Consider the following 115,343-nt stretch of genomic DNA (forward strand, 5'->3'; position numbering starts at 1 on the left):
AATCATAAGTGATCGGAGCACTGGTATAATTGGTAATGGTATAGGTTTTTAAGGCGTGCTTCGTGAGAGTTGTCTGCGATGTCAATACGGATTGGGAAAACGGTTGCTTAAGTAGTTGTAATACAGGCTCATAAAAGAAAATGAGGATGATAAAGGCGCAAACAAATGCTCCAATCGATCGCAATAAAAGGGATCTAAGCTCTTTGACATGAATGCTTAATGGAAGCAGCAGCTCCTCGCTAAGACTTGACATTCTCCTTGTCGTCCTTTTCTTCTGTTGTTGAAATTTTTTCCACTTTAACAGGGATTTCATGCGTTGTGGCGGATTCCTCTGATTCTCCGTTGCACGCTTTTTTAAATTCTCTGATCCCTTCGCCTAAGCTTTTGGCTAATTCGGGAAGTTTCTTCCCTCCAAAGAGAAATAAAATTAAGAGTAGTATGACTAACAGTTCCCCACTTCCAAACATGTTCCTTCCTTTTGCCTAGATAAAAACACATTATTTCTTGAGTTGGCACATTAATTGCAACTTTAATAGCGTGATGCAAAAAGCGGTTGTCGCTGTGCCCGGCATCACGGCTCACTCTCCTAGAGAGCAGTGCTTAAACCTTTCACGAAAAGAGGATGCTATGCACAGGAAAATCATTCTTCCGGTGGTGTTATCCTTAGTGGTGGTGTCAGCAGGATGGTCTTACCTCAATGCTGACGATTCCGCTACGATGACTGATGAAGTTAAAACTGAGGTGATTGCTCCGGCAGTGCCCCAGCCAGCTACCGACCCTGAAGTGAATAATGATAGTACACTTCCAGAGCAAGGCGTTATTATTGAAGAAGACGCTATGGAAGCAGTTCCTGCACCAGATGAGGAGCTAGCTTTGGAAGAAGGGGATCAAACTGAAGGAATGGTGCCTTCAGAAGTTATGACTCAAGAATCTGTTACCGTAGATGAAGTAGTCAATGAGCCTGCTAAGGATGCGGTTGTGCCACAGCCTGTAGTGAGCGATGATGTTGTTGTTCCGCATGACGCACAGCCAACTGATGTGAATGGCGGCGTTGTTCCTAAGAGTGATGATTCCACAAAGGATATCATTAAGCATGACACAGAAATAGATGAGGATTTGCAATGTGCACCTGCACCGGTTAATGTAGATGAACCCGCAAAAGCAGACGTACCTGCTGCAGGCGCTTTGCCTGAAGCCGGTGTACAGCAGGATGGAACACTTGCTGAAGCTGATGTGGAATCTACCATGGTGCCGCCAGCCGAAGTAGTAAAACATCCTTCGGATGATAATACCGTATTGCCGGTTTGTACTGAAACAGGTCAGGAAAACTGCATAGCTCCAGAACAAGTGCCCGCTCCAGTACCCACTAAGGATGAAGACCACTTAGCTCAGGCGCAAATGGAAGTAAATGTGGAGGCTCCTGCAACTGCACCTGCAGTAGCAGAACCTGTAGTTCCTCCTAATCCTGTATTAACTCCTCCTTCGACGACGATCGAGCAGACAGGAGTTTCTAAAGAGCCAGGCCAGGCCGGGCTCTATATGGACAGATTGAAAAAGTTCACTGTTCAGTTTCCTGAAACATGGGAAGTAAAACCTGGAATGGCAGGGATGGATGTTGTAGGTATTTCTCCTTTAGAAGGTCCTAATGACACTTTTAGAGAAAATGTGAACGTAGCTTCACAAATCCTGCAGGCTCCTATCAAAATGGAAGATTTTTATACTCAGGGCAAGAAAGCACTTTCTGAGCAGCTGCCTGCCTTTAAAGAGCTTGGTGTAGGGGATTCTAATGTCAATGGCCTACAAGTCCATTGGATTGAGTTCTCTCAAGCAAGTAATAATGTTCAAGCTAACATTAAACAGTATTATATCTTATCTAAAGATGGATCTAGAGCCTATATTATTACAGGCGCTGCTCCTCCAGAGAAGTTTGACAGTTTTAAAGCTACAATGGATAAAATTGTCCAATCTTTCAAAGTAGAGAATTAATTCTGCTGTTGGGCTGCTGATAGCAATATCAGCAGCTCATTTGTTAGATACTTCAATGTATTTTTCTGCTTCTTAGAAAAACTCTCTGCATCCACTTCAGCTAAAGTCTCACACACCTTGCGCAGTTCTTTAATGGCTGCATCTACGGGGTCTGCTTTTCTTTTATCTTCATTAGCCAGAGGAAACTTCAGGCGTATTAAAGCAAGGAGCTCATTCTTTGTTTCTCCTTTGTAGTCTTCGATAATACGCTGCTTTTTATTTAACTCGCCGTCTCTGCTGGCAAGTGTGTAAATCGCTTGCCGGGGCATATTCTCGATACGGAGTCTAAGGGGCTGGGGGAGGGCTTGATAAAACTCGTAGTACATCAGGAAATTATAAGGTGTCTGACGGTTGCCATAAGTTGTGATCAGCCATGCAGTAAATGCGCCATCACGGTATTGGGTAAAGATCTGTTGCGCGCGCTTTATCCTCTCACCGTGCAAGATTGCCGCTTGATTGGTTATTGCTTTAAGCTCCATCGTCAGGGCTGAAAGTTCCTGCAGATCTTTAGCGGCATTTTTGGTGCCCTCTTCCGGTGCAAAACTTTCCAAGAGGTCAGCTAAGCCCTCTCTTTCTTGCTCGCTGAGTTCTGTTACACTGAAGATACTAGCAAAGCTGTTCAGTGTTCCATTACCGGCCTGTTTGGCCATCTCGCTCATTTTAGAGTTGGAGGTATTCTTCTTTAGTCGCTGGGATAGGAGGGCGGTAACGTTGCTCATACAAATCGCTTGATTAGTTCTTGGGTAAGTTTTCGGTAGTCTTCCGCAGCACGTGCTGTGGGAGCGGTTTCAAATACGGGTTTGCCATGCACCGAGGCTTCGCTTACAGATATGTCACGGCGGATTTTAGTATTTAGCAGCTTTTTTGGGAATGTGCTTTCGATAACATCCAAGAAGGCGGAATTACTTTTACCACGGCTATTCCAGTAGGAGAGGACAACGCCTGCAACTTCTAGCGGATGCCTTTCGGATAGGCTCTTCATGAAGAGGGAGAGTCTTTCCAAGCCTTTAACGCTATAAAACTCAGGAGTAGCACAAACTAGGGTATGCTGAGCAGCTATCATTGCTGACTCTGTCAACCAACATAGGGAGGGAGGAGTATCAATGAGGATAAAATCGTAAGGGAGCGGGCGTAATATAGTTTTAAGTTTCTCGTGAGAATAGCGGTCGCTAGCTAATGTTCCTGTAACTTCTACTCTTTCCAGCCATGTATCGGCAGGAATAATATCCAACCCTTTGACGGTGCTTTGACGTATGATGTCTTGAACATCTTTTGTTCCTTGCAACACCGGAGCTAAGCTGTCGTGTTCGTCAGGATCAAGGCCTAAGCCTGTTGTAAGGTTAGCTTGAGCATCAAAGTCGACTAGAAGGACTTTCTTTTTGTGGTACTTTACAAGGCCTGCACCAAAGTGTAGTGCGGTGGAGGTCTTTGCCGTTCCACCTTTAAAGCTGCTTACTGCAATGATTGTAGCCGGTTTTGTCTTCATCTTGCGTCAGGGGTATAAATTTGGTTGGAAGCGTATACGAAATGCTAAAAAAGATAAAGCTGTGTGCAATTTTTTTTGTTATAGTACTTATATTTGTAATGTTTATTATTAAGTGCTGGATTTAATTAATTTAAAATTTTTGTTTTTATTTATGTTGGGTGTTAAGAGTTGAAAATTGAACTAAATATTATAAGATGGGTAGAGATGAATTTATAAGTAAACTCAATGCTCCATTAAAAAAATGAGCGAAGTATCCCAATGTCCGCAACGACTTCTTATTTGTATATGTAAAATATATAGCGATTTATTGAGGACCCCTAACCTTAAAAACGAGCTCATAAAAAACAGTGTGTAAGATGCCCTCGACAAGTCGAGGGCTGTGAAAGTGATACTAGGACAAGATTTGTTCTGTGGCAAATGCCGAAGTTAAGCTGCGGGATGCTTTTTCTTGGTTCATTTTAGCAATCAGCTCATCAACACTAATTTCGCCATGCACCACATTATCGCGCGTACGCAGGTTGACAGTTTTGCTTTCTGTCTCTTTGTCACCGACTGTTAATATGTAGTTTACTTTCTCCATCTGCGCAGTGCGGACTTTTTTACTTACTGATTCGTTGGAATCATCTAAACGGCAGTTGTAGCCGGCATCGACAAATTTACGCATTAACTCTGCGCCGTACTCGGCATGTCTATCAGCAACAGTCAGAACTCTCACTTGTTCCGGACTTATCCATAAAGGGAATTTTCCGGCAAAATGCTCAATTAATATACCGAAGAATCTTTCAATGGAACCTAGCAATGCACGGTGGATCATCACCGGGCGTTTTCTTGTTCCGTCGGAAGCTGTGTATTCCAGCTCAAACTTTTCAGGAAGCGACATGTCCAGCTGGATTGTTCCGCACTGCCAAGTACGCTTTAGGGCATCACGAATGTGGAAGTCGATTTTAGGGCCGTAGAAAGCACCATCGCCCGGATTGATTTTGTAAGGTCTTCCGCTGGCGTCTAAAGCTCCTTGTAGGCCTTTTGTGGCTGTTTCCCATTCTTCATCAGAACCGATCGTATTCTTTTCAGGACGTGTGGAGAGCTCTAAGTGGTATTCCAATCCGAATGCGGAGTAAATAGTATCAGCGAATCGGATAGCCGCTAAGATCTCATTCTGGATATCTTCGGGTTTCATGAATATGTGGGCATCATCTTGGTGGAAGCTGCGTACTCTAAATAAACCTGAAAGAGCTCCTGAGGGTTCAAAGCGGTGGACATTCCCTATTTCGGCCACACGCAGGGGCAGTTCTCTATAGCTATGGATATGCGAGCGGTAGAAGAGCATTCCGCCTGGACAGTTCATAGGCTTAATGGCGAAGTCGCGGTCTTCCACTTGGGAAGTAAACATGTTTTGACGGTAGTTCGCCCAATGTCCGGACGTTTCCCACAGTTCGCGTGTCATCATTGTCGGTGTTTTAATTTCTACATAACCGTTGCGTGTCTGTAATTCTCTAATATAAGAAGAGAGAGTGTTCCAGATAAACATCCCTTTTGGATGGATAAATGGCATGCCGGGAGCTTCTTCTTTTAATGAGAAGAGATCAAGTTGCGGGCCGATGACTTTGTGATCGCGTTTTTTTGCTTCTTCTAAAAATGTTAGGTATTCTTTTAGAAGTTTTTTATCGGGGAAGGAGATAGCATAGATTCGAGTCAGCATCTCATTATTGCTGTCGCCTCTCCAATAAGCGCCGGAAGTTTTCAAAATTTTAAAGGCTTTAATTTTCCCTATATTATATAGATGTGGTCCGCGGCAAAGATCGAAAAATTCTCCTTGGTGGTACCCTGTTAATTCTTTCCCTTCTTCTACCGCATCAATTAGTTCTAATTTATATTTGTTAGAAGCAAAATGTTTTTTTGCTTCAGATTTATCTTTAAAAACTTCTTTTTTTGATACGTAGTTTTCATTAATAATTTTTTGAACTTCTTCTTCAATTTTACTAAAGTCTTCATCTGTTATTTGAAGGTTAGCAAAATCATAATAAAATCCTGCTTCTATAGGAGGGCCGATAGTTGGCTTAGCTTCGGGAAATAAACGGAGGACTGCCTGTGCTAATACGTGGGCTGAAGTATGCCAAAATACTTCTTTTCCTAGGGCGTCATCGAAATGCAAAAATTCTACTACGTCGTTCTCTTTCAATGGTGTAGATAAATCACATTGCTTTCCGTTCAGGCTTGCAGAAACTGCTTGCTGAGGGGCATTTAAGTTAAGTTTCTCCGCGAGTTGTTTAATATTGAACCCGTTATCTACCTCGATCATTTTATCAGCTAGTTTGATATGCATAGCTAGTATCCTTATTGAATGTATTTGGAAGTATTCTACTGAAAATTAGAATAAGCTTAAAGGGGTGTAAGATATTTATTTAATTCAACATCATTTGATAAAAGTTCTTGACGCTAACTAAATAATTAAGTTATGAAGATGTGGTATGAGAGCATTTAGAAATTTTCAAACAATAAATTTTATGGAGTGAAACATGCACTGGCGCTCAATTTTTGCAGGCGCTCTGACGTTAGTTCTTGCTATTCAGAGTTATATTTCTGCTGATAATACCACTTTTGTTGGACCAACACTTCGTGGTGTTGTCGCTTCCCCAATTAGTGGTGAAGCTGCTTATTCTGTTTTAGGTGAAATAGGCACACGTAATTTCCGTGGAAATGGCACTATCGCATTTCAAGTTGGAAACAATAACTACTTTAAAATTTCTACAGATTGGCTGACACAAAAATTGCGTTACCACTCTGTAAAAAATAGCCATATCTGGGTACATCAAGAGGCATATGGTGCTGCGTACGCTTATAACTTCAATTGCGGCATCCTAAGCACAATTGATTTGGAAGGCTACTTTGCTCGTGCTCATAACAAAAACTATAGAGATATAGTAGAATTCACACCTGCTTTTGGTGTAGATCCTTCTTTCACAACTACAATTGAGCGCTCTATTTCCGGCGCTAGCTACTACGGTTTTTCAGGTGGAGTGACTTTAGAGCCATTACATTGCACAACAGTATCTGTAGCTTTGAACTGGGATCATATTGATTACCGTACAAAGAACCGTTCTTTAGACAAGAAACAAGGTTTTGGCGGTACAGTATGCATCCACCAGCAAGTTTTTGATAATGTAGGCCTGGATTTGAAAGGATCTTGGAGACGTCCATTTGATGACTACCAAGCAGCTCTTAACTGGTATGTCTGCGGCTACTGCCCAAGCGATCGCGCATCGATCGGTGTTTTCGGTGGATACACACATACACGTTACGGTGTACCTGATGTAGGTAATGTCGGTATCCAAGTCGGATACTTCTTCGGCGGATGCAACTCATGCTACAATCCATGCGAATACGATCCTTGCTGCGAACCATGCAATACATTTGATCTAGTTGCTTGGGCTTCAAGACCTGCAGTTTACATCCCTGTTGTTTTAGCAACTCAAGATGTTCTAACTTCAGTTGTCACAGATCCAATTCCAGTGATTGAAGGTGAATCCGGCAATAATTGAAGATCTTGACGAAGGTTAATCCCTCTATACCATTTAGCGCACCCCTAACAGGGTGCGCTTGGTTCACCTGTGGGTAAGCAGAAATCTGTTCCTATTTCTGATTCTTTATCTGCGCTTGACCCGGCATTTCATTGCGAGGCGTTTCAAGCTGCTATCAAATACCGTAAAAGCCATTCTCCAAAAAATCCTTCGCTCATTCAGTCACTTATTGTGGAAGAATATGGAGATCTATCCCGTCGTTTAGACCGTGCGGAAATCCAAGAAAGTACTGCTGTCAGAAATGTCTTGAAGACAAGACAGCTAGCTAATCTTATCATTGACGATAATGGGGATATAAAAGTTGGGCTGCTGCCTGAGCTTATAGAAAATTTCAAAGAGCACTTGTATTCGTTAGGGCCAGAGCGTCAACACGATTCCTACCGTCAAGATCATATCTTAGCTGCTTTATGTGCTTTGAGGGATAATAGAGACTTAGTTTTGGCTTTAAGAAAAATATCTAAGCCCTATTCTCATAAAAATGCCGAGCAGATTATTAGAGATACGTTGCAGCTGCCATCCAATGCTGCTGTCACAGATGCATTAACGCGAAGGGCTGCATTAAGTGCTTGGCTATGCTATTTAAGGCAAAATGTAGGCTCTTGCTTCGCTACGGCGCCTGCAATCATTATCCACGATGCACAGCCGCATGCTTTTTTCCAGGACATAGATGAGATATTAAGTACCGGCAGACTTAAGCGTACTTTTGGCGGTATAGAGTATTCTGCGCCTATCAGCGTCAGCTGGGGGGCAGGGGATTTGAAACGTCCTATATATGTGCCTAGAAGTTCTGACTTCGGGACGACACAACTTTGGATTTCTCCAGGACTGCTCGAAGGATTTACTTCTATCGGCATACTTGATGTTGAAGAGTCGGCTAAAGCAAGAACACAGGCTTTAAAAACCATTATTGAGCAGATCTTGTTAAAATGGGAGGGTAGCTCTCCTTACTTTTTTGTTTCGGCAGAAGATATATTCAGTGCGGTGATTAAAAAACATTTGGGCATTACATCTAAAGATTTGGAAGATTATGCCAATAGGCCTCGTGAGATGATTCATGGGGTTATTTTGATGAAAATGCCTAAATCAGCTTTAGGAAGCGGTGGTAAAGGGGAACAATGCGCACGGTATTATGTCTTGATGGAACAGGCCGGATCCAAATTTAAAGAGTTGGCAGACAATGCGTTATTAAAGTCCTGGGAATACACTGTAGCTTCATTTGCAGAAACTAAGGCTACATTTTCGAGCTGGAATTTCTATTCATCTTTGGGTTTAAACCAAGATGATGTCAATGGCATTGGACCATGTATATATAAAGCTGTGCAAAGACAGCTGGATGATATTAATGCACAAGTGAAAGAGTATCAAGAACAGTATGCGGCCATGTATGGCCAAGTGCGGTATATGGAAACACGTGTGCGCACAGCAGGAGATTCGGAAGGGCAGTGGCTGCGTGCGGAACTGCGCAGTTTAACAAATGAATTCAAGACTATTCAAGAAATGCGTGATGCAGCAAATGCTAGGGCGCAAAATATGGCGTCTTTGTATAGTTTGTTGGTCGAGATTTATGACGCTATGTTTCCGAAGTATTTTCAGGAAATATATGATGCCGATATTCATGAAGTGATGACAGGACCTTATGATGATAGTCCGGCGGGCTTTAGGCTGGTCTATAAATTTGGACGTGCCAATACATCCCAATGGGTTCCAATCCTAAATGCCAATGAGTTTATCGAGGCTTTGGTTAGCTTTTTCATCGCTACTGAGGTGGAAATAACATCTTCGCCGCATTTTGAAGGTTTAAAGGATATTCTAGCTCGTATAGTGTCATCTATTGTTGCACATGTGCGTACTAGAGAATTTTTGGAAAGCTCGCTTATACGTATGGCGCGCGTGCACAATACCCGTATCATTCAGAATCCCCTTGATAATTTAGATAAAGTAGAAAAGAAACCCTGGGTATATACCTCGGGTGGTAGCATGGAGGCATTGGTAGGATGTTATTTTGGCCTGTTGCAAAGGCCTACCAACACTAGCCGTTGGGTGGAAAGCCCGATCGAGCTGTTAGTTTATCTTATTGATTCAATCAAGCAGATGCCGCCTAAAGAACAGGCTGCCTTGGCAAAATCTATGCGTCCTGCATTGTTGATGCATTCTCCTACGCATGCCTTTTTGTTCACACCTAAGTGCAAGCGTTTTCAAGAACTCTGTGCATCAGATGCTTTTACATATACTTGGGTAAGGGATACGGTTGCCATTCCGATGCAGCGTTTTGCTTCAAATATTGTGCTGGATGAAGCAAAGATGACGTATTTAATTTCTTTATTAGCCGAAAAGGTCCCAATTACATATAGGTATAGGTTTAAAGAAGTTTTTCAGCGGGTCTACGGAACTATGAGCCCATTGGATTTCCGTGCATATCTTGTGACAACAATGCAGGAAGAGATGGCATTATCCCGCGGGGGCAATACAATAATACAGCCTAGCGAGATAGATGCTTTTCTATATGCGCAAATCCCTCTGATTTCTAGACCGCAGGTTACTGAATGTGTAGATGCTATTTTACATGAAATGACGAATGTAGACTACGACAGGATACCGGAAATTATGGATCTGCTAGATGCTCATCTTTCTGTGGGGTATGAGCATGATATTATTGGAGCAAAAGGACTACAAGGTTTAATAAAAGGATTACTCTGTTTGGCCTATAAAAGGACTTCTCTTCCTTGGGATTGCCATAAGCAAATAGCATGCGCTATGCAAAAATTGGGATTTGCTATGCCGGCGCCTATACTTTTTGCTGATACCAACTGGGTTAAGGATTACTTTGGCTTCACGGCAAATCCCGGTACGGGTAATTTTGAGCTATGGCGATTCGATGTGACAGGCACAGAAGGTGCTCCTATGTCAATGTGGAAGCATTGGGTAGATGGAACCCAACGTGAACCACCTTGGGGTATTTATATTCATCCTCATGAATACCAAAGATAGGGCAGAACATTCATTCAGGAAATAACCCCTGATCTCATCCGGCTCTAGGGTAAATTATGCAATAAAGCTAAACAACATCCACAAAGATGAACTATTTAGGTTTGCCATTTAGATAATCAAAAACTGAATTCTTATTACTATCATTTAATCTCTTTTTAATTGACAAATTCGGATCAATAGTATAAAAAACTATGCCGAACACCCAAAACAGACACGTTTGTTGTTTATCCACTTTTAATTACTGCTATTTATTCAAAAGATAAATTTTAATTTTTACGCATCACATAATATGGAGCTCAAAATGAAATTATTAAGGTACTTGTTACCGTTTGTATTTGCCATGAGTTTGGTTACAATCTCATCATATGCAAATGAAGGGGACCGTTATGAAGAAGAATTGAATGAGCGCGATTTCGACGCCTTAAGACAATTCGTTAACTCAAAACGTACGCTTGATTTGCAAGAAAAGTCCTGCAACTTAACTATCAGCGGTGATGTGCGTACTGAATGGCGTCATATGACCGAGAAATGCAACGGAAGAAGAATTCTTGGCAATCGTTTCATTTTGGACGACAAATGTGCTCCGTTAGGTAACAATGACTTTGATGTCGAATTCAACTTGCGCCTAGATTATATCAGTGATAATGCCTGGGGTGTAGCCCATGTTCTATATGACTGCTCAGCCGGTGTAGATGGCGGCAACTGCAGAAAAAGAAAAAGACAATGCTTAGGTAAAGTCCGTAAAAATGACAAATGCTCCAGCCCGCAAAGAGCTTTATATATTAACGACAATTTCATTCCTGGAAGCGTACTTTGCTGCACAGACAAATTTGATGGCGATCCAGCCGGCTGGCATGGCAGCGGTTCTAAATGCGACTTGAACCTCCGCAAAGCTTATATGGGTATGAATGTTTATGACAATTGCGGTACACGCTTTGATGTAGAGATTGGCCGTCGTAATTTGTACAACGTATTTGATTCCAAAGTACAGTTCTTAAGCCGCTTTGATGGTATTTTGCTAAAATATACAAGCTTTTACGAAGAAATGGCAGAGTTCTACGTTTATTTGGCCGGCTTTGTTGTGGATGAGCGCGTCAACCATTTTGCTTGGATTACTGAGATTGGCGTTGAGAACATTTGCGAAAGCTGCTTTGACGTGAAGTATTCCTTCATCGATTGGCCAAAAAGAGGTAAAAACCGTTGCAACATTAGAAGCCCTGAAGGCTTTAAGTTCCAAAACTCTCAGATCTCTATGGCTTACCACTTTAATCCTGAGCTGATCAATATTAAGTCTAAGCTTTATGGTGCAGCTATTATGAACCATTCAGCTCCTAAGTTGACCGTAAGAAATGTTGACGGCATCGATGCGAATGGACAACCCATTTTCGGTAAAACATTCAATTTCAATAACGAATGTTATGCTTGGTATGTTGGATGTACATTTGGTAAAGTTTGCGAACAAGGCGATTGGGCTTTAGACTGCCAGTACCAATGGGTACAAGCAGTGTCTATTCCTGACCGTGATTGTTCCGGTATTGGCCGCGGCAACTTCTTAGGCCAGAGCTTTACTGCAGATGGACGTGGTAACACTAACTTTAAAGGTTGGAGAGCAGAGCTTCTGTATGCTTTAACTGATAACTTGACATTGGATATGATCTGGGAATCTTCCACAGCGCTGAATAAGCGTATCGGTGGAAACCATGATTTCTCTAAATTTGAGTTAGAAGCTATCTACGCATTCTAAAAAAGAAGCTTATCCTAGTGAGGGAGTGTGGCAGCTTTGCTCCAGCTCCCTACTGCTAGGATAAGCTATCTATAGTAAAATCTTCGACTGCAATTTTGACTTGTTTTTCGGAAACATTATTGGACTTGCTAGGATAATCTTATAGCGGTAAAATGCTCTCCTAAGCCTCTTAGGAATTCCTATGCACTGTTTCTATAGCAATCGCGTCGAGGTCCTTTATGAAAGGCTAGTTCAAAGCTTATTCACAGGGAATTCTTCCCACCCGTTTTCAAAAAGGCTTATTTTAGTGGCCAGTCCTGCAATGCGTTCTTGGTTGCAGCTGCGCATGGCTAAAGACGAAAGGCTAGGTATTTTTGCCGGTGTAGAAATAGGGATGGCAGAGAATACTATAGAAAAAATCAGCAGCCTAGGAAATTCCAGCTCTGTTCCTAGTAGGAATGCTTTTTCACTGGGTATAGAATTAGTGCTGACGGAATTATTAAAGGAAGATGGGCTAGATATTCCCTCCGGCATAAAAAATCAGTCAAAACAATCACATTTTCTAGCATCGCAGCTGACGGACCTTTTTGTACGCTATAGTGTTTATGGCAGCGGGCTATTAAAAAGTTGGAAAAATACTAAGCGTAAAGATTGGCAGCAGGTTCTGTGGGAAAAGGTCCATGCAAAATTTCACTGGATTTCGCGAGTTGAGTTGGTTGAAGGAATGGATAGTATTCCTTATGACAGTGTCCATTTCTTTTCTGTCAGTTTTCTACCCCAAGTATATTTAGACTGTTTGGAGCGTTTATCACATAAGACGCCTGCCTTTGGATATATCCTTTCGCCTTGCAGGGCTTTTTGGTGCGACATTTTAGGCGATAAACAGCAGTCGTTTTATTTGCATGCAGTCCAAGAAAAAGGGGCATCGATAGCTCAGCAGATGGCTTTGGAAGATTTATTGATAGACACTAACCCGCTGTTGGCCAATTTTGGCAGAATGGGGCGTGAAATGGCCGCACAGCTAGAAAAGCTGGACGATCATGCAGAGCAAGGTTATGTCATTCCTTCTTCGGTATTGAGTGTAGAAGCTTATCAAGAATATATCGATGAACAGGTCTTCTTTGAACCTGTAGCCAAACCTATAAGCTTACTGCAAGCATTGCAGACAGATTTGACCTTATTGAGGCCTTATCAAGGAGAGTTTATTGCGGTGGAGGGTGAAGGCAGGTCGCTAGAATTGCATGGCGCTCCCACACGTTGGCGTGAAGTAGAGGTTCTCTATAACATACTTGTGGAAGAGATTGCGCATTCTCAGACGACGGACCAACCTCTTCTTCCTAGCGATATCATAGTGATGGCGCCCGATATCGCAGTCTATTTGCCTTACATCAAAGCTGTATTTGAAGAAAAGGAAGGGCAGCTGCCGGTTCAGGTGATGGATGTGCGCATGCCTTCCACAAATGTATATATACAGGCCTTTTTAGCTTTATTAGAGCTGGCAAAAAGCGGGTGGGAAAATAAGAGGATTTTAGACCTCTTGGACTACTTGCCCATTTTAAGAAAGTGCGGCTGGTCCCAAGAGGATGCTGTGACATTGCGAAAATGGATAAAACAATCGGCAGTGCACTGGGGATTTGATGTTAAGCATCGTGACGAATTTTTGGCCTCTGCCTACTTGCCTCAAAATGCTTTAGATAGGTCTGAGGTAGGCACGTGGTATAGTTCGTTAAAGGGATTATGCAACAGTTTATTGACAAGTTCAGAAGATAATCCCGTTTTTCTAGAGGTTTCTGATGCTCCCTTATTAGGGGAGTGGTGGGAGTTTTTATATGGTTTAAAGAGCGATTTGGAGCCCATATCCAAGCAGGAAGAGTATCCTCTTGCCCAATGGATCGCATATTGCAATAAGCTGGTCGATAAATATCTTTATTCTGAACATGATGAGGAACTAGTTCAAGGACACCTTGTCCTGCAGAAAACGTTAAAAGAGCTTGAATTAGCATTTACGGGAAAGTTGTCTTTTACTTTGATAGAATCCTGCTTAACAAGAGCATTAGATCAGGTTACTACAACATACCGGGAAGGTAATTTACAGGCAGTCCGCTTCTGTTCACTTTTACCTATGCGCGCTGTGCCGGCAAAAATTATTGCCTTAATAGGTATGGAAGCAGGAATGTACCCTAAAAAGGGATATGATCCTATTGGATTGGATTTAATGAAATCGACCGGGCTAGGGGACTACTGTCCTCGGCAATCCGACTTTGACCGCTATCTTTTTCTGGAAGCCCTTTTATCTGCACGCGAAAAGTTGGTGATAACTTTTCCTGCCCAATGGAATCATGGCGGCCATGCAGAAGAAAAAATGCCTTCACACTTGCTAGAAGAGCTTGTAGGATATCTTGATAAAGCATACAGAATAGATGGCAAGCTTCCTTCTGAAAAAATCCTGTATCAACATGCCCTTCCAAGTTATCACTATTCACATTTCCAAACAGATAGCGTCCCTAATTACCTGCCTTCAAGACTATCTTGGGCTAAAGCGGCCTATGGGTGTTTGAAAAATGGAAAGCAGAATTTTTTTGATCAATTTGCCGATTTTATACCCAGTAGGAGTGTTTCAGAGCAACGTGTCGAGCTTAGTACTTTAAAGTCTCTGGCTGCAAATCCACTTAAAGAATATTTAAAAAATGTTTTGAAAGTGGATCTGGAACGATCTTTGAAGTATAAAAACGTTGTGGATGAACCTTTAGATCTTCCCCCGCTAGATCAGGGATCTATGAGCAGCAAGTCCCTTACAGAAGAAATGTCCCGGGTTATACATAGGGCAACGGTAACAGGGAAAATGCCATTTGTGCCCATTAAAGAGGTTTACTCACGCAAGCTGTATGCAAATGATGCGCATTTAAGCCAGCTGGCTTCCACAATTTCAGAAACAGACAAGAAGTGTACCTTTCAACTTTCTGCCCATTATTTGGAGGTAGAGATTGGGGATGAAATGTGTAAATTCCCTCCGCTTGTAATTCCAAAACCACAGGGGGGGCACTGGATTATTGAAGGGGAAATTCCGATGGTATCGCCTCAGGGATTATTTGTTTATGCAGAAGCCAAGCTGGGCAAGCTTATCAAAGCGTGGCCTCATTTCTTGGTACTTAAATGCCTTATTGAAAAATACCAGCTTCAGGTGGACCCTTGTATTCTCCTTGTCCATACAAAAATTAACCAGGCTGTCCGAATGGATGCTTCTGCAATAAATGCTGAAGAGAATTTAGTTCGCTTTCTAGAGTATTTTGAAGCTACGCGCGTCCATCCTTCTCCTTTATTGCCGGACTGGCTTTCCTCTATCCTGGAGGGTGACAGGAATAAGTTGCAAAAAGAATTTGAGAAAGATCCTCAAAGTGGATTCAACTTTATGGATGATACAGTGCGTTGGTTATTTGAAAATGAAACATATCCGGATGCTGAGGGGATTATTCAGAAATGGCAACCCAAAGCAGCCGAATTGTTTGGGGAGCTTCAGGCGTTGGTTTCTAAGAAGGAAAGTAAATGATAGGGTTTCCCAGTTTTAACGTATTGTCATCTTCACAATCTATTGAAGGGCATCTTCTTTTAGAAGCTTCGGCAGGAACAGGCAAAACTTTTGCGATCGAAAATATCGTTGTCAGGAGTATTTTGGAAAAGGGCCTGGCGTTGGATCGTATTCTGGTATTGACCTTTACAAATGCTGCTACAAATGACCTTAAAGCACGTATCCGCAGCTGTATTTTTAAGACTATAGAAGACCTTGCGCACGGTAATACAGGTGAGAACTATTTACATAACGTGGCGGAGCAGGGAGAGCATGCCATCTGGCAAGCAAAACAGAAGCTGCGCCACAATCTGTTTTTTTTCGAGAACAGCCAAATATTTACTTTACATGCCTTCTGCAGCCGTACTTTGACTGATCTATCCCTTTTGGACCCCCAAGAATGGATGCTATCCTATGCTGAGATAAATGAATGTATTGTTAACTATATACGCACCTCTTTGACGCTTCCTCTCATCCATCCTGCAGAGCTGGAGATATTATGGAGCACTACAGAGAGGGTCGTCTCAGAAATTAAATCCCAGCTATTGCGTGGAGCCTCCATTGCTAAACTTCCTCATTATGCTGAAGGGGAGCAAGCCTTTCGAGTTCTTTTAGAAAGTGCACGCCAGAAATATGCTTTTCAATCAGATAAAGTTTTAGAAGACTTCCAAAAAATAACGAAAGCATGTGGTAAGAGGGATATCGACAAACACGTAAAGAGGCTTCGGAATTTTGCCCGCCTTCTGCAAGAGGGAGCATCTGTCACTTCCTTTCAACTCTTAATAGAGGAAGGTTTGATTTGGCTGGAGAATATCAAACCAGAGAAAATCCTTACCAAAAATGTTAACTTCGCTAACCTCAACCTGCACTACCCTACATTAGATGCTTGGATACGTAACGAGCTTGAACCCCTTTTGAGAAATCATACAGATAAGGATTTACTACTGTTAAGGTTGGCGCATGGTGCACAGAAAGTTTTCCGTGCATGGATGCGTTCTGAATACCGGAGCACAAACGACGATTTGCTGCGTTTGATGGTGGAAAAGACGCACGACCCTTCTATTGGGGATCAGATCCGTTCTAAATACGATCTAGTGATTGTAGATGAGTTTCAAGATACCGATCCCTCTCAGTGGACTATCCTAAAAAATCTTTTTCTAGATCCACAACATCATTGGAATGGACAGCTCATTCTTGTAGGGGACCCTAAACAATCCATCTATGCTTTTAGGCAGGCGGATATCTATACTTATCGTGAGGCGGCAAATACGTTAGGCCAAGCGGCTATGGCTTCATTAGATACCAATTTCCGTTCACATCCTAAATTGGTAGAGGGCTTAAACAGACTTTTTTCTGCTGAAAGAGTCCCTAGGCTGATATATTTGCCTTCTACAGATGAAGCAGTCTATTGTAATCCGGTAAAGGCTGGATTAAAGGAAGAAGTGTTTTCTCTTTTACCTGTGGAGGAGGTCGGCATTGAATTCGTTGCTGCTAAGGCAACGGAGGACGTGAACCAATATATTGCAGCAGAAATATTACGTTTAAAGGAAAGCTACGGATTTGACCCCTCTCGTTGCGCTATATTGGTCAAAGACCGCTATAAAGGGGCAGAATTGGGCAAGGTATTAAAACAGTTCGGTTTGCCTTATCGCTTGAATCGCGATCGGTCTTTGATAAAATCTCCGGCATATTCTCCTTTAAAGCAGTTAGTTAAAGCGGTCTTGCATTGTAAGGATATTGGAATCGTAAAGGTAGCTTTAGGGGATAAAATCCTTAATTGGAATTATAAACGTCTTCTGCAGTTGAATGAACCTGCGGTGTTAGCTGCAACATTGCAGATGTTTGCCAAGTGGAATGCTAAGCTTCATAGCCAGGGGATCGCTCATTGCTTGCAAGCTATCCTGGATGAGCCTTGTGCTGAAGATTCCATTACTTATGGTGAGGCAATTTTAAAAAGTGAAGAGGGCACAGAATTCTTCTTAGAGCTATTTCAAATTGTAGAGCTGCTCTTAGAGCACCAGCCCTTAGGTTCAAAAAACCAGGGCGGCTTAATAGACTTGTTTGATGTCCTGGAAGAATTAGATCTTGAAGAGTCGGGTGATTTAGCTATCCAAGGGGATGATGCCCAGGGGATATCCATTGTAACTATCCACTCCAGTAAAGGCTTGGAATTTGATGTTGTCTTTACGCAAGGAATTATCTTTGATTCGCCTGCCCCTTCTTCCATTATTGTTAAACATGAGGAAGAGGAACGGGTCATTCAAGCTGTCCATCCTGAATCCGAAGATTACTTGAAATATTGTGAGGAGATTGATGCAGAAAAGATGCGTCAATTTTATGTCACCGCTACACGCGCTAAATACAAACTGTATTTATTTGCCTTGGAGCAGGAAAAAACTCCTAAGAAGGGAAAGGCTGCAATCGTTGACCTATATCTAAGCCACCTGCAAGGACATGGAGAGAATTATCATTGCCTTTATGAGGGTATAGGATCTCTTTCATTGGGAAAATTCCCTTCTTTGGTCAAATTACTGGATCCTGAGTCCCATTCTATCCGACATAAGGTTTTGGATGAATGCAGCCGTAGCTTGCATATAGACAAAACGGTTATCCAACCCGATGAATATGTATTTATTGAGCCGTTTCAACCTAATTTTGATTTCTCAAACTCATTTATTTCTTCCTATACAGGCTTGGCAAAACATGAAGTGGAATTATTGGAACATATTCCCCCTTCAGACTGGGAAGGGGAAGTGAAGAGTGTACATACTTTACCTGCGGGTGCTGAAACAGGAATTCTCTTCCATACTCTCCTAGAAAAAATAGATTTCACGAGACCTTTTGATAAGCAGGCTTTATTACCCTTTTTCCAATCTAAAACTGCTCCTTGGATAGATGTCGTTTATGAGATGTTGCACCAAATTGTCAGTATTCCTTTGCAAAGCCATTCTAAGCCATTTGCTTTAAGCGAAATTTGTAGTGCGAAACTGTACAAAGAAACAGAATTCCTATTTTCTTCAGCGCAATATGGAATTCTTAAAGGAGTTATCGACCTTTGTTTTGAATATGATAACAAGTACTATTTGCTGGATTGGAAGACAAATTGGTTAGGGCCCCAAGCAGAGTTTTACACTCCATCCCATCTGCAGCAAGCCATGCAAAAAAATGATTACTTTTTGCAAGCGCAAATTTATATGGATGCATTAAGGAAGTATTTTGCTTTGGTTGATAAAAGACCCTTTGAAGATTGCTTCGGAGGTTACTATTATTTATTTTTAAGGGGAATTCCTAGTGGAAACGGTATCTTCTCAGTCCTTAACCCCGCTTGAGGCGCTGGCCTCGCATTGGCCTATCTTGCAACAAAGCCTGTTGCAAGAGATCATAGATCCTATCGATGTGATCCTGACAGGACATATTCTTGAAGGGCGCTATGCTGAACTTGAGGAAGCTTGCGCTATCTGCCACCTCTCTTTGGCCGTACGTTCTGGCCATTTATGCGTGAAATGGGAAGAAGGGAAAATTGAGCCTTCTCCAGAGCTATTTTGGGATACACTCGCGAAAAATATTTTTCCTTACATTGAAAAAGGGCTTAAAAAGCTTATTGAAGAAAATGCTAATTCCTATCTTTCAGTATATGGATCCGCACTCTACTTCCAGAGGTATGTCCAGTTAGAGGAACAGTGTGCAGAACTCTTCAATAGCCATCAAAGATTCCACCCTACCATTCTACTTAACGCAGCATCTTTTGACGCATATCTCTCCCATCATCCGGCACTACTAAAAGAACAAAAAGACGCTATCAGCAAGGTTTTGCATCAAACGATTAGCTTTATCACAGGGGGGCCGGGCACCGGCAAAACCTTTACTGCAAGCTGTTTGATCGAAGCGATCGGAAAGAGCCTGCCTGAGGAATGCAGAGCATCGTTCGAAATTGCTTTGGCTGCTCCCACGGGTAAAGCTGCCTCACATCTGCACCAAAAAATTATTGCCCAATTGCCGGATGTCAATGCGCTGATTTCTTCATCCACAATCCATTCATTATTAAATATCAGCTCTTCAACCAAAGAGTTTAAAAAGAAACTTTCGCATGATCTTGTTGTTGTCGATGAATCCTCTATGATTGACTTAAAGTTGATGACAGCTCTTTTATGTGCGCTTAAGCCCGGTGCGCGACTTGTCTTGCTAGGCGACCATCGTCAATTACCCCCTGTGGAGCCGGGAGCGCCCTTCAACGATTTGATCTCGGCCCGCTTTAAAAGCGCAGATATTGCTTTGCAACCGGGGTATTTAAAAACATGCATGCGTGCAGAGCTCAAGGAGATTGTCCATTTCGCAGAGGAAATTGATAGGGGCGATTTAGAGGCCGTTAAAAGATCCTTAAACACCCCGGGATCTGCCGTACAAGGAAAGCTTTTGCCTGAAGCTAGGGCTTTTAATCAAACGGTGCAGTACTTATCCGGGCTATTTCCTTCTTTGCTCTGTACGACAGAATATCCCGATATGCAGGTTCTCAAGTCATTCCGTTTGCTTACTCCCCTACGAAAAGGGGTATGGGGTGTTGAATCTTTGAACCAGGCATTGCATAAAACATTGCTGGCGCAGCTTCCGGTAGGGGCATCGCCGGCAATACCCATCCTTTTGACGACTAATGATCATCAGCTGCAATTGTACAATGGAGATATGGGATTTTTATGGAAGGGACAGGGGTATTTCGCTGCATCTGATGGATCATGGCGTATTATTCCGACAGCGATTTTACCTAAATACCAATATGGTTATTGTTTATCGGTACATAAAAGCCAGGGCAGCGAGTTTGACCGCATTGCTGTGCTGCTACCTCCCGGAACGGAGGTATTGGGACGTTCCTCATTGTACACTGCAGTCACAAGGGCAAAACAATCAGTGGAATTGTGGTATGATCCGGTAATACTTGAAGCGACAATTCGGCAGGACAAGTTGCGGATTTCGAATTTATCTAGGAGGATAGAATGATGAATTACCCCATTTCAGATCATTTTGACGGAAGAAAATTCAGAAATTTGGATCCTACCGCCCACAGCGATAAAAACCTTTGGGATATTATCAAGTGGCGTTGGTCGGCAAGGCCTAAGCCTTGGCCGCTTTGGATCGATAATATGCATCTGCCAAATATTGCTTCAGATGTATCTCTAAATGAGGTGTCTGTAACGTTTATCAATCATTCTACCTGTTTGGTACAACTGAATGGTATTAACATCTTGACAGATCCTGTTTTTTCAGCACGCGTCAGCCCCTTCTCTTTTATTGGTCCTAGGAGAAGGCGTTTTCCGGGAATTGCATTAGATAGTTTGCCGAGGATTGATGTGGTCACGATCAGTCACAATCATTATGACCATTTAGATGTTGGTTCGTTGGCGGCGCTTAATGCTAGATTTTCACCTTTATTCATCACCCCCTTGAATAATGCATCCCTTTTGAAGGAAGTGGGTATAGATCAATGCATTGAGTTAGATTGGTGGCAGGAAAGGCCTTTAATGAACGGAAAGATAGCCTTAGTCCCTGCGCAGCATTGGTCGGCTAGAGGAATATTTGATCGTTGTAAAGCCCTTTGGGGTGGATTCATCTATCAATTTGGGGGGATAACGATCTATTTCGCTGGAGATACCGGCTATAATACACATTTCAAAACTATTTATGAGAAGTATGGCGCACCAGATATTAGTTTGCTGCCGATTGGCGTCTATGAGCCTCGGTGGTTTATGCAGAAGCAGCATATGAATCCTGAGGATGCCGTTAAGGCGCACTTAGATCTTAAATCCAAATTTTCGATGGGTATTCATCAAGGAACATTCCAACTTTCTGACGAAGGGCAGAAAGATCCCGCAAATAGTCTTCAGGAACATCTAATCCGCTATAAAGTAGATCCGGAGAGGTTCATTTCTCCGGAAAATGGCCAGACCGTCTCAAGTCAGAATCTCTGACTTTTGTGGGGTATCTTCTATTGGTTTATCATTTTTAGGTTCTTGTGGAGAAGGTTCCTTTTTGAAGAATCCCACACAAGGCATACGCAAGCCTATGATATCTTTTTTGTCATCCGATAGGATGAAGGTCACTTGTTGTAAGATAGGTGTGTAGGAAGGAATTCCAGTGATGCTGAAGTCATCCCCTTGCCAATGTTCTAAACTCCCTTTGTCATTATTGTAAGTTGTGATCAAGAGGCTATTTTCATCTTTGGATATCCTTACAGTACCGAATGCGAGGTTTACATATTCCCCGCTATAATTCTGCAAAAGGAAGGTAGGAGCTAGATCTTTATTCCGATCCGCTTTGATTTGAGTGATCTGAGCGTCAAATTCCAATTCCATGGACTTAATTGCATCTTGGCCAATTTTATTCCAATCACGCGGTTCTTTTTTTAAATACTTATCAAGCAAAGAGTTAAGTAAGCATGCAAGAGCGGGATTCTCTGATTGGTTGGATAGGATGCAGATGCCTAGCTTTTCTTCCGGTACGATAGCAAGAAGAGTTTGGGCTCCGTCCGAAAGGCCTGTATGCATATATATTTCTTTATCCCCAACACGGTATAACATCCATCCATAGCCATAGGCAGCTACAGGATTGAAATAAGTATAAATATTCCATTTATAGACATTGGATATGATGGGTTCTATGACAGATTGGGCATTCTGTGTTTCTTTGATCAAGGGCCCTTGTTGAAGGAGGTATTTAAGCCATTTTGTCATATCTTTAGCGTTGCTGATAATACCTCCGGCAGCTGCAATCATGTCTAAGCTTTGATAAGCGATAGGATCCTTCCGGAAGTAAGGGGCTAGATGGGATTTAACTTTGTTGTCACTTTCTAGGAAGGTATTAAAGTTAAAAGTAGTGTTTTCCATTTCCAAAGGTTTGAATATTTTCTCTGCGCAGTATTCCTGCCAAGGTTTTCCACTGACTTTTTCCATCACTTTTGAGGCTAGGACATATGCCATGTTGCTATAGCTAAAGTGTGCACGGAACGAGAAGGCTGGATTCATCTCGGCAGTTCTTTGGATCAGTTCGTCTTCAGTACGATTAGTATGCCACCAAAGCCTCCACGCTTGCATACCGGTACTTGGCAAACCCGTTCTTCCGGACAACAAATCCCTAATAGTCATTAGTTGGGTAGCTGTTTCATCTTTCAATTTAAATTCAGGCCAATAAGTACGTACAGGTTCTTCCCATTCAAGACGTTTTTCATCTACAAGCATACTGGCGGTTAATCCCGTAAATGCCTTTGTCAGCGAGCAGATCTGAAAAAGAGTGTTTTCATCGACGGGAGCGTCTACACCCCTTTCCCTTGTTCCATACCCTTGGGCTTTGACGACATCATCATTTTGAACAATGGAAAGTGCTATCCCCGGGGTGGACCAAGATTCCATTGTTTGGATGACAAATTGATCTATTTCATCTGCGTTTTCTCGAGTCGAATCCGCAGTGAGTTTTGCAAATAGAACAAGAAAAATGATGAGGTAGATTTTATGCATAAATACCTGTATTTACGTTATTTATCTGGATAATGTATTCATAGATTTAATTTTACTTAAAAGTTAAGGCTCCCAGATGGAACATTCAGACTCCTGCTGTCATCATGAAAAACTCACCGGTATCAATGAAATCCCTCCCGAGGGGACGCTTTTTACGTGCCCGATGCATCCCGAAATTGAACAGGATCATCCAGGTTTTTGCCCCATTTGCGGAATGGCGCTCGAACAGAAAATGATTACAGCTCAAGTCGATGATTCGGAATACAAGGATATGTTGAAGCGCTTTATCTTTGCGGGTCTTTTGACTCTGCCGGTCCTAATATTAGTAATGGTACCGGGTCTTTTGCCTGAGGGGATATCCCCTTGGATTCAATTTATCCTAGCTACTCCGGTAGTTCTTTGGTCAGGATGGCCCTTTTTTGTACGGGGGTGGCAATCAGTTAAAAACCGTTCATTGAATATGTTTTCCTTGATTTCCTTAGGTGTCGGAACAGCCTATCTTTATAGCGTTATAGCGGTATTATTTCCTTCCATCTTCCCTAACTCCTTTAAACACAATGGGGAACTCTTCATCTACTTTGAAGCGGCCGCTGTCATAACAGTGCTTGTGCTCTTAGGTCAAGTCCTGGAGCTTAGAGCTAAGACGCATACCAGCCAGGCTATTCGGGCGCTTCTAAACCAATCAGCAAAAACAGCCCATCGTATTAATGGAAGTGTAGAGGAAGAGATATCCATAGATCATGTACATGTGGGCGACCTGTTACGGGTGAAGCCGGGTGAAAAAGTCCCTGTCGATGGCACTATAAATGAAGGATCAAGCCTAGTTGACGAATCGATGATTACCGGAGAGCCTGTCCCTGTTCTGAAGAATCTGAATGATCCAGTGACAGGGGGGACCCTCAACCAAACCGGAAGCTTTATTATGGAGGCCAAGCATGTAGGGAAGGAAACTCTTTTGGCACGTATCGTACAAATGGTTTCTGAAGCACAGCGTACCAAGGCCCCTATTCAAAAACTTGCAGATACCGTCTCCGGATATTTCGTGCCTATTGTATTGATGATTGCATTATTAACATTTATTATCTGGAGTATGTATGGACCCGAGCCGCAGTTTGTCTATGCGTTGCTAAATGCAGTGGCAGTACTAATTATTGCCTGTCCGTGTGCTTTAGGGCTGGCAACGCCCATGTCGATTATGGTAGGAGTTGGAAGAGGTGCTGAGGAAGGTGTGTTAATAAAAAATGCAGAAGCCCTAGAGTTGATGCAGAAGGTAGATACTATCGCTTTGGATAAAACAGGGACTCTCACTTTAGGAAAGCCGCGTGTTGTACAAGTCTATTCGTTGGGAAAAGCGACTGAGCAGGAGCTTTTAAGCTATGCTGCAGCCATAGAAAGCCTTAGCGAACATCCCTTAGGACAAGCGATTGTAGCAGAAGCAAAAGAACGTCATTTAGAAATCCCTTCCGTCCAAGATTTTCAGTCGATTACAGGTGGAGGTGTGACAGGAATAATTCAAGGAAAAAATATTTTTATTGGAAAGCCCTCTCTATTAGCTGATAACCGCCTTCAAGGTTCTAATGCGTTGTTGTCATCCATTGAAGAAGCTCAAAAACAAGCCCAAACCGTAGTATTGATTGCGGTGGATAGAGAAGCGCAAGGATATATTGCCATTACAGACCCTATTAAGCCCTCCACGCCCAAAGCGATACAGGACTTGCATCATCTGAACCTTAAGATTGTGATGCTGACCGGTGACAATGAGTTCACAGCAAAAGCTGTAGCACAGAAACTTTCCATTGATCAGGTATTTGCAGGCGTGAGCCCAAAAGATAAGAATACCATTATTCAAAAAATCAAAAATGAAAAGCATATTGTTGCTATGGCAGGAGATGGCATTAACGATTCACCTGCGTTGGCAGCAGCAGATGTGGGCATTGCTATGGGAACTGGAACCGATGTTGCAATGGAGACAGCGGGAATCACTTTAGTGAAAGGCGATCTAAATGGAATCGTCAAAGCTGTCCAGCTCAGCCGTGCGACCATGAAGAATATTTGGCAGAACTTATTTTTTGCCTTTATCTATAACGCCTTAGGCATACCCATTGCGGCAGGAATTCTCTATCCATTCACTGGGATATTGCTCAATCCCATGATTGCAAGTGCCGCAATGGCGTTTAGTTCGGTCTCTGTTATCCTTAATGCCTTAAGGTTAAAAAAGGTTAAGTTAGGGTCTTTGCCAGAGCAACGATCCTGAATACTTGTCAATGCATGTAAGAAATGTTTTATTTCCGGTTCTGGCTTTAGAAAAGACGAGAATTTGATCGCCTGAAAGCTTACAGGAGAGGATTTTTGCATGGAAAGGTGCATCCCACAGTAAGTTACCTTTGTAAGTATAGCCTGTGATATGATCTTCATCAGTGAAGCTAGTGATCACATATATAGCTGTCGGAGAAAGAATCATTCGCTCTTGATTGAATTCACTATCGCCCAATTGTGCAGCGCAAGTTTTGCCCGCTATGACCATGAACATACAGATAAATAATAAACGCATTGCTTTCATTGAAAAATCTCCAAAATAAGGTTTAAGCTTTCCCACAATATACCAGAAATATTATGTACGGAATAAAAAGTTAGGATTAATTTTTTATAAATATTACAGCTTAGGAGTTAACAATGACAGAAGATGCCAAAGATACTAGTGTGCATGGATGTTCAGTGGGCACTGACCATGACCGTGAAGTTCCCGAAGTAGATTTATTTTCTCCATTAACCCTCCGCGGGATCACCTTCAAAAACCGTATCGTAATGTCACCTATGTGTCAGTATAGCGCGGAAAATGGAATGGCAAATGATTGGCATTTGGTTCACTTAGGAAGCCGTGCAGCGGGAGGAGTTGCCTTGGTTATGGTAGAAGCTACTGCTGTGACATCAGAAGGTAGGATAAGCCCTAAAGATATGGGGTTGTGGAGTGATGCTCATATAGAACCTTTGTCGCAGATTGCAGCTTTTGTAGCAAAGCAAGGAGCTATCCCTGGAATTCAACTTGCACATGCTGGAAGAAAAGGCAGCAGTTTGCCTCCATGGCAAGGGGGCACTCCCTTGAAAAAAGGCGATAATGGAAGTTGGGATCTGTTGGCACCCAGCGCAATACCTTTTGATACAACGAATCCTGTACCTAAAGAAATGAATGAAGCAGATATTCAAAATGTTATCCAAGCATTTAAAGATAGCGTACAGAGAGCTTTAAAGGCTGGATTTAAAGTGATAGAGATCCACTCGGCCCACGGCTATCTCCTGCACGAATTCCTCTCACCTATCAGTAATAAAAGAACAGATCAGTATGGGGGAAGCTTGGAGAACAGAATGCGTCTACCTTTACAGGTGGCAGTAGCAGCACGTGAATTAATCCCGGAAGAATATCCACTTTTTGTACGCATCTCAGCTTCCGATTGGATAGAAGGAGGCTGGGACATTGTGCAATCTGTAGAATTATCAAAAAAGTTAAAAAATGTAGGCGTAGATCTTATTGACGTTTCCTCAGGAGGAATGGTGCCCAACGCTAAAATTCCGGTGGGAAAAGGCTATCAAGTTCCTTTTGCGCAACAAATCAGAGAACAGGCTGAGATTAGAACGGGAGCAGTGGGTTTGATATTAGAACCGCGGCAAGCAGAGGAGATCCTTACTCAAGGCTCTGCAGATTTGATTTTTCTAGGAAGAGAATTGCTGCGGGAGCCGTATTGGGTTATCAAGGCGCAGCACGAGCTAGGCTTTGAGCCTGACTGGCCAACTCCCTATGGTTATGCAGTAAAAAGGCGTTCTAAATAAGGGTTCTTATCAAGCCAAGGATTGGTGGAGACGGCGGCCAGCCACCGTCTCATACTCGATAAGGATTATCTTCCGTTTATCGCGTTAGTACGTTTTTTTGCCATATTCATTGCAGCCACTTTTACGGCATCATTTTTGTCTTTGAAAGGACCTTGGCTTGAGCCTTTGCATCCGCCTTGTCCTGCGCAAGAGTTGGTATCAGATTTACAGGAGTTCAATCCTTTACAGCTATTTTGACCTTTACAAGACTGGTTAGCAAGTTGCAAAGCAAGTCTTTTGCCGTCAGCATCCAGGCTTTGATAAGTACGTCTACCTTCAGGAGATAGCTGGGCAACAAATTCGTTTTCTGTTAATTGACGCTGCTCGGCTACTTTTTCTGGCTTGTCGGCTGTATCGCAAGCAGTTGCTGTAGCAGCAATACCGCTTAAAAGACCTAAAAGGGCTAATTTTTTAAGTGTAGATTTCTTCATATTCATCCTCTTCAATTTTAGTTAGATGGTAATGACAAACTTTTTTTAAGTTTGGTTAGATAATCGGTAACATTTTTTTTAATAAATTAAAATTAATATTTTAATTATAGAGGAGAGAAAAAGACCTACAGCAGTTTTTCGAAGAGTAGCGTTGCCATCAGAGGAACATAACCGATCGCGAATAGGGTGCTTAAAAAAACTGCAGTGGCAGATTTTTCAGGTTGATTCTTGAGAATGGCGGCTAAAGCTACAGTATTTGCAGCAAGGGGCACTATCGATAATAAAAAGAGGGCGTTGTAAATCGTTGGATTGAGGAATTGCGTCCAGTGTGTATCTGCATAGATTACACCTAGGGCCATTAAAGGCCATGCCACAAACTTTGCGAGGAAGGTCATTCCAATAAACTTATAGTCTATTTTCAAATGGTGTAGTCCAGCCAAACTGAGGCCGATAAGCATCATGCCTAATACTGTAAAAGATCCTTTGATGTATCCGGTGAACTCAGCAAAAGCCTCAGGGGGTTTAATTCCCACCAAATTGATGATAAGTCCAAGCAAAAAACTGTATAGAGAAGGAAGTTTAGCAAGCTTTTTCAGGCATTCTGAGGCTGTGTAGGTACCTTTAGCAAGAATATAAAAGCCTACCGTGCTTTCATATAAGGTTACTCCCAGCATAGCTAGGATATATATGCCTTCTCCTTGATCGTTCATTAACAGTAAAACAATGGGCAATCCAAAGTATCCTGTATTACCTGAACCTGCGCTAATTGCCATCAGGTTTTTAGTGGAGTCCGTCCATATTAGTTTGGAGAGCGAGTAGAATAGCAGGCATAGAAATGACGCAATCAGAAACGAGATGAGCGGAACCGAAAGGACACTTGCATCTAAGCGGGTGTTGACGACACCGCTAAAAATGACGAGGGGAGTAATCATGTAGAACAAAAGGTGGGCTACAGTATCCCTGTGGGAATGGAGAAATCTCGCAGCGATATATCCCATCAACATCAGGACATATAGAGGTGCGATTTTCGCAATGAGCGCAGTGAAAATCGACATAAAGATTATAGATCCTTGCAAAAAAAGCCAGCATAAACAAAATAATGGTTCATTTGCAATACTTGTAGTCTTAGATTGTAAAAGAGGTAAAATGAATCCATTTAAACTACTAATTATTTTTTTATTAATTTCGACAGCTTTAACTGCAGAACAGAAGGTAGTTCTTATTTCGGGTGCAAGTAAGGGAATTGGATTAGCAACTGCTAAAGAATTCCACGCTAAAGGTTGGAAAGTTTGGGCAGGCTACCGCACTAGTGTTCCACATGAATTAAGTGCATTAAAAGACATGCGTTTTTGCCGTTTGGATGTCACCGATGAGAAACTTGTTCACTCCGTTGTAGAAGAGATATTGGCCAATGAAGGGAGAATAGATGCATTGATCAATAATGCAGGCTATGGACTGATTGGGGTGGAAGAGAGCGTGACTATTGAGGAAGCCAAGCAGGTTTTTGATGTGAATTATTTTGGCGCTTTAAGACTTACTCAAGCAGTACTACCAACAATGCGTAAGCAGAAGTCAGGAAGCATTGTCAATATTAGCAGCGGTGTTGGAGTGCATGCCTTGCCTGGATTTGGACTTTATTCAGCATCAAAATTTGCTTTAGAAGCTATGACAGAATCTTTAGCGGCAACGGTAGCCCATTGGAATATTAAAGTATCAGTTGTTGAGCCTGGATTTGTCCATAATGATTGGGGCGCGCATAGTGTTATGGGTTCAAGGGATATTAACGAAGATTTCTATGCAAAATTAAATCGTGGGGTGTATGAACTGATTGCTGTTCCCCATGGACAACCCTGTGAAGAAGTGGCAAAGCTGCTATATCAGATAGTAGAGTTACCTAAACCTAACGTGCGATATCAAACAACAAAAGAGATGACCGAGTGGGTATCAGAAAAATTTGTGGATCCTACCGGCATGACTACGCATGAAGAAAATCTTGAGTACATTCAAAGATATTTAGATTGAGGTCAGGATTAAGTCTTACTCTTACCAATATTAATGTTGGTAAGAGAGCTTATTCAGAATATTGCTGCGTAAGCTAGAAATTGGAATGATTTCTCGTCTAGATATTATTTAGTTCTGGATTCGGTTAGAAAAAACACTAATTATAGTAAATATTTAGGAAATTTTCACTAATTTTTCCGCTTTTAAATATATTGTGAATTCGATTTTTCATATTTTGATATTTTTCTCTCAATAAAGCAACTGAAGTTTCATTCGAGTTAACGATAAAACCAATATCATAGATATCGTCGATTATGTCGTAATCAAAAACTTTGAATAATTGCTTTTTATGTATGCCAGAAGAAAAGGCTAAAGCATTTTCATACTCATAACCAAAAATAATTCCTAACAAAATTTGATTTTGCTTTTTTATCCAAAATTCAGGTGTGCAAATTTCTTTTATTAAATGATTTACATTGACTTTTGTAATTTTTTCTACAATTTTTTTATATTTAATCAGTTCTTTCTTTAAAGAGAGATAGTTTATCAATATAACATGGGATGCATTAATGGTTTCAACTTGGAAGAGTTTAAATTTATTTGAAGCCTTCATTCTTCCAAATTGTTGCGTTACTCTTTCAGAAGAGGATAGAAAATGAATGGGATACTTAAATAGGTTATGAACTTGGTATATATAGTGAATTTTAGAGATTTTCGGACTGGAATATATTGACACAGGTTTTTTTGAACATAATGAATAGCCCAATGAAGTATTTTTTATTAAATATTCAAGATAAAGCTCATCTTTTTCGTTTATCGAAAATTGTGGATATAAATTTGTTAAATTAAATAAGAATAAAGCGATAAATAAGATTTTTTTAGAGTTTATCCATGCTAGATTGCATTTAATAGATACGAATATTTTATTATGATATTTTTCTAGCATAGAATACTACTTAGGGAAAAGTGGAATATGGACAATGGGAATTAAAACACATTCCCCAGACGGTGGGCAATCCACAACCAGGGCAGGGGATGGATCTAATTTTAACATGTTCATCTGTTCGTAAATTTTCTACTCTAAAGATTTGATCATGTATGTTGATAAATATACCATTATTAGCAACTGTAATAGTATTTGGCTTTAAATAGATTTTGTCTTCACATATTCTAAAATAGCTATTTTCATAACTATAACATGAAAGATAAGTAACCTAATATAATCAAATATAAGTTGTCAAATATTTTTCTTGACCTAATTTTCTAATCGCGGGACAGATGTTAACGATTTTTTCCTTTACCCTCATACCGCTTAGAGCATGTCTCGACCTGCCATTTAGCAAAGAAAAGGTGTCGATCTTCTGTAACGATTATTAACTAAATGAGATTTCTAATAACTTTGAAAATTTTTTTTGCTATATTTACCATCACTTTTATTTTGATAGGATTGTCGATGCCTGTTTGTGCTAATAACGAAACACAGGCTGTGGAACTTTTGCAGAATTGCTTAAAGGTTCATGGACCTTTTACATTCGAGCTCCTTTCTGGAGGATGCTCTGGTTCGGAGGTAATTAAGGTAAATACCCCTGATAAGGCTTATGTTGTCCGGTTTTGGAATATGCAGTGGGCTGATTATTTTCCGCAAGATTTGGCTTGTCAGTTAATTGCCTCTGGTGCTGGTTACGGCCCCAAAGTGTATTTTTTTGATGAAGTTGAAGGTATCACGATTATGGAATATTATTTTCCAGAAGCTTTACCGGAGATTCAAATCAGACTGCAGGGATTAGTGGATTTGCTCAAAAAAATCCATGCAGGTCCTGCGGTCCCTAAAGGGATAGATAGAGCTATCTATCTTGATTTACTCATTGAAGAGTTAGAAGAAACACCGTTTTTTGATCTAGAGACCCTTAGAACAATAAAAAACACAGTATTTGCTACCACACGTCCTAATGCCAGTTGTGTGGCTTGTCATCGAGACCTACATCATGGCAATCTGATTTATAACCAAGATAGCTATAGCTACCTTGCCATAGATTATACTTGGGGGGCCATGGATGATCCATACGCTGATTTAGCTAATATTGCGATTTTTAACTGTAAGACTGCAGAAGAAGAAATATTACTGCTTCAACTATATTTTGGATGTGCCCCCAGCCCAAAAGAAATTGCTAGGTTAGCGCTGATGAAGTTACCTGCCAAAATATTTTATGGATTAGAATTTTTGGGACTCGCAAAGGCCTGCAAAATAGAGGAATTAACTCCTCAAGTGGCATCTAAAAAGTATATGGATTTTGGATTGCCTAAGGGTTTACCATCAACTCCTACTGATTTTCTTAATCATGCGATTTCTCTGTTAGGTGAGGTCCTTGATTATTCACACAGCGAACATTATATGAGGGATCTTAAAGAGATCAATCGACATTAAAGAATGAATCAGTTCCGGAGATGTAAGGTTTTCTATGACGATTTCTTGCGACGAGAAACTGTCATTAGATGACAGTTTCATGCATAGCAAATCTCAGCTTAGTTGTGGAGCAGGTAAAACAAGCCAAATGTCCAAGTAAGCATCTTGAAATTACTGCTAGCATGGCACGACAGCTTTATGATGCAGAGAAGGCACAGTTAAGTTTTCTGAAAGGGGCATCGATTTTAGATCCTGTCTTTAAAGGGATAGAGATTGAAAAGGAGCGGCGCCGCTATCAAGGGCAAAAAGAAACAGTCAGGCAATGATACATGAAAAGGCTTTTAAAGATGACTTAAGCCTTTCAAAAGTAAGAGACATTCTTTGGGCATTTACGGGAAGGGATTTCTACCGCATGCTTGTGTTGAGTGTAGCTGGTCATCCAATGAATATGAAAAATGGTTAGCTGAGCGTTAATTGAAACTCTCTTATCTAAGTCGCAACTGTCAGAAGATTTTGTTTGAAAAATCAATTTTGACTTAATCTTTCGCATATTTACTCGTTCATGTTGTAAATAGGCCCTTAAAAATGGAGGTTTACTTTTTTTGATATATTGATTTTTTTCATTTTTTTCTGTGTATTTACCACATATGTCGAAAGATTCGGCATATTATCTTAATATGCTGATATATTTAGGAATTTTAGGTTTATGTTCGATCCGGAATATCCAAGTTTTTCTTGAAAGCATATTTGAGCGAGGAATAATTGAAGCGACATTAATCATTCAAGATCGCATTTTGATTGATAAAGTCAACTCACACCAACTCTTGCAATGAAAAGCACAACTTGTTTCTTGTTATGAAAGGTCATATATTGACAAAGCGGCAATTACAAGTATTTCCTTATCTTCTTGCTTGTGGAATTATTAACCGCCGCAGTTGTTGTGTCAGGGCGGAGCTTATGACGCAGGAGTCCAGAGGATATTATCCTTTGGCAGGGGGATTATTAAGGGGGACAGAGTCCCCCTTAATTGCCGATGACCGGACAATTATCGAACCATTTTGTCGAGGGAATGCGCAAGATCTATGAGCTTGAACCCTTTATAAAGATGGAATCTTCTTTTGCTGATGAGCGAAATAAAGGATCACAAATCTATAAAAGGGCTGTTTAGCATGGTTTTACGCTACTTTTGCCCCTTTTCCTTACCCCTTCATATAAATAGAACAATAAAGGCAATGCCCGAGGGGGTTTTAGGGGGAGTGTAGAAGATGTTCATAACTTCCAAAGCAACAAACCTTCTCTCAATTATCATAAACCTTTAATTTTTAATACAATAAATACTCTTGAGGTATAGAAGTGACACTTGAAGTATTGACTTTTTTCTTGTATTATAGTATCATATGATACTATAATAATATACGAAGAGACCTGAAATGCACGATAAGCGCCCCTCGGATCGAGAACTGACCAAGCGATTAGATGAAGCAAAAGAGTTTTTAAAAAACCGATACGGAGTATTTGCTACCCCTTCTAAGGTTGTCGGTGAGTTAAATGATCTCGACATCGGGGACACAAATGATGTTTGGCATTTGATTAGAGAGCTGCTGGAAATTTCTCCAAAGGATTACAAGGGATCAAGACCTCCACAAAAGTCCTATGAGAAAGCAATAGCCGGGCTTGAATTACTAGCCTTTAGCTGGTGGAGTCCTAGATGTGCTAAGCAAATGTATATCAAATTTGTTTTGAAGAATGAGCGATATTATTACGTCTCACTGCATCAAAGCCGTTCGACAGAACAAAAAGGAGAAGATTAAAATGAAGTGCCTAAATTGTGATTGTGAAAAATTTGAATCAAAAAACATCCGCTTTAATCCTGAGATAAAAGGAGAGGAAGTCGAGGTGGTCGTGCCCTCATTTGTTTGCACAAAATGTCAGACTCCATTAATGGATGGGGAGCAAATGAATGTGCTTAGAAGGTGTGCCGCGGATAAATATCGCAAGCAACATAATCTTTTGACATCTGAAGAGGTTATCAAATATCGCGCTTCGCTTGGAATGTCTCAAACAGCTTTTGCTAACTATTTAAAAGTTGGAGAAGCAAGCATAAAACGTTGGGAGACATATTTTGTACAGGATGTTGTTCAGGATGATCATATTCGTTTGAAATGTGATGAAGCCTACGCAGAACTAAATGCTCTTGAAGTTCATTGGAAAAACCAATCCTCTGACATTTATAGTGGCAACAGGCCGTTTTGCTTAGAACTGTTTAAACAAGCTGTGCGCTATTTGATAGGATTCACCAAGAGTCCTTTGTTTTTGAACAAAGCTTTGTTTTATGCAGATTTCAAACATTTCCAACAACATGGCATGAGCATAACTGGGGCTAGATATGTGCATTTAGAATATGGTCCATGTCCAGATCAGTTTCAGAATATCTATCAGCTATTTCTCTCTAAAGGAGTTTTGATTTCTGGGGGGCATCATATTTTAAAAAGTATTGAAAAACCAGATTTAAGCGTTTTTTCAGATTCAGAAAAAGAAATTTTAGAATTTGTTGCACAAATCGCACATAAAGATGGAGGGAAAAAGCTTTTAAAAGTTTCCCATGAGGAACAAGCATTTAAGAAAACAGAACCCTTACAACTTATCAGCTATAAATTATCTAAAGAGCTTAAAATTTAAGAAATTTTTAAAAGGGAAGAAGAAGCATGTTACAAGAGTTGATTTTAGCAATTCAAGCAGGTAAAACATCGATAGATGTAGTTAGGGGCGTTACACATGCCCATGACACAGCACAGGGAATTTAAAAAAACATTCAAAATATTGAAAAGGAGAGCATTAAAAGAGCATTTTCATGAGTTCTTTAAATACGTTCCCCTCAGCATTGGCAAGTTCATTGATCATATCAAAATGGTTAGCTTTAGGGACTTCAATCAAGGAAACATTACACCCTGCCTTTTGTAGCTCTTGAGCATAATTACTTGCCTCAAACCGGTACAGTATCAATGGCTCTTTTTCACCGTACGCAATAATACAGGGAATGGAATGGTTAGGAAGGTGATACAGCGGACTATCACGTGTGGATTCTTCCATTGTCATTTGTAGTGCTTTTTGAGACTCCGCTTGAGGTGCATGAACAAGTGTGCATAAGTCATAAATACCGGAGAGGGCAATTAGTCCCTTGATTATATCTTCTGGAAGGCCAAAATCTTTAGGCCAGTTTGGCATGAGAGCTGAACCTGCAAGATGTGCACCGGCAGACATACCATAAACATAAAGACGATTCGGATTTCCTCCGTATTGAGAAATATTTTTATATGTCCAGGCAATGGCTTGGCGAATATGGTTTATGATGTTATCCATCCGATATTGGGGTGCAAGGCCATAATCAATTGAAATGGATAGAATTCCTTTTGACATCAGAGTTTCTGCAGGAATAGCCCAGGGATTTTTGTTTCCCATGGTCCAACCCCCACCATGAATGCTAATGATTACTGGCATATTTTTAGCATTTTTTGGGGCGTAAATATCCAGTTTTTGAATTATTTCAGAACCATAAGCGACATCCTGAATTGGATTTAATTTAGCTTTCACAGTTTGAGCGCGTTCTCGGTTTTCCTGCAATAAAGCGTCTAAATTTGGGATGGCTATGTAATCGTCATAAGCTTCTGTCAGCTGATTTACGGTCATCCCTTTATAGACAATTGGATCAAGATTTTTTAGCACAGGATTGGCTATATTTTTTTCTGACATATGTATCTTTTTTTCATAAAAGTTTGACTTTTTGAATTGATTATAGTAAACTATAGCCAATATGTCAACATCAAAGAAACGCTCCTATTATTCTGAGTCCAGGAAAGCACAGTCACAAGAGACGAAGAATCGCATTTTGGCTTGTGCAAAAATGCTATTTGAGTCCAAAGGCCTCGAGAACGTAACTATAGATGAGATAGCTAGGGAGGCACAAGTTTCAGCCCCTTCTATCTATTCTATTTTTCAATCGAAACGTGGGATTTTACTTGGCTTAATGGATGAAGCCCTTTCTCCTGAGCAATTTGAAGCTCTTGTTGAACAGGGAAAGAAAGAAACATGTCCTCGAAAACGCCTTGAAATTACAGCTAGCATTGCCAGGCAGCTTTATGATGCAGAGAAGACTCAATTAGGTTTTCTGCGAGGAGCGTCGATTTTAGATCCAGTATTTAAAGGTTTAGAAATTGAAAGGGAGAGACGACGATATCAAAGACAAAAAGATATGGCCGAAGCAATGGCAAATGAAAAGGCTTTTATTGACAGCCTTAGTCTTACTAAGGTTAGGGACATTCTTTGGGCTTTCACTGGGAGAGATCTTTATCGGATGCTGGTTGTTGAGAGAGGTTGGTCCTCAGATGAATACGAAAAATGGTTAGCCGAATTACTCATTAAGACACTTCTGACTAAGCCACCTTCCTAACTTGATAATTTTCTTGAAAACACCTACTACTATTAGTAGTAATCAAGAAATTTTTCAAGTGAAGTTTATGAAGTTAGATGATTTTTTTGCTCTACATAAAGTCTTTAATATTAAGGAGCTTGCGAACGCTCTTTCCATGAGTAAGGGTTCTTCTGTCAAAAATTCCACCCTTTACAATCTACTAGCTTATCATCAAGAGCAAAACCACATTCTCCACATTCGGCGGGGGTTATATTATTCAATACCTAAAGGTTCGGATCCAAATCATTGTTCGGTTGATCCCTTTTTAGTGGCTAGTAAAATGGCAGAAGATGCGGTACTTGCCTATCGAACGGCCCTTGATCTGCATGGAAAACTTCACACAGTCCAAAGTGAATTTGTTTATCTCTCGAAAAAACGAGTAATGGCTCCTTTTGTTTTTCAAGATATTATGTATAAGGCTGTGTCTATGCCCTCAGCATTGAAAGCATCCAACAACGAAACATTCGGAGTGCAATCCATTAATCGGCTCGGACAAGAGATTTTGGTAACAACTCTTGAACGTACATTAGTGGATACTTTAGATCGTCCATATTTATGCGGTTCTTGGGAGGAGATTTGGCTTTCGCTTGAAAGTATCGAATACTTTGATCTGGATCAGGTTTTTGCATATGCTCTTCTTTTAGGAAACGCGACAACAATTGCTAAACTCGGATTTTTCTTAGAGAGCCATCGAGAAGAGTTAATGATTACTGAGGACTATCTTGAAAAGCTTCGCAAACACTGCCCTCTTAAACCTCATTACTTAGAACGAAATCCAAAACAACCTCAAAAAATGATTACTAAGTGGAATTTGATTGTTCCTCTAAGTTTAATTAATCGTGAATGGGAAGAACCTAATGAAAATATCTGAACAAGAATTGATAAGCGAAGCAGAAAAAACAGGGTTTCGCCCGGAAATTATGGAGAAAGTCTGGCATTTAATGGCTATTCAAAAGAGAAGGCTTAAGTATCCGAAAAATCCCCGAAAAACATGCAGGAGGAAAATGGCAACTTCGCTATGAAAGTGCCTTTGGAGGTGGCGGTAACTTAGAAGTAGATTTAAACTTTATGTTTAGAGTGTCATTGTATGGAATACATAAACAATGTTCACATGTAATTGGAAATCGCAAAATAAAAGAAATAACCCTTCTAGACATACATGAATTAGGAGCAGGCAAACTCTCAGCGCTATTTGGTCGGCATGCTTCTCGTGACCTATTCGATGCTCATCAACTTCTAACCAAATGCTCTTTAAATACTGAACAACTTCGGCTTGCGTGTCTTGTATATAGTGCAATGGGGTCAAAAGACTGGCGACAGATATCGATTGAAACGATTCAATTTGAGGAAAGAGAACTCAAAAATCAACTTATACCCGTTCTTAGAAAACAGACATTTCACAAAAATGATTGGTTAGAGTGGACTAATCAATTGTTGATTGAATGTAGACATGCTTTGAATATTCTTTTTCCTTTGAGTGATAATGAACAAGCTTTTCTTGAAGGGATATTTGAGAGAGGCGTGATTGAAGCGGCGCTAATCACACAAGATCAATATTTGATTGAAAAGATCAACTCACACCCACTCTTACAATGGAAAGTACAGCTTGTTTCCAAAAATAATCAAAAATAGAGGGAGGATTTTGTGAGGAATGGTGGCGATAAAAGAGCCGTTCCAGCCTTTTTAACGGGCTTAACTGAAACACATGGATTTGTGTGTTACGTACGATCCTCTCTCTTGAAAGATTATGTGATGGATAAATCAAAGAACCCAGCCGAAATTGGGTCCCATCTCTCTTAGCTGGGACTCTACTCAACAATCCCTAGTACACCCCTTCCTTAATAGAACCAGTCCTTTCTTATTAAAATAAACACTGGAAAGGAAAGAGAAACGTAATTTTTTATTTTTCCAGATAAGGGGATAAAAAATGCCTTCCGTGCAAGAAAATACTGAACTAAAAAATGAGAAAAATTCATCTTCGGAATTTTTGATAGATCTCTTTTGCCGAGGTTCACGCTTTAAAAATCGATTGGAGATGTACCATTCCACAGATAATTGTGCCTAAGCTTGGAGAGGAAGAAGAACAAGTCATAGTAGGCGTTCATGAAGCAATCATTTCGATGGAGCTTTTTGATAAGGTTCAAAATGTCCTGGCAAAAATTCTGGAAAAGAATGCTTCGCGTATAGAAAAGATCAACTATAGAGATGAGCTCCCTTTAAGAAGATTACTTCAATGTCCTAAATGCAACGCTTCCTGGACTGGCAGTGGTTCTACAGAAAATGGAGGTAAATATTTTTATTATCATTGTCAGAATGGCTGCAAAGAACGAATAAAGGCAGAAGAAGCTAACTTAGCCTTTTCTGATTATCTTAAGAGTTTTCAAGTGCATCCTGAAGCCTCCAATCTCTATATGGCAATCATGGAGGACATCTTTAAGACAAAAGAGGGAGATAGGGAGAAAGAAATCAATCATTACCAGAAAAGCGTGCAAGAACTCGAAGCCAAACTTCTTAAAATTGATGAAATGTTTGTGAATGGAGATTTAGAAAAAGATTCTTATCAACGGATGAAAACATCTACTAAAGACGAAATTCAAAGGCTTCAGATTCAACTATCACGACTAAAAAACACAGATAGTAATTTTGTGAAGTATTGCCGTTATGGGCTATCCCTTTTGGGGAATTTACAGTTTCATTACCAACAAACATCGCCATACATCAGAAAAAAACTCCTTGGTTCGATATTCACTGGAAAATTGATTTTCGAGAACGGAAATTATCGAACCACTGGGCTCAATGAAGCAGTTGCCCTTATAGGCAAGTTTCAACAGGAATTTGGGCATAAAAAAGCCGAACGTTTGGACATTTCTGACAAAACGTTCGGTAATGTGCCCAAAGCCGGAGTCGAACCGACGACCTTTGCTTTACGAAAGCACTGCTCTACCAGCTGAGCTATTTAGGCATATGAGGCGGAGTCTAAAGGGTGGGTTATTTAACTACAAATGTTAGGTTGTTTCATCGGGAGGGATATTTTTTATTTGTTGAGCTGCGTCGGCGATGACGGAGACGATTCTTTCGCGGTCGGAGCCTTCTTTTATTTCAGGGATGATATATTCGTTGACCACATCTAGGGCCAGTAGAAATTCTATTGGACTATTGTCAGGAATGGCTATGGGAACTTGTCGGAGGCTGGCTTCGGTGATGAAGAGTGCGGCGCGGATGAAGAGTTCTTCTTTAGAGGATTCAATGCCTAGGGGGACTAGGACGTGGCGATCAGAGTTTTCATATTCATCTTCAGTGACTAGGGTTGTTTCGAAGGCATTGAATTCCGCGCTCGTGATTTGCCAGGAGAGTTTAGCGAATTCCTCAGGGGAGAGAGAATCAGAGGGTTTAACGGGCAGTTCTATGACCATCACATTGACTGGGGGGGCATTTTTTAGAGGGATATAGTTTGTATCATTTCCCTTAGAAGCTTCGTATGTGTAATCAGGAGAGAGATTTCTGATTGCGGTAGCGAGGGGGACATTCTGATCTTTATAGGGGATGATATTGGAATCTATTGCTTCTGCTAAGGCAGGGAAGCATTCTAGTTCTGCATCGATGGGGGCGTCCTTCCAACGTACAAAAGTTAAATAAGGGATACCGCCTTTAGAATGTACATTGAGAGTGGGTGAGTGGCTGAAAGATTGTTTGGAAAGGTAGGGGCTTGGGGCGGCAGTTGTAAGAGTAAGATTTTTTCTGTGAGCGCCTTTGAAAAGGTCATATCGAACTTGTGTTGAGGTGGAGCGTGTGTTTTTTTCTTTTAGGGAGGCCTTTACCCAGTTTGAAGAGACAGGGGTATTTTTAGGGCTCAAATCGACAGTGATGTCTCGGATATGGGTAGTGGGAAGGTTGAAATCTGGTTGGAGCCCCCATTCATCTTCTTTGCCGTGATGTTTAATTACAGCTTCGCGTAGGGGAAATATATTGCCCTCTTCTGCTTCTTTAAGCATGGTTTTAAGTTGTTGGATTTCTTTAAGGTGTTCTGAATTTCCTAGCTTGAAATTCGCTCTAAAAAAACTTGTCTTATCTTGAACATATTTTTGGATGAGATTATTAGCCTCAGGCCCCACACTTTCTGGAGGTGAAAACTTTATCGATTCTAGGTAATTGTTTAGGAGTTGTGAGGAAGAAGCTTGTCGCATTATTGTGTGAATCTCTTTTTTTGGGGGTAAAGAAGCATCTTCATGAGTTTTCATTTTGAGGGGAACATGTCCCTTACTAAGAATTAAGTTAGCTAGGGAGAAAGATTTTTCAATGGTATTATTCGATTCAGATTCAAAAGGAGTCACTTCCTTAATATATTTTTCACCCCAAGAGGCTAAGCCCATTGCAATCCAAGTAGTGGGAAGGATAGCAGCTAATCGGGTTGCGATTTGGATTCCTTCCGATGCACGATCTTTAACTTCTTGAATTCTGGGTTTATCGCTATTTTTGGATTTAAAAAGCCCTCTAGTCGCTCCGATTGCGCCGCCTATAATATAGCCAATCATAAAACCAGGGAAACTGAATATTTGAGCGGCTCCTATGAGGCTAGTTCCTTTGATAACCTTGCTTTGAGGTTTGGACTCGACTTTAGCCCAATAAAAGAAATCTTGTATGCGCTTATAGACGGATTCGTCAGATTTTTGCTCAAGATTTTCCTTTGGAGTAATGAACGATTTTGCAGAGTCGATGGGATGTTTAAACCATTCACTGATGCCCCCGCTTGGTGGAATATTGTCAGGCATATGACCTCCATGTCATAATTCATTACTCTTATTTAATTATATATTAGATTTAAATTATTTAAGTTATGTAAAGTTACTTTTATAATTATGTTAATCTATTTATCTAGGGATTTATGATTCATAAAACTAAAAACGGAATAAGCTGGCTAGAATTTAAGATTTTGCAAGGATATCCTTTGGATCACGCCTATTTTCTTAAACATGGCGGGGTTAGTCCGGTTCCTTATGGATTGAATTTTAGCGAGAAGAATGGAGATGATCTTTTGCATGTAGAAAGACACCTTGTACTTATTAAAGAGATTATCCAGGCAAAAGGTGTGGTCCGCAGTGCATTAGTGCATGGCAATACTGTGGCGGTGGTCCAGGATGCAGGTGTACCCTATGCGTTAGAAGCAGATGGATTAATTACTGCGGTAGGTGATTTGATGTTGATGACGACGTTTGCCGATTGTCAATGTACTCTACTTTACGATCCGAAAAATCATGTGGCAGCGAATGTTCATGCGGGATGGAGAGGGAATGTTTGCAATATTTATAGAGAAGCAGTGACGAAGTTGAAGGATGCCTTTGGAACGAAGCCATCAGATATTATCGCAGGAGTGGGTCCTAGTTTAGGTCCAAATCATGCTCAGTTTTTGAATTATAGAACGGAAATGCCAGCTGCATTCCTAAAATATATGAGGGGAGAATGCCACTTTGATTTGTGGGAAATTGCGCGTGAACAATTAGAGGAAGAGGGTGTATTACCGGGGAATATTGAAATTGCGGGCATATGCACCTATACTGAAAAAGAGGATTTCTTTTCTTATCGTCGAGAGAAAATCACAGGCCGCCATGCCGGTGTGATCAAATTACATCCGAAGTAATCGTCAGTTTTAACAATCAAATGGAATTTCGAAAGAAGTCTATTATTTCTCTGAAAGCAGATGTTTTGCTTTGATTTGGCGCCATCGGAGCGCAACTTGCGCTGCTAGAGGCGCTGTATCCTTGCCGTAGCTTCCGTAACGCAAATAGACGACAACAACTAGTTCAGGTTTCCCAAACTTATCTTCGAAGAGGAATTTCTTTTCTTGGGGATGGAAAAGTATGCCTCCGTACCATAGGTGGTTATAAATACGGCTCTTGTCCGGAACTTCCAGATCGATAGCTTCTACTGATTCGGCGGTACTTGTTTTGCCTAAGAGGTCCTGTCCTAGGGCTTCGTAATCCTTGATTGCTTCAGGAAAACGGCGATAGAGTTTTTTTAATTGCTTTATGGAGGATTGGTGCGATTTTACGACGACTTGATGCATTCCTTCCAGCAGAATAGCCCGTACAGCCTTGGGCATAAAGGCTTCATGTCGTTGAATCGTTGGGAGGGCTTGCAGCTCCCAATCATTTCCAGGAACGGCTGTAATGTCAAAAGGAGAGCGTAGGGGGTGTTTCCCTGCTGACATATAGACGAGTTTGGGTTGGACGACCTTGCCGCCATTGGCTAAAGCTGAGAGCATGACAGCAGCCTGCAGGGGCGTAACGACAAGAGAGTGCTGTCCGATGGCTGTAGCATAGAGGCCGGTGCGATTTGTCGCTAAGTCTGTGGGGATATTGCCGCCAATTTCACCCGGCAGGTCTATTCCTGTAGGGCTGCCGTAGGAGAATAGGCGAGCTGCTTCCGCCAGGTCTTCGGGGGAGCTTAAAATATCGCCGGCGAGGAGAGAAAAGTAAGGGTTACTGGAGTATGCAATTGCCTTGATGATATCGGTTAAGCCAATATTTTTATTCAGGCTTTTAGGCAGGCGTCCCCCTTTATAGAGTTGGGGGATAGGTTTATTGTCCTCATTGAATCCTACAATAACTTGGGAGCCTTGACGCTGCCAACTATCGGTAATGGTAAGGGGATTGAGTGGGCCGTGAGGGTTTTTTAGGTACTGGTGTATTAAACCTGCATAGGCGGTGACAAGTTTAAATATCGATCCTTGTGTGGTTGCTTGTCTATAGGCATGCGAGCGCCCATAGCCAAAACCGTAGAGGGGATAGAAGGACATGGCAAGGTGCTTTTCTTGCTGTATAGAGTTTTCACGTCTTACAGGGCGATATTTTCCTAGTAAAGGCCTTTGCAGATCTTGAAAACCACGCAAAGTGGCTAAGTAAAGGTAAGCGTTGTCAGGGGAAAGTGTATCCAAAGTTTGGATTAACTGCTGACAGAGAGGTTTACATGAGTCTGTAAGTTGGATATCTTTGTTTTCAACAAAGTAATTCAAGTAGAAGTTGACTTCATCTTCTATGTCTACAGCGCCCCAGGCGTTGACGAGAAAAGCAGAGAGGATTTCATGGAAATTCTGGTCCCAAAAAGCCTCGAACTGCTCTTTTTCTTCAGCATCAAGCAAGTCAATATAGGGTTTTGGATACTTTTTCTGTTGTTTTTCCTCTTTTCTTTTATCACCAAGAAATGCTTTCTCGTTTTCTTTTTTCCATTGAGCAAAGGTGTGTTGGCTGAAAAGGACTTTACTGTGTTGTTTTAGAATATCGCGCAGTTGGGAGGCAGCGCAGCAATGGTCGTGGTGATCTGTTAGAGTGATTTCACCGCAGGCTGCCAGGAGCTCGTCATCGAAAGCACTTTCCCAAACAGCCAGTCTTGAAAGATCTAAGATAAGGATTTTGTCTCGGTCTGATTCTAGGCCTTTGAGGTATCTTTCATGGCGGGGATTGCGTTGGAGAACGATAGCGTCGTTGATGGTGACGATTTTTTCCATCGCTTGCCTTAAGGGACCTTGTAATGGGAGAGTGAAATCCAGGAAGTTATTCCAAGTCATCCAGAGTTCTTCTTCAAAAAGACTTTTGGAAAAGATGTCGTAGTTTTCCCGCATTAGGGGGTGTCTTTGTTCCCAGATTCCTGCGAGGTAATCTTCTGTCTCAAACCAGCGTAGAATGTTTTTTCTTGCTTTGCCTGGTGCGACAAAATCATTTGGATTGTAGCGGGGATAGCTGGCTAAGGCGATGATTTCACCGTTGTTTGGGTCCATGGCAATGATGGAGCCGCCTTTAATCCAGGGTTGTTTTTCTGCTATGACAGACTTTTCTATACTGCCTGAGGTGCTGATACGTGCATTGCGCAGGTGGTCGTTGATGATGAGTAGTTCTTCAGCAAATGTTTGCAGCTCTGTGGAAATAGAGAGAAGAAGCCGTTTTCCCGGGAGTGGTTCGCGTGAGCCGGGGAGTTCACGTACGAAGTTGCCCCTTGCATCAGTGGTGAATGCTTTCTGCCCTTGAAAGCCGCGTAAAGTCTGTTCGTATTTTCCTTCAATACCCATTTTGCCGACGAAATCATTGATGGAGTAGGCCTTTTCTTTCAGGTCTAGCAGCTTGGTCAGTGCTTGTTCATGTGTTTCAAAGCCTTCAGGAAGCGCAGGATCTTCTCCTTCATCCCATAGGCGTTGCCATTCTTCTAGAGTGCGTATTTCTGTGAGGACCTTTTCATATTCCTGACGGTTGATTGCGCCCATGTAGCCGACGATATCAGCTGCTACACGTCCTTGGGGATAGTGTCTGCGAGGTTGTCTACGCGCATTGAGGCCTATCCAATCTTTTTCCAGTATTTTTAGGCGGTAGTATTCCTGTTCTGTCAGGTCATCCTTAATCAGAAATGGAACGTGATGGTAAAGGGCGGCTTTGGAATGGATGAGGTCTTCTACACGGTTTGCATCTAAATTAAGTTCTAAGGCTAGGGTTTCGGCAAGTTTACGGATGTAGTCGCGTCTTTTATTTTTTTTTAGGTTGGTGCCATCAGGTTGTTTTTCCCAACGGACGCTAGGGATTTGTGCTAATTGGCTATAAACGACGGTGGCTTGGTAATGGATTTTGTTGATGGCGAGAGGCAGATTGAAACGGTCGCGAATGGTACCTCTTCGGGAGGGCTCAAGGACTATTTTCTTTTGGGGGCGGCTCGCTTCTTCGACCTTCTCCTCATGTTCTATGACGGCAAGATGCCAAGTTCTTAAAACAATGAGGAGAAGAGCGACTCCTATTACGCTCAACACAGTTTGAGCTTTTGTAGGAATAAGGGCTATTGGATCAATACGGAAGGCTTTTTTATATTTCTTTCCTCTGTACATGCTCATTATACATTTACAGGGGATCCAAAGATAACCGCAGCGGGAACATGGATTTTATTGAGCTGTCGCATGAAGAACCGGTGAGGTTTATGTTTTTCCCCTTTTTCGATCGTGACTGGTATAACAGGGAAATGTTTTTCATCTAAGAATGCATTTAAGTTCTCAGACTGGCGTAATTTATCAATCTCTTCTTGCACATTGGGATTAGTTGTGAAAATACAGACTGAGAAGCCTTTATTGAGGGCATTCCTCATGACGGTATGGCACATTTGGTTATGCTCCAGGGGTTCAATCGCAGGAACATAAACAATCCTTAATAGATGGTAAAGGCGTTTCAGCCAAGGAGAGTGGTCTAGTTCATGCTCGATAAAGAAACGCATTCTGCGGCGTTGTCCGCCCAGCATGAGTAGTGTGTCATTCCAGGCAGTATGGGAGCAGACAAAAATGGCGGGGGTATCTGGAAGGTTTTCTGTTCCTTCATAAGAAGTTCTAAAGTGAAGGCGGGCTAAGGCCATAGCAAGGAAACGCGCTACATAATCGAAGAAGACGTAGGTGAGGATCAAGTTAAAGGCCAGGGTAATATTGCCCACGAGGATGAAGCCTTTGTCAGCAGAGAGTCCAAATACTGCCTTATTTAGATAGATCAATATAGAGGCTAGAAGTACGCCAACAAAACTTAGGAAGTTGGTGGCCGCAATGATGCGTCCGCGTTCGTGGCTTGGGCTAGCAACTTGTATATAGGAGTCCATCGGGACTTGGTACATACCCCCGAACATACCGACGATGACGACAAGGGGGAGGATAGCGCCGAGGCTGGTCGAAAAGTAATCGATAAAGTAGCACGTGACGGTAACTCCGAAGCCTGCAAGAGGAGCGAGGCCTAACTCTACGGTATTGCCTGATATTTTAGCTGCTATCATAGCACCGGAGCCTATGCCTAGGGCAGTAAGTAAGAATAGGTATCCCCCCTGGACAGTATTTAACCCCAAAGATTCTTCAGCAAATGGAATGATGTTCAACTGTACGAAAGCGCCGAGGAAAAGGAAAAAGGAGGATCCCATGATGGCCATGAGGAGAGAAGGCTGTTCTTTAGCTATTTTAAGAGAAGAATAGATCTCATGGAGGACCCGGATACCGAATTCCGTTTCGGCCCCCGAAGGTGGGGTATATTCAATGCAAAAGCTAGTAATAAGGCCGATGATGCTGACCATTAAGCAGAAAAGAGAGGCTACGATGTAGTCTCCGTTGGTGATATCCGTAATGAAGGAAGCGAGGAAGGATCCTAAGATGATGGCTACGAAGGTAAAGGATGTCAGAAGTCCATTAGCTTTGGTGATTCTATCAAACGGGACGAGTTCCGGTACGATACCGTACTTTGAGGGGCCGAAAATGGCGCTTTGCGTAGCCAGTAGAAAGAGGATAAAGTAGGTAGCCCATACGCTTTCAAAGATAAAGGCAAAAAGGCCAAAGCCCATTGTAATCACTTCAAGTAATTTAGTGAGAACAATGATATTGCTTTTGCTGAAGCGGTCTGCCAAAACGCCTGACCCTGCGGAAAAGAGTAGGAAAGGCAGAACAAATAGAGCGCTCGTCGTAGATAGGATAATATGGCTATTGCCTTCTCCTAACAAATTAATGAGGAAGAAAACGACGACGAGTTTATATATGTTATCGTTCAGTGCTCCCAAAAATTGAGTGAAGTTTAGGAATGTAAAGGAAGACCATTGCCTAAGAAGGTCAAGTCGCATAAATAATATCCATTATAAAATTTTGATATCCAAAGCTTTAGTATGTAGCCCGCATTATTTAGATGCAAGCGAGTAGCGCATATACGCCACAGGCCAATAAAAGCGCTCCACCGATTTCTCTAAATCGTAATAAGCTTTTATCTGTTAAAAAACCACGCATCTTAGAGGCTGCGTAGGTAAGTATAGTCCACCAGGTGAGAGATCCCAAGAAAACTCCCACCACGGTTAACGTGGTATTTTTAATATTATTAGTTGCCTCAACCAATCCAAATGTTCCAAAAAGAGCCATAAATGCAAGGATGGTCAGAGGATTGGCTAATGTAAGCATAAATGTTGATCCTAATGCACTTATACGTGAATCTTTCTGGTCGATTAAGGCTGCTTTATGTGATTTTGTAAAACAAAGCTCGGCGCCGATATAGCATAGGAAAAATCCACCCAGCATTTGAATCCAGCATTTGTTGTAGAGGATCCAATCTGTAATTACTGATAAACCTAATCCGGCGACTAGCCCGAAGCACATGTCTGCCAAGGCGGCGCCTAATCCGGCTGCAAAAGCGGTACGAAAGCCTTTACTTAGGGCATATTGCATGCAAAGTATTGCTATGGGCCCTACTGGAATTGCTATTGCCGCACCGATGACGGCCCCTTTCCAAAAAAAGCGCAGGCAAGTGACTCCGTCTTCACAAACGGGATGAATGGCTACCAGTTCGGTTAGGTTTATTTCGGCTAAAATCATTCAAATCGCTAAATTAATAAGATTAAAAATAACTAAACAGTAATTAAAATACAACTAAGACAATCTTTGGATACAAGTTTCTCTTATTTGCCAAAGGATATTTGGATTATAGTGGTATTTCTTCGACCAACTCAAGATCAAAGCCCAATGCAGTCGATGTTTAAGCAAAGGAATTTGAGTAGGAAAAGCAGAGTGGATTTCAATGATGTCTTCGGGATCGATTATCATATGTTTATTGGGGAATGTGAAGTCGTAATAGTGATCATTATAGAGGATGCAGCAATGTGCTTCAGGCAAAGCTTCAATATAATGCTGGGCCAACACATCCCGCAGTTGAGGAGTGTTTCGGCTATGGATTCGGTAAAGGATGATCTGCAAAGATATTTCATAATGACCATGTTCATGTGCTAATAAAGCCAACAACGCATGCTTTCCGCTGGAGGTGCCTTGTCCTTCTTTAAGTATTAATGACAGGTCTTGGGGATTTTGTGTGCGGTGATAAGGAAGTTGCCAAATATGGAAAGTGGCCGAAGCATAATCTTCCAATCCCATTTGAATGCATAAGGAACCTAGCTCTCCCCAAGGCCTCAACTTAAAATTGGGCCAGTATTCGAATTCGATAGGCAAGTGCACAGTTTCCTCGGTGTTAAAAATTTGAAAATAGCGTGCTTAAAAAATAATGCCTAATATTTTCAGAGCCCCATTAATAATTTTTTCCTTTTTTTCGAAGCTTAGACCAATAAGCTTTCATCTCATCGGAAAGATAATGCTTAATATTGGAAAGATAGGGGCGTGCGCGCAGGTATTCGGTGTCAATGAAAGCGAACTTTCCGTCTGTGGTGTAAACAATATTGTCAGGACGCAAAGTTATTCCCGGGGAGTGAGTTAGAATAGAATAAAGTTCCTTCAAATGCTCTTTTGTAATTTTTGTTTTCCATGCGAGAAGATTTTCTTCTTCTGAAACTAAGTCAAGCTCTTCTACTAATAAAATGGCGATTTGACGGGAATAGTTATCCGGCACTTCGGGATAAGCAGGTAGGGGATGAAGGTATTTTTGGGGAACGATAAAGTACTGGCATCTTTTGTTTCGGATAACTTTCTGCATGAGTTTGGCACCGACACAGCGTCGAACAAACCATTCCCAGCTCTGCATGCCTTTTTTTTGCCTAGGTTCTGAATCTAACACTGTTTTTACTAGATAACCGGGAAGGAGGGGATGGCGAGCGACTTTAATGAAGCTGCGTGGTTGGCTATAGAGGGTGACAAATCCGGCGTTGGCGAAGGCTTCTTCGTTTAGGGTGACACGTTCTATACCAAATAGATTTTCAACTGTAGATTTCAAGGGATGATTAGAAGGGAGCATGAAGGGAGCGATTTCATCACGTGCTCTCTTAGTAATAAAGGGGTTGTTTTTAAGTTCTTGAGGTTTAGCTTCTAAAATAGAAAAACTCAAGAGAAGGACTAGAAGAAATTTATACATGATTACCTCGTAAAGGGGAGTAATATAGCATTCAATTGACTTAAATTTCTAAGATAAATACAATGAGTTAAAACTCAATGAATGAGCACTCAAATGAAAATAGTCCTTAAAATACAAGATTCTTTTAAAAAAGCCGCAGATGCACAAGTTGCACAAGGCCAGCGCGCATACATGAAAGATCAGTTTCCCTATCTAGGCATAAAAACCACTTTAAGAAGGGAACTTCAAAAGGAAGCATTTGCATTACAGTCTTTTGAAAGTGAAGAAGAACTTTTAGATAATGTTTCAGCTTTGTGGGAACTGGAAGAAAGAGAATATCAGTACGCTGCGATAGAACTTTTAGAGAAAGGGCGTAAATTATTAACTTCAAAAACGTTGCCATTTATTGAAAAGTTTGTCCGTGATAAGTCCTGGTGGGATACTGTGGATTTTTTGGCGGCACATGTGACCGGAAATATTATCATGAAGCATCCGGTATTATTAAATACTATGGATTTATGGGTTGTCGGAGATAGTTTCTGGATTAGGCGTACTGCATTGTTGAGCCAGCTAAAATGGAAAGACAAGACAGATGAGGAAAGGTTATTCAGATATTGTACACTCACAATGCACGAGAAAGAATTTTTTATACGTAAAGCGATTGGTTGGGTGCTTAGGGAATATTCCAAAACTAACCCCGATTCAGTTAGACAATTTATAGAAGCTAATAAAACTAAACTTAGCGGGCTTAGCTATCGTGAAGCCTCAAAATATGTATAAGGAAGTTATGACTATGATAGATGAAAAAGCAATTCTAAGTATTTCTGAGAAAGGAAGATTAGGTCACTGGCCGTATCCAAAGATCTATAGAGCTTATAAGGATTTAGGCCTAGAAGGTTATAGTGTGGAAGTTGAAACGCATACTGTCACCTTTTTTTGCAAAGACCAGATAATAAAAGAAGTGGTGAATATGGGTGGAGAAAAGCTTTTGATAGCGCCCTTCCACGATAAAGCAAAAATAGAAGAGGCCATCGAATATAATCAAACCCAGGGTGGATCTTACCCGCAATTTCTGAAAGATATCGCAGCTGCAGGTGTTATGCTCTATCGTGTGCAGATGAAGGATGATACTATCCATTATTTAGGTATGAACGGAGAAGACTATGTGGAAGGTGTGCCGGTAAATATTTACCCTTTTGAGACATCTAAGGTTAAGCATTGGGTAGATGAAAGCGTAAAAAATGAGGTAAATTATCCGGCAGTTTTTGAAGGGTTGAGACAGGCGGGAATATTATTCTTCACATTAGATGTAGCAGAGCAAAGAGGCTCGTATCATGGTGACGTACATATCTATGAGAGTCAACTAACCGAATCTAAGAATAAAATCTCTATAGCCGGGAGTTTTTCCGAAGAGAAGTTGAAGCAGGTATTGGAAAAAAGAGCTAGAAACTTGATTTCCTTTCCACAATTTCTATCAGGGTTGGGAGAAGCGGGCGTAGCGCATGTAAAAGTGGATCTACTCAGAGGAATACAAACCTTTAATGGTAATAACGGATGTTATAAGAAAATGATTCCAAGAAAATAAAATATAAAATAAGTTTTTGTTTAGTATAATTAGATTTAAGAAAATATATTAAGTTCTAAATAAGTCCGCACGGAGGTGGACGATGATAGACGACGTTTCTCGAAGACTAGTCGAATTTGACCGGACTGTCGCGTATATACCTGGTCTCAGTTCGATAAATAGTGCTGTCAATCTCGTTGAAAAAGCCCTCTATTCCCATTCTAAATCTAAAGATCCCTATGTACGGCGAGTGGCTCAAAAACCCATAAGCCGTACTCTATTAGAATTTATTCCTGTCCTAGGCAATGCTATCGCTTATGTGATGGATCATCGTGAAAATAAAAAAGTTAATGTGGAGATTGCACCTGAAGAAAGAAAAATGATGCTCCCTACCTTAAAATCAGTGATGGAAACTCAGCCTACAGCTGAAAATCAACGCATTTATGCAAAATTATTGCTGCAGGGTAATCCTACCCCTACTGAGAAAACAGAGGCCTTAGCTATTCTTACTGCAGCTGCAACCGAAGGAGATCGCGTTTCTGCATTTGTGCTGGGAGATTATTGGCTGCATGAATTAGAAATGGGAAGCCCTCATCATAAAGCAGACGAATACATCAATGCTCAACTAAATTTCCGCTTGGCCCTAGATGGCAAAGAGAGTGTGGATTTTTTGCCCAAAAATGAGAGAACTGCAGCTTTAGTCAGTCTCTCAGATTTTAAAACTTATGAAAGGGACTATCCCGCAAGCGTAGAGCTCTTAGAAAAAGCTTTGGAGGATGAAAAACTAGACGAGGATATGCGAGGACAGCTCTTGTTAAAATTAGGGAGAAGGCATGAATTTCTTCCCCTAGAGAAGAATAAGAGCATAGAGATTTATAAACTTGGCGCACAGACGGGAAATGTCGATTGTATGATCCATCTTTCAACATCTTATCTTTTTCATGGTTCTCCTGAGGTGCTTAAAAATGCTGAAAGTTGGCTTTTGCGTGCATTTAAGAAGGGTAATGACTTTCAGAAAAATCAGGCCGCTACAAAGCTTGTAGAGCTTTATTTAGAAAACTTTACCAATAAAGGGAATAAGGCCTTGGAATTTAGAGAGTATATTGCTTCAGATTCTAAAGAAATGTGTTCCTTGGGCTATCATTTTCTTTATAAACAGAATTTTTCCAAGGCATATCAATGGTTTTCACGTGCACGAGAGCTAGGGAACACTGAAGCTAAAAAAAACATTGAAAATTTTTCACAGCTAAGACAAATAGACCTTAGAGTTGCAGCGGCTGCGAGTTAAAGTCACCCAACAGCTAGTCTATTGTTAAAGCTACAAAGTTAGGGAATATGTTTTGCGGTAGAAGGTGTCCATTGTAGAACGTAATGACGAGAGAGGAACGGTTGCCATTTGCGTTTTGGGGAGGCTGTTAAGGAAGAGTTTACCATAAGCTTTATTGATAAGCCGCGTATCAAGGCACACGATGCAGCCACGATCTTTTTTATGGCGTATCAGACGGCCAAAACCTTGTTTAAATTTAACGATTGCATTGGGTACAGAGAATTCTAAGAAGGGGTTACCGCCTCTTTTAATGATTGCGTTGGTGCGCGCCTCGATGATGGGCTCTGAGGGCACTTGAAAGGGAAGCTTTACAATGATCACACAGCGCAGGGCTTCTCCGGCAACGTCTACACCTTCCCAAAAAGAATCTGTTCCAAAGAGGACAGAACGGTCCGTGTTTTTAAAGTTGTTTAGGAGTACTTGACGCGGAGCATCCCCTTGCTTGCAAGGTTTATATCTACCTTCGATAAGCTGGGGATATAATTTCTCATAGATTCCCTTGAGCATACTATAGGAAGTAAATAGCACGAAGGCGTTGCCGCGGCTTCCGTGTATAGCCTCCATAATCGCACTGCAAGCTTTTTCGTTAAACCCATCCTCATTAGGAAGCGGTAGATCTGTGGGGACAAGAAGGAGGGACTGTTTTTCATAATCGAAAGGGGAATCAAAGATCTTTTCGGTGATTTTCTTATAGGGGAGCAATTGGGGTGTTAAGCCTAAGCGTGAGCGGAGGAAATGAAATTCGCGGTTAGTGGCAAGGGTAGCGCTGCAGAGAATAGATGTTTCGAACCGGGAAAAGAACTGCTGTGCAAGCAGTGTGGATATATCCAGTTCAGCGTCGACTATGTGGGTATTGCTAAGCGAGCGTGTTTGCTGTAGTTCAATCCAGCGTACTTTCTTTTCTGTGGGGGGTGTTTTAGCGAAATGGACGATGATGGTCAGAGCTTTTTCTAAACGCAAGCGCAGGGCCTGTATCTCAGCCCTTAACCCACGTGTTTGATCTTGGATGCGTGCATCCTCAGCATTGTGGATATCTTCCATTAAACTGTTGATCGATTGAAAGTATCTTTTGGCATCTTCTTCTAATTTTGAGACTTTAGGGAGGATATCCTGAAGCCATAAATCGTGTGTATGGTGATGCGCATGGATACGGTAATTACCTTCTACTTGGTCAGACAGGCCGGCTTCATCTAAAGAAAGACCCGAGTTTAAGGCAAATTGGCGGAAGGAGCTGAAAACTTCAAAAAACTGGTCCATCAACACGCGCCGTTGTCCGATGAGATCGACTTGAATGCGTTGGATGAAAGATGCAGCTTCGGTAGTGATCTTCTTTTGGTAGATCTGTTCTATTTTAGTTTTTAGCAGGGGGAGCTTGCCGGAAGTGCGGAGTTGTTTGTCAGTGGCAAGGAGGCCAAAAAGGCGCATGATTTCTGCTAAAGAGGTGCGCATAGCAAGGTAATCTGTTGCGACATCTTCTAAATTATGGGCTTCATCCAAGATAATACGTGTATAGCTGGGCAGGATGCCGATGTTTTGAGAGGAAGGCATATGCTGGCTTTCTATCCGGCGTGAAATGTCGCTGAAGAGAAGATGGTGATTGACAATGAGAAGCTGGGCTTCCATCGCTTCAGCACGTGCTTTGAAGAAAAAGCACGATTTAAAGTAAGGGCATTTTTCGCGTGTGCAGTTATCGCCTTCAGCATTGACTTTTTCCCAGATGGCAAAGGGGGGAGAGATAGGCAAGCCTGAACGTGAACCGTCGGTGGTATGTTGGCTCCACGCTTCTATGCGGTTGACTTCGTTAGCTTCTTCAGGGGTAAGCAGGGGGATTTCGCCTAAGGTATCTTCGAGTTTTCGGCGGCAAAGGTAATTGCCCATTCCCTTTACAAGAACGGCCTTGAACTCTAGGTTAAGGGCTTTATTTATAAGGGGAATATCTTTGTTGACGAGTTGTTCTTGCAGCGCGATGGTATTGGTGGAAATGACGGTGATTTGTTTGTTATGGAGCGACCATAAAAGGGCGGGAATTAGGTAGGCCATGGATTTGCCTGTCCCTGTCCCTGCTTCGATAAGGGTAATCTTGCTCTGATTATAGCTATGGATGATTTCTTTGAGCATGTTGCGCTGCTGTTCGCGCACTTCAAAGCTGGGGAGATGGCGCTGGATTAGACCCTCCTCACTGATGATGGGGAGGGTCTTATCTTCGCGTAGTTCTTTGTAGGTTGGGTTTTCCGACACGTTTCGAAACTATTCTACTTCGAGCAGATCTAAAAAGGCTTTTAGTTGTTTTGAACGTGTAGGATGGCGCATCTTACGGAGTGCTTTGGCTTCAATTTGACGAATACGCTCGCGTGTGACGTTAAAGACTACACCTACTTCTTCCAGGGTTTTGGGTTTGCCGTCCAAAAGGCCAAAACGGAGAACTAACACTTGCCTTTCCCTATCGGTAAGGGTAGTGAGGACTTCTCCCATCTTATCTTTTAGGATGCTGTACCCTGTAGCTTCAGCGGGTGAGTCAGCTGTGGTGTCTTCCAGGAAGTCACCAAACTGGCTTTCGCCCCCATCTCCTACTTCTGCTTGTAAGGAGATCGGATGCTGTGCAATCTTATAGATTTCACGTACGCGTTCAGGAGTTAACCCTAATTCGTTTGCGAGTTCTTCCGGCGTAGGTTCCCTTCCTGTTTCCATCATGAGTTTTTTGGCTCCGCGAAGAACCTTATTGATGGTTTCGATCATATGAACAGGGATACGGATAGTACGGGCTTGGTCTGCAATTGCGCGGGTCACAGCCTGACGGATCCACCAGGTGGCATAGGTAGAGAATTTGTAGCCGCGTCGGTATTCAAACTTTTCGACGGCTTTCATCAATCCCATGTTTCCTTCTTGGATTAGGTCTAAGAAGGAAAGTCCGCGGTTTGTGTATTTTTTAGCAATGGAGATGACAAGACGGAGGTTGGATTCGACCATCTCGCGTTTGGCTTCCTGGCTCTTGTCCATCCAGCGGTGTAGCATTCTGACGTCTTTTTTGAATTCGTCAAGTGTACGGCCTGCTGCGAATTCTCTCTTACGCAGTTTTCGTCTAACAGCGGCAAGTTTTTGTGCTGCAAAACGGTTTCTCTCTGCACGGGGAGTGAGTTCGTTGATCTCTTTTTCTAGTACTAGAAAACGGTCATAGGCACCGAGAATAACTTCGCCGAAGTCTTCAATGATATTATGACGGCAGTGTAAGCGCCTTAGATAGGCTTGCATACGGATGCGGCACTTTTCTATCTCTTCGCTTAGACGCAGTTTTTCATTTTTGGAAAGATTGGCTGTTTCTAATGTGATCAGTAATTCTTCGAGGGTGCTTTCTTCTTTCTTGAGGAGTTCGCATAATTTTGGCAATAAAGCTAAGAATTCTTGCTTATTGGCGATTTCTTTCTCAGTAATGGACTTATCGAAACGCTCTTTTCCTTGAATAAGGTAGTTGGCAATAGCGATAGCTTCGCAGGAAGAATAACGGAATCGCATGATGATCCGCTCTATTTGGATCTGTGCTTTCTCGATACGCTTGGAAATTTCGACTTCTTCTTCACGGCTTAGAAGGGGCACGGAGCCCATTTCCTTAAGATACATTCTAACAGGGTCGTCAGGAGAACCTTCCATCCGCTTGGGAAGGCCTTCCAGCTCTTTAGCTTCTTTCTTACGCTCTTTTTGGCGTTCGACTTCGGACTGATTGAGAATCTGGATGTCCATTCCGCTAAGGAAAATCAGGACTTGGTCGATCTGCTCCGCTGTGTCGATAGACATAGGGAGGATTTCGTTAATTTCCTCGTAGGTAATAAAACCTTGTTCTTTAGCAACAGAGACAAGTTCATCGACTTTCTGCTGCTGCTGCGAGGTGAACGCGTTTTTTATGTTAGTTTTGCTCATCCTTTTCGCACGACAGAAATTATATTATAAGGTGATAATAGGATGTAAGTATCGTAGTTATTGGCTGTTTTTGTCAACATGCAGTGATTACTTCATTTCCAGGTATTTATTCATTATGTGTAAATTATTATTTTTGTAAATTGAAACTTCGCTCATGCAGATATATGCTTTTGAAAATGACGACCAATATATTAATGCTGCATGGGCAATAACAGGTAGAAATTACATCTGTCCCGAATGCGGTGAAACTTTACGTGTCCGCGGGGGCGCCCGTATTCAACGTCACTTTTATCACTATAAACCACAAAAATTTTGCAATCAATCCGGTAAAAGCGAAACGCATCTGATGATACAACTTCGCTTGCTTAATACTTTACCTGCAGGCGAGGCAAAAATGGAAGTCCGTTTTCCCGAAATAGGACGTATTGCAGATATTGCATGGGAAAAAGAGCGTATTATCTTCGAAGTACAGTGTGCGCCACTCACTCCGGATGAGGCGCTTGCAAGAACACACGATTATAACACACTGGATTGGCAGGTCATTTGGATCCTTCACGACAACCGCTATCTTCAAAACGTCCAATCTTCTCTCGAAGCAGCTCTGGCACATACACCCCATTACTATACTAATATTAACGCTAGGGGGATTGGAATTATTTATGACCAGGTAAATGTTTGGGAAAATGGCCGCCTTGCCTCTTCCTCCTACCCCAAAGAAATCTCACTTCAAAATGAATCCGTATTATCAACTCCATCGCACCATTCACTTCGTCAACGTACCCTCCACTGGAAAATAAAACTTGCGGATGATTACCTGTCCTTATGGCATGAATCTCCGCAGCATTCTTTATGGCTTGAGCTTGACTCTCTACGTAAAACCAGGCTTAAAAACCGACTTTGGAGGAGCCTTACCCAACCCTATCGCTTACTTTTGGGCTCTCTTTTAGAATCCTGTTGTAAACGATCGTAGGATGCAGGTGTAGGAGAAGTGAGTTAAGAGACCGGGAAGAGGACTGCGAGAGTGTGGAGACGGAATAGGCCGGTAGGGATGGCACCAAGGAAAGCTTGAAGTTTGATGCCGCGATTATCTTTCGTGTTTAAATGAATTGTCAAGGAAGTTTCGCCTTGGACGGGGAGTCTGCGGACGGCGTTGCGCCATTCATGGGATTGTTCGCCCAGGAGGGAATAGAAGTCTTGAGCAAATTTGTCTGAGTTCCATCCGGAGAGAAGTTTTATTGTCGGGCTGATAAAGAGCAGCTTATCATCTTTAGGGCTATAGACGAGAACGACGGCACCTCTTTCGCTACGGAGGCTATCGCATAGACGTCTTAGGTCTAGGGTATGGCTGGCGGTGGATGGGTGTCCGAAAGGAGCGTGGGAAGGGGAAAAGTAGCTGGGTCCGGTGATTTTTCGCGCGATATCTAGGCAGCGTTTAAGGATCAGGGAGGCTTCACCGGGAGAGGAGATGAATTCTTCCTCGGGGGTGTCTTGTTCTATGGAGTGTCGATTGGCGAGGACCGGGAGCGAGGGGATTTCTTCAAGCCAGTCTTCGCCTTCATGGGAGTGTGTTGTATGGTCTTGAGGCATGTCTGCAAGCTGGAGCAGAGTTTTAATTTCGTATTTTTGGTCGCGTAGCTGATAGGTGAGATCGCGGACTCGGTTTTCTAGAGAGGCGATATTTTGTTCTAGTTTTGAGATTTCTTGGCGCTGGTTGTTGATGGTATGCTGATATTCTTCTAGGAGGGTTTTTTGCTGCTGTATCTGTTCAACTAGAGAGCTATTTTCCCTGTGGTGCTTTTCCCTTGCACCATCGAGAGTGCTGTGAAGAAGGGAATTTTCTTGCATTAGCCTGTCTAAGGCGGAGGCTTTTTCGTCGATTTCGTGCAGATAGCGCTGTTGTTCTTGGCGGTATTCTTCCAGGCTTTGCTGGAAGCGTAGTATTTTTTCGTCGCTATCTTGAGAAGAAAGGGAGGGGATTTCAGATTTTTCTGCGGTCTCTTGATGTGGTAAGTTCTGTAAAAGAGAGCCTTCGCGTAATCTCCAGAGGGTAAGGATGACGAGAGAGCCTGTGGCAGCAAGGAATAAGCTAAGGGGGAGAAGAGGCCATCCGGCTGCGGGGGTAACAATCCATACAGCGATAAGAGTGAGAAGTAGGAGAGGGATCAGATAGATAAGAAGGGTGGCTAGGTGCAGTCTATCCTGCCTACGGGTTAGTTTAAGGATAAGTTGTTGTAGGGGGCCTTGCGACATCTTTTCCTTAGCCTTCTAAAGGGGTTCCAAATCGATGAATAATGAGCTGACGGTAAGGTTTGGAAAGCGAGGATCCTGAGAGGAGAGCGGCTGTATACGTATGAAGGGATCATCTTTCGCTTTGATGAGGCGCCAGCAGTTTTCTTGGGAAGGGCAATGGTATTTGAAACGCAGGGAATATTCTGAGGTGTTGAGGTCTATGTGTGCGGTGAGAGGGTTGAAGGGGGTAAAGGCGTAGTGGATGGCGTTGTTATCAAGGGGGATAGAGAGGGTGTTTTCCGTTCCAAGGTGGAAGATATCTTTTGCAGGGATGATTTTATCGTTTTGAATGCAGTGGGAAGCAACTTGGGTCGTAATGTTTGCATTGCCTGGCGGGAGGTTCAAGTGGATGTCGGTTCCGACGAGAGAGTCGGTGTCACTGACAATGGAGATCTCGCAGCTGAGACTGTGTGGTGTAAGGCTTGCCTGGAAATACATTTTGAAGTTTTGACCTTCCTGGGCACCTACTGTAGAGTTTTCCCAAGGTTCTTTGCTGTCTAATACGGCTAAGATTTTAGAGTTTTTAATTTCAGCTTTCCATGCCGCTGCCCGTGCGATGCCATTGGGAAAGGGATCATTTTCGTGGGGTTTATGTAGATGTTTGGGGCGGTTGTCGAGATGCGGGCCTATGAGGGAGCCTTGCTTATGATGGACATATTCAATACTTCCTTTGGAAAAGCTATCTAAATTCATGCCCCGAGCAGGATCAAAAACAGCTTTTAGGATGCTGCCATCAGCATGTTGTGCGGTCAGAATTAGCAGTTCCATTGCAGTTACCTTTCAATATTCTGGCTTCTGTAAGTGTATACGCCTAAAGCGCCAAAATAGGTAATTAAACCCAAAATAACAACGCTATAAATACAATCTTTTAAGGGAAAATCTCTTTCTAGTGAATTAATTGTTGGATTTTTTGAGGAATACCAAACATTAAAACGTTCTTTTTCTAATTCACGCAGCCCTTTTTCTGCTGCCCAAGGATTGCGATAGATGAGGGAATGGAGCTGCGCTGTTCCTAGGTATTCCCTAGTATCGATAAAAAAATTATAAGAGCCTTGTAATTGATAGCGTTCATCATTCAAGGCTGAAATTTTCCATGAGATCGTTTTGACGGGAACGCGGGCATTTAGGGTATAATAAGTATATAATTTTTTTGTAGTGCCCCAAGTGACCCAAACGGCAGATAGGGTCAAGAGGCAGACGAGCATCCAAAACCATTTATTTGTCTTCATGCGATAGGTTCCAAAGTCATGGGCGGTAATATCCATTGTTTAGCAGGGACAAAGTAAGGGAACACACGTGGAATAGGGGAATAGAATACTAATTTTTTACGGTTGATGGGGTGATCAAGTTCTAAAGTGTAGGCGTGCAGCAGTAATCTTTTTGTGCTTCCCATATCTCCTCCGTAGCGATCATCCCCGACGATAGGTATTCCTGCATGTTGACAGTGTACCCGTATTTGGTTTTTTTTGCCTGTCTCTAATTTTGCGCGGATGACGGTATAAGGGTTGCGGTAGGCTAGCGTTTCATAGTGAGTGATTGCTTCTTCGCCTTCGTTGGGGTTTTGAATGACGTGAACATGGAAATTTTTATCTTCGAAAACTCTTGTGTGCCATGTTCCGACCGGTTCTTTGGGTTTTCCTTTGACGATAGCGATATATTCACGATGCATCGAGCGTTTTTCCAGCTGTCCTTTCAGGTGAGTGAAGGCTGTTTGTGTACGTGCAAAAACCATCAGGCCTGAAGTACCCTGGTCCAGGCGATGGACGACAAAGACTTTGTTTGGGTGATAGCGTTGCTTGAGGTCACTGTGAACACTAGAGAGGGAGCTTTTATCTGTCTCTACACTTAGCGATCCAGATTTTTTTTCGACGACTACAATATGGGGGTCTTCAAAAATTATTCTGCAGGTGGGAAGAATAGCGTCATCAATCTTTCTACGCGGTGGTAGAAGGGAGATGTCTTGGCCGGAATCTACTTCTTGGGAAGGGATTTTTACGACGGTCTTATCTACTGCAATCCTTCCCTGTTTGATCCAATCCCGTACAGTAGTTTTAGTACAGTCGGGAAATTTTATAATTAGGGCATCTAAAAGGGTAATTTTTTCTTTCATGTGAATCTCTAAAAATACGAAGTATTTGATTATAAATAGTATACGAATCGGTGTCGTTTAATGCCAAAAAATTATAAAAATAGCAGGAAAAAAGGAGTTTAGTATGACAAAGATGAAGGCTGTTCATTTCAATGAATACAATGCGCCCTTAGAACTCTCAGAAATTGCTAAGCCTGAACCTAAACCTTTTGAAGTTCTCATCCGCGTTGCGTATGCAGGCATCAACCCTGTCGATTATAAAATTTATGAAGGTCTTAAAACTCGCTTACCTTCAAAACTTCCCATTATTCCCGGTTGGGATGTGTCGGGCGAAATAGAGGCTGTGGGTTCGGAGGTTGAAAACCTAAAAGTGGGCGATGCTGTCATGGCATTTTGCCGCAAACCTATTATTCAAAACGGAACGTATGCAGAATATGTGACTTTTTTTGCTGAGCACGTGGTGAAGAAACCCTCCAATATCACTTTCGCACAAGCCGCTACTGTCCCTTTGGTAACTTTGACAGCATGGCAGGCTTTATTCGATGCAGGACATTTACATCAGGGTCAAAAAGTTCTTATACAAGCAGGTGCAGGAGGAGTAGGAGGCTATGCCATTCAATTTGCTAAGTACGCAGGCGCACAGGTTGTTACTACAGCACGCAAAGAAAACCACGACTATGTCAAACAGTTAGGCGCAGATTTTGCAATTGACTATACTCAGGGCAGTGTAGCGGAACGTGTTAAGAAATGGGCTCCTAAAGGTGTTGACGTTGCCTTTGAAATGATCGGCGGAAAATCCATGGAAGAAACTTTGCTGTCAGTCAAACCTGGCGGTTATGTTGCGACGATATTAGAGCAGGTAGATCCCGAAGCTGCAGCCAAAGCGGAGGTATATTATGGGTATGTATTTGTGCGTCCTTGCGGTATGCAACTTTCAAAAATCGCTGAACTAATCCAAATTAATCGTATTAAAGTTCCTGAGGTTCAGGAGTTTAGTTTGGCTCAATTTAATGAAGCTTTAGAGAGTCAAAAATCTGGCCGCACAGGCGGCAAAATAGTTCTTAGAGTCCGTGACATTAAGTAAAATTAAAGCGCCATCGTGGGCAGGAAGCAGGCATAATGAAAATGAAGCATCTTTCTGATTATATTCAGAAAGTCTTTCCCATTGAAAAAAATGAGATAGAGGCATTTTGTGCAAAAGCCGTTTTGCGTACATTTCGTAAAAAAGAGGTGTTTATCCAGGAAGGGGAGGTTTGCCGCCATTTGCTTTTTATTCATGAAGGACTTTTCAGATATTATTATGTGCTTGCAGAAGGGGATGATTTAACCAAAGATTTTGCGGTGGATAAGCAGAATCCTTTTTGTACGGCATATACAAGCTTTATCACTAAGGAACCCTCCCAAATTTGGATAGAGGCCTTGGAAGATTCTTCTGTTTGGGTATGGGACGAATCCTATGTTACCCCTTTGTTTGGAAGCAGTCCTTGGGTGTTTTTTGCGAAGAATATGTTGGAAACGATGTATATACGGAAAGAAAAAAAAGAGTTTTCCTTCTTAAGGTTAACTGCAGAAGAACGTTATACGCAATTTTTGCGAGAGTTTCCGCAATTATCCCAAAGAGTGCCGCAATATCAAATTGCTTCCTTTTTAGGTATCGCACCTGAATCGCTTTCAAGGATAAGAAAAAGACGCTAGTTAAGAGATTATTATGCCCTCGATAATTCTAGGGAGGGGAAAGCGGCGAAAAGTCGCCGCACTCCTATGCTAGGATATGTTTATCCTGTCATGGACCTTAGTCTTTATTTTCGATCACAAGCTTAGTTCTCTTTAGATGACTTAGACTTCTAGGTAGATATTCAAATTGTGCTCCTATTAAACGCAATTTCTTGAGTTGTTTCATCCCCCCGATTTTCTTAGAGAGTTTACGTAATTCTGAGTGGCGTACATTTAGCACTTTCAGATTGCTGAGTGTAAATACTTCTTTGGGCAAAACCCATGCTTTCCTATTGGAATAGGTAAGCTTTTCTAATCCTGCGAAGTATTTTATTTCCGGAGGTAGGCGTGAGGTTTTCTCTAAAATGGTATCTAGCTCTTTCGAAATAATTTTACGGATTACATCTTTATTTTTGTCATCTTCCAGATAGTCATGGATCTCTTTTTCAGTTTCGCAGGAGGGAAATCCTAGGCTTTCGCCATATTTCTCATACCAAACAGACCAAGTTTCAAAGATACCATTCATCTGCAAGACCGTTATTTTTGTAACGCTCTCAGGATTTGATTCTAAAAAAAATCGGATTTGGTCAGCGTCATCAAGCTCGGGTAAATTTAAGAAGGGATTATCTTTGCGTACTTGCCGCCAGAAGAGAATCAAATCAAAATTTCTAATTTGGATTTCTGTATTGATATAGGTTTGTGCTTCGTAAATAGAATTTGATGAGAAGAACCTTTGAGTACCGAAAAGGTTCATTTTCATTGACATGAACAAGCTTGTAAACTTGTTGTCATCTGATTCTTCCTTGGATGCAATTTTGACTAAATATCTAAGGAAATAAGCTTCCTTTTGATTAGTAGTATAGTTTTGGAGTTGTTGCCATTGAATATTAAGATCATTTCCAACGGGTGGCAATTGAGATTGTAAAGACATGATTTCCATCCTTGTTTTAAGCCTTTATTAGCTTTGTTAAACACAAGGATGAAGGAAATGTAATGAATGCTTCATTGACCTAGATCAAGAAATGACGGGGAAGAATACAAAGGTGTTACAAATTTTCTGCTGATTTTATGTGTGAGGGATCAAATTGAAATATAGTTTTTTCGTGAGGATGATGGAGGATAGGTTGTCAGCCATTCATTGACAAACCAACGGTGGGTCCATTCTTCAAGTTTCTGCGTTGCAGCATCAGACACATTTTTTGGTTGCTTGCCAAGCCATCCGCAGAGCGCATCAAATGAAATGCCGTCTTTAAATTTACTTAGGACGGAAGCTTCGATAGGATCAATTTGTATCCATCCCACGTTGGAGTAGCAATCGCGCCAGAGAATGTAAGCTGTAGGTTCTTTAGGAAGGTTTGGGAAATCATTTTCTTCCCAGTATTCAGGTTCCTGCGTCATCATCTCTTTACGGAAGTCGAAGAAGGGGTAGTTCATTTTGTAAATGAAGCAATGGGGTTGAAGGTAAAGTGTGCGATCTAGGACATGGCCCAATTCATCGAGGGTGAGGGGGTGATAAATAGGAGCTGTAAAGCTAGAGCAATATCCGCAGTCCATTAGCGCAGCATTTAGGACAAGTTCTTTATCCGTCTCATGGTAGTGAGACTCTATCCAGAGAGGGAGTTTATCTCCAAGTTGATTGAGAGACCAGTGGTCCGGTACATGGGCGGTAAGATATGAAAAGCCGATTGTTGCATTGAAATCGGTATAGCCGAAAAGGCGTACAAGAAGGGGAAATGTTTCGTGCAAGATGCCTAGAAGTCTCCACCAGTATTGCTGATTATAGATTTCTATGCGTTGATGGGGTTCTAAAGTAAGGCTAGGAAGAATGTAGTGTGCAGCTTCCTGCTCGATTGTGCCTCCTGAAGGAGTATGGGGATTGATATTATTGTCCATATCGACAGGACGGGCGATGATGCTTCCGAACCAATATTGGAGTTCTTTAAGTTGTTTTGGGGGAGTGGGTTGTTCTGTCATGCAATGGCTGTATAGGTGATTTCTCTTTGGAATTCTTTGGCTTTAAGCGCTTCTTTCCAGGTGTCTTCGAAGGATAGGAAATTGTCATCCCATTCTAGGAGCGTTGCTACGCCGCGAGTGCGGGGGTAGACGTGTGCGTAAAGTTTCCATACATCATCGCAAACGTAGTTATCGTGGGTATCTACGATATGGGTTCCTAAGTCGTTATGCCCTGCAAGATGGATTTGCAGTACCCTTTCCATAGGAATATTGTTGCAGTATTCGTAAGGGTTGTAGTTATGATTGCGGCTGGACACATAGATATTATTGACGTCGAGCATCATGTAGACATCAGCTTTTTCGACGATAGCGGAGTAGAATTCCCATTCAGGCATAGAGTCGTCATGGAAAGCGACATAGGAAGATAGATTCTCCAGCGCAAAGGGCAGTTCCAGATAATCTTGTACTATGCGGGCACGCTCTGCGACATAATTTATGACTTCTTGTGTGTAGGGAAGGGGGAGAAGGTCGTGAAAATGGGCTCCCGGGAGTCTCCCCCAGCAGAGGTGGTCGGAAATCCAAGGTGTTTTTGTTCTGCGGGCGAGACCTTTTAGTTTTTTGAGGTAGTCAAAATCTAAAGGAGCAGGGTTGCCGATGCCTAAGTTGACGCCGTGTTGTACAACAGGATAATGTTCTAGGATTTTGTCAAGATAGTATAGGGGCTTCCCACCTTCCACCATAAAATTTTCACTGATAATTTCAAACCAATCTATAGGTGGAAGATGGGTAAGGATGTCATCGTAATGAGGAATTCTCAAACCTACGCCAATGCCTAGGTTTGGGATAGGATACTGCTTCATTTCTTTAGGGCACCATTACGTTTTTGGGCCATTTTATCGGCTACAACTTTAACTGCCAAGTTTTTGTCAGAGAAGGAGCATTTGCCTGTGCCTTTGCAGTCGCCTTTGCCTGCGCATTCATGCGTATCTGTTTTACAAGCATTGAGGCCTTTGCAAGCGTTTTGCTTATCGCATCTTTGGCTTGCAACGAGTCTGGCGAGGCGTTTTCCTTCAGGGCTTAGGCTGTTATATTGTTTTACGCCTTCTGGAGTTAGCTCTAAGAGTAGGTCTTCTTCTGAATAAAGGTGGTAGCCATAGTTACCGCCATCCGCATCTTCCATTTTGTTAAGGGTGGTGTCTGTTGCAGGTTTTTTCTGCGCAGTTTCTGCAGCGTTTAATGAGGCGCTAGCCATCAGACCTGTTAGCAAGCCTTTTAAAACTAATTTTTTGAAGTGAGTTTTTTGCATGATAAAAACCTATTTTGAAATTTTCCCAGAGAAAAGCAGCTCCGGGTTTACCGGAACTGCTTAAAAGAATCATGGATTAGCGTTTGCCGCCACCACCACCGCAACCACCGCTGCAACCGGAGCTTCCGCCGCCATGGTAGCTAGTATCAGAGTGGATGATACGGCCTTGTACTGGCTGAGGTTGTGGAGCGCGGTTGTATTGTTGTTGCTGCTGTTGTTGTTGCTGCTGAGCATTGTATTGCTGTTGCTGCGAAGCATTGTTTCCATAGGCATTATTGATAGGTCTTCTATTTTGAGGATTGTTAGGATTGTTTGTCATATCCTCGTAATAGACGCCATCGCTTGCGCGAGGAGAGGGAGCGGAAGAGCTTGGATTAGCGTTGTCGCCGTACCAGTTTTTTGTGCCCATGCGCTGTTGGTAGGCGTTAGCATTGTAGTCATCAGCTAACTCGTCGCTTGGTTTGCCTGGAGCAGGCTTGTTCCATGTGCTAGGAGCTGTGTTTCCTCTGTTTTGGATATTTTGAGGATTGTTATTGCCTTGTCTTGGGGCTTCGCCTCTGTTTTGGTCGTTTGAAGCACCGTAGGCGTTTGGAGCTGAGAAGTTTGAATCATCTCCTTGAGCTGATCCTTTGTCTTCAGTCGCAAAGCGATTGTCGAAAGGATGAGCAGAACGGTAAGGAGATGGCTTAGGATCGGTAGCTAGAGAATTTTCTGCAGTGTAATTATAACCACGTGCATTGCTGCTGTAGTTAGCATTGGCATTAGTGTTTTTTTGTGTAGGCTTGGTATTCTTTGTAGTTTTTTTTGTTTGGCTAGGAGTATAGGTGTTGTCATCATAAGCGCCAGCAGCGTTTACTGAAGTGAGGGCTAAAGTTGCACCAGCAACACCCATTAATACCAATTTTTTGAAATCATATTTCTTCATAAAGAGCTCCTTGTGGAAAAGTATAAAAGTTAACCAGTAATTTTTTTTTAACAGTAGTTGACCTTATAAGCAAGGTTTTTGAAATATTTCCTTTGCAGGAGTGAAAAATGCGCTGTTGGAAATGTGGGAATGAAACAGGCGAGAAAGCAGGAAGAGGTTTAGCTTTTAGGGCTGAGTGTCCTAACTGCAAAATCGATTTGCATTGCTGCCGCCAATGTGTTTATTACAGTCCGGGCAGACCAAATGATTGCGCTGTCCCCGGGACTGAGAAAGTAATGGATAGGGAAAAGATGAATTTCTGCGAAGAGTTTACCGGGATGGAGGCGCCGCCGCAGAAACCGAAGATAAGCAAAGAAGACATAGAAAAAAGATTATTTGGAGACTAGCCAAGGAAATCTATGCTATTGCGTTTGCCGGAGAATTTAAAAGTTCCTTCATTCATCAGTCCCCATGTCATGATTAGGGCTTTAGCGGGAGAGCGTAATTCTTCGGCGAATGTAGTGAGGTCGGAGTGTTCAGAGATAAAATCTTTGAAGTTTTCGACATGTTTCTCATTTTGCGAGGTTTGTTTATCCTCAATAGAATAGTAGTTCTTGGCATTGGTGATTTTATCTTTAGCTACGTTGACGATAGAGTGAGGATTTGTGGATTGGTCAGAGGAAATAGCATCTGCATTAGAGTATCCCGTGATAATCTCTAGAATTTGAGAAGCAATTTTTGGGGCTACTGAAGGTGCTATGACTTTTTTAAGTAGGGTTACTAGATTACTGTGAACTTCTTTGCTAAGGGTAGTTATTTGCTCTTTGGGTAGGGAGGACTCTTCCGAGAGAAGAGGTGAGGTAGAGGCAGCAGTTTCCGAAGTGTTTTTTTTAGGTGTGAAGCGTGTTTCTAATTGTTCCAATAGTTGATCAGCAAAGGATTCCGCTACGTCGGGAGTTTCACCGTCTTCAATAAGAGATTTTTTTATATTTTCTTTGAGTTCTGTATTTTCCTTTAGGGGCGCCCCGCTTTGCAATGCGGCGGATAGAATTTCTGCAAGATCAGCGATTTTTGCACGATCGATTATCTTACCTATATAGTTCTCTTGGTTTGCGGCGAGGATGGCTATAGTGACTTGGCTGGCTTGAGTATAGGCAATGGAACTGGAAACACCAGCGATAAGAATATGTTTTACGAGTTCTTGGGTGAAATCAGCGGGAGAAAGTTCAGGATAACTGCCGTAGATTTTCTCTACTAAAAGGTAAGGGTTTTGTTTCATGGGATTAGGCATTTTTGAAGGTACGTAAGGCTTTATAAAATTATAATCATCAGTATCGAGTTCGAAAAATACATAGGGTTCTTGGTCAGGCGCCTTAGTAGAATCTGTCACCTTAAATGCTTCTAATAGTTGATAAAATCCGGACTCAATATTCAAGCCTGTTTCGACTTCAACAAAAAGTACTTTCAAGATGGAAGTTTGGATTTCATTCACAAGCGATTTGACTGTTGAGTTCTTTCCATTTTCCGGGATTTGAGTGAGGACGGGATCTTCGGAAAATGCTGTTTCGACGACGCTTTTGATTTTTTCTCCACCCTCCGGTGTCAAAAACTTAGATAGATTTAGTATAAGGCTTACAGTAGCCGCAACATCGGCTTCAGGACTTTCAAAGTGGGTATTATCAGTAGTGTTAGCTGTGGATATGAGTTGGATGGCATCTTTTCCGGCGCTTAGCCCTTGCAAGGATAAAAGCTGTACGGTGAGGATATGTGAAAGGTCTGATGCTCGTTGGGCATTCTCCGGGCCTATCAGTGGTTCTAATGATTTAATCAACTCGGAATTAAAAAGGGTTTTTAAGCCATTCTTCTCTTCGTTTTCGACAGTGAATGTTTCTGTTGGGCTAGAGTTTTTTGTAGTGGAGAGTTTCTGTTGATCCAAAGCGAAACTTTGCTGATGTAGGTCTTCAGGGTCTTGGGTCAGCTGCAGTGATTTAAAAGCGAGGGCTCCCAAACCATATTTGGACAGGTATTCCGAATAATTAGCTATTGCGAGCCTTCCGTCGCTGATTTCCTGCATTTGTTTTGCATAATCTTTGTTGATGGAAGCATACGGATTGACGTAGGGAGCAGTTCCTGGTGGACCGGATGTGCCGGGTGAAGAACCGCCGGGCGCAGCCGGACTACCGGGAGGAGTGTTTCCTCCAGGAGTACCGGATGCTGGCGGAATAATTATTTTAGATTTGCTTTCACGATAATTTTTGAGGGCCAGAACAGCCATGGAAGCAAATAGCGAGTTGAGCTGTTTGCTGTTGATGTTATCTAATAATTCTAGTTGTTGAAGCAGCTGTTTAAATTCTTTAGAGACGTCTCCTATAAACTTTTGGTATTCAATATCGGTGAGTTGCGGTGTCTGAGCGGCAATAGGGGAAGTTGGAGATTTAGAAGTGTTTTTTCCGGATTGTAGGGTGTCGTTAGTAAGAGGAGCGGAAGAAGGTGTAGAAGGAGGGGAAGAAGGTGTAGAAGGAACGGAAGATGAGGAAGAGGATGGGGTTGTTGCGGCTTCTGAAGGGACGGCATTGCTACCGGTATTTGTAGCGGAGGGTTTAGTGGGATCAATAGACATATATATAAGCTCCACTGATTATAATTTTAATTATAACAATTAGAAACTAAATGAACAACAAACGTTTATTGTATTTAATTTGAACGCAGAGAAGCTATTCCTAGCGAAAAGATATCTACAATACGTTTTGAGAAGAGATTTTTGAACGCAGAGACGCAAAGAACGCAGAGAAGCTTCGCCCCGCATTAGGCTGTCACTAGCACGATTGTTTCGTACCGACCTCACATCGCCGCGGTCCCCCGTGGGCCCGCGGCGCCGACGTTGACATGCTCGCTTACGCGATCACGTCAAGCATTTACATGACACTGGATTTAGTCAGAATTTTTGCAAGATAAACCCAAATTGCACAGCTAATTCTAGTCATGCTATCTAGCATTAAGTTCACTAACATGTTTCTGCTGTGAAAACCGCGATTCTGTTTTTTTTATGGAGTGTCTAATTATGCTTGACGTGATCGCGTAAGCGAGCATGTCAACGTCGGCGACGCGGGCCCGCGGGGGACCGCGGCGATGCGAGATCGGTACGAAACAATCGTGCTAGTGACAGCCTAATGCAGGGCGAAGCTTCTCTGCGTTCAAAAATCTCTTCTCAAAACGTACTGTAGATAGCTTCTCGCTGGGAGAAGTCTCCTTCCTACGTTCATAAACGGTACTACAGTTGTTTGCTAGGTCTTAGAAAGAGCAGGTAAGATTTGCCGTAAGAGCGGGTATCTTCTAGGGAAAGATGTATCAAAGGTGGAGGAAGTTGTTTTTGGCCGCTCTCCATGATTAGCCATCCTTGGGGAGAGAGGAGTTGGAATTCATCGATAAGTTGAATGCAGTTTAAAGCTAGAGCCATATGTTCGTAAGGAGGATCAATGTAAATAAGGTCGAATTTGGCTTGAGTTTTGGCGTAATAGCTTAATGCGGAAAGGGCATTTGATTGCACAACTTTTGCTGTGTTTTCTACTTTTAACAAGGTGATATTTTCCTTGATGCAGAGTGCAGCTCCTCTATCTTTTTCAACAAAATTTACACTTGCGGCTCCGCGGCTAAGTGCTTCAAACCCCATAGCACCCGAACCTGCACACAGGTCTAAAACATGGGTGCCTTCGATATGGTTTTGAAGGATGTTGAATACAGCTGCTCGGACTAGGGCAGATGTTGGGCGTGTTGTAGTTCCTTTAGGAACGGCCAATCGCCTATTTTTGAATATTCCGGCTATAATTTGCAGCATAGGAGAAAAATATAGCAGAATCCCGCATTATCGGTCTTTAGGAATTGATTCATTTGCTATAAAAGGGGTGATGTAATGGTTATTACCTAAAGCTGTTTTGGAGTATTGTGCAGATAACCTTTGCCATTTCAAAGCTTCATCGGCCAGACCATTTTTTGCTGCGTACTGCTGATGATATTTTGCGCTTATGGCATTGAAAAGAGCAGCATAATGTTCCATCAGAGTTTTCATGCGCTTATTTTTGTTTAGCTCCTCCCAATAACTTCTATTCGTTAAGTCATTGCGATCAAATGCTTTGGCATAGTTTCTTTCAAGAATCAAAGTAGATTGAAGATCGGATTTAGGATCATTTTTAAGTAGGTATGCAGATAGGAGAGCATACTCTAGCGCCGCTTCCATATGCCATGGCTCACTTTCTAACTGTTTTTTTGTTTGCAGCTGGTCTAGCAGATCGAGCATGGGTAAAAATTCATCAGGGGTGGGGTTTTTCTGTGCGGCGAGCTGTCTCCAAGCAGATGAAGCGTAGGCTAAGGCAGCTAAAGTCGCATTGAAATGATCTGTTGAGCCCATAGCGAGAGCTGCATAGGTACAGCCCTCAGCGAAATTTCCATTTTGTGTATTAAGATACGCTAGGATGGCATTCAGTTTTTCTTTTTGAAGAGGATCTTTGACAGCATGTGCGATGTTTTCTAAGCTTTCAATATCGTGAATGGAAGCATAGAGATAGATACTTTTTTCATAATCGCCCACAAGGGCATAGAGGTTAGCGGCAAGGGATGCTTTTACCCCTTCTGCAGGAGGGAGGTTGATAAGGAGAAATTGATGCGTAGGAGGCTCCAGAATTGAGTCATATATCGCATCGGCTAGTCTTTGTGCGGAGACTTTATGAGCCTCGGTCAAAGGATCATCGATAAAAGGGTAAGCCGCAAGGAATTCGTTGGCAGCAACTTCATTGAAGGCGGGGTTCTTTTTGCTGAAGGGGTCATAGACTTGGAAGAGGGCCAGCCTTAGGGATTTTAAGGAGGCTAAGTCTGCATTTGTAGTGATGGCATCTTGTGCATACTTATGGAATGTTTTAAAGTCTTTTTGAGTCAGATATGCATTGAATGCTATCTGAAGTTGGGCTACAGCCCTTTCAGATTTTGAGGCGGACATATCTAAGATAGTGCTTAAGCGGGCGGACTCTTGGTTATACTTGAGTAGTTGAGCAAGCAGCTGTGCTTGTAATTTCAAGGCAGAGTTTTTCTCTTCATCAGAAATTGAGGTGTGGTCGTCTAAGAGGGCTTGTAGGTCGAAAAGAAGCTTCCATTGCTCCGCTTTTTTATTATCCCCTGTCAGATGTTTTAATATTTCTTGTGTGGATTGAACGCGCCCCTTGGCCGCGATGCCTGCCAAGTGTCCGGCTTCCGGATGGATATTGGCTTCTAAAAATAATTTATGCGCTTCTTCTAAGTTGCCTATACGCATGTTTGCGACTGCAAGGAGGAAAGCAATGCGAGGTTGGTAGGGATTGTCTTTTTGGGTATTGGCATATGCTGGAATAAGCAGCGCCAAAGCTTTTTCATTGTCATTGTATTGCAAGGCAGTGTCAGCAACGGCGTATTTAGCCCAAAGGGGTAATGCAGCTAGGGTTTTATCTTTTAAAAGGTAGCTGTAGTGCGCATTTGCGGATTTCCAATCTTTCATTTGCACAGCACATTTCAGGGCCACGGCATGCATTGCGCTAACTTGTGAAGGGGTTGCATTTGTAAAATGTTGAGGCGAATTAAAAAAGTTTTTGGCTGCCAAAGTGGATGCATCGAAATCCCCTTGAGCGCAGTAACTTAATGCGATAATGGGAATGCAGGCTGTGTATTCATCCTGCTCCATAGAGTCTTTATTAGATAGGTAGAAACGTTCGATTGCTTTCCAGCAATGATGTTTATACCAGTGCTGCAGCTTACGTGCAGAAGCATTTTTCTCTTCATAGGGCAAAGATAAAGGGATGTCTGCATCCGCTGCAAGGACTTTGAGCCCTGCGCTAAATAGAATTAATAAGATGAAAAAGCGATGCATAAGAACCTTATTATCTGAAAATTCTTATATATCATGAAAAGGGTTCTTTTTATAAATGCATTTTAAATAAACATTAGGGACTACTCAGGCATTTTCTTTCCAAAAGGCGGGTACTAGGATGGCAAGTAAGGTATAAAATTCTAATCTTCCTAAGATCATTAGGAAAGAAGATAGATATAGGCTGAAGTTTGACATGAAGGCATAGGATTCGGTAGGGCCTGCCATGCGGAAAGCAAATCCGACGTTGTTGACATTGGAGATTGTGGAAGAGATGGCAGTTTCAGGATCTATCCCATCAAGGATAAATAAAAATGAAGCGACAATGCTTAGAGTGACTAAGACGACAAAAAAACCTAGGACGCTGCTTGCAGTTAAGTTGTCTACTTCATTGGAACCTATCCGGAAAATTCTTACGTTTTGAGGACGGAACATAGATTCAACTTTATATTGAAGAATACGGAAAAGCATGTAAAGGCGGATGGTTTTTAGGCCGCCGCAAGTAGAGCCGACCATACCGCCAAAATTCATGATAATTAAGATTAGAGATTGGGCAGAATATGGCCATTTATCAAAATTCGCAGTTGAAAAACCTGTCGTTGAGATTGCGGATATGGTTTGGAAGAAGCCATATCTTAAGGATTCGCCCCATGAGTAAACCTGGTTGGTTGCATCTATGGATAATTCTTGAAGCGTTCCATAAATATACCAAGAACAAAGCCCCCCGCTGACTAGCACAATAAATATGAATAAGTAGAATTCGGGGTTATTCAATTTATAAATCTTTCCCTTTACTATATAGTAGTACAACGCAAAGCTGATGCTTCCTAAAATCATAAAGATCATGACGACGATTTCGGTATTGAGGTTATCAAAACTTGCAATGCTTGCGTTCTTAGTAGACATACCGCCTGTCGCTAATGTGGCAAAGGTAATGGTAATAGCATCGAAATAGGAAAGGTTTTGGTTAGTTATCAAAAGAAAAAAGATCTGCGCAACTGTCAATGTGCAATAGATTTTAAACAATTGTAAGGCGTTTTCTTTAATGCGCGGCGTAAAGCTGTCTTTTATGGGGCCGGGAGCCTCTGTATAGTAGAGTACTTTGCTTCCCACACCTATGACAGGGAAAATAAGTATAAATAGCAAGATGATCCCGATACCCCCCAGCCAGTTAGTAAAACTCCTCCAAAATAGTAAGGCTTGCCCCACAGCTTCTACACCCTCAAAAAGGACTTTTCCATTGGCAGGGTCAATGATAGGTTTAACCGTGCCGTAAAATTCATATTTTACAGGAATCACACCTTCAATCACTTTATGATAGGGGATTTCTTTTCCAGTCTGCTCGTCATATTTTTTTGGAAATAGTACACTAGAGCCGGTGGTTGTATAGCCTGAAACCATTTCAAAGTAGGCTTGAGGGAAACTATCCAAGGTATGATTGAAAAGGAATGGCAATGCTGATAAAGCAGGAACGAGTACCCAGACTAGGACGACGGTTAAAATGCTTTCCTTTAGATATAGCCTACCCTGCACGTTCCTTCCGAAATAATGGCATATTGCTGCAATAGAGAGTGTAATAAGAATCGTAATTAAAAAAGCATAAGTGGAATGCTGCTGTGGGTGTTCTACAGGGGACAAATGGAGTTGGTAATATGCTGCCAGCATAAATGGAATCAGCAAAATAGCTGCCATGCAATACCAAAAGCGAGAAAGGACTTTAGATATATCTTTATACAGCATTATTAAAAGATCTTTTGTAATTCAGGGACATGTTTCGCATGGGTAATTGCAATGACAGTATCTCCGGGTGAGATAATTCTGCTGCCATTTGCCACCATGATTCTTCCTCTATTTTGGATCATTACAATGAGGAAGTCCTGTGGGAGAAGCGGCCCTAGTTCAGATAAGGGGATGCCCGCTACTTCTGAATCTATAGGAACATTGATTTCCATTACTCTAGCTTGATTGTCGTAGAGGGAAATTAAAGATGAAATTGTTCCAGCGAAGAGTTGGGAGAGGATATGATTGGCGGCGCTGATCCGGGGAGACACGGCGTAATTAATCCCTAGGGTTGTCAATAGGGGTGTATATGAAGTGTTATTGATGACGATGAGTGCATTCGGGCAGCCAGCCTCCTGTGCAAGCAAAGCGCAGAGCAGATTGGTGTCGTCATGACGTGTACAAGCAACTAGGAGTTCCGAAGAGCCCACTTTTTCTGACCTTAAGAAATCCAAGTCGGTGGCGTCATGATGAACAATGGTGCAGTTGGGCAATGTGTCAGCTAGCATGGCACAGGTATTAAAATCTTTTTCGATGATTTTTACATCCACAGGTCTGTATTCCAAAAGGCGGGCAAGATTGATCGCAGTCAAGGATCCGCCTACGATGACAATGGATTTAATGACTTGAGAACCGATGCCGAAGAAATGATGGATTTCTGTAATTGTGGGGGTTTCTCCGATCAATGTCACCTCATCACGGGGAAGGATCACGTCATCTCCATGGGGAAAAATTAGGGTGAAATCTGTCTCATCGATTTGATTGTCTTCATTAGGAACAAACCGTCGAATTAAGCTTACAATTGCTCCTGCAGGGAGTGCTAGATCTTTTAGTTTAACATTGCCTTTATTCCAACGTGCCGGAATAGACAATGTGCGCAGTTGTACTGCGCCTTGGGCAAAATTTTCTACTTGTATTGACCCGGGGCTGACCATATATTTTAGAATTTCGTGGGCTACAAGGAGTTCTGGTCCAATGAAATAATCGACGTCGAAGATACGGCCAAAGTCTAATCGCATTCTATTTAGAAAGTGGTTGTCGCGTACACGAGCTATTGTGCGCGGGTATCCTAGATGTTTTGCGATACAGCAAGCGACCATATTGACTTCATCGTCTTCAGTCAAGGCGATTAAAAGCTGAGGGGAAAGTTCTAATAAATCGTCAAGGAGTTGCCAATCTGTTCCCGAGCCATGCCGGGTTGCAACATCGAGATAACGAGTGGCTTCTTGAAGGATTTTTCCATTTTTATCTATTAGGACGATATTGTGCTCCTCTTTGGAGAGTAGTGAAGCAATATATTGTCCCACATCGCCTGCACCGACGATGACTATCGTCATCATAATTTAAAACCGTCAATATAGATTAATACTACAGTCTAAAAAAAATTTGAAATCATAGCAAGGTTTAGAGGGAATTCTCTTAGAGATATAAATAATTTCTAAATGGGACATTAGAGTCGTTCTAACGTCTTTAGTGGCGCTAGATGGGTCTATACTATTAACGTTTATTCCCTTACACTGTTTTCACTGCTGAAAGTTGCAGAGAGATAAAAGCTAATTTTCTTTAGGTTATGATAATAAATTCACATATTATTAATTTGTCATTTATCGTATGTACTGCTACAATTTTGCATTTATTTAGATAGTCATGTTTACTACGGTTGACGAAAAAAAAACCCCTGAAACAACTAACGCTCCTAATTCATCGAGCTGTAGTGTCCGCTGCCCCGAAAAAAACTTATGGTGGGGTAGGTCAGTAGATGTTGTTCAGAAATTCGGCAAAACTTTCGGTTGCCGTATGCCCCTTTTATTGGGCTTTATTCCTACATTTACGTTGTTAGTCTCTTCAACTCAAGTGAAATACCTCGTTACCACCTCATCGTTCGGTTTTCTTTTTACCGTGGTTATTCAACACATCTGGCAGTATTTTGATAGAGCAAATAATAAGCGGATCGATCAAGAAGTAGCGTGGTGTGAACGTTATATTAATAATGCCGATGTGCCCAAAGAACCTGGACCGGAAGATGTAATCGATCTGGATAATCCAAACACAACATTTACTATTTCCTCTTATCTCAAGAATAATCGGCCATTCAAAAGAATTGAAAAGGAAGATTCTGACTCTGATATTGATAGGGATGAATTTATTAACTCGATGATCAATCTTGATCTCGATGAAGATTTTCAAAAGCATTCTCAAAATATCGACAATTTTTTCGGTGATCTTAAAGGGAAGTTGGAGCTTCAGGCATTTTTGGACAAATTTGGCGAATTGATCTGCAAAGTGCAAGATGCTAGGGAAAAGCAGCAGCTTGTTTCTGAGAAATCCTCCCAACAGGTTTTGGAAGATGCTAATTCTTGTTCACAGGCTTTTAAAGGGATGGCCTTAGGGGCGAAAATCTGCAAAGAATTAGGGCGGCTGGGAAAAGAAGGCAATTTAAAATTCAAGGGTGAAGAGCTATTAAAAGCACTTCATGAAAACTATTACAACGCTATATCGTTCTCTAAATTCAATATTGAAATTTTTATCATTGGGGTAGAGTATTTCTGTCTTTACACTCGCAATGAGGAAATACAAGCACTTTCCGATGATATTCTCGAACTCCAAACTCAGCTAAGTATCTTAGAAAGGGACAAGAACCTTCACAAACCTCAGTATGTTGAGGCTTGTAGAAATGCTATTGGAATGGCCATTCAAAGTATCGAAATACGCATTAAACATTTAGGGAATAAGAATAATGCTAAGCAGAGAGAGATTACTTTTGATATTTTTGAGTCAGCATTATCGGGCTCTCAAGATCTTTTTGAATTAATCCGAGAAAGAACGAACTTTTTTTCTAACTTTCCCAAAGTTCTTAACTGGTTGATATTTTTCGATGCTGGAGTGGGGGTATTTATTTCTCTTGTCTCCTTTGTATTTAACCTCACGAAAGTATGTCTTTCAAAAATGAAATTTGAAAATGCGGGCATTGATGAAACCTATTGCAAAAAACTTTTGGAGAATTACCGTCAAAGTCTTCGAGAAAAATATTTACAGGACTTTAAGGTAGAACCGAGTGAAGAGGATCTTATCGACAATTATACTCGTTTTCTCGATTTGAAAATCAAAGTTTTGGGACAATCAAAAATAAACCGCATTATCCATATTATTGAAAAGATAATTAAAATTTCCGACGATCTCACCACACTCACTGTTTCCGCAAAGCTGTTAATTACCCTGGTAGGGATTTCTTTAGGTGCTCCTATGACGGCTGTGCTCACGACAGCGACTACTACTGTAACGTTTTTGTCTTTAGGAAGCGGCATTTATCGGTTTACCCGTAAGCTTTACTCTCAAAGACATAGGATTGCATATGCGATCGAGATGATCCGTTTGCGCAGCCTCCGTGTTCCGCAATTCGAACGATTAGAAAAGTCCTATTCGCAATTAAACGAAACATTAGGTGAACAAGATGCTCGTAAATCGGGTTTATTAGGCATTAATGAGGATTTGAAGGAGTTAATTACTTCGCTTCAGAGTAAAAAAATACTAACACTTCCGGCTGATAGGTACACTGCAGATACCCAATCCGCTGAATTGTCGAGTATTTTATCAAATCCTAAAATGAATATTGATATGATGTTTTCTATGACATCTAATGAAAAGATTCATTATGAAACTCTGCAGAGACAAAAACAAGAGCATCAAGAAGTCATCTATACACTAGGCACTGAAATAGACAGGTTATGTGATGCTTCACATTCGACTCGTTTGTGTTATCTTAATACGATGGATCAGGTAAAGATTGTGCGGGACAACCTTTTTGCAAGCGAGATGGCGGATGATGTGGCCACCTATACTGCCAATGATATAGTTACGCTTAGAAATTTGTTGAATTCGGAATTGGGCTTGTTGAAAAAAGAGGATTTTGCAGCTGGTCAAAGTATGCCTGCCGCTAATTTTGCACTTAACAAAGCAATTTGGGGTGAGCGTCTGCGGGAATTAGGTCATTATACAATGAAGCCTATTACAGGCGAGTTGATTTTAAAATATGCCTTTTCAACCCAATTTCCTGTGACTAAAGCTTCAAAACAGAATTTAAAACGCTTTCATGCACATTCAAATTAAGTAATCATGGGCATGACGTGAAGGGATATTCTCAATAAAATAACCTATACTTGAAGAATCGCTTGTGAAAAAATAGCCTTTAAGGCAGAATTTACGTTGTCTTGCACTGGTAGCTCAATCGGATAGAGTACCCGGCTACGAACCGGGCGGTTAGAGGTTCGAATCCTCTCCGGTGCGATGTTTATCTTTCCTTTAGTTTGTCCCCCTATAGATACCAATGCCTATGTCATAGGCTGTAAAGTTACTAAGCATGCTGCGATCATTGATCCTGGCATGGGCTCTTTTGAATTTACGCGCACTTTTCTGGAGAAACAGGGATATACCTTGAAGATGGTGCTTTGTACCCATTCACATTGGGATCATATTGCAGAAGCAGCGCGATTTCAGGAGGAATGCGGTGTTCCCATTTATGTCCATAAAGAGGATGCGTTTAATCTTATTCATCCCGGACAGGATGGCCTTCCTTTCCCTTTTCCTATTCAAGAATGTACTCCTAATCATCTAATGAATGACGGCGATCAAATCTCATTAGGAGAGTTAACACTTCAGGTTATACACACCCCAGGTCATTCTAGGGGAGGAGTTTGCTTTTATTTTCCTAACGAAAATGTTCTTTTTTCAGGCGATACCTTATTTAAGGGGACTATGGGGAAAGTCTCCTTTCCAACTTCAGATCCTATGAAGATGAAGGGCTCTCTTATAAGACTATCTCAGCTGCCTAAAATTACACGAGTTTATCCTGGGCATGGTCCGGAGACCACAATTGGCCAGGAAACCTGGATTAATAAATTATAGATTGTGCTATTCTCGGCCAAAAATTTCTTTAAGGAGAAATCATGGCCATCTTAGTGGGTAAAAATGCACCTGACTTCCAAGCTAAAGCAGTATTGAAAAATACAATCATTGAGAATTTTACCTTATCTCAATTTAGGGGAAAATATGTTGTCTTATTCTTCTATCCCCTTGACTTCACTTTTGTCTGTCCGACGGAGCTTCATGCCTTTAATGATGCTCTACAAGATATTAAGTCCCGCAATGCGGAGCTGATAGGGTGTTCCGTAGATAGCTGTTATGCACACCAAGCCTGGCTCGATATGCCGCGCTCAAAAGGCGGAATCGAAGGCTTAGAGTACCCACTGATCTCGGATATTAACAAAACGATTACTTCAGATTATGGAGTACTGCATCCGGATGGCATAGCATATAGAGGATTATTTCTCATTGACCGCCAAGGGGTAGTACGTCATCAACTCGTAAACGATTTGCCTTTAGGCAGGTCTGTTTCGGAAGCAGTCCGTATGTTAGATGCATTGCAGGCATTTGAAAACCAAGGAGAGGTTTGTCCTGCTAATTGGCATAAGGGAGAAAAAGGGATGGTGCCTACACACGAAGGTTTAGAGAAGTATATAGCAGCAACTTTGCCTACGTCAAAAAAAGCTGCGTTAGTTTAGAAGCTATTTACATGGCTTTGGCTGTGAGATAGTCGTAAAGATCCGCCTCGTTAAAAATTAAAATGCAGTGATGTTTAATGCAGATGGGGCGGATCGCATTCATTATTGTGGAATCTCCCACGCCGGGTATGCAAACTGCTGAGGTTTGATTTGTAATGCCAGGCTGTTCAAGTAATTTAAGCCCTCTGAAGTAATCTTGATAGCTATATCCTTCTTCTTTGACGCGAAAAAACAATAGTTCAAATTCGTACATTAAAGCTTGAATTCCGTAGAAAAGCCCGCGGCTCAGGGGTGGGGGATTGCCATAAGTTTCCAATAACTGCCCTAAAGAACGACAAAAGTGGCCTTGGTAGAAGTCGCCTCTTTCAGCTTCGCCAAAGAGAATGATACGTGCATGAGGAGTATCCTGTATTGCCATAGTAAAATCTCCTATAAAGAGAGTACGTTCATAATTATATTTTATAATAATAATAATTATATTTCAGGAAAAAGGGTGCTGAAAGAAGCATAATAATAAAATATAGTAGAAATTTATCTTTTTCTCCTAGATACTACGGTTTTTTCTTCAAAACAGTACTAAGATATGAATTTGACTTTATTGTATTTTGGCATTCAACAAGCTAAAAACACTTATAATAGTAATGATTTTTTTAATAAATCTGTATACCCCCGCATAGTACTCATTGCGTTGGGACCTTTGACATCCGTCGGGGAAGTATTTAAGCAGATCGGGGAGTTTTGTATAAAATTACCTATTACCGGAACTTATGTCTTAATTGGATGGCTTCCAAGGAAGCGCACGGACGAAGGCTGGCTTTTTGTGGGGTCGTTATTTGATCCTGTCTGTACTTTCTCCGGTCAGGCAGCCACATTAAAATCAGCAGCTTTTGCATTTGGAAGTATATTTGTTACATTATTGTACGGTTTTTATGATCCTAAAGGATGTATTGATTATTATTTAGCTGACCCTTTGCTTGAGGAGGGAGAAGAAGAAAGTGAATTGCCTCCTCTTGAAGATACAATAACTTCACGTGATGGAAATGAAGAACTAGAATCACAGGCACCAGAAGCTGAAAAAGCTATTTTTCGACGTGTGCAATTCACAATAAATGCTAATATTCCTAGCTCGCCTTCAAGGAAGAACATTGAACAGAGAACTAACAAATATAGCCCTTTAAGAATTTTGAGAAGTAGCCCTTCCAAGAATTGCCTTAGAGGAGTTCGTACGTTGATGGACTATAAACCCCACATAGGCCAAGAGATAATTTTAAATCGTGACAGCCTTTCCCTTTCCCAGAAAAGCGCAGTGGATCAGCTAATGGGAAGAATTAATAAAGCTAATCCGGAAACACGTCTTAAATTGCTGCAAAAAGAATTTAACTATGTAACGTCGGAATCAACGTTGCCTAGAGAGATAATTGCCAAATTGTTTTGGGAAGCTGTCAGCCTATCTGAGAATATGGATACTTATACTGTGGGAGAAGACCCCATAGCAGAAAGTTTTACTCCCCCAGCGTCCCCGATAAGAGGGGGAGCAGAGCAGAGCAACAGCCAATACGTTCCCATAAATCAAAAACAAACTGTAGTGGCCTTAAGCAGGAGTTCATTGAAAATGATGGTGTCTTTTGCTGATAGATTAAGACAGGTGGATGAGGGAGAAAGTTATTGGGATGAGGCTGAAGAAGAGAGCGAGATAGGTTTTGAAGCTGAGGGCGAACCTGAAGTAACTACAGAATTGGCCTTTGAAGAGGAATTTCCACTCGTCAATGTTGCGGAACGACGACTGAGGCTTCAAGAGCTATTAGTTGTGAAAACGGAAAATGATGCGGTTGGGAAGGTTAAGAACAAGCAAAGTGAGTAACTTTGCTTGTTCTTAAGGAAAAGAAACGATTAGCCGCCTACATTCCAACGAATGAAAGCGCTTACTTGTAGTGGCTTGCCTGTTTGTTTGGCACGCTCTTCCACAAGTTGCTGAATTGTTTTACTGTCATCTTTAATGAACTTTTGGCGTAGCAAGCAGATTGCATCATAATAGGCGTTTAGTTTGCCTTCTACGATCTTGTCTACGATATTAGCTGGCTTCCCTTGCATTTGGGAAGCTGCAATTTCACGTTCTTTTTGGATGACGTCGGCCGGGACTTCTTCCGGTTTTAAAAACTCGGGAGCTGCTGCGGCTGTATGCATAGCTATTTCACGTGCTAAATCATCTTCGCCTGCGCTGCCTTGAATGACAACAGCCGTTAGGAGTTTGCCGTTTTGATGCGAGTACACGCCGACGGATGCGTTATTGTCCAAGGAAAACAGGTGCAGACGGCGAATTTGGATATTCTCACCGATAGCTTGGATCAATGTTGCTCTTTGTTGGTCCACTGTCAGGCTATTGTCTTTGGAGTAAGGCAATGCCATCAGTGTTTCCAGGGAGGTAACATGATTTTTCGCTGCGTCTTGTGCTGTATGCTTGACAAATTCTTGGAAACGCTCGTTGCGGACGACGAAGTCGGTCTCAGCATTCGCTTCCAGGATGGCAACAGAGTTGCCTTCACGAGCGGATACGATAGTGCCTTCGTTAGTCGCACGGCCTTCTTTTTTTACAGCGGAGGCCATACCTTTCTTACGGAGCCATTCAATCGCTTCGTCGATGCTGCCATTAGAAGCGACTAGGGCTTCTTTGCAAGAACCCATACCGACTCCGGTACGCTCACGCAATTCTTTAATAAGTGCAGGAGTAACAGCAGCTGACATTAGCTTTCCTCTCTTTTGTAAGATTCTGCATCGGATTCTTCTTCCTCTGAAACGCTGGCTATAGTGGCCAATGCTGCTTCATCGTTACCGTCTTCTTTGTGGCTTACGGCGCGCAATTCATTTTTCTTTTCGATGACAGCTTGTGCCAATGTTTGAAGAATGAGTTTTACGCTGCGTCTAGCATCGTCGTTACAAGGGATAACGTAGTCGATAGGATCCGGATCACAGTTGGTGTCTACTAGAGCCATAACGGGGATGCCGAGTTTTTTAGATTCAGCAACGGCGATATGTTCTTTGCTTGGGTCGACAATGATAACGAGGCCGGGAACTTTACGCATAGAGCGTATGCCGGAGAGGACGCTGTCGAGCTTTGTTTGGTCTTTAGAGAGGAGGATCATTTCTTTTTTAGTCATGCCATCGCCGCCGGTGGAGATCTTTTTCTCGATCTGCTCAAGCTTTTTGACGGATTGACGGATAGTGGAGAGGTTAGTGAGCATGCCGCCGAGCCAACGTTCGCAGACGTAGAACTCATTGCACATTTCAGCTAATTCGCGGACGACGTCTTTAGCTTGTTTTTTTGTTCCGACAAACAAAATGGATTTGTGTTGGGCAACGACGGTTTTGATGACGTCGACTGCTTCACGGAGAAGCTGCATTGTTTTAGCTAGGTCGATGATATATAGACCATTGCGTGCTTCAAAAATGAAACGTTTCATTTTTGGGTTCCAACGGCGTGTTTGGTGGCCGAAGTGTGAACCAGCTTCTAAAAGTTCTTTAATAGTAGGTAGTTTAGCCAAGCCTTGTCCCTTTCTGTTGACGACGGCATTCAGCTTTTATGCTGAATTTCGGTCTTGGTTGTTAATGATATGTTTGTATGAAGACTTACACATGGTGTTGTAAGTGCTAGCGCCTGATCAGAATCGAACTGACACTCGTAGCTTGGAAGGCTACTGTTCTACCATTGAACTACAGGCGCGTATTAAAAATACTCCACCTATTTTGCCGAAGCCCTGGATTTAATTCAAGCGATTAAGTGGTAGCTCCCGCAGGTAAAAGAGGTGGTGCTGTATGCGGTAGATTCAGTTTTTTCCATGCATAGCTAAGCAGATTGTGAGAAGACTGTACGATTTCTATCCCTACAAAAGCCCCTTGGATAGGGTTAAACGCCCATCCTTTGAAAGATGTCATAAAAAAGCTCAGAAGGCTTTCGAAGACTAATCCATCTAAAGTATTTATGAGGGAGGGGAAAAGGAGATTAATATAATATTCTTGTAGAAGGGAAAAGCTGAATAAACGGCGCTGTGAAAAAGAGTATAAGCAAATACGCTGTATAGGGTTTGTAAGAGATAAATTTTGAATAGATTTTAAATCATCTGATCCAAAACGCACCAAGACATAAAAGCCCACACTAATTCCGAGGCTTAAACCCACAGCGGTTGGCAAAGGGTTGAGCAGTAGGGGAACAAGAAGGAAACCTCTATGAATTTGGTTGAAGACGAACCGACTAATTTTGGAAGCATTATTAGATACATAGTTAAGAGGTGAAAAAGAAAGGGCCGATAGGGGTTGTATGTTTTTCTCTCTAAGGGAGGAGGCAGAGTCAGCTTTGATGATGGACTTAATATATTTCTCTAACTGAGTGCATGAAAGTTGGGTGTCAATATTATTTTTAGAGTTCAAACAGATGATCTGATGGGTTCTGAGATTATTTTCTGTTTTGAGGCCTATTTCTCCCAGTTTTATTTTAAACAAGTCTTCGTCCATTTCCTCAAGCTGAAGCCAGCTTTGCAATTCCGGATACTTATTTAAAGGTAGAATTCTAGAGGCCCCTAAATATTCATAGGCAGTCTGCCTATATTTGTTCGAATCGTTTGGAAATTCGTGATGAGTTTCATAGTAAGCGTAGGGGCACTCAAGAATAGCATTCTCTTTCTCTTCAAAATAGGGGGCTTTTAACATTTCAAGAATTTCTAGAAAGTCTTTGTTAATTCTATTAAGTTTTGAAATATTTTGTTTATGTAAAGTGTATTTAGAAATCTCAGCTAGTATTTTTTTGTTATTTTCCGAGAGTTTAGTACTTGCTAAAATTTCATTCTCAAGATGGGAGAGTTCCGAATTTAAAGAAGAGTACCGATTAAGTTGGAGTTGAAGTTGGCTAACTTCGAGGATTGCCTGCTCTATGGCTTTGAAAAGTTTCTGTGATTTTTCAGTATAGAATTGGCTGGATTCTTTGGATAAAGACTTTAGTAATGCAATGTATTCTTTGAGTAGCGTTTGTGTTTTTTGTATGCGGTTTATGCTTTCTTGATCTAGTACAAATGATGTTTCGGCTTCTATGTGAGAAGAGTAGTAAAGATAAACTTGGGCTTTATAAAGGGCCGTCGTGATATTTGAAGCTAGGTGATAAACTTCTCGAATGTTTTGTTCACTTTGCATGCTCATTTGTTCTTCTTCTGACAAAAGCAAAAAAGTATTGAAAGCGATGGACTCTTGGTATTCTTGGCGGATGAACGCGAAGTCCAGGGTTAGCTGGCTCAATTTCTTAGGATTTTGATCAAAGAGGGCTTGTAGTTTCTCGAAATCTTCTTTGGCAGTGACGATCTTAGCATGGAATGTCTCCGTATTATTAAGGGAGGGGTGGGCGCATGTAACTTTTTTAGCCTCTGTGTTCAATGTGCTTAATTCTGAAGTAAGCTTATCAATTTCTTCAATTAGCTCTAAAGAAGGATGTTCGCTAGGAATTTGCTCCTTATTCACTTCGAATAGTTGAGTGATCTTTTCTTTCAATCTATGTACTTTAGAGATCTGGCATCCGGTAGGATTTAAACCTGACGTATACCATATATTGAATTGTGTTAAGGGGAGGTGATGTTCCTCGAGTGTCTTCTGCAGAGAATTCAGTTTATCCCACAGTAGGCAGTAAGAATCCACATATTTTTGCCAGGTGGGTGGGTCCTCGGGGACTGTTTCAGGAGAAATTGAAGTGTCAGTTTGAAAAAGATTATTTGCCTTCTGTAAGAAGCTCAAAACTTCTAGTTCTGGTTCGGAAGATGCATAAGCTATGTGTTCCTTGACTAGCCGAGCAGTGGATATCTGAATATTATTTGATAAGCTTTCTACTACTTGCTCATAAGTAGAAACCAGGGAAGTTAGATTAGTGGGGTTATCCTTGATTTTTTGGGCTTTCTCGTCGTGTAAATCTTTTTGATCAACCCTTAGTCCCGGAGATTTCAAAAGATTCAGATATTTTTGCGGACTTAAAAAAGAACAAAAATTTATTTGATCTCTGGGATCCTTTAAAGAAAAAGGAGTGATTAAAAGGGGACCCTGTTCCCAGAGAAGAGAGTATGTTTTTTCCGGATCAGAGGTGTGTTCTACGATATTACAGATATCTCGTCTGTAAGATAGAATTGTAGACAATTTTATTTTAGCCTTTTCTGATTTCCAAACTTGAATATCCTTGATCAATGTGGATAAGGTTGCAGAATTACAAGGGCATCTGTTTGTTATTTCATTAACGAATTTCAGATAATAGGTGGACTTGATTTGGCTAACATTAGAATCCGCATTTAATGTGCCAATATAAGCAGAGGAGTAATCAACAAAGAATTCATTGATTTGGCCATTTTCTACAATTTCATTAAATAGGGAGGAGAGGTTTTTATCGGCTTCAGGATCTGTTAGAAACCTGTAGATATTCTCATAAAGGCATTTTAATTTGTTTTCAGCTGAAGGAATGGAAAATTGCCAAGTGAAGGCTACTTTGATAAGATAAAAAAGACCCATCCAGTCTATTAGGCTACCCTGCGTTAAGCTACCTGCTGAGATATCGCAAATAATAGAATAAGCTCCTAAAATACCCATCCCGGAGATTGCGGCACCGAAAGCGATCATAGAGACAATGATAGCTGTCTTGAACATAGTGTAAGATTTTTTTTCGAATGCACTTCCCATTAAGAGTTTATCTATTTGTGAAGAGGAGAAAATAACGATCCAATGAAGTGGAGTCCCGCCCATGGTCCCTAATGCTACAGACCCTAAGACAGTTGCACTTAAACCCGCTATGATAAGAGCCCTTCTCGCCAAGGGAGAATTGCATTTCTCCTGGATAGAGTCTAATAGGGCTACGCCTTTAGAGAAAACTGAGTCAATGCACATAGGAGTTTATCTCATTAGAAATGATAAAATATTAATTTATCAGAGAACTATTAATTTTATTTAAAGATAATTTAAAGTTAGTTCGAATTTGTTACTCAGTTTTAAGTGCCAGTATTACTTTTTGGCAGTGTGGACAAATATGGGTCCCACGTTGGGCTACAACAAATTTGATAATGGGGGTGGAGCAGCGGGGACAGGGGAGGCCGGTACGGCGGAAAACTTGAAGCTGGTGCTGATGGGCAGCTTTTCTGTTTACACTATAATAATTAGCTTGACCATTGCCTAGGCGGGTGCCCTGATTTTCAATGCCTTTGGTGAGGACATTTTTGATTGCGCAGTGAAGCAAACGGATAGAATTTTTACTTAGGGTAAATGCAGGTGTTTCAGGGTGGATCTTTGCTTCCCATAGCGCTTCATCGACGTAGATATTTCCCAGGCCGGAGATATGGGCTTGATTGAGAAGGAACGGTTTGATTTTAGAACGAGACTGGAGGAGCTTAGAAAAAACCTCTACAGTGAATTCAGGTGAAAGCGGCTCTATTCCTAAATGCTGCAGCGTTTGGTGGTAATCCGTAGAGAGTGTCCAGCGGCCGAATTTCCGGGGGTCTTTATATTGAAGGGCTTGTCCATCAGCAAAATACAGACGTATTCTTTCATGAGGATGGAATGGCTCATTGGAGGGAATAATAGCGAATTTCCCCGTCATGCGAAGGTGTACTAAAAGAATATGCTGGTCTAAAGTTAGGACAATATATTTCCCGCGCCGGCCGGAAGATCTAAGAGTTTGTTTTTGAATGAGGGTATTGAAGTTTTTTTCATCGATGCCCTGCAGTGTACGTGCCCAAAGGATACGTGCTGAAATAATGGGGCTTCCGATGAGGCTGGACGCATTTAATTCGCGTGCGATTGTTTCGACTTCAGGTAATTCTGGCATATTGTAATCTACAATATAAGAAATTAGCTATTTGCAACAATATCCTTTTATTATTATTATATGTGAATAATGAATTTGATGGAGTTTAGTTCGAATGTTCGGCAATCATATCAATAATCTTTTTTTTAAAACGTGTGTGTTTATTTTAGGGTTTGTCTGTTCCATAAATTTGATGGCCGAAACTAAAATTGCTGTGTTAGGAGATTCTTTAACACAGGGACATGGAGTCGCACCTGAGGACGCTTTTCCCAAAGTATTAGAGTCTATCCTTGTAGAACAGGGGTATGAAGTTAAAGTTATTAGCAACGGAGTGAGCGGAGCTGTGACATCTAGCGGTTTAAAAAGGCTTAAACTATTAATCGAAGAGCAGCCCGATGTTGTACTGATCGAACTGGGTGCAAATGATGGCTTAAGAAGCTTGCCTATAGCCAAAATACGCCGCAATCTAGAAGAGATGATTACATACGCGAAAGATAATGGGGCCCACGTGATATTAGCGGGAATGCGGCTTCCACATAGCTATGGAAAAGTTTACCGTAAAGATTACGAGGCTTTATTTCCTGCCCTTGCCGAAGAGAATAGTATTACATTAATTCCCTTCATATTAGAAGGTGTTGCAGGAAATCGCGACTTGAACTTATCTGATGGTTTCCATCCTAATGAGGACGGCCACCGCATCATGGCAGAAACAATCAGGCCTTATGTGGTGCAGTTGATCGAGTAAATTTAATACATTCCCTAGTGGGGTTCAATATGGACAAAATTGGTTTGATTCCTTCGGCCGGAATGTATGGAGTTTTGGAAGTTTTTATTCAGCAGCTGGCGGAAGGATTGCGCGAGCTGCCGGGGGTAGCTACAGCTGTATTCTCATTGGAAAAGCCCCCCAAGCAATTTTTTGCTGACATTGAAGCATTTAAACCAGACTGTCTAGTCGTTTTCAATAGCTTGTTTGCTGCAGAAAATGGTGCGCTTTTTTGCGATTATCTAAAGATACCCACCCTTTTCTATCTTGTGGATGCTCCTTTTCATTTCAGCGATCCGGCGTCACCGTATGCGGCGACAGCCTGCATCGACCGGGGGCATACCCGCGATCTTGCGGCTAAGGGTTTTACTAAGACATTATTTCTTCCGCATGCAGTGGATAAGGCAGACCATAGGACGCCCCAGAAGATAACAAAATATGGCTGCGTCATGTTATCGACCGGAATAAACTTTCGGGAGCGGTATGCAAAAATGTTGGGGGCGCTTCCCCCAGCACTTATTCAACGTGTTCAGGAGGCATTTGAGAAGTATGAGACAGATGCGCTGCTGACGCTGGATGAAGCGTTAGGCCCTGAAGATCCTTTTCCTGTACCTAGAGCGCTATTGTTGAAAGAGATGGACCTTTATTTGAAGGGAAAGAAAAGGATGGAGTTTCTGCAGGGATTAAAAGGTATCCAGATTGACTTATTTGGGGGTGGAGATGGGTGGTCGGAGATATTAGGGAATACTTGCCCACACGTCCGGATTCATCCAGGACTAGATTATCCCGCTGCTTTAGAGGTGATGGGCGATGCTGCAGTCGTGTTAAGCCATTGTTCTTCCATTAAGGACGGAGCGCATGAGCGCCTATTTGCAGCCATTTCACAGGGGGCGGAAGCGGCTACTTATACTAATCCCTATTTGAAGGAGAATTTCCAGAAGGGGGAAGGACTGATCTTGGGGCAGACAATTGAAGAATTGGGAAAAGAAATAGAGTTTGCATTGAATAATCCCGATAAACGCGTGGAAAGTATTTTGAAAGGCCAGGAAAAAATAGCCCAGGCGCATTTATGGAAGCATAGAGGCGCAATCTTACAACAATCGTTAAAATCCTTTTTCGGTCAATGAAGCATGGAGCGCTTCGGCGGCTTTACGGCCGCTAGCGCAGGCGCCATTCAGCGAAGCATTATCAGTATATTCCCCGCAGATATAGATGTCCGGAGAACGGCCTATGGCATAATTCCCTTGTAGAGGAGGGGGATCTTTCTGATCCGGAAGAGCGTGGGGAATGGTGTATCTTTTTAAGAGTTCCCATTTATCGACAGGTATTTTGAACCATGAACTGAGCTGTTCCTTTGCGGCTTGGATGAGGTTGGGATTATTTTGCCATTCTGTTGAGACGATAGAGGCTGAAGCTAGGATTTTTCCTTTAGGAGAGTAGGAAGGCTGCACAAGGCTTGGAAAAGCTAAATTATTGATGGGTCCATCGGACGTACCATTAAGGTGCAGCAAGGAAGAAGGAGTGTTTGAAAAGGCCGCAGTGTCGATAGCAAAATAGAGAGTGCTTGTACTTTTACTTTTTAATTCCGGAAGGGTGGGAAAGAGCGCTTTTGCTTGTGGTGCATCTAGGGCTACGACGATTTTATCGCATTTGAATTCTTGGTGGTTGTCAAGGTAGATGGTTTTTCCTTCCAGAGCTTTTACAGGCTGATTTAAGCGTATATCAGTTTTCTTAAGTGTTTCTGCAAAAGCTTTAGGGATATAACCCATGCCTTTACGGGGTAATACCGCGGAACCTTCCACAAAAAAATGCAGCAGCCATTGGAATATCCCCGGATTAACGGTCATTTCCGTATCCAGGAAAACGCCTGCAAAGAAGGGTCGCAGGAATTTATTGATAAAAGGTTCAGAGAGTTTTTCTTCTTTCCAAAAATCCATGGTGGTTTTTCCTATCGATCGGAAAAAGGGGCTGCCGGTGCGGAAAGAGGATTTTATGTAGATGGAGCCCATCTTTACATAGTCAGCAAAATAGGCAAAGGGAATGTTACGCAGTTCGAAAATGGAAAATGGGTGCTTTAGAGGGTTGTAGAGTGGGTACCATTGGTTGCCATCATAGACAGTCGCACCGGAAGGGAATGGTTTGACATCCATTTCGTAGATGCGGACGATTTTCTTAACTTCGGCATAAGAAGATAAAAGAACTTGAAATCCTCTATCCAGAAGGTATCCTTCATAAATATCTGTGCGGCATCTTCCGCCGATTTCGGTATCTTTTTCGAAGATAACGGGCGAGTACCCTAGCTTTTCTAAGTAGTGAGCACAGCTTAATCCGGCTAAACCTGCGCCGACAATGCCGATGTTTATTTTTCGTGGTGTCATATATTAGACTTCTTTCGAAATTTCATTTGATTGTTAAAGTTACCATTTTTAGCATCTTTTTCGGCAAATTTTTCGACCATATGGTTACATATGCTCTCAAAATTTGCCAAAAAACCTGCTTAAAAATCGTCAATTTTCTCAACCAAAGCGAATTTCGAAAGAAGTCTATTGATTTGAAGTGCGTAATATTACGCACTTCAAATTAAAGGATTACGATTTTTTAATGGTAATCTTTAAAATTTTAATAGGTGTCAGAGGTTTATCTCTTCCGTCCGTAGGGGAATTTTCTATTTTTTGAATAATGGGCATACCTTCGGAGATTTCACCAAAAATTGTATGTCTATTATTCAACCAAGCGGTAGGAGCGGTAGTGATGAAGAACTGGCTGCCATTGGTCGAAGGACCACGGTTAGCCATTGCCAATAGTCCCGGACGATCAAAACGTGCTTTAGGGGAGTATTCGTCTTCAAAAGTTTTACCCCAGATAGATTGGCCGCCTGTGCCAGTACCTGTGGGATCTCCGCCTTGAATCATGAATCCTTTAATAATCCTATGGAAAATGATGTCATTGTAATAGCCCTTTTCAGCGAGTGCGATAAAATTTTCGCAGGCTTTTGGGGCAATATCACAATACAAGCGGATGGTAAAAGTCCCTTGTGTTGTTTCAATGGTGGCTGTTGCTGTTTTTGGCACGGCCGATGTATTTTCTGTTGTTTTTTCTGTAATCATATTGTCTGCATTTATTGATGTTTGAAAAAAAACTAAGAGAGCCAGGCATAAATAGGCCAAGCAGTGCAATCGTAAAGTCATAGCGGCTTCCTCCATTTTCAAACTATATTATACTTCTAAAATTTTTCAGTCATACAATTTTTCAGAGGACGAAGAAAGAAAAAAAAGACATAAGGACCTTAAACTCTTGATTAAGCCCTAATCTTGCTTAGAGGAAGAAGAGAGAATGAAGATTAATATTCTATGTCTTGTGTTTTTCTTAAGCACTACTTTGGAAGCCCGGCGTGATGCTGACAGTATTTATGACAGGCAGCTTGATAAGATGGAAGAGCGGCGCATTCTTTATTACAATCGGTGGTTCAAACAGCATAAATATCCGAAGTGCGCCCCAATGGAAGAATGTGAATGCCCTTGCATTCCGCAGCCTTGTCCTTGTCCTCATACCTATTATCAGGATGGAATGGATTGTCATCATGAAGGGCTATGAAAAAATTAGTGGCTCCGCTACAAGTTCTAACTAAAGATTAAATTTTATTATTGATTCGTTCTACTAGGGACTGTTCATGCGCAAACTCACCTTAATCCTACTCATTTTAATCGCAGCATTGGCTGTAGGCGTGCTTGTCACATATTGGCCGAGGATCTCCAATAAAATTGAATATTATTTTCCTCCAGGGGATTCGAAAAGTGATGCAGCAAAAGCCCAGGCGTTAATTCAAGAAGGAAATCCGAAAGGGGCAATGCGTATTATCCGCAAATATAAGCGTTTGATGGAGGGGCATACTGCGGAAGGGGATGAATGGCTAGCTTTGTTTATTGAGGCCTCAGAAGTAATACCTGATTCAACCCAGCTAGCAATTATCTATGAACATAGCCCCCATTTGTTTGATAATCGTGAAAAATCCTCCTTGTATGTGGGGGATTTTTTCATCCAGAGTGGTCAGAGGGACAAGTATAGCCAGCTTAGGGCCAAGTGGAAAGGGCACGAGACGCAGCCTGAAATGTGGTTTGTTCTAGATAGCGATAAAATGCTTTTGGATGGAGACAGATTAGAAGCGATAGAATTTTTGAAATCAAAATCTTTTGAAGGTAAGGCCGATGCAGGTCGTTTAGTGCGTTTAGGCTTATTGAATTTAGTGGCTGAGCCGCAGACTGCATGGAAGTATTTTACTGAAGCAATCGTAAAAGACCCTACAAATGCAGACCTTTACGTTTACAGGGCAAAGCTTTTGGAAGCTGCCAATAAGCCTGCGATGGCATTGCAAGAGTATGGCGCAGCCCTCAAGATGGATCCTAAAAGCTTATATTTACGCGACCAAGCGTCAGAGTTCTTTTTGCGTAACCGGCAGTATTCCCAAGCTTTGGAGTTATGGGCGGATAGTTTAGCTGCTCCTTCGTCTGATGTCATTTGGTTTAAAGCATTATTTTGGAACAAAGTCCTTATTCCCATAAATTTTGATTGGAGTAAGCATGTGCCCCCGGAGGGCAGTTTATTGCCTTTAGTCAACTACATGCTGGGACTTAATAAGGGGCAATTTTGGGATGATAGCTCTTTTGAAAAAGTTCCGGATGGGCAGAGATACCTGAGGACGCAGCCTGCAACATTTTGGCTCCGTCTTCTTTCTGCATTGAAAAAGTCAAAAGAGAATGAGGCAATTCAACTGATAGAGTATGACCCCTTTCAAAAAGAGTCGCTTTACCCTGAATTGGAACTGCAAATTGCCCGTGTCATTATGTACCGTAAAAACAATACTTTTAAACTGGGCAGCTTAGAGGCACCCTTAAAAGAATCTGCTGCGGCAAGGCAATCTCCCTTACGTATTTCGGCAGAACTCTTTAACCAGTTAGATACCATTGCAGCACAGCCATTAAAACAAAATGAAAGTCCAAAAATACCCGCCGACTTAGATGCATTACTAAAAAGCAAAGACGCTTTTGCGGCTTTATTCCTTGCCGGGGGGTGGATGGAAGCGGCGTTGGTGTTAAATACATCAGAAATAGTGCCTGAGATTTATCCGGAATGGTATGCCCACAATCTAGCCCAAGCCATTAAAATCAACCGTGGCAATGAAGCAGCGATGGAGTTTTTGACGCGTCAAAAACAGACCCCTGCTATCAAGTTGTTGATCGGCGAGATGATGATTGCAGAAAAGAATGTCGGTTCTGCCCTTGAGCAGCTTCAGTCAGTGTACAAAGACAATAACCAATATGGCTATCGCGCTGCTTGGCTGATGAGTTTAATATACATCGACAAGAAAGAGTACGCCCATGCCAAGCAGGTTATCGATAGCCAGCCACGTTTAAAGAGTGATACCTTAGGTCAGGAAACATTGGCGCGCATTGCTTTGCTAGAGGGAAAGGATGAGGAGGCTTTACAGATATATAACAGGATCTCTGCAACTTCTGCCGAAGCGCGTTCCTATTTAGCTAGGAAGGCATATGAAACGAAGGATTGGAAAACTGCCCGTCAATTGACAGAACAGTTATTAGTAGACTACCCGAACAATCCCACGATCCGTTCCAATATGCAGTCAATTTTGGAAAACGAGAAAACTGCCCATAAAAACACCTTGAAATAGGGTATTATTGGCATAAGGGGCCTGTCATATGCGCAAGTCGGATTATGGGATGATTTTACTCCTGTTGATACTTGCCGTGTTTATCTGGCTGCGCGATCTAGCATGGATGACGTCGGGGGATGATACACTCCCGGTCTTAGTGGCCCTTCCCTTGTTTGTGTGGTTAGGAACGCCTTGGAAATTCATTCCCGATGGAAGATGCGAGTTTTCACCGTTTGAGCTAACTCTTGTCGTTGCCCTCTTTGTCTTGGGAATAGGTATCAATAGCACAGTGTTGCTTGCAATAGGTTGGACAGTATTATTGTGGTTTTGGCTTAGGAAAAGAACAGATCTTGGTTCGCATGATTCTATAAAGAAACTTCTAGTTCTCCCGTTCATTTCATTTCCATGGATTACATTAGATGCAGATAAGATAGGGTGGCTTTTCCGCTTAACAGGGGCTTATGCGACGACGGCCCTTTATCACTTCTTTGGTGCGGAAGTGCAGCAGGAAGGGACGAATATCATAATTAATGGTTTGCCTTTATCTGTTGAGGCTGCCTGCAGTGGTTTGAATACTTTACAGTCGATGTTGATCGCTGGGACGGTAGTGAATTATATTATACTGGGAGATACATCACGCTATTGGTGGAATTTAGGAGTGATCATAACCTTGGCTTGGATTGCAAATACCTTAAGGATCATATTGCTATCAGGTGTGGCATTAATTTTTGGGGCTGAATTCGCACTTGGAGGCTTTCATATTTGGGGAGGGTGGGCCGTACTTATTCTTATGTTTCTTCTATGCTGGTGGATTACGTCGTTGCAAGAAGCGAAGAAAGTTGTCTGAGTTAGGGCCTGCAAGCAATGCATTCGAATATTTTGTCCAATCGGGCCAGTTCGAACTGACGGCGGATTTCCTCGTGGATACAGCATAAGCGCAGTTTACGGTTTTGCTGTTGTAAGTGGGCTTTGAGTCTAAGCAGGAAGGAGAAACCTCTGCTTTCTATAGTAGTGCAATAGGTAAGGTCCACGGTGCAATGGCGGTCTTTAAGTGTGGGTTCAAAGCGGGTAAATATCCTTTCGTAATCTTGATTGTTATCCAATTGTCCGAAGAAGCTGATGTAAATGGATTTGTTGTCCTGATGGATGGTATCGTATAGGGAATTATACTTAGATTGCTGAAGTGTAGTGGCAAGGTCTTTCACCGTCTGATATTGTTGTGCGCTGAGTATATCCCATGCTCTATTAGCCTTTAAAAGCAACCGCATGTCGCCGCTCAAGCTAAGGCCGCTCAATTCCTTATCCTGGCGATGGGCGCGTGTCCAAAGCCCGACAAGGAAGCTTATCCCTTCTAATGTGATATGGCGCACACGTTTGAAATCCACGACAATATGATCATGGGCAAAGGCTTGGTCTATCAGGTCGCTGTGAATTTCATGATAAGCGTTGCTAAGTTTTGAAGGGAGCTCTAAGACGGCAATGCTGCGTGTGGAGGCAAGATATAGGCGGATGCGCAGTTTTTCTAAGATGGGTTCTACATTCCTATAGACCAAGCGATACATGAAACTGCAGTAGCGTTGGTAAAATACCGCAGGTAGGGCCATATAGAGTGCTTTTGGTATACCGAAGAAGTAGCGTTTCCATAGCCTGCCCGGCTCTTGGAAGATGCGGTAGAGCCATTCCAGGCCGCCTTTTTGCATCCATTCAGGGGCGCGGAGAAGACTGCCGCTAAGGAAAGAAAAGCAGCCCCCTATGCCAATGCTTGCAGGGACTTTGAGTTCTGAAGAGACGCGGGCAAACCATAATTCCTGCTTGGGATTGCCTAGATTGACCAGCAGGAGATCGGGTTTAGCGCTGTGGATCTGTTCTAGCAGAAGGGCGTCCCTTTCAGGTTCGACTGCTAAGAGCGGGCCTTCAGTAGCTAATCTTGGAGTGGCTATCCCTACAATCTTAAGATTTTTTATGGTTGCAGTTAATCTTGCAGCAGCAAGCTGGGCATCGGTCTCTGTACCGCCTAAGAGAAATACGGTAAAGTTATTTTGAGCCACCGAATAGAGCAGCGGCAGCAGCAGGTTCGAGCCTGCAACCCGTTCTTTTAAAGAAGAGCCGAGAAGTTTGCTTAACCAATAAAGAGGGGTGCTGTCACATGTGGAAAGGGAGGAGCGCCGTAGAAGACTTAGTAGTTCGCTATTTTTTATGTGGGGCCAATTCCAACAAAGGGAGTTATTTATAAAATCTGTATTTATTGTGGCAATATATCTTGCACGAGGATCTGAGGGGTAGTCCTTAATAATGGAAATGATTTCCTGCACAGCTTCGTTCAAACTAACATTATCGATGCCTATTCCAAGAATAAATTTTTGATCGCGCTGCATGCCTTAAGTCCTTTTCTGAAATAGTTTGACCAGCGGGGATAAGAGCCAGCGGATAGTCACTTTGGCATCAAAGCTAATACTGCTATTGGCCGCATAGAAAATATCAGAGGCGTATCTTTCATCAATGAGGTCGTCAAAGTTATAATCTAGATTATAATCCAAATCAGCAAGAGTAATAAAGCCCACTTTAGACTGACAATATAGTTTTTTCCAGTAGTAGGGAAGATTTTCTATTTCATCCCGAGTTTTTGCAGAGACGCCTATCCAATGAAGTTCTCCACGAATAAGGGGGATAAGCCCGGGAGATTTACGCATGAAAGCAAAGATATAGTGGGCGGGGATATTGAAATAGGGCCAGTTAAAAATTTTTGTTATGCCTTCGACAGATGGCAGAAAAACAAAGGAATGATCCTGGAATCCATAGGTCATCCATAATAGAAAGTAGAATGGAGAGATAAGGATAAAGAGAAGAAGGGCAACCAAACGGCCTAAGTAATGAAGAAAATAATGAAGGAGTGAGGGGGGAGTAATCTCGCTAAGTATAAAGCCTTCACGAATAGTGACAGGTGTGCCGTAATGGATGTTGATGAGGATGTTTTTTTCTACGATGCTGTCCTGAATGGTTAGGCTTTCTCCAACATAGCTTCGACGGCAGATAAGAGCGTTTTCGATAGTGGAATTTTTATCGACAAGCGACCAGCGTTCTATGATGGCGTTGGGGCCAATGGTTGTGTTTTTATTTATTTTGCATTGCTCACCGATGAATAACGGACTGATAAGCTTAGCGGTGGGGTGTATTATCGCACCGTGTGAAATCCAGATATCATCTTCGGGACTATAAGCTGTACTAGGAAGTGAAACAAGGGACTGTGCATGCGAGAGGATGGAGATGTTCGAGTTAAGGACCTCAGGGGCTGAACGTGTGGATAAGCATGCTTCGATAGTTTCTTTTCTAAATTTATCTCCTATATGCAGGTGCAGGTCATAGCGGGGTATTTCATGGCTAATACCCTGCAGCAAGTCTGTGGGAAAAATTCCCCATCCCGACCAGGAGTTGTCCTTTTCAAAAAGCAGAAAGGGGGAGGTCTCTTCGTAGTGTAAAAAGTCATGGGGAAAAACCGGCAGAAAATCTGCTTGTCCGAGCATGTAAATTTTCGACGGTGTATTAAAAAAGATTGGTGTCAATGTTCTATAAGGATGATTTCTTGATTTAACAAGATGATATTTTATATTCACTCCCCAGCGGCTGCCATTCCTTACGATTTTTTCAATTGCTTCCGGGTAATGGTGAAGGATGATTTCAAAATTCTTGATATTGGCTTTGGAGAGTACTTCCAATATATGGACGATAATAGGCTTATCCCCGACACGCCATAACGGAGAGGGGTTATTATGATCTAAATTCTCCGCCTCTCCCGTCGCAATTAATATAACAGTCGGTCTTTCATCCATCGTTAGTAAGCTCCCCGTCCAAAGAGAACGGCCGGGATGGTTTTAAGGAGGAGGACAATGTCTAACCAAAGGCTTTGACTCTCAATATATTCTAAGTCCAACTGTACCTGCTTATTAAAAGGAATTTCAGATCTGCCGCTAACCTGCCATATGCAGGTAATCCCCGGTTTGATGTCTAAGCGTCTGCGATCATTCAAAGTGTAATGAGCCACTTCACGAGGCAGGGGCGGGCGCGGACCTACCAAGGACATATCCCCTTTTAGAACACACCACAGTTGCGGCAGTTCATCTAAACTCATTCGGCGCAAAATCTTACCTACAGGAGTAATACGCGGATCTTCCTTCATTTTGAAGGTACCGGGATCGAGGTGGATATTTTGCGATTGCAAAGCGTCTATCTTCTTATCCGCATTGATTTCCATGGTGCGGAACTTTACGAATCTGAACTCTTTACCCCATTTACCTACCCTATTGGCAGTATAAAAGATGGGTCCTCTGTCATAAAGTTTAATGGCAAGAGCAATGATCAAGAAAAGAGGAAGTGATACGACAATCATGCCGATGGAAATAATAATATCGAAAAACCTTTTGAATAAGCTGGCGCCGCCGACAAAAAGTAGCCAAAAATACTTTTTACGTAGATAGGTTAAATGCTGTCCCCACGTTTTTTTCTTAGCATATTTCTCATAGAGCGCATTCATCAAAGCGGCGCGCTCTGGGCCCTTGAGAGGGGGCTTAGTAGGCATCAAACCTCATTATCTATAAGAGTTTGTGGCTTCTTCTGCAGTATTGAAAATCTCAAAAATCTTATGCATCGCCACGAGTTCGAAGATCGTCCGCACCGGTTTTTTTAGATTGGCGAGTTTTAACTCTCCCCCCTTGACATGCAAAAACTTTAAGACGGAGAGCAGGCTTCCCAACCCGGAGCTATCTATATACTGGATGTTGCCTAAATCCAAGACGACTTTAGAAACTCCTTCTAAATTAATTAGGTCAAGGGTGTGCTGCTTAAAGTCTTTAGCCTCACGTGCATCCAAACTAGTACACCCAGGGGTGATGATTAAGGTTTCACCTTCTTTTTGATGACGAAGTTCCATTTGATCCTCTAATATTCCATAGCGTTTAAAAATGTTGAGATGGTTCCATCCGGTTGCTGATTTCTTAGGGTGGTAGCTAATCTCATCTGCAATAGATTTAATAATATACCAGCCAAAACCCCCTTCTGTTTCAACCGTCATCTCCGGATGCGGCACGGCAGAAGGATCGAAGGGCTTTCCTTGGTCAGCAAACTCTATGGAAAGGCCTGTAGGAGTCCATTCTCCTGTCACAACAATAGAGCTTTTTGTCTGACCGTCATATGCGTGTTTTATAACATTGGCGAAAATTTCTGTAGCTGCAAGTTGCAAACTTTCTGAAAATAGGGGGTTTGCATCAGGAGTTTGTTTACATAGATTGCAAATGAACTCACGTAAAGGTGTTATTTGACTTAGGTGGCTTGAAAAAGTAGCGCGCTGTATTTTTGCAAAGGCTTCTGTCGGGATGTCTTCTAATTTTATTACGATGATCGACAGGTCGTCTTCTAAATGTTCTTTACTGACGAAACCCCATAAGGACTGCTTAAGGTTATTTAAGATTGTTTCCGGAGTTTCCTTGGCATCTCTGATCACCAGATTGCGGATGGGCTGCAGACCGTAGATTTCATTTGCGGGGGAGTGCGCTTCATGCACGCCGTCAGAGAAGAAGACAAAAATATCCCCTTTATCAAATTTGCATTGATATTCCTTATATTCAGGCTCATTACTAATTCCTAAGGGCGTATTGTTGCATTTTAACTCTCTTGCAGAGTGGGATTTTGCATCATAATGGATGGCCTTCTGTGATCCGCAGTCGATATAAGTAAACATCCTTTTGGCAAAGTTGAATCGCCCATAGAACAATGAAACGAAAAAATCTAGGTAGTTAAGCTGGGATGTCAATTCATGGTGCAGAAACGTAAGTATCTCTGTGGGCGAGAGCAGGTCGTCTTGCCAAAGATTCAAGCGATTATATTTTTTGGATTGGAAGTAGGGGAGTGCAAACCGCACAAGATGGGTTTTGACTGCAGTGCCTACAAGTACAGCAGAAAGTCCTTTACCCATGACATCACCTAAAACAAAATCGCAGATTTCAGGGATAGGGTGGTAAAATTCATAGAAGTCCCCGGCAATGTCTCTGGAGGGAATCGTGGCAGCGGCAATTTTACAGCCGGGTATGTTGGTTGGGGGGTCTCCAACCATCATAGACTCTTGGATTTTTCCGCCTAGGGAGATCTCGCTCTTAAAGATGTCATGCATTTTTGCAAGTGCTTTATGCTGGGCCATAATAAGTTCTTGAAGGGCGATATTCTCCTTCAGTATTTTGTAGCGTTCGACAGCATATTTTACCTTTTTGCTGAGGTCTTCATCTTCCCAAGGTTTACTTATGTATTGAAAGACTCTGCCGGATTTCATTGCTTCGAGCGATACTTCTGAATTGAGCTTTTCTGTCAGCATAATGCGGATTGTTTCTGAGCTGATTGTCTGGGCTGTTTGCATGACTTCTAAGCCGGTTAGATCCGGGAGTTTCTCATCGCACAGGATAAGGGCAAAGGGAGTTTGAAGCAGGTGGTCAATTGCTTCTGTTGCTGTTGTTGCAGTGTACACGTGATATCCCTGAGCAGCAAGCAGTGACTGTAGTTGCATACACTCAGAGGAATTACTTTCTACAACGAGAAGGTTAATTTGAGAAGGCTCTTGCTTCATTATACAGTGGCGTGTTTGATTGTTCTTCGATTCAAATCATTTGAAAATGGATTCAAATCACCAAGAAATAATTTTATCTTCAAATTTCACTATATGCCTGTAAAAATTATTAGTCATAAATTTCCAGACATTCTCTAAAATAAATTTATGATATATAGGAATAATTCCAAGACTTCGATAGAGAGTCTTTAATGTGATTTTCAAAGGTATCGAGCTTCACATTCCTTTATACCTTTGAATAACAAGAGGTAATAATGTCTTCATCGGGCCCTATTGATGGAAAAATGCTGTTATCCACTAGTTTAAAACAGACACAGCGCTTAATCATGTCCCCTCAGATGCAGCAAGCTATTCAATTGCTGCAAGTGCAGGCAATGGAACTTGCTTCGGTCATTGAACAGGAGATGGAGCAAAACCCCTTGTTAGAATATGACACTGATCTAGAGGACCCGCAAGAACCGGAAGAAGGAGACGCTAAGACAATCTCGGAAGAGGGAGAGGGGGACGGCGGGAGCGAAGAAGGGGATCCGGAAATATCTTTCGATGATGACGATTTCCGTCTTGTCCAAGATTTAGAAGATGAATTTGGCGACCATTGGGAACAAAGCGGCCAGGCATATGGAAAAACTAAAGAGGATTCCGATAAGCTTCAAAACTATCTCGAGAGTTCTATCATTAGCGAAGAGAGCCTCTATGAACATCTGCTAAAACAATCTCATGAAACATTTACGAAGCTTAACGATTTAGCCGCTGCGGAAGCTATCATAGGCAATATAGATAGTTCAGGATATCTTAAAACGCCTCTCGAAGAAATAGCAATCTTATGTAATACCACCACAGAGCATTTAGAAAAAATCCTTCTAACTATCCAAACATTTGATCCCCCAGGAGTGGGAGCGCGTTCTCTTCAAGAAGCCCTGTTGATAGAATTGCGATTGAAAGGTTCTGAAAACAGCTTGGCCTATCGTATTGCTAGAGATTGCTATCAAGAACTACTTCATAATCAAATCCCTTCCATTAGCAAGTCTTTGCATTGTCCAATAGAGGAAGTTAAAACGGCTATTACTGAAGAGATTGCTTCCTTAGATCTGCATCCAGGCTTAACCATTAGCCGTGATATTGTGCAGACAATCGTTCCCGACGTGACAATAAAGCAGGAAGGCGATGAACTCATCGTTTCCATTAATGATGATCAATTTCCATCTCTAAGATTAAATAAAACGTATTTAAAAATGCTCTTAGATGAAAATTTGAATAAGGAAACTAAAGAGTTCATCAAAAAGAAAATACTTTCTGCTAAATGGCTCTTGAGAAATATTTTCCAAAGGAACGACACGATCGAAAGAATTGCACGTGTTTTAGCAGAGAAGCAGAAAGCATTTTTTATTAATCCTGAAGGAGCGCTCCTTCCTATGACAATGCGGGCGATGGCGGATGAGCTGAGTTTGCATGAATCTACTATAGCGCGGGCCGTATCTAACAAATATATTGATACTCCGCGAGGAATTTTCCCTTTGAGGTTTTTCTTTACGAATGCCTATTCCACATTAGAAGGGGAAGATATTTCCTCAGATACAGTAAGAAGATCGTTAAAAGAAATTATCGATTCTGAAGAAAAATCAAAACCCTATTCAGACTTCAACCTTTCAAAAATGCTGCAAGCAAAAGGCATTAGCTGCGCTAGACGCACTATTGCTAAGTACCGTGTGGAAATGGGCATTGGCAATGCCCAGCATAGGAAACAATATTAGACTTCTATGGGTTGAGACGAGAAGCTTAGGGAGACACTTTTTCGTTTTGGGCAGGATTGGATCTTTCCCACCGTAGGAGGAAAAATGAACCTAAAGCAAAGCAGAAAAAGGCGATCGGGCCAAATGGGTATGCATGCGACCACCAAAGGGAGATCGTTGAGATAAGATATAATAAGAGAATGATATAGGGAATTCGATCTTTAGCTAAAAGAATAATCATGGGAAGCATTCCCAATACCCAGCCTAAAGAAGCAACTTCACTGACAACAGAATGGCTTCCGCCTACGAAGGGATGGTTGTAAAGGTTTTGAATAGCTTTGGCAACTGTTTCTTGTTCGCTGGGAGTATAGCCGGAAGCATCTCTCATTATAGCGCCTACACTGATCCCATTGATTGCATCAAACGCCGTATAAAAGACCATAAAAAACCAAAAACCGATGACGCTTAAACGTGCTAAATAGCCGGTTTTCCCCCATGTCAGAAGAATTCCCCCTGCACCCACTAAACCAAAAAGAGGCAATTGCAAAAGGTGCAGCCAGTACCACCAATCCATCTGGGAATGCAGATTATGGTATACGTCAGATTTAAATCCTACCGGATGCCAGATCTCTAAAGTACATAGAATGAGGGGTACGACAATGAGAAGAAAAGGTTTTAGTACGCAGTGTCGTTCTGAAGAATCCATATAAATTCTATATTTAATATTTAATTTTTTTTTATCTATTTATATTTTTTGGTATTTTTTGTCATATAGATAAATAATGCGGTGGTAATTTTTTTACCGCACGAAAAAAGGAGCCGATGATGCAGGGTATAGTATTTGTCAAATTTCAGGAGTTTATTGAGGAAAAATATGGTGTAGGCGAGTGGAAAGAGCTCTTGCAAACTGCAGGATTCGAAAAGCAAACTACCTATTTCAGATTGAATGGATACCCAGATTTCTACCTTCAGAAACTGCTATTGGCACTTTCTGAGAAAACGGGAAAATCTACTAATACACTGTTAGATGAGTTTGGAGTCTATTTAGGAACCTATCTCATGAAGACATACGGATTTATGATCAATCCTTCATGGAACTGTATTGATACCATGGAACACACTTCAGTCCAAATGCAGGAAGTTTTCCGCACACTGACAGGGGACAAAGCGACCGGAGGTGATTTGTCATCTGTTATCGACACGAAGAGACTTTCTCCTACTAGCGTAGAAATTGACTACTGCTCACCACGCAAAATGTGTTATCTTTTTGTCGGAATAGCTCGTGCGATAGCGATGTGGCATAAAAATGAAATTTCATTCGATCATAGACCTTGCATGCATTTAGGCAGTCCAAGCTGTAAAATAGTAGTTAAATTAGTCGCGCCAGCCGGCGTACTCGCCTAGAAGTTAGAAATATGCCATTGTCATCTGTAAGTTTATATAGCCTCTTTGAAGAGATCGATTCCTGCTTGTTGGATCCTATATGCCCAAAAGCTCGATTGGAGCCCAACTTAAGCGGTAATTTTTTGTATTCGAATACGAATATCGTAGGAAAAGCTTATGGATATTTGCATAAATGGGTTTATTGGATTACAGGCTATAGTGAGTACCGGAAGACCCAACTGAGAGGAGCATTATTATATGCCAGCTACTCCAGCACTAAGCTTCTTAAGCACTATGGAAAAATGTATGACGAATATGAAGGCGCAATGATAAAGCGTCTTCAAGGTCTGGATTATGACAGGGATGAATTATATAAGGCCCGTTGGCATCTTTCAGATTATAATGCGACTGTAGAGCATACCTATAAAAGGCTGGAACGTCATCCTCAAAGATATAAAAATCTATTGGATCATTATTTTACTCATGCCATCACAGAAAAAGACTATCCTTTCTTTACCGAAAAAGGGGCTTTAGCCAAGTTTCCCTTTTTTCCAGTATGGTTGGAGAAAGCTTTTCAATACATTTATTCCATTTTCCGTGCATTGGGCGTTAAGATAGATAATCTTACAGGTAGAAAATGTTTTGAACCGATTTTATCCTGGTTGACAAGTCCGGGAGCTTCCATTGAAAAGCAGAAGAAAAGGGCTGAAAAAGCTTTAGCGCATAGATTTGAAAGCGGCCCGTTGCGGGATAAAATGAGCAAGCTATTACCTATCGTGCGTTTAGAGCATGTTTCTCAGATTGAATTCCCTTTGGATGAATTGGTAAAAGTTTTTAAGAACATACCAAGAACAGAAGCTGAAGAGGTGGTCTTAACTAAATGGTGCGCAGAAATATCCAATTGGAAGCATGGGAATTCTATAGCATTGTTGCACGAAGCATTAGCCTCAGTACATCGAGCATTACTAGATTTGAAGATGGACGTCGTTCCTTTGGAATCCATGGAGTATTTACTTTATTATGATTCGCGAGATAAGAGACAGAGACGCTGGGAGGAAACAAACCTCATCACAGGCAATTCGGTGGTGTGCGGAGAAAGTAGCTATAGCGTAGATAAAAAAATCACTACTATAGGCGACAATAGTTATTATTCCCTGGAAAAGCATCCTGATCTTTTATTAAGGGTGCCTCCCAACACAAGTTTATTCGCTTTTGAAAATATAGCGGCAGAAGAAGTCCAGCTGAATAGGCTCAAAATAAAGTATAAAGATCCATTGGGTAGATTTGCATTAGTAGAGGCCCCACAGACTAATCTATTGGATATTAGCTGGAAAAGTGAAGATTCGATAGACTCTAAGGACATGTTGGCACTGGATCAAATAGGCAGATTAGTCAGCCATTTTATAAGTATTGAAAAGGTACCTGTGGGATTGAATCCTTTTCAATTTTGTTTTTGTGTAGATAAAACGATTAAAGCCTGGCAAATGCTAAGAATGGGAAATTTTAATTTTTACGTTCTAGTAAAGTTCATTCAAGATGTCTCGCAGAATAATTCTTTCATTTATAAACAGTTGATGGTGAAAACCGGTTTGGATACTCATGCAATCAGTCGTTATTACACAGATTTGGTTGAAGCGGTTCTTGACGATCAGAATATTCAGAAGTTAGATCTCGAATCCAAGTATGGTATAGATAACTCTTTGGTGGAAAAAGACGAGTTCCTATTTAAAGTTAAGCAGGCATGGAATGAAATACGATCTAAGCTAGGTGATAATGGGGATCTTTTGCCTGCAAAAGATAATTTTCTGAGATTCTATAAAGAGGCCATTCTAATAAACGATCTGCCTAAAGATATAACTAATTTAGTACTGAACGTAAAAAGAGCAGTTTCTTGGTTTAGTCTAAAGTACTACTAAATAATTATTATAAACAACTATAATTATTTTAGAATAGTATTAAGGCTGTACCATGAAATTGGACTTCTATAAGGGCCTTTCTAAAGAACAACTAAATGCACCTGCAGGAAATTATATCACACCTGTGGAAACAGCTTTTCAAGAGGAACTCACTCTTGGGGAATTAATACAAAGACTTCAAGTGATTGAAATTTCTCACAAAATTCACTATTTCTATGTCATAGATGAAGATGATCATTTGAAGGGGGTTATTTCTACCCGCGATATCCTTTATTCCAATCCGAACTGCAAGATAAAAGATATTACCAACTCAAAAATTATTAGCATCCATAAGAATGAGCCGTTGAAAAGGGCCTTGAGCTTGATTGCCACTTATGAAATTCTAGCGATACCTGTGGTGGATGATGAGGATAGATTATGTGGAATATTGGAACTGCCGGTAAGTACTATCCTTAAAAAAAAGCCCTCTATCAAAGAGTTTAAACCCTCCAAAGATGTGTTCCAATTAGTGGGTCTTTCTGTAGATCAAGGGAAGCTTATCTCAAGTGTAAAAGAGTTTAGCTTCCGTATGCCTTGGCTTATGTGCAATATCCTCGGGGGGCTATTATGTGCGTTGATCGCACACCAATTCCACCTACTGTTAGACAGTGCTGTCATAATAGCGATTTTTATTCCTTTAGTTTTGACATTAGGCGAATCTGTATCCATGCAGTCGATGACATTGAGCTTACAATTCCTCCATTATGAGGACATACCCTGGAAAAGGGTGCAACAAAGGATAATGGTAGAGTGGAAGACGGCACTGCTGTTAGGGGTTGCTTGTGCATTGATTGTCACGTTGGTGTATTTTCTTTTTTTCAGTGATTATTGGTCTATCGCAGCTATAGCTAGCAGTATTTTCCTGTCTATGGCTGCTGCTACGACTTTCGGGTCGGTGTTCCCTGTGATTTTGCATATTTTTAAACTAGACCCTAAAGTGGCTTCTGGGCCTGTTGTTTTGCTGTTCACAGATATAACAGTGACAACAATATACTTAAGTGTCTCTAGCTTCCTGCTTATATAAACAATCATTTCATTCATAAGAGCGAGGATCGGTTTTCGTTACGGAGAAATCGAGCAGATGATCGTTGACGATGGAGGAGATGCGTGTACCGAATTGCTGATTGAACTGTGCTGAGGCTGCTTCCGGTGTGGCTAATTTTTGCTCTACTTGTTTGTAGAGAGCAACCCTTTGGGCTATTATTTCATCGACTAGGTCAGGATTTGCTGTGATAGCTACGAGTAGTTTTCTAGGTGCAAGAAATACCCTTAATTTTGTGCGTGCATCCACATTGATATAATCGAGAAGAGATACATATCCATCATCGACAGGTTTTTCTTCTTTATTGTCCGAGTCGGACTCTGCTTTAATACTCTTTAAAGCATCTTTGCGGCTATCTTCCCTTTTAGTGCCTTTGAGGATTAGATAAAATACGTCATTAAGCTGTTTATCGCCCAGATCGATGTTTGCCAGATCTTTGACATTTGTGATCTTCTGTTCTTTAGATAACCCTTGAGCCGTGTTTTCTAGGGCGTCAAGAATGTCGTCACTGAAGGTAGGACGTTTGGCGTTAATATCTTTGTAGAAGCGGGTATTTCCGTAAAGTTCTCCTATAAGGCGTTTTGTAACGTAGCGAACTTGATTATAGAGGTCGAAGTCTTTTTCTTTGGCTTTTTTATCTAGAAGAGGGAACAAACTCAGTTTTGAAGTAGCTGAAACAGGTTTGGAGTTAGACTCTTTGGAAGAAGCGGGAGTATCATCATACCATTTGATGTTGCGCAAGTTATAGAATTCCCTTTCGTTCTTTTCCATATACTTTTCTAGTTGGTTCCGTGTAAGGACGAAGCTGATGTAGCTGTCAAGACGAGCGTAGGTCAAGAGGCTGAGGAGCATTAAGAAGGTGAGCACAAAAAGGAGTATCTGCATGGCGCCTACTGGTTATAGAAGATTGTTTTTGTGCTATTAGGAAGGGGAAAACTATATTCTATATTTTCCGGCCCCCTTTGTAAGCTGATCTTCATTATAGCGGGAAGTTCATTGAATTCATTTTTCCATTCAGATATCCAAGCCAAGTGTGGTTCTGGTCGGGATTGTTGCTTTTTCTTGTTTCCTTCTACCGATTGAGGGACTTTGTTGCGGTCTATATCCGGAGCTACGAAGAATTTAAAGGAGATAGAATCGACATTTTCCGCTAGGACTTCCTTGACGACAATAGGGGAGGATCCTTCTTTCCAACGCTTTGGAGAGGGCCATGTTGCTAAGATCAGTCTGCGCTTATTATCTACGAAGAGACGTCCTAAGGTATTGTTTGAAAGAGCTTTATTAATGTCGATGCCATTGTCATACATAAACACCAGAGAGGGGCTTCCTTGTTTGATGTATTCACTGTTTAACTCAGAAGTATAAAAATAAAAGTCCTTTTTGGGAGTATTTTCTGCTAGAGCCTTAGGAATTACCTCAGATAAGCGATTTTCTAGATAGGACAGTTCATATAACTTCTTAAGGGATTTTTCGGTTTTTGTATTGATCGATTGGATTTGGAAGTAGAAGTAGGTAAGAGTGCTCATAATGATGGATGTTAGTCCCAGGGCGATAAGCACTTCGATCAGAGTAAAGAAGCGGCGTGAAATAAACTTTTTTGAGGTGTGAGAGTTCATTTATCCTTATCGCCTCCATCCTCTTTCTTTTCGGGAGTTTCGCCCGGCAGCTGGCGAGGCACAAAGATGTCATACTTATAGACTAGATCCTTACTTTTTTTGTCAGTGCCGGCCTTTTTTACAGGCTTAAAGGTTAAGGTAAGTTGCAGGAGATAGACAGTAAACGGCTTCGGTTCTTTAGGCTTATGTTTTTTATCGCTAAAACTATAGGACCCTTCATAAGGAAGCTGCCTATTATCCCAAGAAATGATTTTTTCTTTATCTATCTTGAATTTTGTTTCGTTAGTTAAAGCATCCCAAGCGATATTTTGGCGATAAAGTTTCTCGATAAGTTCAGCGTAATATTGGTTTACAAAATGGTCAAGCTGGATTTTATCCATGAATTCCAGCTGGTCTTTGTAGATGGAGACATGTGGTGCGACCAGTGGAATGGCGCAAAGGGCTACTAGAAGGAAGGCGATCAAAACCTCTAGCAGAAGAAAAGGGCGTCTAACCTTTTTTAGGGGCCGTTGAACCATTCTTTTTTCTCTCATCCTTAGGAGGTGTATTCTTGTTATCATTCCTGTCTACTTCTTCATCGTCGCGAATATCTTTGTAGACCCTTTGCTTTTCAGTGATCTCATTGACTGTAGCTTGTGTAATGGCTTGGTTGAATTTTTTTTGATCAGAAGGGTTGCAATCGGGATCAGTATCCTTGCTGGATATGCTGGTAATGAAATGGGGATAGCCCGGCAGGCAGATAAAGGCTTCTTGTGTGTCAGGTACACCGGGGGGCGCTATACCTAATCTCAGCACGCCTTGGCTCATAGTGCTGCCTCCTGAAAGGAATTTAATGTCTATGGTGTTCTTATTATTATTGGAGCTAAGGGCATCATCAAAGTTAATAGCATGAATTTCCTGTAGGGGCGGCTTGCGTTTGGTCAATTCCTTATGCCACCTATCTTGGAGCTTGTCATCTAGAGTGATACGATAGTCGAAGCCTTTAGGAGTAGCTTGGAAGATTACGTGTACATCTGTGTTTAGAATGACCATGATCTGTTGGGCTAGACGCAAAGTGTTGACCACTTGTGAAACTTCTGTCCGGAAGCGTTGATCACGGATAAGCTGTCTTAATCCTAAGGCCATCGTTCCCCCTACAATGGAGATGAGGGAGATGACGATCAATATTTCTGTCAGGGTTAGGAAACGGCGGCGGAGGGAGAAAAAGCTATAATAAAATATTTTAGATTTAGGTGACGGTTGCAAAAGCCGGCCTTTTCTTTGAATTGCGGCAATAGCCTCAATTAATCGTCTAAACCAGGACTTTTGCAATCGTCTCATATAGCCTTAACACCATTACAATAAGATTATCTCGATTCGCTTTTCTTCTTGAGATAATCCTGATAATTGGTCGAGTTTACGCGGATAATACCGTCTTTGACTTCCACATCAAATTTTTTACCCCAGCCGTCGCGGATAAAGTCGTTAGGGTTTTTAACGAGAGGGGAATCGATGATATACTTATCCCAATCGCTATCCAGGCGTTCAGTGATCCCCGGTTCTTCGGCAGCTCTAAGATTTAGAATTGTCTCTACTCTTTCGATAGCGGCCTTAGTTTTAAACGCTTTACCTTCTTCGAGGGTTCCTTGGTAATTGAGAACGATTACGCCTGTAATCAGTGCGATAAGGAACATGACAATGATGATTTCCATCAATGTGATATGACGTTTTTTCTTCATATGCATAGTGGGACGCTCCTCATGAGTAAATAAATGCAGCATACCAAAAAAGAGAATTATTGCGGTTAAGGTGCATTGCAATTTCATCGGTCTTTGCTGAATAGGTGTGCAATTCCTCTATTATCCGACGAGGGAGCTTACATCCGTAAGAGGTAGGAGTACTGCCATTAGGACACCGCCGATGATGGCGCCCATGGTGATTAAAATGAGCGGTTGGGCCATTGCCATTAATCGGCTAATGTTTTTTTCCAGTTCATCTTCGTACATATCGGCTATTTTATTGAACATAAGCTGAATGCTTCCGGATTCTTCCCCGACGCGGATCATGCGGGCTACTAGAGAGGGAACCCAGGGTGAACGACCGAGTTCGGCTCCAAAAGTACTCCCTTCAATAATGCGCGCTTCTACACGTTTCATGTCTTCTTCCAGGACGACGTTGCCCATGACTGAACGTGCGATGCGAAGCGAGTCAATAATCGTTAGTCCCCCTTGTTGCAAAGTACCCATTGTACGGCAAAAACGAGCGATGGAAGCTTCTTTTACTAATTTATGGATAAAGGGAAGTTTCAGGGAAAATTTCTGCATCCAGATTTTTCCGCTAGGAGACCTTAATTTCAAAACAATCGCGGTGATGGTTAGAACAATCAGAGGAAAGATAACCCACCACCAAGCTCTAAAAAATTGGCTTACGCCTAAGACTAAGGCAGTAAAACCGTTGATAGGTCGGTTTTCAAAGAGTCCTTCGATAGAAGGAATAACAAAACCTAGTAGTAGTCCTATCACGACAAGAGCGAAGGCAGAAAGGATGCCTGGGTAGATAAGGGCTGTTCCGATTTCTTTTTTCAATTTATTTTGACGGCCTAGAAAGAAAGCTAACCGGTCAAGAACTAGGGGAAGAGCCCCGGCGGATTCTCCGGCACTGATCATCCCTACATAGAGGTTATCAAAACAGTTAGGAAAGCTGCCCATGGCGCGGGAGAGAGAGGAGCCGCTTTTGATCTGCTCGCAGAGGCTTAGTATGACGTTATTATACTTTTCTTTACGCGTTTGTTCTTCAAGGGCAATCAGACTTTCATAGAGAGGAACACCGGCCCCTGTCATTTGAGCTAGTTGCATGGTGAAAGTCACAAGATTTTCGCCGCTTAACGCTCCGGTACCACCTTTTGAAACGTCTAAAGCTAGGGAAGAAACCATGACGCCTTGTTCGCGCAATTTTTCACGAGCATCTTGGAGGCTATGACTATCAATAAGACCGGACCTTTTTTTACCTTGATAATCTATGGTTTGATACCGGTAAAGAGGCATAGCTTATTCTTCTACCCCTCTTGATGCGCGTAGAACTTCTGAAGTTGTGGTGAGGCCGCGTTTAACCAGGTCGACGCCATGTTCTAATAAGGATACCATGCCAGTTTCTAATCCTATGCGTCTTAATTCGACAGCATCGGGGCTTTTGACGATTTGTCTTTTGATGGCATTATTTACTGTGAGAAGTTCATAAAGGCCATGGCGGCCTTTATATCCGGTTCCGTAACAGTTTTGACAGCCCTCACCCCGGTATAATTGACCTTTAAGGCCCAAATCTAGGCGGGAGATGCCTAAGCCGCTAAGCTCCGGATCAGTGGGGATGTAAGCTTGTTTGCACTGCGGACAGATAGTCCTGACCAAGCGTTGCGCGAGAATCCCGACGATGGAAGAGGAGAGAAGATAGGGTTCAATCCCCATATCTACAAGGCGTGTAACAGCTGATGGGGCGTCGTTAGTATGGAGGGTGCTGAGGACCAAGTGGCCGGTGAGAGCTGCTTGTATTGAGATTTCAGCGGTTTCTTTATCGCGGATCTCACCGATCATGATGATGTCAGGGTCTTGACGGAGGATATGTCGCAGTCCGCGAGCGAAGTCTAATTGGATCTTAGGTTGCACACCAATTTGAGCGATACCCTTCAAGTTGTATTCGACGGGGTCTTCGATCGTCATGATATTGGTCTCTTCACTATAGATCTCGCAGATGGCACTATAGAGTGTTGTCGTCTTACCGCTACCAGTAGGTCCTGTGACAAGCATGATGCCTTCAGGGACAGCAATTAGGCGGCGGAACTCAGTATAAACTTCGGGAAGCATGCCTATTTTGTCTAAACCGAGCAGGACATTTCCTTTGTCAAGGATACGGAGGACTATACGTTCGCCTTCTGCAATAGGCACAGTGCTGACGCGGAAGTCGATCTGCCGGGGCCCCATGATCAATTTAATTCTGCCGTCTTGTGGAAGGCGGTGTTCGGCGATATCCAGCTTGGACATGACCTTGATACGGGTGATCAGTTGGGCTTTGAATTCTTGAGAAGGGGCGTGGCGGTTTTGTAGTACACCGTCGATACGGTAGCGGACGCGCAAGCCGTTATCTTCGGGTTCGAAGTGGATATCGCTAGCCCCTTGCTGAATGGCTTCGGTGAGGATAAGGTTGATCAGCTTGATGACAGGCGGCTGTCCTTGGCTATTGTCTAAGAGGTCGTATACTTCAAATTCACCTTCGTCGGTAGTGCCTTGGCGTTGACCGGCAAGGTCGGCCAACATTTGCGAAGCGGCGCCGGTCTGTTGATTGTAACATTCGTTGATAGCGTTGAGGATGATGTCTTTCGAGGTGTAAACCGGCTTGACATCTGCGTCGAGCATGATGGCTATGTCTTGGAGTGGTGCCAAGTTAAGAGGGTCGGCTACTGCAATAGTGAAGATCCCGTGGTCTTCATGAACGGGCAGGACTTGGTTTCTTTTGACAAAAGCATAAGGAACCTTTTTGTAGGCATCTTTAGGGAAGCGGAAAGAGCTAAGATCCGGAACGATCGGGATCCCTAGCTGTTCTGCCAGCATACGTTGTTGCTCTTCGCTATTGGCTAAGCCAGCGCGTAGAAGCTCTTCGCTTTTCCTTTCGATGTTACCATCCATCATACTCCCCTGGGGTAATCAAGCAGCGGTCGGGTTCAGGACCGAATAACAATGTCATACTTCCTGCTAGAAGACGGTTTTTCTCTCGATCGCGCGCATCGGCAAGCATACAGAGAAAGTCCGGAAGATCGCCGGGGCGTTTTGACATTTCCAGGCATTTCAATCTTTCAAAATCGGCATAGGGATCACGGATAATGCGTGGAGTAATAACGAGGAACATTTCCGTGTTACTATCAGTAAGGCGTGTATTGCTGAACAGTTTACCGACGCCGGGGACTTCACCAAGGAAAGGAATAGCTTCCCTATTATCTGTGGAGATTTTACGGCGGAGGCCGCCGATGATGACCGATTGGCCGTCAGGGACGCGGACGAGGTTGGTGAGTTTTCTGCGTGTCACGTCAGGACGGTTAGGATCTCTAGAGATGGGCTGGATCGTGTCGAATAGGATCTCGGATTCCAATGTAACATAATCCCCTTCATTGTCGTTAAATGTAGGATCATCGTCGGCGGCTAGGTGGATCGTAGGGGTGACTTTAATGGTGATACCATATTGCGCACGGGTAAAGGCGTCCTTCAAAACCGGTTCGCCATTGTTCGTATTGACAAGGAATTGGCCGGTGCTGATGGAGATCTCTTCCTGAATGGCAATCAGCGCAGGAGTCTGATTGACAGTGACTAGAGAGGGTGCGGAGTTAATCTGTAAATCGTCTTGAGCTATCAAAAAGTTATAGATCAGGTCGAATGCAGGGATACCCGTGCTTGTTTTGGTACGGCTAATGAGGAAGCTGAAGATACCGCCTTGTCCGCCTGAACGCGCAAGGTCATTGAATGCAGCGCTTGTCGCATGTGTTTGGGAGGCAATATCGCCGATCCTTAGAAGGTTGATACCGATATTATTTGCGCGGTTTAGACGTTTTTCAAAAAGTAGCACTTCGATCTGGACCATTTCTTTAGGAACGTCAATTTTAGCTATCAATTCCTTCAATTTGCCCAAGCTATCTTCTTCAACAACCATAATGATAGAACCTGTCTTAAGGTCTACAATAAAGTTATTGCGGTCGGGATCACGCGACTTTGGTCTGACAGGGGTGAGTGCAGTGATGGGCGTAGGGTTAATGATATACTGGCCTGTCTCATAGAAACCCGTATTGATGATCTGATCTGCAGTAGGCAGGATAGGTGGAGGGGGAGGCAGCTGCAGCTGTACAATATTGCGTGTATTGACATCTTGTTGGGCGCTGTTATCCGTTTGGTTCTGCTGTCCGGCCAATGGCGGTTGCTGTCCGCCGCCTGCTCCTAGAGGAATAGGAGCGCCTGGAGCAGAGCCTGGGGGTCTAGGTTGGCCCGGTATGAATTGCGTATTGTTCGCGCCGGGTCCGCCTCGGGCAAGTGCGCCGTTAGCTTCTGCGGAACCGTTGAAGGGGAATCCTGGGGGCATATCGGGTGCAAGAGGCACTCTAGCAAATCCGGCGCCGGTACGCAGCATCAATGTATAGATTTTATCCAGGATTCTAGCGAGTTCATCTGCATCGGAATGTTTGGTTTTGTAGACAAAGATCACCTTTTCCTTAGAACCGGCAATTTGGCTTTCCACTTCCTTAATAATCTTTGCGGCTTTCTTTACTTCTTCCACAGTACCGATGACAACAACGGCAGGTGCAATATTTCGGAGAGGTATAACTTGGACGCCATTTCCTTGCGTTGTGGGCGCGCGGACACGCGGTCTGGACCTGTCGTTACCGGAAGAGTCCCTGTCGAGATCTTTAGCAAGGGCTGCGTCGGAGAATTGGTCGAAAATAGCGGAGAGGACCTTGGCAATTTCATCTGAGTCGGCCCGTTTTAGAGGGATGACGCGGTATTCGCGGTCGCCTTGGTTGGCGATAGCAAAATCATAGAGTTTAAGGAGTTCTTTAACTTCACCTACGGTGGCTATGATGAGGATATCTCTGCCGATATTTTGTAGGACAGTGGTGTTAGGATTGACGAATTTATCAAGGAAGAACCAGATACGGCGTGTTTCGGAGGGGTCGGGAGAAAGGACGAAACAGATGCGTGTTTTGGGGGGTAGAGGAACTAGGTCGGCCCGTTTGTTCGTAATCAGGGTAATGGGGGAACGGTCGTCTTTAAGTAGATACAGTTGGCGCAGGTAGGGGTTAAGCTGTTTATAGCCTACGCCATTTTGGATGAGGAGGGTTTCCAACATTTCATCCCAGGAGGCGCGTGGAATAGGCAGGCTGGAGTTGACGCTAAGTTTCATTGTCGCTAATTCAGGCGTCAGGAGATAGACGAAGTTTTGCGAACCGTAATCTATGATTAAATCGCCTAGAGTTGTTTCAGGCTGATGCCAGAGAGCGTATTGTTCTGAAGGCATGCCGTTAAGGACTTTGATACGCCAGCTATCTTCTAATAGGAGGATATTTTCACGGATAGCATTGATTTTTTCTAGAAGGATGCGGTATTCGTGCTCATCTGCACCGGTGCGGTATAAGATTTCAGCTTCTCTGTATAGCCGCTGCAGTTCGGTTCTCCAATCGCGCAAATCGCGGTTTACTTGAACCAAGGCTTTTTGCAGTTCGGGGCTAAGGTCTCCGCTATTGGCATTTCCTGAGATTTTATCTGCAATGGTTTGTGCAGATAGTGGAGAAATGCCTATCCAGCAAATGAGTAAAAATAAGGTAATTCTTCGAGTCATGCGTCAAAATTGGGTAAAAATATTATTCTTGTGTATCCTCATCATCGTCATCGTCGTCTGAGCCATCATCCGCATCGTTTAATGGTGAAGGAGGACCGCTGCTAGGAATGCGTAAGGGGCCGTCCGAAGTAGCCGGAGGCAGGGCTTTTTCCAGTTCTTGTTTTTCGGTTTTCTGGACTTTCGGCGGTTCTACGACTTTTTTCTTAGCGTCCTTTTTATCATCTTTTTTCTGACCTTTTACCCCTCCGCCGGGAGGAACTAACGGGATTTCGATTTCTAATGCTTCTGTCCGTGTAG

At 42.1% G+C, this 115,343-nt stretch carries 93 protein-coding genes and 3 tRNA genes (1 of these 96 running past the window's edge); 40 read left to right on the forward strand and 56 right to left on the reverse strand.

What is annotated here, in order from left to right; genetic code table 11:
• Together WC222_06120 and tatA are read right to left on the reverse strand one after the other, a co-directional pair.
• Positions 1-253: twin-arginine translocase subunit TatC (locus WC222_06120; GenBank protein ID MFA6915954.1), on the reverse strand; the 253-nt coding region annotated here is incomplete at its 3' end.
• Positions 240-467: a twin-arginine translocase TatA/TatE family subunit gene (tatA, locus tag WC222_06125; GenBank protein MFA6915955.1), complete on the reverse strand. Its 228-nt coding sequence runs from the start codon at positions 465-467 to the stop codon at positions 240-242. The genes tatA and WC222_06120, both read right to left, overlap by 14 nt.
• A 73-nt stretch (positions 468-540) precedes the next feature.
• On the opposite strand from tatA, the gene WC222_06130 reads away from it, so the two are divergent.
• Positions 541-1,986 carry a hypothetical protein gene (locus tag WC222_06130; GenBank protein MFA6915956.1) on the forward strand — a complete coding sequence of 482 codons (1,446 nt, stop codon included), beginning with the start codon at positions 541-543 and terminating at the stop codon, positions 1,984-1,986.
• Here WC222_06130 and WC222_06135 read toward each other — a convergent pair.
• The 3 genes from WC222_06135 to thrS all read right to left on the reverse strand — a co-directional run bounded on the left by WC222_06135 (position 1,983) and on the right by thrS (position 5,834).
• Positions 1,983-2,744, reverse strand: coding sequence for a CT583 family protein (locus tag WC222_06135; GenBank protein MFA6915957.1), 762 nt, complete (start codon positions 2,742-2,744; stop codon positions 1,983-1,985). The genes WC222_06130 and WC222_06135 overlap by 4 nt on opposite strands.
• Entirely contained in the window at positions 2,741-3,511 is a 771-nt protein-coding gene (locus WC222_06140; GenBank protein MFA6915958.1) for a ParA family protein, read from the reverse strand. Before WC222_06140 ends, WC222_06135 begins: the two co-directional genes overlap by 4 nt.
• A gap of 391 nt (positions 3,512-3,902) precedes the next feature.
• Positions 3,903-5,834 (reverse strand): threonine--tRNA ligase, encoded by a 1,932-nt coding sequence (thrS, locus tag WC222_06145; GenBank protein ID MFA6915959.1) that lies wholly within the window; start codon positions 5,832-5,834, stop codon positions 3,903-3,905.
• A gap of 193 nt (positions 5,835-6,027) precedes the next feature.
• Here thrS and WC222_06150 point away from each other — a divergent pair, with 193 nt between their 5' ends.
• The 7 genes from WC222_06150 (at position 6,028) to WC222_06180 (ending at position 21,325) form a co-directional block, all read left to right on the forward strand.
• Positions 6,028-7,050 (forward strand): hypothetical protein, encoded by a 1,023-nt coding sequence (locus WC222_06150; protein ID MFA6915960.1) that lies wholly within the window; start codon positions 6,028-6,030, stop codon positions 7,048-7,050.
• A gap of 69 nt (positions 7,051-7,119) precedes the next feature.
• The gene (locus WC222_06155; GenBank protein ID MFA6915961.1) at positions 7,120-10,077 is read left to right on the forward strand and encodes a hypothetical protein; all 2,958 of its coding nucleotides are present in this window, start codon (positions 7,120-7,122) and stop codon (positions 10,075-10,077) included.
• 340 nt (positions 10,078-10,417) lie between these two features.
• Positions 10,418-11,821 (forward strand): hypothetical protein, encoded by a 1,404-nt coding sequence (locus WC222_06160; protein MFA6915962.1) that lies wholly within the window; start codon positions 10,418-10,420, stop codon positions 11,819-11,821.
• 181 nt (positions 11,822-12,002) lie between these two features.
• Entirely contained in the window at positions 12,003-15,347 is a 3,345-nt protein-coding gene (locus tag WC222_06165; GenBank protein ID MFA6915963.1) for an exodeoxyribonuclease V subunit gamma, read from the forward strand.
• Positions 15,344-18,694 carry a UvrD-helicase domain-containing protein gene (locus tag WC222_06170; GenBank protein MFA6915964.1) on the forward strand — a complete coding sequence of 1,117 codons (3,351 nt, stop codon included), beginning with the start codon at positions 15,344-15,346 and terminating at the stop codon, positions 18,692-18,694. Before WC222_06165 ends, WC222_06170 begins: the two co-directional genes overlap by 4 nt.
• Entirely contained in the window at positions 18,657-20,357 is a 1,701-nt protein-coding gene (recD, locus tag WC222_06175) for an exodeoxyribonuclease V subunit alpha (protein MFA6915965.1), read from the forward strand. The genes WC222_06170 and recD overlap by 38 nt, the downstream gene beginning before the upstream one ends.
• Complete coding sequence (locus WC222_06180; GenBank protein ID MFA6915966.1) at positions 20,354-21,325, forward strand: MBL fold metallo-hydrolase; 972 nt, start codon at positions 20,354-20,356, stop codon at positions 21,323-21,325. The genes recD and WC222_06180 overlap by 4 nt, the downstream gene beginning before the upstream one ends.
• Here WC222_06180 and WC222_06185 read toward each other — a convergent pair.
• Positions 21,308-22,867, reverse strand: coding sequence for a serine hydrolase (locus WC222_06185; protein MFA6915967.1), 1,560 nt, complete (start codon positions 22,865-22,867; stop codon positions 21,308-21,310). The genes WC222_06180 and WC222_06185 overlap by 18 nt on opposite strands.
• 76 nt (positions 22,868-22,943) lie before the next feature.
• On the opposite strand from WC222_06185, the gene WC222_06190 reads away from it, so the two are divergent.
• On the forward strand, positions 22,944-25,121 hold the full coding sequence (locus WC222_06190) for a copper-translocating P-type ATPase (GenBank protein MFA6915968.1): 2,178 nt from the start codon (positions 22,944-22,946) through the stop codon (positions 25,119-25,121).
• On the opposite strand, the gene WC222_06195 is transcribed toward WC222_06190, so the two are convergent.
• A complete protein-coding gene (locus WC222_06195) occupies positions 25,092-25,427 on the reverse strand; it encodes a hypothetical protein (GenBank protein MFA6915969.1) in 336 nt (111 codons plus the stop codon). The genes WC222_06190 and WC222_06195 overlap by 30 nt on opposite strands.
• Before the next feature lie 113 nt (positions 25,428-25,540).
• Between WC222_06195 and WC222_06200 the strand changes: the two genes are divergently transcribed.
• Positions 25,541-26,692 carry an NADH:flavin oxidoreductase/NADH oxidase gene (locus tag WC222_06200; protein ID MFA6915970.1) on the forward strand — a complete coding sequence of 384 codons (1,152 nt, stop codon included), beginning with the start codon at positions 25,541-25,543 and terminating at the stop codon, positions 26,690-26,692.
• 65 nt (positions 26,693-26,757) lie between these two features.
• Here the strand turns inward: WC222_06200 and WC222_06205 are convergent, their stop codons facing one another.
• Entirely contained in the window at positions 26,758-27,162 is a 405-nt protein-coding gene (locus WC222_06205; GenBank protein MFA6915971.1) for a hypothetical protein, read from the reverse strand.
• 125 nt (positions 27,163-27,287) lie between these two features.
• Positions 27,288-28,217, reverse strand: coding sequence for an AEC family transporter (locus tag WC222_06210; protein ID MFA6915972.1), 930 nt, complete (start codon positions 28,215-28,217; stop codon positions 27,288-27,290).
• Between WC222_06210 and WC222_06215 the strand changes: the two genes are divergently transcribed.
• Positions 28,195-29,184: an SDR family oxidoreductase gene (locus WC222_06215; protein ID MFA6915973.1), complete on the forward strand. Its 990-nt coding sequence runs from the start codon at positions 28,195-28,197 to the stop codon at positions 29,182-29,184. The two genes, WC222_06210 and WC222_06215, sit on opposite strands and share 23 nt — an antisense overlap.
• Positions 29,185-29,320: 136 nt before the next feature.
• On the opposite strand, the gene WC222_06220 is transcribed toward WC222_06215, so the two are convergent.
• Positions 29,321-30,109 carry a hypothetical protein gene (locus WC222_06220; protein MFA6915974.1) on the reverse strand — a complete coding sequence of 263 codons (789 nt, stop codon included), beginning with the start codon at positions 30,107-30,109 and terminating at the stop codon, positions 29,321-29,323.
• A 507-nt stretch (positions 30,110-30,616) separates the two neighbouring features.
• On the opposite strand from WC222_06220, the gene WC222_06225 reads away from it, so the two are divergent.
• The 4 genes from WC222_06225 (at position 30,617) to WC222_06240 (ending at position 34,246) form a co-directional block, all read left to right on the forward strand.
• A complete protein-coding gene (locus WC222_06225) occupies positions 30,617-31,588 on the forward strand; it encodes a phosphotransferase (GenBank protein MFA6915975.1) in 972 nt (323 codons plus the stop codon).
• 68 nt (positions 31,589-31,656) lie between these two features.
• Positions 31,657-31,893: a hypothetical protein gene (locus WC222_06230; protein ID MFA6915976.1), complete on the forward strand. Its 237-nt coding sequence runs from the start codon at positions 31,657-31,659 to the stop codon at positions 31,891-31,893.
• Positions 31,894-32,997: 1,104 nt separating this feature from the next.
• On the forward strand, positions 32,998-33,378 hold the full coding sequence (locus WC222_06235; GenBank protein MFA6915977.1) for a hypothetical protein: 381 nt from the start codon (positions 32,998-33,000) through the stop codon (positions 33,376-33,378).
• Between the two features lies 1 nt (position 33,379).
• The gene (locus WC222_06240; GenBank protein ID MFA6915978.1) at positions 33,380-34,246 is read left to right on the forward strand and encodes a type II TA system antitoxin MqsA family protein; all 867 of its coding nucleotides are present in this window, start codon (positions 33,380-33,382) and stop codon (positions 34,244-34,246) included.
• 156 nt (positions 34,247-34,402) lie between these two features.
• On the opposite strand, the gene WC222_06245 is transcribed toward WC222_06240, so the two are convergent.
• Positions 34,403-35,317: an alpha/beta hydrolase gene (locus WC222_06245; protein ID MFA6915979.1), complete on the reverse strand. Its 915-nt coding sequence runs from the start codon at positions 35,315-35,317 to the stop codon at positions 34,403-34,405.
• 61 nt (positions 35,318-35,378) lie between these two features.
• Here WC222_06245 and WC222_06250 point away from each other — a divergent pair, with 61 nt between their 5' ends.
• The 3 genes from WC222_06250 to WC222_06260 all read left to right on the forward strand — a co-directional run bounded on the left by WC222_06250 (position 35,379) and on the right by WC222_06260 (position 37,667).
• Positions 35,379-36,014, forward strand: a complete 636-nt coding sequence (locus tag WC222_06250) for a TetR/AcrR family transcriptional regulator (protein MFA6915980.1) — start codon at positions 35,379-35,381, stop codon at positions 36,012-36,014.
• 13 nt (positions 36,015-36,027) lie between these two features.
• Complete coding sequence (locus WC222_06255) at positions 36,028-36,906, forward strand: hypothetical protein (GenBank protein MFA6915981.1); 879 nt, start codon at positions 36,028-36,030, stop codon at positions 36,904-36,906.
• Between the two features lie 107 nt (positions 36,907-37,013).
• Positions 37,014-37,667, forward strand: a complete 654-nt coding sequence (locus tag WC222_06260; GenBank protein MFA6915982.1) for a nucleotidyl transferase AbiEii/AbiGii toxin family protein — start codon at positions 37,014-37,016, stop codon at positions 37,665-37,667.
• A gap of 1,257 nt (positions 37,668-38,924) precedes the next feature.
• On the opposite strand, the gene WC222_06265 is transcribed toward WC222_06260, so the two are convergent.
• Both WC222_06265 and WC222_06270 read right to left on the reverse strand, forming a co-directional pair.
• A tRNA-Thr gene (locus WC222_06265) sits at positions 38,925-38,997 on the reverse strand.
• 43 nt (positions 38,998-39,040) lie between these two features.
• The gene (locus WC222_06270; protein MFA6915983.1) at positions 39,041-40,804 is read right to left on the reverse strand and encodes a hypothetical protein; all 1,764 of its coding nucleotides are present in this window, start codon (positions 40,802-40,804) and stop codon (positions 39,041-39,043) included.
• 113 nt (positions 40,805-40,917) lie between these two features.
• On the opposite strand from WC222_06270, the gene pgeF reads away from it, so the two are divergent.
• A complete protein-coding gene (gene pgeF, locus WC222_06275) occupies positions 40,918-41,670 on the forward strand; it encodes a peptidoglycan editing factor PgeF (GenBank protein MFA6915984.1) in 753 nt (250 codons plus the stop codon).
• Positions 41,671-41,712: 42 nt separating this feature from the next.
• Here the strand turns inward: pgeF and WC222_06280 are convergent, their stop codons facing one another.
• From WC222_06280 to WC222_06300, 5 genes are all read right to left on the reverse strand, one after another.
• Positions 41,713-44,901 (reverse strand): penicillin-binding transpeptidase domain-containing protein, encoded by a 3,189-nt coding sequence (locus tag WC222_06280; protein ID MFA6915985.1) that lies wholly within the window; start codon positions 44,899-44,901, stop codon positions 41,713-41,715.
• Entirely contained in the window at positions 44,901-46,643 is a 1,743-nt protein-coding gene (locus WC222_06285; protein MFA6915986.1) for an MFS transporter, read from the reverse strand. The genes WC222_06280 and WC222_06285 overlap by 1 nt, the downstream gene beginning before the upstream one ends.
• A 58-nt stretch (positions 46,644-46,701) precedes the next feature.
• Positions 46,702-47,382, reverse strand: coding sequence for a LysE family transporter (locus WC222_06290; protein ID MFA6915987.1), 681 nt, complete (start codon positions 47,380-47,382; stop codon positions 46,702-46,704).
• Positions 47,383-47,436: 54 nt separating this feature from the next.
• Positions 47,437-48,015, reverse strand: a complete 579-nt coding sequence (locus tag WC222_06295; GenBank protein MFA6915988.1) for a hypothetical protein — start codon at positions 48,013-48,015, stop codon at positions 47,437-47,439.
• A gap of 70 nt (positions 48,016-48,085) precedes the next feature.
• Entirely contained in the window at positions 48,086-48,862 is a 777-nt protein-coding gene (locus WC222_06300) for a hypothetical protein (protein ID MFA6915989.1), read from the reverse strand.
• Positions 48,863-48,955: 93 nt separating this feature from the next.
• On the opposite strand from WC222_06300, the gene WC222_06305 reads away from it, so the two are divergent.
• The 3 genes from WC222_06305 to WC222_06315 all read left to right on the forward strand — a co-directional run bounded on the left by WC222_06305 (position 48,956) and on the right by WC222_06315 (position 51,693).
• Positions 48,956-49,621, forward strand: a complete 666-nt coding sequence (locus WC222_06305; GenBank protein MFA6915990.1) for a DNA alkylation repair protein — start codon at positions 48,956-48,958, stop codon at positions 49,619-49,621.
• A gap of 7 nt (positions 49,622-49,628) precedes the next feature.
• Positions 49,629-50,426, forward strand: coding sequence for a DUF1398 family protein (locus tag WC222_06310; protein MFA6915991.1), 798 nt, complete (start codon positions 49,629-49,631; stop codon positions 50,424-50,426).
• 82 nt (positions 50,427-50,508) lie between these two features.
• Entirely contained in the window at positions 50,509-51,693 is a 1,185-nt protein-coding gene (locus WC222_06315) for a hypothetical protein (GenBank protein MFA6915992.1), read from the forward strand.
• Between the two features lie 30 nt (positions 51,694-51,723).
• On the opposite strand, the gene WC222_06320 is transcribed toward WC222_06315, so the two are convergent.
• On the reverse strand, positions 51,724-53,970 hold the full coding sequence (locus WC222_06320; protein ID MFA6915993.1) for a helicase C-terminal domain-containing protein: 2,247 nt from the start codon (positions 53,968-53,970) through the stop codon (positions 51,724-51,726).
• A gap of 9 nt (positions 53,971-53,979) precedes the next feature.
• The gene (locus WC222_06325; protein ID MFA6915994.1) at positions 53,980-55,644 is read right to left on the reverse strand and encodes an RNA polymerase sigma factor; all 1,665 of its coding nucleotides are present in this window, start codon (positions 55,642-55,644) and stop codon (positions 53,980-53,982) included.
• Between the two features lie 154 nt (positions 55,645-55,798).
• Here WC222_06325 and WC222_06330 point away from each other — a divergent pair, with 154 nt between their 5' ends.
• Entirely contained in the window at positions 55,799-56,614 is an 816-nt protein-coding gene (locus WC222_06330; GenBank protein ID MFA6915995.1) for a competence protein CoiA family protein, read from the forward strand.
• A gap of 23 nt (positions 56,615-56,637) precedes the next feature.
• On the opposite strand, the gene WC222_06335 is transcribed toward WC222_06330, so the two are convergent.
• Genes WC222_06335 through WC222_06350 form a run of 4 tightly spaced genes read right to left on the reverse strand, consistent with a single transcriptional unit; the run spans position 56,638 to position 60,043 of the window.
• A complete protein-coding gene (locus WC222_06335) occupies positions 56,638-57,894 on the reverse strand; it encodes a hypothetical protein (protein ID MFA6915996.1) in 1,257 nt (418 codons plus the stop codon).
• A 15-nt stretch (positions 57,895-57,909) separates the two neighbouring features.
• Complete coding sequence (locus tag WC222_06340) at positions 57,910-58,701, reverse strand: hypothetical protein (protein ID MFA6915997.1); 792 nt, start codon at positions 58,699-58,701, stop codon at positions 57,910-57,912.
• Between the two features lie 5 nt (positions 58,702-58,706).
• Positions 58,707-59,162, reverse strand: a complete 456-nt coding sequence (locus WC222_06345) for a hypothetical protein (GenBank protein ID MFA6915998.1) — start codon at positions 59,160-59,162, stop codon at positions 58,707-58,709.
• The gene (locus WC222_06350) at positions 59,159-60,043 is read right to left on the reverse strand and encodes an RluA family pseudouridine synthase (protein ID MFA6915999.1); all 885 of its coding nucleotides are present in this window, start codon (positions 60,041-60,043) and stop codon (positions 59,159-59,161) included. Before WC222_06350 ends, WC222_06345 begins: the two co-directional genes overlap by 4 nt.
• Before the next feature lie 103 nt (positions 60,044-60,146).
• Here WC222_06350 and WC222_06355 point away from each other — a divergent pair, with 103 nt between their 5' ends.
• Both WC222_06355 and WC222_06360 read left to right on the forward strand, forming a co-directional pair.
• Entirely contained in the window at positions 60,147-61,106 is a 960-nt protein-coding gene (locus tag WC222_06355; GenBank protein MFA6916000.1) for an NADP-dependent oxidoreductase, read from the forward strand.
• Positions 61,107-61,141: 35 nt separating this feature from the next.
• Positions 61,142-61,717, forward strand: coding sequence for a Crp/Fnr family transcriptional regulator (locus WC222_06360; GenBank protein ID MFA6916001.1), 576 nt, complete (start codon positions 61,142-61,144; stop codon positions 61,715-61,717).
• A 97-nt stretch (positions 61,718-61,814) separates the two neighbouring features.
• Here WC222_06360 and WC222_06365 read toward each other — a convergent pair whose 3' ends face one another.
• The 5 genes from WC222_06365 to WC222_06385 form a co-directional block, all read right to left on the reverse strand.
• Positions 61,815-62,666, reverse strand: a complete 852-nt coding sequence (locus WC222_06365; protein MFA6916002.1) for a hypothetical protein — start codon at positions 62,664-62,666, stop codon at positions 61,815-61,817.
• A 149-nt stretch (positions 62,667-62,815) separates the two neighbouring features.
• Positions 62,816-63,709 (reverse strand): DNA-binding domain-containing protein, encoded by an 894-nt coding sequence (locus tag WC222_06370; GenBank protein ID MFA6916003.1) that lies wholly within the window; start codon positions 63,707-63,709, stop codon positions 62,816-62,818.
• Positions 63,706-64,548, reverse strand: a complete 843-nt coding sequence (locus WC222_06375; GenBank protein MFA6916004.1) for a DUF692 domain-containing protein — start codon at positions 64,546-64,548, stop codon at positions 63,706-63,708. Before WC222_06375 ends, WC222_06370 begins: the two co-directional genes overlap by 4 nt.
• Positions 64,545-64,994: a hypothetical protein gene (locus WC222_06380; GenBank protein MFA6916005.1), complete on the reverse strand. Its 450-nt coding sequence runs from the start codon at positions 64,992-64,994 to the stop codon at positions 64,545-64,547. The genes WC222_06375 and WC222_06380 overlap by 4 nt, the downstream gene beginning before the upstream one ends.
• Before the next feature lie 76 nt (positions 64,995-65,070).
• Positions 65,071-65,919: a hypothetical protein gene (locus tag WC222_06385; protein ID MFA6916006.1), complete on the reverse strand. Its 849-nt coding sequence runs from the start codon at positions 65,917-65,919 to the stop codon at positions 65,071-65,073.
• A gap of 107 nt (positions 65,920-66,026) precedes the next feature.
• Here WC222_06385 and WC222_06390 point away from each other — a divergent pair, with 107 nt between their 5' ends.
• Complete coding sequence (locus tag WC222_06390; protein MFA6916007.1) at positions 66,027-66,305, forward strand: hypothetical protein; 279 nt, start codon at positions 66,027-66,029, stop codon at positions 66,303-66,305.
• Here the strand turns inward: WC222_06390 and WC222_06395 are convergent.
• The 5 genes from WC222_06395 to trkA all read right to left on the reverse strand — a co-directional run bounded on the left by WC222_06395 (position 66,302) and on the right by trkA (position 74,904).
• Positions 66,302-68,518: a hypothetical protein gene (locus WC222_06395; protein ID MFA6916008.1), complete on the reverse strand. Its 2,217-nt coding sequence runs from the start codon at positions 68,516-68,518 to the stop codon at positions 66,302-66,304. The genes WC222_06390 and WC222_06395 overlap by 4 nt on opposite strands.
• A 651-nt stretch (positions 68,519-69,169) precedes the next feature.
• The gene (rsmD, locus tag WC222_06400; protein MFA6916009.1) at positions 69,170-69,733 is read right to left on the reverse strand and encodes a 16S rRNA (guanine(966)-N(2))-methyltransferase RsmD; all 564 of its coding nucleotides are present in this window, start codon (positions 69,731-69,733) and stop codon (positions 69,170-69,172) included.
• A gap of 27 nt (positions 69,734-69,760) precedes the next feature.
• The gene (locus WC222_06405; protein MFA6916010.1) at positions 69,761-71,788 is read right to left on the reverse strand and encodes a hypothetical protein; all 2,028 of its coding nucleotides are present in this window, start codon (positions 71,786-71,788) and stop codon (positions 69,761-69,763) included.
• Between the two features lie 84 nt (positions 71,789-71,872).
• Complete coding sequence (locus tag WC222_06410) at positions 71,873-73,477, reverse strand: potassium transporter TrkG (protein ID MFA6916011.1); 1,605 nt, start codon at positions 73,475-73,477, stop codon at positions 71,873-71,875.
• Between the two features lie 50 nt (positions 73,478-73,527).
• Positions 73,528-74,904, reverse strand: coding sequence for a Trk system potassium transporter TrkA (gene trkA / locus WC222_06415; GenBank protein ID MFA6916012.1), 1,377 nt, complete (start codon positions 74,902-74,904; stop codon positions 73,528-73,530).
• A gap of 307 nt (positions 74,905-75,211) precedes the next feature.
• Between trkA and WC222_06420 the strand changes: the two genes are divergently transcribed.
• The 4 genes from WC222_06420 to WC222_06435 all read left to right on the forward strand — a co-directional run bounded on the left by WC222_06420 (position 75,212) and on the right by WC222_06435 (position 79,122).
• Positions 75,212-77,671, forward strand: a complete 2,460-nt coding sequence (locus tag WC222_06420; protein MFA6916013.1) for a hypothetical protein — start codon at positions 75,212-75,214, stop codon at positions 77,669-77,671.
• A 103-nt stretch (positions 77,672-77,774) separates the two neighbouring features.
• Positions 77,775-77,848 (forward strand) — tRNA-Arg (locus WC222_06425).
• On the forward strand, positions 77,849-78,466 hold the full coding sequence (locus WC222_06430) for an MBL fold metallo-hydrolase (GenBank protein ID MFA6916014.1): 618 nt from the start codon (positions 77,849-77,851) through the stop codon (positions 78,464-78,466). It begins immediately after the preceding tRNA gene.
• A gap of 41 nt (positions 78,467-78,507) precedes the next feature.
• Positions 78,508-79,122, forward strand: a complete 615-nt coding sequence (locus WC222_06435; protein MFA6916015.1) for a peroxiredoxin — start codon at positions 78,508-78,510, stop codon at positions 79,120-79,122.
• A 7-nt stretch (positions 79,123-79,129) separates the two neighbouring features.
• Here WC222_06435 and WC222_06440 read toward each other — a convergent pair whose 3' ends face one another.
• A complete protein-coding gene (locus WC222_06440; GenBank protein ID MFA6916016.1) occupies positions 79,130-79,540 on the reverse strand; it encodes a hypothetical protein in 411 nt (136 codons plus the stop codon).
• 165 nt (positions 79,541-79,705) lie between these two features.
• Between WC222_06440 and WC222_06445 the strand changes: the two genes are divergently transcribed.
• The gene (locus WC222_06445) at positions 79,706-80,983 is read left to right on the forward strand and encodes a hypothetical protein (protein MFA6916017.1); all 1,278 of its coding nucleotides are present in this window, start codon (positions 79,706-79,708) and stop codon (positions 80,981-80,983) included.
• A gap of 29 nt (positions 80,984-81,012) precedes the next feature.
• Here the strand turns inward: WC222_06445 and tsf are convergent, their stop codons facing one another.
• From tsf to mutM, 5 genes are all read right to left on the reverse strand, one after another.
• Complete coding sequence (tsf, locus tag WC222_06450) at positions 81,013-81,864, reverse strand: translation elongation factor Ts (protein ID MFA6916018.1); 852 nt, start codon at positions 81,862-81,864, stop codon at positions 81,013-81,015.
• Positions 81,864-82,661, reverse strand: coding sequence for a 30S ribosomal protein S2 (gene rpsB, locus WC222_06455; protein ID MFA6916019.1), 798 nt, complete (start codon positions 82,659-82,661; stop codon positions 81,864-81,866). Before rpsB ends, tsf begins: the two co-directional genes overlap by 1 nt.
• Before the next feature lie 108 nt (positions 82,662-82,769).
• Positions 82,770-82,840, reverse strand: a tRNA-Gly gene (locus WC222_06460).
• Between the two features lie 53 nt (positions 82,841-82,893).
• Positions 82,894-86,022 carry a hypothetical protein gene (locus WC222_06465; protein MFA6916020.1) on the reverse strand — a complete coding sequence of 1,043 codons (3,129 nt, stop codon included), beginning with the start codon at positions 86,020-86,022 and terminating at the stop codon, positions 82,894-82,896.
• A 91-nt stretch (positions 86,023-86,113) separates the two neighbouring features.
• Positions 86,114-86,956: a DNA-formamidopyrimidine glycosylase gene (mutM, locus tag WC222_06470; protein MFA6916021.1), complete on the reverse strand. Its 843-nt coding sequence runs from the start codon at positions 86,954-86,956 to the stop codon at positions 86,114-86,116.
• Between the two features lie 94 nt (positions 86,957-87,050).
• Here mutM and WC222_06475 point away from each other — a divergent pair, with 94 nt between their 5' ends.
• Both WC222_06475 and WC222_06480 read left to right on the forward strand, forming a co-directional pair.
• A complete protein-coding gene (locus WC222_06475) occupies positions 87,051-87,680 on the forward strand; it encodes an arylesterase (GenBank protein MFA6916022.1) in 630 nt (209 codons plus the stop codon).
• A gap of 29 nt (positions 87,681-87,709) precedes the next feature.
• Positions 87,710-88,825: a glycosyltransferase gene (locus tag WC222_06480; GenBank protein MFA6916023.1), complete on the forward strand. Its 1,116-nt coding sequence runs from the start codon at positions 87,710-87,712 to the stop codon at positions 88,823-88,825.
• Here WC222_06480 and WC222_06485 read toward each other — a convergent pair.
• Both WC222_06485 and WC222_06490 read right to left on the reverse strand, forming a co-directional pair.
• Positions 88,802-90,076: an NAD(P)/FAD-dependent oxidoreductase gene (locus WC222_06485; GenBank protein MFA6916024.1), complete on the reverse strand. Its 1,275-nt coding sequence runs from the start codon at positions 90,074-90,076 to the stop codon at positions 88,802-88,804. The two genes, WC222_06480 and WC222_06485, sit on opposite strands and share 24 nt — an antisense overlap.
• A 210-nt stretch (positions 90,077-90,286) precedes the next feature.
• Positions 90,287-90,886 (reverse strand): peptidylprolyl isomerase, encoded by a 600-nt coding sequence (locus tag WC222_06490; protein MFA6916025.1) that lies wholly within the window; start codon positions 90,884-90,886, stop codon positions 90,287-90,289.
• A gap of 145 nt (positions 90,887-91,031) precedes the next feature.
• On the opposite strand from WC222_06490, the gene WC222_06495 reads away from it, so the two are divergent.
• The 3 genes from WC222_06495 to WC222_06505 all read left to right on the forward strand — a co-directional run bounded on the left by WC222_06495 (position 91,032) and on the right by WC222_06505 (position 94,213).
• Positions 91,032-91,292, forward strand: a complete 261-nt coding sequence (locus tag WC222_06495) for a hypothetical protein (GenBank protein ID MFA6916026.1) — start codon at positions 91,032-91,034, stop codon at positions 91,290-91,292.
• Between the two features lie 76 nt (positions 91,293-91,368).
• A complete protein-coding gene (locus tag WC222_06500) occupies positions 91,369-93,384 on the forward strand; it encodes a hypothetical protein (protein ID MFA6916027.1) in 2,016 nt (671 codons plus the stop codon).
• Between the two features lie 28 nt (positions 93,385-93,412).
• A complete protein-coding gene (locus WC222_06505) occupies positions 93,413-94,213 on the forward strand; it encodes an archaeosortase/exosortase family protein (GenBank protein MFA6916028.1) in 801 nt (266 codons plus the stop codon).
• A gap of 1 nt (position 94,214) precedes the next feature.
• Here the strand turns inward: WC222_06505 and WC222_06510 are convergent, their stop codons facing one another.
• From WC222_06510 to WC222_06525, 4 genes are read right to left on the reverse strand one after another with little or no spacing between them, the layout of a single operon-like run.
• The gene (locus WC222_06510) at positions 94,215-95,741 is read right to left on the reverse strand and encodes a WecB/TagA/CpsF family glycosyltransferase (protein MFA6916029.1); all 1,527 of its coding nucleotides are present in this window, start codon (positions 95,739-95,741) and stop codon (positions 94,215-94,217) included.
• Between the two features lie 3 nt (positions 95,742-95,744).
• Positions 95,745-97,193: a hypothetical protein gene (locus tag WC222_06515; GenBank protein MFA6916030.1), complete on the reverse strand. Its 1,449-nt coding sequence runs from the start codon at positions 97,191-97,193 to the stop codon at positions 95,745-95,747.
• A 2-nt stretch (positions 97,194-97,195) separates the two neighbouring features.
• The gene (locus WC222_06520) at positions 97,196-97,939 is read right to left on the reverse strand and encodes a sugar transferase (protein MFA6916031.1); all 744 of its coding nucleotides are present in this window, start codon (positions 97,937-97,939) and stop codon (positions 97,196-97,198) included.
• Between the two features lie 9 nt (positions 97,940-97,948).
• Complete coding sequence (locus tag WC222_06525; protein ID MFA6916032.1) at positions 97,949-99,973, reverse strand: anti-sigma factor antagonist; 2,025 nt, start codon at positions 99,971-99,973, stop codon at positions 97,949-97,951.
• 254 nt (positions 99,974-100,227) lie between these two features.
• On the opposite strand from WC222_06525, the gene rpoN reads away from it, so the two are divergent.
• Complete coding sequence (gene rpoN, locus WC222_06530) at positions 100,228-101,724, forward strand: RNA polymerase factor sigma-54 (protein MFA6916033.1); 1,497 nt, start codon at positions 100,228-100,230, stop codon at positions 101,722-101,724.
• Positions 101,725-101,749: 25 nt separating this feature from the next.
• Here the strand turns inward: rpoN and WC222_06535 are convergent, their stop codons facing one another.
• A complete protein-coding gene (locus WC222_06535) occupies positions 101,750-102,409 on the reverse strand; it encodes a hypothetical protein (GenBank protein ID MFA6916034.1) in 660 nt (219 codons plus the stop codon).
• Between the two features lie 116 nt (positions 102,410-102,525).
• On the opposite strand from WC222_06535, the gene WC222_06540 reads away from it, so the two are divergent.
• Genes WC222_06540 through WC222_06550 form a run of 3 tightly spaced genes read left to right on the forward strand, consistent with a single transcriptional unit; the run spans position 102,526 to position 106,065 of the window.
• Positions 102,526-103,107 carry a heme NO-binding domain-containing protein gene (locus WC222_06540; GenBank protein ID MFA6916035.1) on the forward strand — a complete coding sequence of 194 codons (582 nt, stop codon included), beginning with the start codon at positions 102,526-102,528 and terminating at the stop codon, positions 103,105-103,107.
• 11 nt (positions 103,108-103,118) lie between these two features.
• The gene (locus tag WC222_06545; protein ID MFA6916036.1) at positions 103,119-105,002 is read left to right on the forward strand and encodes a hypothetical protein; all 1,884 of its coding nucleotides are present in this window, start codon (positions 103,119-103,121) and stop codon (positions 105,000-105,002) included.
• A gap of 52 nt (positions 105,003-105,054) precedes the next feature.
• Complete coding sequence (locus tag WC222_06550) at positions 105,055-106,065, forward strand: magnesium transporter (protein ID MFA6916037.1); 1,011 nt, start codon at positions 105,055-105,057, stop codon at positions 106,063-106,065.
• 9 nt (positions 106,066-106,074) lie between these two features.
• On the opposite strand, the gene WC222_06555 is transcribed toward WC222_06550, so the two are convergent.
• From WC222_06555 to WC222_06595, 9 genes are all read right to left on the reverse strand, one after another.
• Complete coding sequence (locus tag WC222_06555) at positions 106,075-106,968, reverse strand: hypothetical protein (protein MFA6916038.1); 894 nt, start codon at positions 106,966-106,968, stop codon at positions 106,075-106,077.
• A 5-nt stretch (positions 106,969-106,973) separates the two neighbouring features.
• A complete protein-coding gene (locus WC222_06560; protein MFA6916039.1) occupies positions 106,974-107,699 on the reverse strand; it encodes a hypothetical protein in 726 nt (241 codons plus the stop codon).
• Entirely contained in the window at positions 107,696-108,217 is a 522-nt protein-coding gene (locus tag WC222_06565; protein ID MFA6916040.1) for a hypothetical protein, read from the reverse strand. Before WC222_06565 ends, WC222_06560 begins: the two co-directional genes overlap by 4 nt.
• Complete coding sequence (locus tag WC222_06570; GenBank protein ID MFA6916041.1) at positions 108,189-109,019, reverse strand: hypothetical protein; 831 nt, start codon at positions 109,017-109,019, stop codon at positions 108,189-108,191. Before WC222_06570 ends, WC222_06565 begins: the two co-directional genes overlap by 29 nt.
• 26 nt (positions 109,020-109,045) lie before the next feature.
• Positions 109,046-109,423: a type II secretion system protein gene (locus WC222_06575; GenBank protein ID MFA6916042.1), complete on the reverse strand. Its 378-nt coding sequence runs from the start codon at positions 109,421-109,423 to the stop codon at positions 109,046-109,048.
• Positions 109,424-109,537: 114 nt separating this feature from the next.
• Positions 109,538-110,722 (reverse strand): type II secretion system F family protein, encoded by a 1,185-nt coding sequence (locus tag WC222_06580; protein ID MFA6916043.1) that lies wholly within the window; start codon positions 110,720-110,722, stop codon positions 109,538-109,540.
• A 3-nt stretch (positions 110,723-110,725) separates the two neighbouring features.
• Positions 110,726-112,357 carry a type II secretion system ATPase GspE gene (gspE, locus tag WC222_06585; GenBank protein ID MFA6916044.1) on the reverse strand — a complete coding sequence of 544 codons (1,632 nt, stop codon included), beginning with the start codon at positions 112,355-112,357 and terminating at the stop codon, positions 110,726-110,728.
• A complete protein-coding gene (locus WC222_06590) occupies positions 112,344-115,046 on the reverse strand; it encodes a type II secretion system protein GspD (protein MFA6916045.1) in 2,703 nt (900 codons plus the stop codon). The genes gspE and WC222_06590 overlap by 14 nt, the downstream gene beginning before the upstream one ends.
• 22 nt (positions 115,047-115,068) lie before the next feature.
• Positions 115,069-115,343: the 3' end of a hypothetical protein gene (locus WC222_06595; GenBank protein ID MFA6916046.1), read on the reverse strand. The gene runs 1,195 nt beyond the window's last position; the window shows 275 of its 1,470 coding nt (coding positions 1,196-1,470); its start codon lies off the right edge, out of view; its stop codon occupies positions 115,069-115,071.

It is taken from the genome of Parachlamydiales bacterium (genome assembly GCA_041671045.1).
Classification (GTDB): domain Bacteria; phylum Chlamydiota; class Chlamydiia; order Chlamydiales; family JABDDJ01; genus JABDDJ01.

Excerpts from the sequence above, each read along its gene's own strand:
- WC222_06540 (MFA6916035.1), top strand. The coding sequence starts at position 102,526 with ATGATGCAGGGTATAGTATTTGTCAAATTTCAGGAGTTTATTGAGGAA.
- WC222_06445 (MFA6916017.1), top strand. The coding sequence starts at position 79,706 with ATGAATTTGACTTTATTGTATTTTGGCATTCAACAAGCTAAAAACACT.
- WC222_06375 (MFA6916004.1), bottom strand. The coding sequence starts at position 64,548 with ATGAAGCAGTATCCTATCCCAAACCTAGGCATTGGCGTAGGTTTGAGA.
- WC222_06385 (MFA6916006.1), bottom strand. The coding sequence starts at position 65,919 with ATGAAGAAATATGATTTCAAAAAATTGGTATTAATGGGTGTTGCTGGT.
- WC222_06165 (MFA6915963.1), top strand. The coding sequence starts at position 12,003 with ATGCACTGTTTCTATAGCAATCGCGTCGAGGTCCTTTATGAAAGGCTA.
- WC222_06250 (MFA6915980.1), top strand. The coding sequence starts at position 35,379 with ATGTCAACATCAAAGAAACGCTCCTATTATTCTGAGTCCAGGAAAGCA.
- WC222_06550 (MFA6916037.1), top strand. The coding sequence starts at position 105,055 with ATGAAATTGGACTTCTATAAGGGCCTTTCTAAAGAACAACTAAATGCA.
- WC222_06430 (MFA6916014.1), top strand. The coding sequence starts at position 77,849 with ATGTTTATCTTTCCTTTAGTTTGTCCCCCTATAGATACCAATGCCTAT.
- WC222_06545 (MFA6916036.1), top strand. The coding sequence starts at position 103,119 with ATGCCATTGTCATCTGTAAGTTTATATAGCCTCTTTGAAGAGATCGAT.
- WC222_06330 (MFA6915995.1), top strand. The coding sequence starts at position 55,799 with ATGCAGATATATGCTTTTGAAAATGACGACCAATATATTAATGCTGCA.
- tatA (MFA6915955.1), bottom strand. The coding sequence starts at position 467 with ATGTTTGGAAGTGGGGAACTGTTAGTCATACTACTCTTAATTTTATTT.
- WC222_06190 (MFA6915968.1), top strand. The coding sequence starts at position 22,944 with ATGGAACATTCAGACTCCTGCTGTCATCATGAAAAACTCACCGGTATC.
- WC222_06365 (MFA6916002.1), bottom strand. The coding sequence starts at position 62,666 with ATGTCTTTACAATCTCAATTGCCACCCGTTGGAAATGATCTTAATATT.
- WC222_06325 (MFA6915994.1), bottom strand. The coding sequence starts at position 55,644 with ATGAGCAAAACTAACATAAAAAACGCGTTCACCTCGCAGCAGCAGCAG.
- WC222_06555 (MFA6916038.1), bottom strand. The coding sequence starts at position 106,968 with ATGCAGATACTCCTTTTTGTGCTCACCTTCTTAATGCTCCTCAGCCTC.
- WC222_06485 (MFA6916024.1), bottom strand. The coding sequence starts at position 90,076 with ATGACACCACGAAAAATAAACATCGGCATTGTCGGCGCAGGTTTAGCC.
- WC222_06140 (MFA6915958.1), bottom strand. The coding sequence starts at position 3,511 with ATGAAGACAAAACCGGCTACAATCATTGCAGTAAGCAGCTTTAAAGGT.
- WC222_06310 (MFA6915991.1), top strand. The coding sequence starts at position 49,629 with ATGACTATGATAGATGAAAAAGCAATTCTAAGTATTTCTGAGAAAGGA.
- WC222_06345 (MFA6915998.1), bottom strand. The coding sequence starts at position 59,162 with ATGAAGACAAATAAATGGTTTTGGATGCTCGTCTGCCTCTTGACCCTA.
- rsmD (MFA6916009.1), bottom strand. The coding sequence starts at position 69,733 with ATGCTGCAAATTATAGCCGGAATATTCAAAAATAGGCGATTGGCCGTT.
- WC222_06535 (MFA6916034.1), bottom strand. The coding sequence starts at position 102,409 with ATGGATTCTTCAGAACGACACTGCGTACTAAAACCTTTTCTTCTCATT.
- WC222_06245 (MFA6915979.1), bottom strand. The coding sequence starts at position 35,317 with ATGTCAGAAAAAAATATAGCCAATCCTGTGCTAAAAAATCTTGATCCA.
- WC222_06315 (MFA6915992.1), top strand. The coding sequence starts at position 50,509 with ATGATAGACGACGTTTCTCGAAGACTAGTCGAATTTGACCGGACTGTC.
- WC222_06160 (MFA6915962.1), top strand. The coding sequence starts at position 10,418 with ATGAGTTTGGTTACAATCTCATCATATGCAAATGAAGGGGACCGTTAT.
- WC222_06435 (MFA6916015.1), top strand. The coding sequence starts at position 78,508 with ATGGCCATCTTAGTGGGTAAAAATGCACCTGACTTCCAAGCTAAAGCA.
- WC222_06300 (MFA6915989.1), bottom strand. The coding sequence starts at position 48,862 with ATGTATAAATTTCTTCTAGTCCTTCTCTTGAGTTTTTCTATTTTAGAA.
- WC222_06490 (MFA6916025.1), bottom strand. The coding sequence starts at position 90,886 with ATGACTTTACGATTGCACTGCTTGGCCTATTTATGCCTGGCTCTCTTA.
- WC222_06205 (MFA6915971.1), bottom strand. The coding sequence starts at position 27,162 with ATGAAGAAATCTACACTTAAAAAATTAGCCCTTTTAGGTCTTTTAAGC.
- WC222_06510 (MFA6916029.1), bottom strand. The coding sequence starts at position 95,741 with ATGCAGCGCGATCAAAAATTTATTCTTGGAATAGGCATCGATAATGTT.
- WC222_06360 (MFA6916001.1), top strand. The coding sequence starts at position 61,142 with ATGAAAATGAAGCATCTTTCTGATTATATTCAGAAAGTCTTTCCCATT.
- WC222_06575 (MFA6916042.1), bottom strand. The coding sequence starts at position 109,423 with ATGCATATGAAGAAAAAACGTCATATCACATTGATGGAAATCATCATT.
- rpoN (MFA6916033.1), top strand. The coding sequence starts at position 100,228 with ATGTCTTCATCGGGCCCTATTGATGGAAAAATGCTGTTATCCACTAGT.
- thrS (MFA6915959.1), bottom strand. The coding sequence starts at position 5,834 with ATGCATATCAAACTAGCTGATAAAATGATCGAGGTAGATAACGGGTTC.
- WC222_06590 (MFA6916045.1), bottom strand. The coding sequence starts at position 115,046 with ATGACTCGAAGAATTACCTTATTTTTACTCATTTGCTGGATAGGCATT.
- WC222_06505 (MFA6916028.1), top strand. The coding sequence starts at position 93,413 with ATGCGCAAGTCGGATTATGGGATGATTTTACTCCTGTTGATACTTGCC.
- WC222_06390 (MFA6916007.1), top strand. The coding sequence starts at position 66,027 with ATGCGCTGTTGGAAATGTGGGAATGAAACAGGCGAGAAAGCAGGAAGA.
- WC222_06185 (MFA6915967.1), bottom strand. The coding sequence starts at position 22,867 with ATGCATAAAATCTACCTCATCATTTTTCTTGTTCTATTTGCAAAACTC.
- WC222_06290 (MFA6915987.1), bottom strand. The coding sequence starts at position 47,382 with ATGATTTTAGCCGAAATAAACCTAACCGAACTGGTAGCCATTCATCCC.
- WC222_06580 (MFA6916043.1), bottom strand. The coding sequence starts at position 110,722 with ATGCCTCTTTACCGGTATCAAACCATAGATTATCAAGGTAAAAAAAGG.
- mutM (MFA6916021.1), bottom strand. The coding sequence starts at position 86,956 with ATGCCAGAATTACCTGAAGTCGAAACAATCGCACGCGAATTAAATGCG.
- WC222_06355 (MFA6916000.1), top strand. The coding sequence starts at position 60,147 with ATGACAAAGATGAAGGCTGTTCATTTCAATGAATACAATGCGCCCTTA.
- WC222_06335 (MFA6915996.1), bottom strand. The coding sequence starts at position 57,894 with ATGTCGCAAGGCCCCCTACAACAACTTATCCTTAAACTAACCCGTAGG.
- WC222_06440 (MFA6916016.1), bottom strand. The coding sequence starts at position 79,540 with ATGGCAATACAGGATACTCCTCATGCACGTATCATTCTCTTTGGCGAA.
- tsf (MFA6916018.1), bottom strand. The coding sequence starts at position 81,864 with ATGTCAGCTGCTGTTACTCCTGCACTTATTAAAGAATTGCGTGAGCGT.
- WC222_06380 (MFA6916005.1), bottom strand. The coding sequence starts at position 64,994 with ATGCAAAAAACTCACTTCAAAAAATTAGTTTTAAAAGGCTTGCTAACA.
- WC222_06210 (MFA6915972.1), bottom strand. The coding sequence starts at position 28,217 with ATGTCGATTTTCACTGCGCTCATTGCGAAAATCGCACCTCTATATGTC.
- WC222_06130 (MFA6915956.1), top strand. The coding sequence starts at position 541 with ATGCAAAAAGCGGTTGTCGCTGTGCCCGGCATCACGGCTCACTCTCCT.
- WC222_06240 (MFA6915978.1), top strand. The coding sequence starts at position 33,380 with ATGAAGTGCCTAAATTGTGATTGTGAAAAATTTGAATCAAAAAACATC.
- WC222_06410 (MFA6916011.1), bottom strand. The coding sequence starts at position 73,477 with ATGGCAGCTATTTTGCTGATTCCATTTATGCTGGCAGCATATTACCAA.
- WC222_06420 (MFA6916013.1), top strand. The coding sequence starts at position 75,212 with ATGTTTACTACGGTTGACGAAAAAAAAACCCCTGAAACAACTAACGCT.
- WC222_06405 (MFA6916010.1), bottom strand. The coding sequence starts at position 71,788 with ATGCATCGCTTTTTCATCTTATTAATTCTATTTAGCGCAGGGCTCAAA.
- WC222_06180 (MFA6915966.1), top strand. The coding sequence starts at position 20,354 with ATGATGAATTACCCCATTTCAGATCATTTTGACGGAAGAAAATTCAGA.
- gspE (MFA6916044.1), bottom strand. The coding sequence starts at position 112,357 with ATGATGGATGGTAACATCGAAAGGAAAAGCGAAGAGCTTCTACGCGCT.
- WC222_06370 (MFA6916003.1), bottom strand. The coding sequence starts at position 63,709 with ATGACAGAACAACCCACTCCCCCAAAACAACTTAAAGAACTCCAATAT.
- WC222_06225 (MFA6915975.1), top strand. The coding sequence starts at position 30,617 with ATGCCTGTTTGTGCTAATAACGAAACACAGGCTGTGGAACTTTTGCAG.
- WC222_06525 (MFA6916032.1), bottom strand. The coding sequence starts at position 99,973 with ATGAAGCAAGAGCCTTCTCAAATTAACCTTCTCGTTGTAGAAAGTAAT.
- WC222_06235 (MFA6915977.1), top strand. The coding sequence starts at position 32,998 with ATGCACGATAAGCGCCCCTCGGATCGAGAACTGACCAAGCGATTAGAT.
- WC222_06170 (MFA6915964.1), top strand. The coding sequence starts at position 15,344 with ATGATAGGGTTTCCCAGTTTTAACGTATTGTCATCTTCACAATCTATT.
- WC222_06350 (MFA6915999.1), bottom strand. The coding sequence starts at position 60,043 with ATGAAAGAAAAAATTACCCTTTTAGATGCCCTAATTATAAAATTTCCC.
- WC222_06520 (MFA6916031.1), bottom strand. The coding sequence starts at position 97,939 with ATGCCTACTAAGCCCCCTCTCAAGGGCCCAGAGCGCGCCGCTTTGATG.
- WC222_06230 (MFA6915976.1), top strand. The coding sequence starts at position 31,657 with ATGACAGTTTCATGCATAGCAAATCTCAGCTTAGTTGTGGAGCAGGTA.
- WC222_06150 (MFA6915960.1), top strand. The coding sequence starts at position 6,028 with ATGCACTGGCGCTCAATTTTTGCAGGCGCTCTGACGTTAGTTCTTGCT.
- WC222_06270 (MFA6915983.1), bottom strand. The coding sequence starts at position 40,804 with ATGCCTGACAATATTCCACCAAGCGGGGGCATCAGTGAATGGTTTAAA.
- WC222_06465 (MFA6916020.1), bottom strand. The coding sequence starts at position 86,022 with ATGTGCATTGACTCAGTTTTCTCTAAAGGCGTAGCCCTATTAGACTCT.
- WC222_06195 (MFA6915969.1), bottom strand. The coding sequence starts at position 25,427 with ATGAAAGCAATGCGTTTATTATTTATCTGTATGTTCATGGTCATAGCG.
- pgeF (MFA6915984.1), top strand. The coding sequence starts at position 40,918 with ATGATTCATAAAACTAAAAACGGAATAAGCTGGCTAGAATTTAAGATT.
- WC222_06395 (MFA6916008.1), bottom strand. The coding sequence starts at position 68,518 with ATGTCTATTGATCCCACTAAACCCTCCGCTACAAATACCGGTAGCAAT.
- WC222_06495 (MFA6916026.1), top strand. The coding sequence starts at position 91,032 with ATGAAGATTAATATTCTATGTCTTGTGTTTTTCTTAAGCACTACTTTG.
- WC222_06305 (MFA6915990.1), top strand. The coding sequence starts at position 48,956 with ATGAAAATAGTCCTTAAAATACAAGATTCTTTTAAAAAAGCCGCAGAT.
- WC222_06135 (MFA6915957.1), bottom strand. The coding sequence starts at position 2,744 with ATGAGCAACGTTACCGCCCTCCTATCCCAGCGACTAAAGAAGAATACC.
- WC222_06475 (MFA6916022.1), top strand. The coding sequence starts at position 87,051 with ATGTTCGGCAATCATATCAATAATCTTTTTTTTAAAACGTGTGTGTTT.
- WC222_06560 (MFA6916039.1), bottom strand. The coding sequence starts at position 107,699 with ATGAACTCTCACACCTCAAAAAAGTTTATTTCACGCCGCTTCTTTACT.
- WC222_06500 (MFA6916027.1), top strand. The coding sequence starts at position 91,369 with ATGCGCAAACTCACCTTAATCCTACTCATTTTAATCGCAGCATTGGCT.
- WC222_06220 (MFA6915974.1), bottom strand. The coding sequence starts at position 30,109 with ATGCTAGAAAAATATCATAATAAAATATTCGTATCTATTAAATGCAAT.
- trkA (MFA6916012.1), bottom strand. The coding sequence starts at position 74,904 with ATGATGACGATAGTCATCGTCGGTGCAGGCGATGTGGGACAATATATT.
- WC222_06340 (MFA6915997.1), bottom strand. The coding sequence starts at position 58,701 with ATGGAACTGCTAATTCTGACCGCACAACATGCTGATGGCAGCATCCTA.
- WC222_06565 (MFA6916040.1), bottom strand. The coding sequence starts at position 108,217 with ATGGTTCAACGGCCCCTAAAAAAGGTTAGACGCCCTTTTCTTCTGCTA.
- WC222_06280 (MFA6915985.1), bottom strand. The coding sequence starts at position 44,901 with ATGAGCATGTACAGAGGAAAGAAATATAAAAAAGCCTTCCGTATTGAT.
- WC222_06480 (MFA6916023.1), top strand. The coding sequence starts at position 87,710 with ATGGACAAAATTGGTTTGATTCCTTCGGCCGGAATGTATGGAGTTTTG.
- WC222_06200 (MFA6915970.1), top strand. The coding sequence starts at position 25,541 with ATGACAGAAGATGCCAAAGATACTAGTGTGCATGGATGTTCAGTGGGC.
- WC222_06215 (MFA6915973.1), top strand. The coding sequence starts at position 28,195 with ATGAGCGCAGTGAAAATCGACATAAAGATTATAGATCCTTGCAAAAAA.
- WC222_06285 (MFA6915986.1), bottom strand. The coding sequence starts at position 46,643 with ATGCGACTTGACCTTCTTAGGCAATGGTCTTCCTTTACATTCCTAAAC.
- WC222_06570 (MFA6916041.1), bottom strand. The coding sequence starts at position 109,019 with ATGAGACGATTGCAAAAGTCCTGGTTTAGACGATTAATTGAGGCTATT.
- WC222_06515 (MFA6916030.1), bottom strand. The coding sequence starts at position 97,193 with ATGGATGAAAGACCGACTGTTATATTAATTGCGACGGGAGAGGCGGAG.